Annotated in this window: 108 protein-coding genes and 3 pseudogenes (1 of these 111 running past the window's edge); 62 read left to right on the top strand and 49 right to left on the bottom strand. The window is 58.1% G+C overall.

Annotated elements, in window-relative coordinates:
* Together KGB06_RS00615 and KGB06_RS00610 are read left to right on the top strand one after the other, a co-directional pair.
* Positions 1–786, top strand: the 3' portion of a protein-coding gene (locus KGB06_RS00615) for a carbon-nitrogen hydrolase family protein (protein WP_223511202.1). It extends 156 nt beyond the left edge of the window; 786 of the gene's 942 nt are visible here — the last part of the coding sequence; the start codon falls outside the window, past its left edge; the stop codon is at positions 784–786.
* Between the two features lie 71 nt (positions 787–857).
* Positions 858–1,292, top strand: coding sequence for a GFA family protein (locus KGB06_RS00610; protein WP_223511201.1), 435 nt, complete (start codon positions 858–860; stop codon positions 1,290–1,292).
* 73 nt (positions 1,293–1,365) lie between these two features.
* On the opposite strand, the gene KGB06_RS00605 is transcribed toward KGB06_RS00610, so the two are convergent.
* The 3 genes from KGB06_RS00605 to KGB06_RS00595 form a co-directional block, all read right to left on the bottom strand.
* Positions 1,366–2,487, bottom strand: a complete 1,122-nt coding sequence (locus KGB06_RS00605) for a P1 family peptidase (protein ID WP_223511274.1) — start codon at positions 2,485–2,487, stop codon at positions 1,366–1,368.
* A gap of 81 nt (positions 2,488–2,568) precedes the next feature.
* Positions 2,569–3,678: a polyamine ABC transporter substrate-binding protein gene (locus KGB06_RS00600; protein WP_223511273.1), complete on the bottom strand. Its 1,110-nt coding sequence runs from the start codon at positions 3,676–3,678 to the stop codon at positions 2,569–2,571.
* 93 nt (positions 3,679–3,771) lie between these two features.
* Complete coding sequence (locus KGB06_RS00595) at positions 3,772–4,611, bottom strand: carbon-nitrogen hydrolase family protein (RefSeq protein WP_223511200.1); 840 nt, start codon at positions 4,609–4,611, stop codon at positions 3,772–3,774.
* A gap of 132 nt (positions 4,612–4,743) precedes the next feature.
* Between KGB06_RS00595 and KGB06_RS00585 the strand changes: the two genes are divergently transcribed.
* The 6 genes from KGB06_RS00585 to KGB06_RS00560 all read left to right on the top strand — a co-directional run bounded on the left by KGB06_RS00585 (position 4,744) and on the right by KGB06_RS00560 (position 9,829).
* The gene (locus tag KGB06_RS00585; RefSeq protein WP_223511198.1) at positions 4,744–5,529 is read left to right on the top strand and encodes a LuxR C-terminal-related transcriptional regulator; all 786 of its coding nucleotides are present in this window, start codon (positions 4,744–4,746) and stop codon (positions 5,527–5,529) included.
* A 118-nt stretch (positions 5,530–5,647) separates the two neighbouring features.
* A complete protein-coding gene (locus KGB06_RS00580; protein ID WP_223511197.1) occupies positions 5,648–5,830 on the top strand; it encodes a hypothetical protein in 183 nt (60 codons plus the stop codon).
* 541 nt (positions 5,831–6,371) lie between these two features.
* Complete coding sequence (locus KGB06_RS00575; protein WP_223511195.1) at positions 6,372–6,734, top strand: DUF6124 family protein; 363 nt, start codon at positions 6,372–6,374, stop codon at positions 6,732–6,734.
* Positions 6,735–7,059: 325 nt separating this feature from the next.
* On the top strand, positions 7,060–7,860 hold the full coding sequence (locus KGB06_RS00570; protein WP_223511272.1) for a glycosyltransferase family 2 protein: 801 nt from the start codon (positions 7,060–7,062) through the stop codon (positions 7,858–7,860).
* A 90-nt stretch (positions 7,861–7,950) separates the two neighbouring features.
* Positions 7,951–8,754 carry a 2OG-Fe(II) oxygenase gene (locus tag KGB06_RS00565; protein WP_223511193.1) on the top strand — a complete coding sequence of 268 codons (804 nt, stop codon included), beginning with the start codon at positions 7,951–7,953 and terminating at the stop codon, positions 8,752–8,754.
* 145 nt (positions 8,755–8,899) lie between these two features.
* Positions 8,900–9,829, top strand: a complete 930-nt coding sequence (locus KGB06_RS00560) for an alkaline phosphatase family protein (RefSeq protein WP_223511192.1) — start codon at positions 8,900–8,902, stop codon at positions 9,827–9,829.
* A 97-nt stretch (positions 9,830–9,926) separates the two neighbouring features.
* Here KGB06_RS00560 and KGB06_RS00555 read toward each other — a convergent pair whose 3' ends face one another.
* Both KGB06_RS00555 and KGB06_RS00550 read right to left on the bottom strand, forming a co-directional pair.
* On the bottom strand, positions 9,927–11,030 hold the full coding sequence (locus tag KGB06_RS00555) for a DNA alkylation repair protein (RefSeq protein WP_223511191.1): 1,104 nt from the start codon (positions 11,028–11,030) through the stop codon (positions 9,927–9,929).
* A 25-nt stretch (positions 11,031–11,055) separates the two neighbouring features.
* On the bottom strand, positions 11,056–11,667 hold the full coding sequence (locus KGB06_RS00550; RefSeq protein WP_223511190.1) for a glutathione S-transferase family protein: 612 nt from the start codon (positions 11,665–11,667) through the stop codon (positions 11,056–11,058).
* Positions 11,668–12,031: 364 nt separating this feature from the next.
* On the opposite strand from KGB06_RS00550, the gene KGB06_RS00545 reads away from it, so the two are divergent.
* The 3 genes from KGB06_RS00545 (at position 12,032) to KGB06_RS00535 (ending at position 14,564) form a co-directional block, all read left to right on the top strand.
* Complete coding sequence (locus KGB06_RS00545) at positions 12,032–12,436, top strand: TraR/DksA family transcriptional regulator (RefSeq protein ID WP_007907888.1); 405 nt, start codon at positions 12,032–12,034, stop codon at positions 12,434–12,436.
* 199 nt (positions 12,437–12,635) lie between these two features.
* Positions 12,636–14,240, top strand: a complete 1,605-nt coding sequence (locus KGB06_RS00540) for a methyl-accepting chemotaxis protein (protein WP_223511189.1) — start codon at positions 12,636–12,638, stop codon at positions 14,238–14,240.
* A 120-nt stretch (positions 14,241–14,360) separates the two neighbouring features.
* A complete protein-coding gene (locus KGB06_RS00535) occupies positions 14,361–14,564 on the top strand; it encodes a hypothetical protein (RefSeq protein WP_223511188.1) in 204 nt (67 codons plus the stop codon).
* A 9-nt stretch (positions 14,565–14,573) separates the two neighbouring features.
* Here KGB06_RS00535 and KGB06_RS00530 read toward each other — a convergent pair whose 3' ends face one another.
* The 3 genes from KGB06_RS00530 to KGB06_RS00520 all read right to left on the bottom strand — a co-directional run bounded on the left by KGB06_RS00530 (position 14,574) and on the right by KGB06_RS00520 (position 15,580).
* The gene (locus tag KGB06_RS00530) at positions 14,574–14,813 is read right to left on the bottom strand and encodes a DUF2789 domain-containing protein (protein WP_223511187.1); all 240 of its coding nucleotides are present in this window, start codon (positions 14,811–14,813) and stop codon (positions 14,574–14,576) included.
* Positions 14,814–14,943: 130 nt separating this feature from the next.
* Entirely contained in the window at positions 14,944–15,174 is a 231-nt protein-coding gene (locus tag KGB06_RS00525; protein ID WP_223511271.1) for a hypothetical protein, read from the bottom strand.
* A 157-nt stretch (positions 15,175–15,331) separates the two neighbouring features.
* Positions 15,332–15,580: a hypothetical protein gene (locus KGB06_RS00520; RefSeq protein WP_223511186.1), complete on the bottom strand. Its 249-nt coding sequence runs from the start codon at positions 15,578–15,580 to the stop codon at positions 15,332–15,334.
* 431 nt (positions 15,581–16,011) lie between these two features.
* Here KGB06_RS00520 and KGB06_RS00515 point away from each other — a divergent pair, with 431 nt between their 5' ends.
* The 4 genes from KGB06_RS00515 to KGB06_RS00500 all read left to right on the top strand — a co-directional run bounded on the left by KGB06_RS00515 (position 16,012) and on the right by KGB06_RS00500 (position 18,321).
* Positions 16,012–16,461, top strand: a complete 450-nt coding sequence (locus KGB06_RS00515; protein ID WP_223511269.1) for a hypothetical protein — start codon at positions 16,012–16,014, stop codon at positions 16,459–16,461.
* Complete coding sequence (locus KGB06_RS00510; protein ID WP_223511185.1) at positions 16,461–16,664, top strand: hypothetical protein; 204 nt, start codon at positions 16,461–16,463, stop codon at positions 16,662–16,664. The genes KGB06_RS00515 and KGB06_RS00510 overlap by 1 nt, the downstream gene beginning before the upstream one ends.
* A 117-nt stretch (positions 16,665–16,781) precedes the next feature.
* Positions 16,782–17,798 carry an ABC transporter substrate-binding protein gene (locus KGB06_RS00505; protein WP_223511184.1) on the top strand — a complete coding sequence of 339 codons (1,017 nt, stop codon included), beginning with the start codon at positions 16,782–16,784 and terminating at the stop codon, positions 17,796–17,798.
* An 85-nt stretch (positions 17,799–17,883) separates the two neighbouring features.
* Positions 17,884–18,321: a DUF3995 domain-containing protein gene (locus KGB06_RS00500; RefSeq protein ID WP_223511183.1), complete on the top strand. Its 438-nt coding sequence runs from the start codon at positions 17,884–17,886 to the stop codon at positions 18,319–18,321.
* A 125-nt stretch (positions 18,322–18,446) separates the two neighbouring features.
* On the opposite strand, the gene KGB06_RS00495 is transcribed toward KGB06_RS00500, so the two are convergent.
* The 7 genes from KGB06_RS00495 to KGB06_RS00465 form a co-directional block, all read right to left on the bottom strand.
* A complete protein-coding gene (locus tag KGB06_RS00495; RefSeq protein ID WP_223511182.1) occupies positions 18,447–18,809 on the bottom strand; it encodes a Na+/H+ antiporter subunit G in 363 nt (120 codons plus the stop codon).
* Positions 18,806–19,084, bottom strand: coding sequence for a K+/H+ antiporter subunit F (locus tag KGB06_RS00490; RefSeq protein WP_007944718.1), 279 nt, complete (start codon positions 19,082–19,084; stop codon positions 18,806–18,808). The genes KGB06_RS00495 and KGB06_RS00490 overlap by 4 nt, the downstream gene beginning before the upstream one ends.
* On the bottom strand, positions 19,081–19,569 hold the full coding sequence (locus tag KGB06_RS00485; RefSeq protein WP_223511181.1) for a Na+/H+ antiporter subunit E: 489 nt from the start codon (positions 19,567–19,569) through the stop codon (positions 19,081–19,083). Before KGB06_RS00485 ends, KGB06_RS00490 begins: the two co-directional genes overlap by 4 nt.
* On the bottom strand, positions 19,566–21,251 hold the full coding sequence (locus KGB06_RS00480) for a monovalent cation/H+ antiporter subunit D (protein WP_223511180.1): 1,686 nt from the start codon (positions 21,249–21,251) through the stop codon (positions 19,566–19,568). Before KGB06_RS00480 ends, KGB06_RS00485 begins: the two co-directional genes overlap by 4 nt.
* Positions 21,248–21,592, bottom strand: coding sequence for a Na+/H+ antiporter subunit C (locus KGB06_RS00475; protein WP_007944721.1), 345 nt, complete (start codon positions 21,590–21,592; stop codon positions 21,248–21,250). Before KGB06_RS00475 ends, KGB06_RS00480 begins: the two co-directional genes overlap by 4 nt.
* The gene (locus KGB06_RS00470) at positions 21,592–24,510 is read right to left on the bottom strand and encodes a monovalent cation/H+ antiporter subunit A (RefSeq protein WP_223511179.1); all 2,919 of its coding nucleotides are present in this window, start codon (positions 24,508–24,510) and stop codon (positions 21,592–21,594) included. Before KGB06_RS00470 ends, KGB06_RS00475 begins: the two co-directional genes overlap by 1 nt.
* A gap of 272 nt (positions 24,511–24,782) precedes the next feature.
* Positions 24,783–25,799 carry a DMT family transporter gene (locus tag KGB06_RS00465; RefSeq protein ID WP_223511178.1) on the bottom strand — a complete coding sequence of 339 codons (1,017 nt, stop codon included), beginning with the start codon at positions 25,797–25,799 and terminating at the stop codon, positions 24,783–24,785.
* On the opposite strand from KGB06_RS00465, the gene KGB06_RS00460 reads away from it, so the two are divergent.
* The 3 genes from KGB06_RS00460 to KGB06_RS00450 all read left to right on the top strand — a co-directional run bounded on the left by KGB06_RS00460 (position 25,794) and on the right by KGB06_RS00450 (position 29,606).
* Entirely contained in the window at positions 25,794–26,357 is a 564-nt protein-coding gene (locus KGB06_RS00460; protein WP_223511177.1) for a helix-turn-helix domain-containing protein, read from the top strand. The two genes, KGB06_RS00465 and KGB06_RS00460, sit on opposite strands and share 6 nt — an antisense overlap.
* Before the next feature lie 184 nt (positions 26,358–26,541).
* Positions 26,542–27,945, top strand: a complete 1,404-nt coding sequence (locus KGB06_RS00455) for an LLM class flavin-dependent oxidoreductase (protein WP_223511268.1) — start codon at positions 26,542–26,544, stop codon at positions 27,943–27,945.
* Between the two features lie 224 nt (positions 27,946–28,169).
* Positions 28,170–29,606 (top strand): FAD/NAD(P)-binding protein, encoded by a 1,437-nt coding sequence (locus tag KGB06_RS00450; protein WP_223511176.1) that lies wholly within the window; start codon positions 28,170–28,172, stop codon positions 29,604–29,606.
* 66 nt (positions 29,607–29,672) lie between these two features.
* On the opposite strand, the gene KGB06_RS00445 is transcribed toward KGB06_RS00450, so the two are convergent.
* The 5 genes from KGB06_RS00445 to KGB06_RS00425 all read right to left on the bottom strand — a co-directional run bounded on the left by KGB06_RS00445 (position 29,673) and on the right by KGB06_RS00425 (position 32,786).
* Entirely contained in the window at positions 29,673–29,897 is a 225-nt protein-coding gene (locus KGB06_RS00445) for a hypothetical protein (protein WP_223511175.1), read from the bottom strand.
* Between the two features lie 149 nt (positions 29,898–30,046).
* The gene (locus KGB06_RS00440; RefSeq protein ID WP_223511174.1) at positions 30,047–30,595 is read right to left on the bottom strand and encodes a lysis system i-spanin subunit Rz; all 549 of its coding nucleotides are present in this window, start codon (positions 30,593–30,595) and stop codon (positions 30,047–30,049) included.
* A gap of 88 nt (positions 30,596–30,683) precedes the next feature.
* On the bottom strand, positions 30,684–31,175 hold the full coding sequence (locus tag KGB06_RS00435) for a glycoside hydrolase family 104 protein (RefSeq protein WP_223511173.1): 492 nt from the start codon (positions 31,173–31,175) through the stop codon (positions 30,684–30,686).
* Positions 31,159–31,500 carry a hypothetical protein gene (locus KGB06_RS00430; protein ID WP_223511172.1) on the bottom strand — a complete coding sequence of 114 codons (342 nt, stop codon included), beginning with the start codon at positions 31,498–31,500 and terminating at the stop codon, positions 31,159–31,161. Before KGB06_RS00430 ends, KGB06_RS00435 begins: the two co-directional genes overlap by 17 nt.
* Positions 31,501–32,045: 545 nt before the next feature.
* Positions 32,046–32,786 (bottom strand): response regulator, encoded by a 741-nt coding sequence (locus KGB06_RS00425; RefSeq protein WP_223511171.1) that lies wholly within the window; start codon positions 32,784–32,786, stop codon positions 32,046–32,048.
* A gap of 224 nt (positions 32,787–33,010) precedes the next feature.
* Between KGB06_RS00425 and KGB06_RS00420 the strand changes: the two genes are divergently transcribed.
* Positions 33,011–34,072, top strand: coding sequence for an alpha/beta fold hydrolase (locus KGB06_RS00420; RefSeq protein WP_223511170.1), 1,062 nt, complete (start codon positions 33,011–33,013; stop codon positions 34,070–34,072).
* 134 nt (positions 34,073–34,206) lie between these two features.
* Here the strand turns inward: KGB06_RS00420 and ppnN are convergent, their stop codons facing one another.
* Complete coding sequence (gene ppnN, locus KGB06_RS00415; RefSeq protein WP_223511169.1) at positions 34,207–35,580, bottom strand: nucleotide 5'-monophosphate nucleosidase PpnN; 1,374 nt, start codon at positions 35,578–35,580, stop codon at positions 34,207–34,209.
* A gap of 216 nt (positions 35,581–35,796) precedes the next feature.
* Here ppnN and KGB06_RS00410 point away from each other — a divergent pair, with 216 nt between their 5' ends.
* Both KGB06_RS00410 and KGB06_RS00405 read left to right on the top strand, forming a co-directional pair.
* Entirely contained in the window at positions 35,797–36,324 is a 528-nt protein-coding gene (locus KGB06_RS00410; protein ID WP_223511168.1) for a DUF3087 domain-containing protein, read from the top strand.
* A gap of 125 nt (positions 36,325–36,449) precedes the next feature.
* On the top strand, positions 36,450–38,027 hold the full coding sequence (locus KGB06_RS00405) for a sensor domain-containing diguanylate cyclase (protein WP_223511167.1): 1,578 nt from the start codon (positions 36,450–36,452) through the stop codon (positions 38,025–38,027).
* A 2-nt stretch (positions 38,028–38,029) separates the two neighbouring features.
* Here the strand turns inward: KGB06_RS00405 and KGB06_RS00400 are convergent, their stop codons facing one another.
* The 3 genes from KGB06_RS00400 to KGB06_RS00390 form a co-directional block, all read right to left on the bottom strand.
* Positions 38,030–38,947, bottom strand: coding sequence for a LysR family transcriptional regulator (locus KGB06_RS00400; RefSeq protein ID WP_223511166.1), 918 nt, complete (start codon positions 38,945–38,947; stop codon positions 38,030–38,032).
* Positions 38,948–38,970: 23 nt separating this feature from the next.
* Entirely contained in the window at positions 38,971–39,345 is a 375-nt protein-coding gene (locus tag KGB06_RS00395) for a DUF2784 domain-containing protein (protein WP_223511266.1), read from the bottom strand.
* 76 nt (positions 39,346–39,421) lie between these two features.
* Complete coding sequence (locus KGB06_RS00390; protein WP_223511165.1) at positions 39,422–40,354, bottom strand: sensor domain-containing diguanylate cyclase; 933 nt, start codon at positions 40,352–40,354, stop codon at positions 39,422–39,424.
* 186 nt (positions 40,355–40,540) lie between these two features.
* Between KGB06_RS00390 and KGB06_RS00385 the strand changes: the two genes are divergently transcribed.
* Genes KGB06_RS00385 through KGB06_RS00375 form a run of 3 tightly spaced genes read left to right on the top strand, consistent with a single transcriptional unit; the run spans position 40,541 to position 41,768 of the window.
* Complete coding sequence (locus tag KGB06_RS00385; RefSeq protein WP_223511164.1) at positions 40,541–41,242, top strand: AzlC family ABC transporter permease; 702 nt, start codon at positions 40,541–40,543, stop codon at positions 41,240–41,242.
* Positions 41,242–41,553 carry an AzlD domain-containing protein gene (locus KGB06_RS00380; RefSeq protein ID WP_162830874.1) on the top strand — a complete coding sequence of 104 codons (312 nt, stop codon included), beginning with the start codon at positions 41,242–41,244 and terminating at the stop codon, positions 41,551–41,553. Before KGB06_RS00385 ends, KGB06_RS00380 begins: the two co-directional genes overlap by 1 nt.
* Before the next feature lie 59 nt (positions 41,554–41,612).
* Positions 41,613–41,768, top strand: coding sequence for a hypothetical protein (locus KGB06_RS00375; protein ID WP_223511163.1), 156 nt, complete (start codon positions 41,613–41,615; stop codon positions 41,766–41,768).
* 117 nt (positions 41,769–41,885) lie between these two features.
* Here KGB06_RS00375 and KGB06_RS00370 read toward each other — a convergent pair whose 3' ends face one another.
* The gene (locus tag KGB06_RS00370) at positions 41,886–42,566 is read right to left on the bottom strand and encodes an SOS response-associated peptidase family protein (protein ID WP_223511162.1); all 681 of its coding nucleotides are present in this window, start codon (positions 42,564–42,566) and stop codon (positions 41,886–41,888) included.
* Positions 42,567–42,811: 245 nt separating this feature from the next.
* Between KGB06_RS00370 and KGB06_RS00365 the strand changes: the two genes are divergently transcribed.
* The 6 genes from KGB06_RS00365 (at position 42,812) to KGB06_RS00340 (ending at position 48,948) form a co-directional block, all read left to right on the top strand.
* The gene (locus KGB06_RS00365) at positions 42,812–43,834 is read left to right on the top strand and encodes an amino acid ABC transporter substrate-binding protein (RefSeq protein ID WP_223511161.1); all 1,023 of its coding nucleotides are present in this window, start codon (positions 42,812–42,814) and stop codon (positions 43,832–43,834) included.
* Between the two features lie 62 nt (positions 43,835–43,896).
* On the top strand, positions 43,897–45,033 hold the full coding sequence (locus KGB06_RS00360) for an ABC transporter permease subunit (RefSeq protein WP_223511160.1): 1,137 nt from the start codon (positions 43,897–43,899) through the stop codon (positions 45,031–45,033).
* Positions 45,023–46,114, top strand: a complete 1,092-nt coding sequence (locus KGB06_RS00355) for an amino acid ABC transporter permease (RefSeq protein ID WP_223511159.1) — start codon at positions 45,023–45,025, stop codon at positions 46,112–46,114. Before KGB06_RS00360 ends, KGB06_RS00355 begins: the two co-directional genes overlap by 11 nt.
* An 11-nt stretch (positions 46,115–46,125) precedes the next feature.
* Positions 46,126–46,515 (top strand): RidA family protein, encoded by a 390-nt coding sequence (locus tag KGB06_RS00350; protein WP_223511158.1) that lies wholly within the window; start codon positions 46,126–46,128, stop codon positions 46,513–46,515.
* Positions 46,516–46,675: 160 nt separating this feature from the next.
* Positions 46,676–47,632, top strand: coding sequence for an ornithine cyclodeaminase family protein (locus tag KGB06_RS00345; protein ID WP_223511157.1), 957 nt, complete (start codon positions 46,676–46,678; stop codon positions 47,630–47,632).
* A gap of 203 nt (positions 47,633–47,835) precedes the next feature.
* Positions 47,836–48,948, top strand: coding sequence for a CapA family protein (locus tag KGB06_RS00340; RefSeq protein ID WP_223511156.1), 1,113 nt, complete (start codon positions 47,836–47,838; stop codon positions 48,946–48,948).
* 23 nt (positions 48,949–48,971) lie between these two features.
* Here KGB06_RS00340 and KGB06_RS00335 read toward each other — a convergent pair whose 3' ends face one another.
* A complete protein-coding gene (locus KGB06_RS00335; RefSeq protein WP_223511155.1) occupies positions 48,972–49,706 on the bottom strand; it encodes an amino acid ABC transporter ATP-binding protein in 735 nt (244 codons plus the stop codon).
* A gap of 323 nt (positions 49,707–50,029) precedes the next feature.
* Between KGB06_RS00335 and KGB06_RS00330 the strand changes: the two genes are divergently transcribed.
* From KGB06_RS00330 to KGB06_RS00320, 3 genes and pseudogenes are all read left to right on the top strand, one after another.
* Positions 50,030–50,716, top strand: coding sequence for a GntR family transcriptional regulator (locus tag KGB06_RS00330; RefSeq protein ID WP_223511154.1), 687 nt, complete (start codon positions 50,030–50,032; stop codon positions 50,714–50,716).
* A gap of 61 nt (positions 50,717–50,777) precedes the next feature.
* Positions 50,778–50,855 (top strand): annotated as a pseudogene (locus KGB06_RS00325) (hypothetical protein); the annotation flags it as partial.
* 203 nt (positions 50,856–51,058) lie between these two features.
* Positions 51,059–51,958, top strand: coding sequence for a polysaccharide deacetylase family protein (locus KGB06_RS00320; RefSeq protein WP_223511153.1), 900 nt, complete (start codon positions 51,059–51,061; stop codon positions 51,956–51,958).
* On the opposite strand, the gene KGB06_RS00315 is transcribed toward KGB06_RS00320, so the two are convergent.
* A complete protein-coding gene (locus tag KGB06_RS00315) occupies positions 51,955–52,845 on the bottom strand; it encodes a LysR family transcriptional regulator (protein ID WP_223511152.1) in 891 nt (296 codons plus the stop codon). The two genes, KGB06_RS00320 and KGB06_RS00315, sit on opposite strands and share 4 nt — an antisense overlap.
* Before the next feature lie 127 nt (positions 52,846–52,972).
* On the opposite strand from KGB06_RS00315, the gene KGB06_RS00310 reads away from it, so the two are divergent.
* From KGB06_RS00310 to KGB06_RS00275, 8 genes are all read left to right on the top strand, one after another.
* Entirely contained in the window at positions 52,973–54,121 is a 1,149-nt protein-coding gene (locus KGB06_RS00310) for a muconate cycloisomerase family protein (RefSeq protein WP_223511151.1), read from the top strand.
* 9 nt (positions 54,122–54,130) lie between these two features.
* The gene (gene catC / locus KGB06_RS00305; protein ID WP_057715472.1) at positions 54,131–54,421 is read left to right on the top strand and encodes a muconolactone Delta-isomerase; all 291 of its coding nucleotides are present in this window, start codon (positions 54,131–54,133) and stop codon (positions 54,419–54,421) included.
* Positions 54,422–54,476: 55 nt separating this feature from the next.
* On the top strand, positions 54,477–55,406 hold the full coding sequence (gene catA / locus KGB06_RS00300) for a catechol 1,2-dioxygenase (protein ID WP_223511150.1): 930 nt from the start codon (positions 54,477–54,479) through the stop codon (positions 55,404–55,406).
* Between the two features lie 196 nt (positions 55,407–55,602).
* Complete coding sequence (locus tag KGB06_RS00295; protein ID WP_317849296.1) at positions 55,603–56,556, top strand: AraC family transcriptional regulator; 954 nt, start codon at positions 55,603–55,605, stop codon at positions 56,554–56,556.
* Between the two features lie 271 nt (positions 56,557–56,827).
* The gene (gene benA, locus KGB06_RS00290; RefSeq protein ID WP_223511149.1) at positions 56,828–58,192 is read left to right on the top strand and encodes a benzoate 1,2-dioxygenase large subunit; all 1,365 of its coding nucleotides are present in this window, start codon (positions 56,828–56,830) and stop codon (positions 58,190–58,192) included.
* Entirely contained in the window at positions 58,189–58,677 is a 489-nt protein-coding gene (gene benB, locus KGB06_RS00285; protein WP_007944753.1) for a benzoate 1,2-dioxygenase small subunit, read from the top strand. Before benA ends, benB begins: the two co-directional genes overlap by 4 nt.
* 10 nt (positions 58,678–58,687) lie before the next feature.
* Positions 58,688–59,701 (top strand): benzoate 1,2-dioxygenase electron transfer component BenC, encoded by a 1,014-nt coding sequence (gene benC, locus KGB06_RS00280; RefSeq protein ID WP_223511148.1) that lies wholly within the window; start codon positions 58,688–58,690, stop codon positions 59,699–59,701.
* Between the two features lie 115 nt (positions 59,702–59,816).
* On the top strand, positions 59,817–60,590 hold the full coding sequence (locus KGB06_RS00275) for a 1,6-dihydroxycyclohexa-2,4-diene-1-carboxylate dehydrogenase (RefSeq protein WP_223511147.1): 774 nt from the start codon (positions 59,817–59,819) through the stop codon (positions 60,588–60,590).
* Positions 60,591–60,633: 43 nt separating this feature from the next.
* On the opposite strand, the gene KGB06_RS00270 is transcribed toward KGB06_RS00275, so the two are convergent.
* Entirely contained in the window at positions 60,634–60,996 is a 363-nt protein-coding gene (locus tag KGB06_RS00270; protein WP_223511146.1) for an NUDIX hydrolase, read from the bottom strand.
* A gap of 210 nt (positions 60,997–61,206) precedes the next feature.
* Between KGB06_RS00270 and KGB06_RS00265 the strand changes: the two genes are divergently transcribed.
* The gene (locus tag KGB06_RS00265) at positions 61,207–61,404 is read left to right on the top strand and encodes an SPOR domain-containing protein (protein WP_223511145.1); all 198 of its coding nucleotides are present in this window, start codon (positions 61,207–61,209) and stop codon (positions 61,402–61,404) included.
* 93 nt (positions 61,405–61,497) lie between these two features.
* Here the strand turns inward: KGB06_RS00265 and osmE are convergent, their stop codons facing one another.
* Positions 61,498–61,845 carry an osmotically-inducible lipoprotein OsmE gene (gene osmE, locus KGB06_RS00260; RefSeq protein ID WP_223511144.1) on the bottom strand — a complete coding sequence of 116 codons (348 nt, stop codon included), beginning with the start codon at positions 61,843–61,845 and terminating at the stop codon, positions 61,498–61,500.
* 13 nt (positions 61,846–61,858) lie between these two features.
* Positions 61,859–62,098, bottom strand: coding sequence for a hypothetical protein (locus KGB06_RS00255; RefSeq protein WP_223511143.1), 240 nt, complete (start codon positions 62,096–62,098; stop codon positions 61,859–61,861).
* Between the two features lie 179 nt (positions 62,099–62,277).
* Here KGB06_RS00255 and KGB06_RS00250 point away from each other — a divergent pair, with 179 nt between their 5' ends.
* Positions 62,278–62,496 carry a hypothetical protein gene (locus KGB06_RS00250; RefSeq protein ID WP_223511142.1) on the top strand — a complete coding sequence of 73 codons (219 nt, stop codon included), beginning with the start codon at positions 62,278–62,280 and terminating at the stop codon, positions 62,494–62,496.
* A gap of 72 nt (positions 62,497–62,568) precedes the next feature.
* The gene (locus tag KGB06_RS00245) at positions 62,569–62,904 is read left to right on the top strand and encodes a hypothetical protein (protein ID WP_223511141.1); all 336 of its coding nucleotides are present in this window, start codon (positions 62,569–62,571) and stop codon (positions 62,902–62,904) included.
* 202 nt (positions 62,905–63,106) lie between these two features.
* On the opposite strand, the gene KGB06_RS00240 is transcribed toward KGB06_RS00245, so the two are convergent.
* The 4 genes from KGB06_RS00240 to KGB06_RS00225 all read right to left on the bottom strand — a co-directional run bounded on the left by KGB06_RS00240 (position 63,107) and on the right by KGB06_RS00225 (position 67,921).
* Entirely contained in the window at positions 63,107–63,307 is a 201-nt protein-coding gene (locus KGB06_RS00240) for a hypothetical protein (protein ID WP_223511140.1), read from the bottom strand.
* Positions 63,308–63,503: 196 nt separating this feature from the next.
* Positions 63,504–64,832: a TolC family outer membrane protein gene (locus tag KGB06_RS00235; RefSeq protein WP_223511263.1), complete on the bottom strand. Its 1,329-nt coding sequence runs from the start codon at positions 64,830–64,832 to the stop codon at positions 63,504–63,506.
* Between the two features lie 5 nt (positions 64,833–64,837).
* Positions 64,838–66,178 (bottom strand): HlyD family type I secretion periplasmic adaptor subunit, encoded by a 1,341-nt coding sequence (locus tag KGB06_RS00230; RefSeq protein ID WP_223511136.1) that lies wholly within the window; start codon positions 66,176–66,178, stop codon positions 64,838–64,840.
* Between the two features lie 6 nt (positions 66,179–66,184).
* Complete coding sequence (locus KGB06_RS00225; RefSeq protein ID WP_223511139.1) at positions 66,185–67,921, bottom strand: type I secretion system permease/ATPase; 1,737 nt, start codon at positions 67,919–67,921, stop codon at positions 66,185–66,187.
* A 668-nt stretch (positions 67,922–68,589) separates the two neighbouring features.
* Here KGB06_RS00225 and KGB06_RS00220 point away from each other — a divergent pair.
* Complete coding sequence (locus KGB06_RS00220; RefSeq protein WP_223511138.1) at positions 68,590–79,071, top strand: peroxidase family protein; 10,482 nt, start codon at positions 68,590–68,592, stop codon at positions 79,069–79,071.
* Positions 79,072–79,270: 199 nt separating this feature from the next.
* Here KGB06_RS00220 and KGB06_RS00215 read toward each other — a convergent pair whose 3' ends face one another.
* Positions 79,271–79,708 (bottom strand): TetR/AcrR family transcriptional regulator, encoded by a 438-nt coding sequence (locus KGB06_RS00215; RefSeq protein ID WP_223511137.1) that lies wholly within the window; start codon positions 79,706–79,708, stop codon positions 79,271–79,273.
* 125 nt (positions 79,709–79,833) lie between these two features.
* Here KGB06_RS00215 and KGB06_RS00210 point away from each other — a divergent pair.
* A pseudogene (locus tag KGB06_RS00210) lies at positions 79,834–79,917 on the top strand (GFA family protein); the annotation flags it as partial.
* A 112-nt stretch (positions 79,918–80,029) separates the two neighbouring features.
* Here KGB06_RS00210 and KGB06_RS00205 read toward each other — a convergent pair.
* From KGB06_RS00205 to KGB06_RS00195, 3 genes are read right to left on the bottom strand one after another with little or no spacing between them, the layout of a single operon-like run.
* On the bottom strand, positions 80,030–81,358 hold the full coding sequence (locus tag KGB06_RS00205; protein ID WP_223511263.1) for a TolC family outer membrane protein: 1,329 nt from the start codon (positions 81,356–81,358) through the stop codon (positions 80,030–80,032).
* A gap of 5 nt (positions 81,359–81,363) precedes the next feature.
* Complete coding sequence (locus tag KGB06_RS00200) at positions 81,364–82,704, bottom strand: HlyD family type I secretion periplasmic adaptor subunit (protein WP_223511136.1); 1,341 nt, start codon at positions 82,702–82,704, stop codon at positions 81,364–81,366.
* Positions 82,705–82,710: 6 nt separating this feature from the next.
* Positions 82,711–84,447 carry a type I secretion system permease/ATPase gene (locus tag KGB06_RS00195; protein ID WP_223511135.1) on the bottom strand — a complete coding sequence of 579 codons (1,737 nt, stop codon included), beginning with the start codon at positions 84,445–84,447 and terminating at the stop codon, positions 82,711–82,713.
* A 673-nt stretch (positions 84,448–85,120) separates the two neighbouring features.
* Here KGB06_RS00195 and KGB06_RS00190 point away from each other — a divergent pair.
* Positions 85,121–95,980 (top strand): peroxidase family protein, encoded by a 10,860-nt coding sequence (locus tag KGB06_RS00190; protein WP_223511134.1) that lies wholly within the window; start codon positions 85,121–85,123, stop codon positions 95,978–95,980.
* Between the two features lie 252 nt (positions 95,981–96,232).
* On the opposite strand, the gene KGB06_RS00185 is transcribed toward KGB06_RS00190, so the two are convergent.
* The 5 genes from KGB06_RS00185 to KGB06_RS00165 form a co-directional block, all read right to left on the bottom strand.
* Positions 96,233–97,936, bottom strand: coding sequence for an arylsulfatase (locus KGB06_RS00185; RefSeq protein ID WP_223511133.1), 1,704 nt, complete (start codon positions 97,934–97,936; stop codon positions 96,233–96,235).
* Between the two features lie 456 nt (positions 97,937–98,392).
* Positions 98,393–99,442 carry a tyrosine-type recombinase/integrase gene (locus KGB06_RS00180; protein WP_223511132.1) on the bottom strand — a complete coding sequence of 350 codons (1,050 nt, stop codon included), beginning with the start codon at positions 99,440–99,442 and terminating at the stop codon, positions 98,393–98,395.
* A 1-nt stretch (position 99,443) separates the two neighbouring features.
* Positions 99,444–99,686, bottom strand: coding sequence for a DUF4224 domain-containing protein (locus KGB06_RS00175; protein ID WP_223511131.1), 243 nt, complete (start codon positions 99,684–99,686; stop codon positions 99,444–99,446).
* 43 nt (positions 99,687–99,729) lie between these two features.
* Entirely contained in the window at positions 99,730–100,002 is a 273-nt protein-coding gene (locus KGB06_RS00170) for a hypothetical protein (protein ID WP_223511130.1), read from the bottom strand.
* A gap of 352 nt (positions 100,003–100,354) precedes the next feature.
* Complete coding sequence (locus KGB06_RS00165) at positions 100,355–100,561, bottom strand: hypothetical protein (protein WP_223511129.1); 207 nt, start codon at positions 100,559–100,561, stop codon at positions 100,355–100,357.
* 243 nt (positions 100,562–100,804) lie between these two features.
* On the opposite strand from KGB06_RS00165, the gene KGB06_RS00160 reads away from it, so the two are divergent.
* Positions 100,805–101,044, top strand: a complete 240-nt coding sequence (locus tag KGB06_RS00160) for a hypothetical protein (protein ID WP_223511128.1) — start codon at positions 100,805–100,807, stop codon at positions 101,042–101,044.
* Between the two features lie 7 nt (positions 101,045–101,051).
* On the opposite strand, the gene KGB06_RS00155 is transcribed toward KGB06_RS00160, so the two are convergent.
* Positions 101,052–101,483: a hypothetical protein gene (locus KGB06_RS00155; protein ID WP_223511127.1), complete on the bottom strand. Its 432-nt coding sequence runs from the start codon at positions 101,481–101,483 to the stop codon at positions 101,052–101,054.
* Positions 101,484–101,534: 51 nt separating this feature from the next.
* Here KGB06_RS00155 and KGB06_RS00150 point away from each other — a divergent pair, with 51 nt between their 5' ends.
* The 3 genes from KGB06_RS00150 (at position 101,535) to KGB06_RS00140 (ending at position 103,404) form a co-directional block, all read left to right on the top strand.
* A complete protein-coding gene (locus KGB06_RS00150) occupies positions 101,535–102,362 on the top strand; it encodes a DUF2971 domain-containing protein (protein WP_223511126.1) in 828 nt (275 codons plus the stop codon).
* Between the two features lie 92 nt (positions 102,363–102,454).
* A complete protein-coding gene (locus tag KGB06_RS00145) occupies positions 102,455–102,640 on the top strand; it encodes a hypothetical protein (RefSeq protein WP_223511125.1) in 186 nt (61 codons plus the stop codon).
* Between the two features lie 482 nt (positions 102,641–103,122).
* Positions 103,123–103,404: a hypothetical protein gene (locus KGB06_RS00140; protein WP_223511124.1), complete on the top strand. Its 282-nt coding sequence runs from the start codon at positions 103,123–103,125 to the stop codon at positions 103,402–103,404.
* 277 nt (positions 103,405–103,681) lie between these two features.
* On the opposite strand, the gene KGB06_RS00135 is transcribed toward KGB06_RS00140, so the two are convergent.
* Positions 103,682–104,143 (bottom strand): hypothetical protein, encoded by a 462-nt coding sequence (locus tag KGB06_RS00135; protein WP_223511123.1) that lies wholly within the window; start codon positions 104,141–104,143, stop codon positions 103,682–103,684.
* The gene (locus KGB06_RS00130; RefSeq protein ID WP_223511122.1) at positions 104,140–104,412 is read right to left on the bottom strand and encodes a hypothetical protein; all 273 of its coding nucleotides are present in this window, start codon (positions 104,410–104,412) and stop codon (positions 104,140–104,142) included. The genes KGB06_RS00135 and KGB06_RS00130 overlap by 4 nt, the downstream gene beginning before the upstream one ends.
* A 456-nt stretch (positions 104,413–104,868) precedes the next feature.
* Between KGB06_RS00130 and KGB06_RS00125 the strand changes: the two genes are divergently transcribed.
* Positions 104,869–105,132, top strand: coding sequence for a DUF1654 domain-containing protein (locus KGB06_RS00125; protein WP_223511261.1), 264 nt, complete (start codon positions 104,869–104,871; stop codon positions 105,130–105,132).
* Positions 105,133–105,348: 216 nt separating this feature from the next.
* Complete coding sequence (locus tag KGB06_RS00120) at positions 105,349–105,606, top strand: hypothetical protein (RefSeq protein ID WP_223511121.1); 258 nt, start codon at positions 105,349–105,351, stop codon at positions 105,604–105,606.
* 224 nt (positions 105,607–105,830) lie between these two features.
* On the opposite strand, the gene KGB06_RS00115 is transcribed toward KGB06_RS00120, so the two are convergent.
* From KGB06_RS00115 to KGB06_RS00105, 3 genes are all read right to left on the bottom strand, one after another.
* On the bottom strand, positions 105,831–106,058 hold the full coding sequence (locus KGB06_RS00115) for a hypothetical protein (RefSeq protein ID WP_223511120.1): 228 nt from the start codon (positions 106,056–106,058) through the stop codon (positions 105,831–105,833).
* A gap of 114 nt (positions 106,059–106,172) precedes the next feature.
* Positions 106,173–106,388 carry a hypothetical protein gene (locus KGB06_RS00110; protein ID WP_223511119.1) on the bottom strand — a complete coding sequence of 72 codons (216 nt, stop codon included), beginning with the start codon at positions 106,386–106,388 and terminating at the stop codon, positions 106,173–106,175.
* 4 nt (positions 106,389–106,392) lie between these two features.
* Entirely contained in the window at positions 106,393–107,277 is an 885-nt protein-coding gene (locus KGB06_RS00105; RefSeq protein WP_223511118.1) for a helix-turn-helix transcriptional regulator, read from the bottom strand.
* Between the two features lie 104 nt (positions 107,278–107,381).
* On the opposite strand from KGB06_RS00105, the gene KGB06_RS00100 reads away from it, so the two are divergent.
* The 9 genes and pseudogenes from KGB06_RS00100 to KGB06_RS00060 all read left to right on the top strand — a co-directional run bounded on the left by KGB06_RS00100 (position 107,382) and on the right by KGB06_RS00060 (position 113,108).
* Positions 107,382–107,576: a Cro/CI family transcriptional regulator gene (locus KGB06_RS00100; protein ID WP_223511117.1), complete on the top strand. Its 195-nt coding sequence runs from the start codon at positions 107,382–107,384 to the stop codon at positions 107,574–107,576.
* Between the two features lie 95 nt (positions 107,577–107,671).
* The gene (locus KGB06_RS00095; RefSeq protein WP_223511116.1) at positions 107,672–108,274 is read left to right on the top strand and encodes a hypothetical protein; all 603 of its coding nucleotides are present in this window, start codon (positions 107,672–107,674) and stop codon (positions 108,272–108,274) included.
* 183 nt (positions 108,275–108,457) lie between these two features.
* A complete protein-coding gene (locus tag KGB06_RS00090) occupies positions 108,458–109,165 on the top strand; it encodes a helix-turn-helix domain-containing protein (RefSeq protein ID WP_223511115.1) in 708 nt (235 codons plus the stop codon).
* A complete protein-coding gene (dnaB, locus tag KGB06_RS00085; RefSeq protein WP_223511114.1) occupies positions 109,158–110,537 on the top strand; it encodes a replicative DNA helicase in 1,380 nt (459 codons plus the stop codon). Before KGB06_RS00090 ends, dnaB begins: the two co-directional genes overlap by 8 nt.
* On the top strand, positions 110,537–110,740 hold the full coding sequence (locus KGB06_RS00080; RefSeq protein WP_223511113.1) for a hypothetical protein: 204 nt from the start codon (positions 110,537–110,539) through the stop codon (positions 110,738–110,740). Before dnaB ends, KGB06_RS00080 begins: the two co-directional genes overlap by 1 nt.
* Positions 110,737–110,841: pseudogene (locus KGB06_RS00075) on the top strand (nuclease domain-containing protein); the annotation flags it as partial. The gene KGB06_RS00080 and the pseudogene KGB06_RS00075, both read left to right, overlap by 4 nt.
* A gap of 26 nt (positions 110,842–110,867) precedes the next feature.
* Entirely contained in the window at positions 110,868–112,187 is a 1,320-nt protein-coding gene (locus KGB06_RS00070) for a tyrosine-type recombinase/integrase (RefSeq protein WP_223511112.1), read from the top strand.
* Positions 112,159–112,479 (top strand): hypothetical protein, encoded by a 321-nt coding sequence (locus KGB06_RS00065; RefSeq protein WP_223511111.1) that lies wholly within the window; start codon positions 112,159–112,161, stop codon positions 112,477–112,479. Before KGB06_RS00070 ends, KGB06_RS00065 begins: the two co-directional genes overlap by 29 nt.
* Positions 112,480–112,526: 47 nt before the next feature.
* Positions 112,527–113,108: a hypothetical protein gene (locus KGB06_RS00060; protein WP_223511110.1), complete on the top strand. Its 582-nt coding sequence runs from the start codon at positions 112,527–112,529 to the stop codon at positions 113,106–113,108.
* The last annotated feature ends 216 nt before the right edge of the window (positions 113,109–113,324 follow it).

The following is a 113,324-nucleotide window of genomic DNA, read 5'->3' as shown; positions in this document are numbered from 1 at the left end:
TGGCGGCTGGCGGCGGGAAAAGACGGGGCTGTTATGGGCCAATTGCACGCGCAGCTGCTGGCCAACGCCGTTGATATCGCGAACGGTGACCTGAGCCAATTGTGCGAGGCCGCCAGTGCTCACGCCGTGACGATCGTATGCGGTATCAATGAATGCGAGCGGCGTAGTGGAGGCGGCACGCTCTACAACAGCGTAGTCGTTATCGGTACGAACGGTGAAGTGCTCAACCGACACCGCAAGCTGATGCCAACGAATCCCGAGCGCATGGTGCATGGCTTCGGTGATGCGTCCGGGTTGCGCACGGTCGATACACCCGTCGGCCGCGTGGGTACGCTCATCTGCTGGGAAAACTACATGCCATTGGCGCGCTATTCACTGTATGCCCAGGGGGTGGAAATCTACGTCGCCCCCACGTACGACACTGGCGAGGGCTGGATCAGCACGATGCGTCACATTGCACTCGAAGGCCGATGCTGGGTGCTCGGCAGTGGCACCTCGCTGCGCGGCAGCGACATTCCCGATGACTTCCCGTCTCGTGCGCAACTGTTTCCCGATCCTGACGAATGGATCAACGATGGCGACTCGGTGGTGGTCAATCCTCAAGGCCGGATCGTGGCCGGTCCATTACACCGAGAGGCAGGCATTCTGTATGCGGACATCGACGTCTCACTCGTGGCGCCAGCGAGGAGGGCGCTTGACGTCACCGGGCACTATGCGCGCCCGGACATTTTCGAACTGCAGGTTCGACGCACGCCGGCGACAGCGGTGCGCTACATTGACGGGTGAATCCACGCAGCGCTCAAGCGATCCATCCCAACGCCGGCGGTATGCGTAACAACTGGTCAAGGAGTCATTCCATGAGCATTGAAAGGTCTTACAAAGGCAGTTGTTTTTGCGGCGCAGTCGAGTTCACCGTCAGCGGTGAGCCGGCCGCAATGGGCTATTGCCATTGCGAGTCGTGTCGGCATTGGTCAGCAGGGCCGGTCAATGCCTTCACGCTGTGGAAACCCGATGCGGTGCAAATAACTCGGGGCGCTGAGAACATTGGCACCTACAACAAGACACCGCAGAGTTATCGCAAATGGTGCAAGCATTGTGGCGGGCACCTCTTCACCGAACATCCAGGGATGGGGCTCATCGACGTGTATGCCGCTGTCATCCCGGACCTCACGTTTTCGCCAGGCGTTCACGTCCACTATCAGGAGACCCTGCTGCGCATCAAAGATGGATTGCCCAAGCTGAAGGATGTCCCCAAGGAATTAGGGGGATCGGGCGTCAGCATGGACGAATAGCGCTAGCACGCTCTCACTGATCGAGGTGGCATGAACGCGAAACAAACACACCACCTCAACCCCGCTGGATCAGTTAGCCATTCGCCGCTCCCGGCCAGCCGGCCTGATGCAAGGCTTTGAGCAGCGTCTCGCAATCCAGGCCCGGCACGGCATGGCCGTTGCCTTCGGCGGTGTCGGCGGCCAGCAAGGCATTGATGATGGCTTCTTCCACCGCTTCGGTGGCGGCCAGGAACAACTCGCTGATGTGGTCGTTGTTGACCATGCTCAGGTTGTCGGTAGTCGGCGCGCGCTTACTCTCATAAGCGGCCGGCGGCACCTGATTACCGGTGGAGAAGGCGATGAAGATGTCACCGCTGTGGTCTTCATTACCACCACCGGTGCGGGCGAGGCCGAGGCTGGCACGTTGCGCCAAGCGCGTACATTGATGCGGCAACAACGGCGCATCGGTGGCCAGGCAAACGACGATCGAGCCCATACCCGGGTGCGGCAGCGAAGCCTTGAGGAACGGCGAGTCGGCCTGTTCCATGTAGCGTCCGACCGGGTAGCCGTCGACGCGCAGTTCGTTACGAATACCGTGGTTGGCCTGGACGATGGCGCCAACGGTCCAGCCGCCCTGAGCACTGCTCAGACGTCGTGATGCGGTGCCGATGCCGCCCTTGAATTCATGACAGATCATGCCACTACCGCCCCCGACGGAGCCTTCCGTTACCGGCCCGCTCTTGGCCGAACGCAGGGCCTCGGCCACATGCTCAATCTTCACATGGAAGCCGTTGATGTCGTTGAGCAAGCCGTCGAAGGTCTCCAGCACCACCGGCATGTTCCAGTAAAGTCGCCCGTCATCCGGCTGTTGTTCACGGTCCAGCACAACCAGCGCATCGCGCACCACACCCAGGCTGTGGGTGTTGGTGAAGGCGATGGGACTGGTCAACAGACCCGCCTCGCGAATCCACTCCAAACCTGTGGCGTCACCGTTGCCGTTCAGCACATGGACGCCGGCAAAGCACGGTTGCAGGCTGGTGGAACCCGCTCGCGGCTCGATAACAGTGACACCGGTCAGGATGTCGCGGCCGTTGCCGGTGCGTCCTCGCACATTGCTGTGGCCGACCCGTACGCCGGGCACATCGGTGATGGCATTGAGGGGGCCGGGTTGCAGTTGGCCGAACTGAATGTTCAGGTCACGGGCACGTGGTTTCATCGTCATTTTCATGATTTCTCTTTTGTTTGATTTGTTTCATGACGGGGCTTGGCCAGTCATCGGTAGGGCCGAGTCTGCCCATCAAGCGCCGGTCTTGACCGTGTTCCACGCGCGGGTGCGCACGCGCTCCATCTTCAGCGGGAGTGGTTCAAGCGGAAATAGCGTGTCCAAGACTTGTTTGGACGGATACACACCTGGGTTGTCGCGGATTTTCTGCTCGACGAGCGCGGTGGCATCCTTGTTGGCGTTCGGATAGCTCAGGTAGTTGGATGACTCAGCGATGACTTCGGGGCGCAGCATGTAGTTGATGAAGGCCAGCCCTTGCTCCGGGTTCGGCGCATCGTTGAGCTGCACCAGACTCTCCACCCACACCGGGGCACCTTCGCGGGGAATGCTGTAGACGAGGTTGCGATGATTGCCGGCCAGCTCAGAGGCCTTTTGCGCATCGGCGACACCACCCGCCCAGCCCAGCACGACGCAGATGTTGCCATTGGCTAGATCAGAGATGAACTTGGAAGAATCGAAGTAGACGATATGGGGGCGCAGTTTCAGCAGCAGTTCCTGGGCTTTTTTGTAATCCTCCGGGTTCTGGCTGTTGTAAGGCAGTCCCAGGTAGTGCAACGCGATGGGAATGACCTCGCTAGGGGCGTCGAGCATGGCCACACCGCATTGACTCAGCTTGGCCAGATTTTCTTCCTTGAAAATCAGGTCCCAGGAATTAACTGGCGCATCTGGGCCGAGTATCGATTTAACCTTGTCCGCGTCATAGCCGATGCCAGTGGTACCCCACAGATAAGGGGCCGCATAGCTGTTTCCGGGATCGTTGCTCTGCAACTTGGCGAGGATTTCCGGGTCGAGGTGCGACCAGTTGGGCAACTTTGAACGATCCAGTTTTTTCAGCACACCCGCCTTGATCAGGTTCGGTAGCAGGTCGCCACTGGCAACCACTACGTCATAGCCGCTGCGGCCGGCCATCAGTTTGCTTTGCATGACGTCGCTGTTGTCGAACACATCGTACACAGCGCTGATGCCCGCTTCTTTCTGGAAGTCTTTCATCGTGTTCGGGGCAATGTAGTCATACCAGTTGTAGACGTGCACGCTGGATCTGGCAGGCTCGTCGGCCTTGGCGCAGGCCAGGCCGAAACTGAAAAGCGTGGCCAGGACGAATGGCATGTAGCGAGTCGATTTCATCGGGATGCTCCAGAGCATTAGCGCCAGGTCCAAGGACACGAGCACTGCTCCTGCTAGTGTGTGAATTATTGTTGTGGCAGGCTCAAAATCGAATCAAGACGGAACAGTCGCTGTGGTGCAGGGGATCAGTAGTTCACGGCGACCATCACCGTGCTCAATCTGTTCGCCGTTCAGGAGCAGACGGCGGTCACTGAGGTAGTCGTAGTCGAGGCGGGCGGTGCGCAGCAGGTCGAGATCCAGCTCTACCACCTGACGGCACTCTTCGCGCCCCGCTTCGAATAGCGTGCGTCCGAAGGGATCGATCGCTGCACTCCCACCGGCAAAAACGAGGCCTTCATCGCCGTCGCCGACTCGATTCACCATCACCGCGAATGCCTGGTTTTCCTGAGCGCGAGCCATGATCGCGGTGCGGTGGACAGGGCCGTAGGGATCCATATTGCCGTTAGTAACCAGGATCAGCTCGGCGCCGAGTTGGCCGAGGGCCCGAGCACTTTCCGGCAACTCTATGTCGTAGCAAATCAGCATGCCGACACGGACGCCCTTCCAGAGCGCAGTGGCATAGCGGTCTCCCGGCTGGAACAGGCCGCGTTCCGACGGCCAAAGGTGAGTCTTGCGATAGTGCAAGGCGATCCCTTGTGGCGTTATCAGCAGGGAGGTGTTGTAGAAGATGCCGCAGTCGTTCTCAGCCATGCCAACCACCACCGCAACGTTCCGTTCGCGTGCGGCGCGCTGCACGGCCTGCACACTCGGCCCGTTCAGGGGCTCGGCGACTTCGGCGAGCTGTTGCGCGCTGGCGAATCCCATCAATTGAGTTTCTGGAAAAATCAGCAGATCGGTATCCACTGCGCAGGTAGCGATGGCCTGCAAGGTACGCTCCAGGTTATAAGCGGTATCGCCATCGCGACCGGTAAGTTGTACGAGTTCAATCTTCATCGGTGATCCTTTCACGTGTTGTGGGCTCGCAATCGCCAAACTGAACAGCACCCGCCAGGGCTGGATGAAGTATGGAGAGGCGTAAAACGGAAAGTAATCACATCGATGGGGTAACCCCGTATGGGTAGAGTCGTGAGCATTACCTTGCAGGACATGGCCTGGCACCAGGCGATTGGCAGGCTGATTGAGGGACTTGACCGGCCTGGTTTCTGGCTGGCCCTGGTGCGTCTGCTGGATAGATACATACCGGTGGACAGTTGGGTCGTGCTGATTTTCAGCAATGGCCGGCCGCAGGTGCTCGCAGAGTGCCCAGGCAAGGAGGGGGGGCCAGACCCGCTCTTTCAGGATTACCTCAAGGGCCTGTATCTGCTCGATCCCTTTTATCTGGCCAACCGGGAAGCACCGCAGAACGGTTTGTTTTGGCTAGCCGACGTGGCGCCGGAGTGCTTCGAGCAGACCGACTACTACCAACGCTACTTCCGCCTCAATATCGTTGCCGACGAAGTCCATATCAACGTCCAGCTCGACGCGGAACGCACCCTCAGCCTGTCGCTGGGAAGCGAGGCCCGTTTCAGTCCGGAGCAGATCGCCTTGCTGACGCTCATCCAGCCTTGGGTCGCCGCCCTGATGCGTCAGCGCATGGCATTCGAGCGGGAGGTGCTGGAGCAGAACGCGTTACCGACACCAAGCTGGCAGAGCTGGCTGGACTCTACTGACAAGCAGCTGGATACGCCGCTCTCCGCCCGCGAACTGGAAGTCGGCCGGCTAATGCTCAGCGGCTGCTCGAACAAGGAGATCGCGCGCAAGCTGGCGATTTCCGCCGAGACTGTGAAGGTCCACCGCAAGCACATGTACAGCAAACTGGGGATTAAATCTCAGTCCGAGCTGTTCTCACTGTTTCTGAACGCGCAGAGCTGAAGTCGTCGTTTCATGATGGCGTCAGCTCCCAAGACGAATCGGCTTCGTCGCAGCCTGACAGCGATGGTCATCAATCCACGGCTAATCTTCATCACCTACTAGAAACGTCGGAGGCATCATGAGCTTCATTCTCTGGGTCATTCTTGGCACCAACGGCTCACAGCCCGCTACAGCGATCGATCATGCCGAGTACAAGAATATGGAGGCATGTCAGCACGCAGCCAATCAGATCAAGGAATCACTCGGGGGGGTTCAGTTCCAGATTCACACCCTCTGCACACCCACGGAAAAGACAAAATAAAGCGTGATCATCAGGCGCACTTGTCATTTGCGATCCACTTGCAACATTGGTCTGGGATAGCGGGGCGGAGGTACTTGATTTGTCAATTAGTGCCCGCAGCGAGCCGGCTCGCTCGCTCCCACACGGATTTCGTTTGACTGACTCAGCGAGTGATTTGCCTCGTTTTGCTGACGCTTAAACAACAAAAATTTCACCTGTTTAAACGAAGCCTTCTGTTACCACCCAAAGGCTACAACGCCTTGCGTCATCGCCTACGGGTAAGACAGAATCCGCCGGCTTGTGCGTCTACGGGGTGGGCTATATCGTTTTCCGGTCACTGAAAAACAGTGATCGGGTTTGGTAGCCCGCTTTTAAGTAGTCGCATGACAACGCCATATGCAGTCTTTTTTGGACTCGGTTTTATATGGTGGTCATGCGTGGGGCTCCTTCGTGAGCGCCGGGTTTCCTACTTAGACCGGTCTACCAACCCGCGTATGGCCGCCACCCTTTGTTTGGTAGCAAGGGTGATGGCTCCTTAATTTTCTAAGTGGGAGTTTCATCTATGATCAAACCAACACCCAATCCACCGGACACCGATCCGGCATCCCCCTACGAATCCCTCGATTCCAAAAAATTCCATGAAGCGGCCGAACGCGCCCTCGACCACTACCTCAACCCGGCAGCCCAAATCATGGCCAGTACCAACGAACCCGAACCCATGTTCCTCGCCAATCCTAAGTACGACACCGAATCCCTGCTGGCCAACGCCAGCGAATCACTGGGCTCGGCCACCACCATGCTCAGCAATTTTGCAGCGTTATTGGATAACTCACATCGCAAGACCCTGCTGGGGATTACGCAAGTGGTCATGTTGGGGGAATTGGCGGTGAATCAGGCGTTGGATCACGTTGAGCTGAAGGAGTAAGCACGACCCTCTGTGGTGCAGGGCTAGCTCCTCGCCACAGAGGGCGATGTAGTACGTCGCCCCAAGAAGCTCGCCTGACCAGCCTTCCGATGTAACAAATTAACTCACGGATATTTACCTGCAGAGTGGATCCTTATAAGATGAAATTCACATTTGCTCCTCTCCATCAGGCTTTGAGTTAGCTATGGCTATTCAGTGTATGAAAAAGCGACTTAACAGATCAGGTTTTATAATCATGCGAAATCATACGCGAATATATAAGCGACAACTGGATGCAAGTTCAATTATCTCTACATCTAAATATAATACCTTGAGTACCTAAATGATGAGCAGTGCTAATTTTTCGGCTGATAGCTCTAATGCCTTTAGTATAGTTATAGTAAATTACAAGACGCCAGAAATCACCAAAATATGTTTAGACTTATTGCGCCAGCATCTGGGTGACAGTGTCCCAGTATGGGTAGTTGATAATTATTCTGCTGATGAAAGCACTGAGTATTTGAGGTCGCTTGACTGGATTAATTTAATCGAACGTTCTGTTTCTGAACCGGAGGCAGGCCATATCGCGCATGGCAAAGCACTTGACCTGGTTTTGGAGCGAGTTGAAACTGATTATTTGTTTCTCATGCATACTGACACATTTGTTTTCGATAAAAACGTTTTCCCGATGATGCTGAATAAATGCATTAAAAATCAAAAAACCGTAGCCGTCGGTTGTGTAGAGCAATTAAATCGTGGCGCCACGAGAACTTTTTGGCGCTTTAGTTCGCGACTGTTCAAACACCATTTCAGACGCCTGAAAATTTCTGTGGGATTACGCTCCAGGGAGCCAAAACCATACAGGGAAGTGTACTTGAAGAGTTTCTGTACCTTGTGGAACTGCAAACTTATCAAGCAACACGGCCTGCATTTTTCGATGGACGATCGTGTTCCTGGTTATACCCTCCAAGACCGCATGACCGAGCTTGGCTATGTCGTTGAAATGTTATCGCCGCGTAAAATTTTCAGCTATCTGGATCATATTCAGTCGGGTACTGTCGCAGCGGCTGGGGGCTACGAAACGACGCACAGACGAACAAAAATGTACAATAATATCCTTAAGCGCTTGAACAAGGACAACAGCTAAACATAAGTTAAGCAGGCGTGCACGAGCAGTGCGTTTGGCTCTGTTTTCAGTCATCCCACAGGTTTTTTGTATTAAGTTATTGGAGCGGTAATGGCACCCATCACTCAAACACTCCCTATCACCCTCTCCTCGGGGCTTGATTTCGACCAGGACGCCGCCAGCGCCTTTGGTCATTCATTGGCCAGCCACTATATTCAGGCTACGCCATTTCCGCACATCGTTATCGATAACTTCTTGCACGAAGACCTGATTGCAAGTATATGCTCGCACTTTCCAGTCGAGCCAACCAACAATGAAATGATCTACGAGCGCGGCTATAAAGGTCAACTAAAGCGTCAAATCAGTCCCAATGAATGCCCCCCTTTTCTCAAGACTGTTTTTAACGCTTTTAACTCGGCGCCCATGTTGCAGTTTCTTGAAAAGCTCACAGGCATCGAAGGTTTGATACCCGACCCCTACTTTAGCGGTGGCGGGCTGCATGAAACGAAGAGTGGTGGTTTCCTTGGGGTGCATTCGGACTTCAGACTCAACAAAAAGCTTAATGTTGAGCGTAGGCTGAATGTCATCATTTATCTGAATGAAAACTGGCAAGAGGAATACGGCGGTAATCTAGAGCTTTGGGATATCGGCATGAAGACCTGCCTTAAAAAAGTTCTGCCCATTTACAATCGCTGCGTCATCTTCAATACAGACAAAGACAGCAATCATGGGCACCCAGAGCCTTTAACGACTCCAGAGCACATCACGCGCAGGTCTATCGCGCTTTATTACTACACCGCAGGAACCATGGCGATCGATCCCGCACAAAGAAACAAGACCCACTACAAGCCAAGACCCAAAGATCGTTTAAGCCTCAAGTACTACATAAGTAAACTAATCAGGAAGAAAAACTAAGCTGCGAAATGCCCGCTGAACGATTTAGCCAATCTGCTGCATCGGCCGGTTGAATCCACCGTCGATTTCGGTCTGTCGTGGCGGCCGGAAACGATGGTCATCAATCCAGGGCTAGACTCCATCACCAACTAGAAGCGTCGCAGGCATGATGAATTTATTCTCTGGGGCATTCTTGGCACTAACGGCAAGTCTCACTCCGCGCTCGGGGCTCAAGTTGCTGGTAGCGCTGTGTGCGATGAGCCTGCTTGGCTGTTCACCTGGCGACGAGGTAGGGCAATGCAAAGCTGCGCCGCAAGTGCCCGACCGGCAGGTCGTCATCATCGGTATCGACGGCCTGCGTACGGACGCCGTTAGCCCGGCACTGACCCCCTTTCTGTTCCAGTTGGCTGAATCTCAGGGGTTGGCTTGGGGGAGAGTCGATGTCAGCAACGGCCGCACGCAACAGACTTATTCCGCACCTGGCTGGATCAGTGTGCTGACCTCTAGCTGGGCAAGCGCACATGGCATTGTTGATAACAGCAGCAAAGGGCCAATCAAAGTTCAAACCGTGTTTGAGCGCCTTCAGAGCCGCAAGGCCGATAGTCGCAGCGTTCTCATTACCTCCTGGCGGCCGCTGTACGACTTGGTCGAGGGGCGTTTGCGGGCTTTGCCCGAGATACGCCATGCGGCGTTTTTGCGTGACGACGATGCAGCGATCGAGCATGAAGTACTGACCACCTGGCGAGCTTGCCAGCCCGATCTGGCTTTCATTCATCTCGATGCTGTAGACCAAGCGGGCCATAACGGTTCTTTTGACCCGTCTGATCCGGGCTACGCTGCCGCCGTGCGAGCAACAGACTCCCGCATTCGGCGCCTGTGGGAGAATGCATTTGCGTCACCATCCGCCCAGGGTGCGCTGCCTCATCGCTTGGTCGTTTTTGTCAGCGATCACGGTGGCACCGGCAATGGTCACGGCCACTATTCAGAAGCCGAGCGCTGGGCGCCGCTACTGGTAATATCGCCGTCTGGACATCCCGCAGTGAACATCAGAAACCTGGTTGATATTGGTCAGGCTTCGCTGGACTTCATTCAGTGAGGGTTGACCAACGTCGGTTTCGACCGAGATCAACTCAGTCAATAGCCAAGCAGGCCCGCATCGTTAATTAGCGCGCTTCGTTTGTAGCCGCTGCCGGTTAGGCGAGGATTTCAAATGAGGTGCTGGCCAGGCGTTCGCCGTTCACCAGAATGTGCACGGCATGCAAACCCACATAGTGCTTGCGGGTGGTGAGTTCCTTGATCTGCTGACCACGACTGACCTGTTCAGTCGCCTTGCCAGGCAACGTCAATGCCTTGAGCTTGAACACCTTCGCCGACGTGCTGCCATTGGCTTTGACGTAATCAATCGCATAGTCGATCACCAGCCGCTGACTATCCGCCACCGTGGATTTCACAACAAACGACAGCGTGATTTTCTCCCCCAGACGAATCACCGCCGGTTCGACCTTCACCCCAACAATCTCGACCTCGGCCTTGCCGCTGGCTCCAATAATCGCCAACGCTCGCTGATTGCCCTGCTTGATCAAACTGCGCAACGCATGCTTGGCAATCCACGCGGTGTGCTTGTTATCCAGCGACCATCCTTCGATCAGGTCCAGCACCCAGTCGGGATGGTCCTTAGTGATGTCGTTGAGGTGATTGGCCACGGACTTGCGCACGTAAAGGCTTTCATCCGCCTTGAGGTTGTCGAGAATCGCCGCTGCCAGGGTCGGATCGGCTTGTACCTGCTCCAGTCGAAACGACCACGGCAAACGCGGCCGACAGCCTTCGCTGGCCAGACGCCGGACGTGTTCATTTTCATCCCGCGACCACTGCTGCATCAGCGCCAATGAGCGCTCCAAATCGCTACGCAGAAAATACCGGACCGCAAACTCCGCAGAACCAAACGCGGTGAAGTACTTGAGCGCATCCATCGACTGCTCGAAATCATGGGCGCCATACAGCGCCACGTAATGCGGCAGCGAGATGCTGACGAAGCCGCTGTCAAGTCGAGGGGCGAGGGCGCGCAACACCTCAAGGGTCTCTTCATAACCCAGTGGCAACACCGCGTGCAGGCATTCGCTAACCCGGGCCATGCGCTGCATGATCGACAATTCGGCGAGGCCGTCGTTGGCCCTCTTCAGAAAGGCTTTGGCGTTGAACTCGGGGTAGACCGCCGTCATTTCGGTCGCGATGTGCTTGAGGCGCTCGGCGTTGAAGATTTCCTTCAGCGCCGGGGTGGGCTGTTCGGCGGCGGTCATGGGTGAGTCCGATTGAGTGGGCGGCTCAGGTTATCGGGGTACTGATGAATGCCTCAAGTGTTTCCGCTTGGGCGGTGAATTCGGCGATTCGCGGGAAGCGCTCAACTTCGACCTGATCCGGCACTACCAAATTGGTGAAGCTCCAGGCCACCGCCAGCGTAATCCCGTCCTGCGCAATCGAGGCGCCGTTGGTTAATGGCTGCTTTTGCAGTTCGCGTTCAAGTGATGAATAGGCGGCCGCCAATTGCCCTTCGACGCGTTCTACCCACGGCTGGAATTGAATTTCGGCCGGGCGCAGGCTGCGTTCGTAATAAAGCTGCACTGACTTCTCGCACGCCGCCAGCGCCAGCCCGGTCACGCGCAAGGCGCGCAGCCGTTGCTTGAGGTCGCCGGGCATCAGGCTTTTGCCGGGACCGGCGAGGGCTTCCAGATAATCGATGATCAGCGTTGAATCGATCAGCACTTCGCCATCATCCAACACCAGCGTCGGCGCCTTGACCACCGGGTTGATCTGCTGGAACTGCTCGAAGTGCCTGAACACCGACACCGATTGGTGCTCCAGGTCGATGCCCAAGTATTTGGCGCAAATGGCCACACGCCGTACATAAGGCGAATCCAGCATGCCGATCAGCTTCATTAATACATTCCTTCAGAGGACCATTGCGGGACGGACAACCTTAGCTCAGGTTGCGCGACCTGCAACAAGCGGGGGGCTTGTGCGGCCGTTTGTCTTCTATATACCGCCGTTCGATTGAATTTCTTGCTATAAACGCACTCCGATAACGGCGGCAACGGTTGCCATAGCGCACTTTGCACACCTTTTCGGACAAATTCGCTGACTTTTCAGTTGCTGGGGCCTCAAGTCGGCCTTAGACTGCCGCCCCTCGTAAATTGAGTGCCGGGTGGCGCTTGGAATAAATGGCGCCTTTGCGACGGACGACCGAGGTCCGCCGGAACGCTCCCTAATTCGCCTTAATGCACGTTTTTTTATAGAGATATCAATGACAAAGGACAAGTTGCTGGCCATGCCGGCGGATGACTACATGAATGCTGAGCAGCATGCTTTTTTCTCCGAGCTGCTGCAGAACATGAAAGTCGAAACCCATGAGCGCATCGAACAGAACCGCATCGCCATCGAGAGCCTGGACACCCCGGCCGATCCGGCAGACGCGGCTTCTGTCGAAGAAGAGCGCACCTGGCTGGTGAACGCGATCGATCGCGACCAGCGCATGCTGCCTCAGTTGGAACAGGCTCTGGAACGCATCAAAGAAGACAGCTTCGGCTGGTGCGACGACAGCGGCGAGGCCATTGGCCTGAAACGCCTGCTGATCAGCCCGACCACCAAGTACTGCATCGAAGCTCAAGAGCGTCACGAACAGATCGACAAGCACCAGCGTCAGGCCTGATTTCGTAGCGCCCCGCATCGCGGGCGAGCCTCACTCCAAAAGGAGCAAGGCTGGCCCGCGATGCTTTTTTTCGTCTGTAAAAAACCTCGCGCACCTCTGTTGATTAGCTGCAATACCCACGACTAATGGACCATAGATAATGGCCTTGTAGTGGCGTTAAATGCGCAGACAATAATCAGAAAGGCGTGGGGTGACGAAAATGACGAGAGACGGATCTCTGGCGGCGGCAACGCCTGCGCCAGTGCAATTGCCGAAAAACCGTTGGCTGACACCGACCCTGCAAAGTGTCGCCCTGATGCTTTTGTTGTGCGGCATGGCACTGGGTGGCTGGTCGCTATACCTTGGCTTGCCCTTGGCCGTGTTGATTATCTGGCTGCCGCGTCTGCGCTCCCGCGCTACGCCGGAAGACACCTGCGCGGACAACTCCAGCACCATCACCGCGTTGACCCGCGACCTTTCCTACACCACCAGCCACAACGCGCTATCCGCAGCAGGCGTGGCCTTTTCGGTCAAGCAACTGGCAGACAAACTGCAATCGCAACTCAGCGCGGCAGCGCAAATTGTCCGCAATGCCGAAGTGATGATTGCGACCGAGCAAGCCACCTCCAAACTCAGTCGCGAAGCCCTCGGTGCCGCGAGTGAGGCTCATCAAAGCGGCGCAGCAGGGCGCCAGGAGCTGATGGAGTCGATCGCCCGAATGCATCAACTCAGTCAGCGCGCCAGCAACAGTCGCGAGCTGATTGAGGCCCTCAGCCTGCGCAGTGACGATATCCAGCGGGTGACGCTGGTGATCCAGTCCATCGCCAGCCAGACCAACTTGCTGGCGTTGAACGCCGCTATCGAAGCCGCGCGGGCCGGTGAACACGGTCGCGGCTTCGCGGTGGTGGCCGATGAAGTGCGGGGCCTGGCGGCGCGAACTGCGGCGGCGACCGGTGAGGTCGGCGAGATGGTTGCCGATATCCAGCAACGCACCGCTCAGGTCGTCGAGCAGATCCGTCAACTCTCCAGCGACCTCGACAGCGGTGTCGAGCAAGTCGAGAACACCGGTCAGCACCTGGAAAACATTACTCGATTGGCCGCTGGCGTCGAGGACCAGGTCGGACAAATCGCCCGCGGCGCGGACACCAATCGCGAACAACTCGACAGCCTGTTCCATGCCATCGAACAGATGCGCAGCGATCTTGCAGTCAGTGATCAACAGACCCAGCGTCTGGCCCAGGCCGCTGTGCAAATGGAAGGTCAGGCCGAATCCATCAGTGAGCGCCTGGCCGAAGTCGGACTGGATGACTATCACCAACGGATTTATGACCTGGCCCGCGAGGGCGCGAGCCAGATTGCCGCGCGTTTTGAAGCGGATATCGACCAGGGACGTGTCAGCCTCGATGACCTGTTTGACCGAAATTACCAGGCGATCCCCAATACCAGCCCGTCCAGGTTTCAGACCCGCTTCGACCGCTACACCGATCAGGTCCTGCCGGCGATTCAGGAGCCGTTGTTACCGCGTCATGAAGGCCTGGTGTTTGCCATCGCCTGCACGCAGCAGGGCTATGTGCCAACCCATAACAAGTCCTTTAGCCTGCCGCTAACCGGCGACACGCAGGTCGATACACTGCAAAACCGCACCAAACGTAAATTTGCTGACCGCACGGGTATCCGCTGTGGCAGCCATCAACAACCCGTGTTGTTGCAGACATACACCCGCGACACGGGTGAACTGATGCACGACCTCTCGGTGCCGATCATCCTCAAGGGACGGCATTGGGGTGGTTTGCGGTTGGGTTACAAGCCACAGAGTCCTCGCTAGAGGCGGGCCATTGTTACGATTCTGGCAACGAAGCTGTGCAGGCTCGTTGCTGTTTCCTCGCGGATTAACTTATTAACATGCCTATATGGTTAGGTTGCTAATGAAATTCGAGAGGCCAGCATGCAAAGCAAAGTTAATGTCGCGGTGATGATTGGCAGTGGCGTACCCGCCAGTTTGCGCGCGATGGGGCAGAGCGTCTGTTGGGTTGTACTGCTCAACGGCGAGCGCCGGGGGACGGCGTTTGCCAGTCGCAATGAGGCCGAAGCGTGCAGGACTGCCTGGTTGGCGCAATTGAACGCCGCTTCACCAGGCAGCCTGCATTGAGTGTGTGGGTTAGTGAACCTGGTGCAGGCGCAGGTTCAGGTCGTCGACCACTCGTGCCCAATCGGCGTCTTCACGTAACTGTTCTTTCAGGAAACCGGCCTGCTGCGGGCTCCAGAACTCGGCATCGATCAGTTTTTTGTTGTCGGCCAAGGGGGAATGGCTGGCAATAAAATCATCGATGGCTTTCTGGTTGGAGTCCAGGCCCAGTTGGTCGAACAAGCCTTTCAAGTCGTGTGTGGGTGAATCCATGTTCATCTCCTGGTGGTTCGCGTCGAGTGCGAGATCTGAAGGGCGACTTCATTGCATCTGAGGAGGTCGCGCTTCAGGAGTTCGATGGATGTTCCAAAGCAGGAGTGAGCATAGACGGCAATTTCGATGATCAGGCTTTCAGTGCACCTGCATCGACTGCGGCTTTCAGGGCTTTAGCCGATTCCTGAGCGGCAATGGCGGCAACATCCGCCGTTTTGAACCAGCGATCCTTCTCGACCTGGTGATACGTCTCTGTGGTCAATTTCGGTTTGGCGCGCATGACAATCACTGCCTGGAATTCGCCGTCGATCTCTCTGGCTTCGCCCCGGATAATAAATTCGCCAATATCAAATTCCGTCACGTAGCAGCCTTCCCTTGGAAATATTTTGTTGTTTTGAGCGCCGTCCGACGTGGGAACGGGTTTCATGGGGCGGGCAGTATGGCAGTAGTTGCCCGCCGACGGCTGAGATTAGTCGGCGGTGTGACGAAACGTCTGTTGGATTGAGTTCAGCGGCGCCTCATACGCGTGACTCAAGTGAGCGGGCAAGTGCACAGGCTTCGTTGTGGTCACCGCGCAAACCTCTGACGCGGCCTGTGGCGGCTTCCTTGATATGGAAGAACGCGTTACCGGCCAAAACCACCTGAAACCTTGGCCAGGCGGGGTCTTCGGGGTGCAGTCGAGGTTGGTCGAACACCCCCTGAGGCGGTGACGAGGCGTTGTGGGTATAAGGCGCCTGGGCGGTTGCAAAATGAGTCATAGTGCACATATGAAGTCCTTTTCATTGTTTTGCCGACGTATGTACGTCGTTTTGGCTAGTCGCTGTCAGCATCGCTGCTCTAGAATTGCCATCACCGGTTGGCGAATGGAGTACATCTAAAGCAATTTTTTGCGGACGATATGTCAGAAAAGTGCTTTTCTTGAAGCGTTTTTTCCTTAAAGTTAGTCATCCTGTTTCCTCTGGCAGCAAGAAGGGTATTTTCCTTCAACCTCTGACGACGTTGAGGGAAGACGGCGCGAGTGATATTCCAGTACGCTCACGGACCTCGCGATGCACGAGCCCTCTGCCCGGATCAGGATTTCAACCCGGATTTTTTGCAAGACCATTGGTATGGCTGCTTTTTTCTGCTGTGCGCTTTTCCTGCGTGCGGTATCAATTTCAGATGTGGGGATGTTTCCTTGGCAGTAAGTAATCTCGATATGCATGCTTTGTTCGTGCTGGGTGATTTGCGCGCAAAGTTGGTTAAACAGTTTCAATCTCGTTTCGTCTACATCACCGAACAGAACGCCGAAGGCATTTACATTGCCGAGATCGACACCGAAGAAGCGCTGGTGGTGGACGACAAGCCGGGGCTCAAACTCAAGGTCGGCGATCATTTCAGCGCCTCTGTTCTGCCGAGTCGCGAAGGTGGCAAGCTGGACATCAAGTTCCGCGAAATCAAACTGACCGTCTATGGGTTGGGCGATTACGCGTTTGTCACCACCGCCGATGGTCAGGCGATTGTTTTCAAGGAAGGCCATAGCGTGGTGACGGTGTTCGCCGCCCACCAACAGTTGCAGGAAGGCCTGACCAAAACCCTGAAAGCCGTTACCGCCAAGGCCGCCAAGTGGCGCAAGGGCGAACTGGTGACCTTCAAGGCCAGCGAGTAATGACCCTGACCCGCGCCGATTTCCACGAACAGAACCAGGCCAGTGCACACACTGAAGCCCGGCGGCTGTTCGAGCAGAAGGCTGTTCTGCAGGGAGCCTGGCTGAATTGGGTGGCGTCAAAGATCTATACGCTGCGCCCGGCGGCGTACGCCAGCATGGTCAGAAGAGAGCTGTCACGCTTGCAGGACGCTGGCGAAAATTAATTCCCGCCCCTCGAAATCAGGATCCTCTACTACAGTCAATTGACTGAATATTTTGAGGCTTGCGGTCCTTTATCAGGCCATCCTGCTATTGCTGTGAACAGCACGAGGTGCAAAAGCATGAAAGGAATTCGACGGTTGCTGGCGGCGTCACTGGCCTGTTTCGGGTTGTTGACCTCAGCCGTTCCGGTGTACGCGGCCCAGGCCCCGATCCACTTCGCCGACCTGAATTGGGAAAGCGGCAGTCTGATCACGGATATCCTGCGGATCATTGTCGAGAAGGGTTACGGGCTGCCAACCGATACTTTGCCGGGAACCACGATTACCCTGGAAACCGCATTGGCCAACAATGACATTCAGGTCATTGGTGAGGAATGGGCCGGACGCAGCCCGGTCTGGGTCAAGGCTGAGGCCGAAGGCAAGGTCGCGAGCCTGGGCGATACGGTCAAGGGCGCGACCGAAGGCTGGTGGGTCCCGGAATATGTGATCAAGGGCGACCCGGCCAAAGGCATCAAGCCACTGGCGCCGGGGCTGCGCAGTGTCAGCGACCTGCCCAAATACAAAGACGTGTTCGCCGACCCGGAAACCCCGGGCAAGGGGCGCTTCCTCAACAGCCCGATCGGCTGGACGTCGGAAGTGGTTAACAAGCAGAAGCTCACCGCCTATGGCCTGAACGACAGCTATGTGAATTTTCGCAGCGGTTCCGGGGCGGCGCTGGACGCAGAAATCACGTCGTCGATTCATCGGGGTAAGCCGGTTCTGTTCTATTACTGGTCACCGACGCCCTTGCTCGGGCGCTTCAAGCTGATTCAGCTGGAAGAGCCACCCTTCGACGCTGAAGCCTGGAAAACCCTGACCGACTCCGACAATCCTGATCCCAAGCCAACGCGTTCGCTGCCCTCGAAGCTGTCCATCGGTGTGTCCACGCCGTTCCAAAAACAGTACCCGCAAATTACCGAGTTTTTCAGCAAGGTCGATTTGCCGATCGGTCCACTGAACAAGGCCCTCGCCGAGATGAGCGAAAAGCACACCCCGCCACGCCAGGCGGCGGAAGCGTTCATGAAGGCGCATCCGGAAATCTGGAAGGCGTGGGTGCCAAAGGAGGTGGCTGATAAGGTTTCCGCCGAATTGAAGTAACCCGGTTGCTCACACGATTGTATTTTTCCGAGTATCGCTGTCACCGCCCGGAGCACATTCGCTCCCACTGGATGGATGCCCGAATATGAGTCTGATGGTCGCGCAATGCATGGCTTCAATCTTTTTGATTATTAGTCTGCTTCACGTGTATTGGGCATCGGGCGGCAAGTGGGGCAGCGAGGCGGCGGTGCCGCGAGTGCCCGGGGACGGCGGCGCGCAATCAAGGCCGGTGTTCAAGCCGTCGGGTTGGGTGACGTTGTTGGTGGCGGTGGGGTTGCTGATGATCGCCATGCTGGTGTGTTTTCGAGTCGGGCTGTGTCTGCCTGTGGTGCATGATCGGTGGTTGCAATGGGTGATCAGTACCATCGCGATTCTGATGTTCGCCCGGGCGATTGGCGATTCGAACCTGGTGGGGTTCTTCAAAGAGGTCAAGGATTCGACGTTTGCCAGGCTCGACACTTGGGTGTATTCGCCGTTGTGTGTGGTGTTGGGGGCGGGGTTGTTGGCAGTGGCCTGGACCTGAGTTGTTGCTGAAATTGCTATCGCGAGCAGGCTCACTCCTACAGGGGATCGGTGTCATGGCGCAGATCACTGTAGGAGTGAGCCTGCTCGCGATGAGGCCCTTCCAGTCAACCCAAATCCCCGGATTCAGCTCCCGCTCTCACTCCGTCGACTGCTCACCTCAGCCGGCACATCATCCCCGGCCATGCGCTTGCGGAACAGCGCCGCCCGAGCCAGCAGCAAGGTGGTCACCGGCACGGTAATCGCCAACAGAATCGGAATCAGCCAGGCATGCAGCACCAGCCCCGATTTGAGCGCCGAAAAGTAAATGATCGACGCCAGTGCCACGCACCACGCACCCAGCGTCGAGGCCAGCGCCGGCGGGTGCATGCGCTGGAAGTAATCCTTCATCCGCACCAGGCCAATGGCGCCGATCAGCGCAAACAAGCTGCTGAGCAGCAGCAGAATCGTTACTGGAATCTCAACCCACAGCGACAGTTCGCCACTCATTCGATCACCTCGCCACGCAGCAGGAATTTCGCCAGGGCAAACGAGCCGACGAAGCCGAACAGGGCGATCAACAGCGCCGCCTCGAAATAGGTGTCACTGGCATAACGAATGCCCAGCGTCAGCATCATCAGCATCGCGATGATGTACAGGTAATCCAGCGCCAGTACCCGATCCTGGGCCGATGGCCCTTTGAACAGACGGATCAGGGTCAGGATCATCGCCACGGAAAACAGAAACAGGCTCAGCAGGATTGCGTTCGACAGCAATGCGCTCATTCGAAGATCTCCATCAAGGGGCGTTCATAGGTCGCCTTGAAGTGCTGGATGAACAGCGCTTCGTCATCCAGATCGAACACATGCAGCAACAGGATGCTGCGGTCCAGCGCCAGCTCCGACCAGACGGTGCCAGGGACCACGGTGCAGATTGCCGACAGCGCGGCGAGGCCGTTGGCATCGCGCAGGTCCAGCGGCACTTTGATGAAACGTGAGCGCGGCGGCCGGCGACCGGCATTGAGCACGCCCCAAGCCACGGCGAGGTTGGACACCACCACTTCTCGGCCGACCACCAAGAGCAAACGCAGGATCACCCCTGGGCGACGAATACGAATCGGCAGCGGTCGCAACCTGCGCATCATCAACGGTGCGCAGAAACCCAACAGGGCGCCAAGCAACAGGTTGCCCGGGCTCATTGACTGGTTCAGCACCAGCCACAATAGAAAGAGCGCCAGCGACAACCAGGGAGAAGGAAACAGGCGTTTCATGGTTGCACCTCCGCCATCGCCGCTTTGGCTTCCGGGCTTGGCACCGCGCGAGTGCCAAGCACAGCCATCACGTATTGCTGCGGATTGTTCAACGCGTCTGCGGCGGCCTGGGTGTAGCGCAGCAGCGGTTCGGCCTTGAACGTCAGCGCAATGCTCAGCCCGAGCAGAACGATGATCGGCACGCACTCAAAACGGCGCAGCAACGGCGATGGACGTTCTTGCGGGGTCCAGAAACGCTGGATACCCAGGCGCGAGAACGCGATCAGCGAGGCGAGCCCCGACAGAATCAACAGGGCCAGCAATCCCCACGCCGCGTTCGACACCGGTTCGCCTACACCATTGCCCAAGCCTAGCGGGTTAAGGAGGGCGCTGAGCAGGCTGAGTTTGCCGATAAATCCGGAGAGCGGTGGCATGCCGATAATCAACAACGCGCAGGCAATGAAGCTCAGGCCGAGGAAGGCCATGGTCCAGGGAATCACTTGGCCGACCACGGCTTTCTGATCGTCATCGAGGTTGGTGCCTTTGGGCGGCTGCACGGAGGGTGTCGGACGCGCAATCAGGTCAGCGTCATCGAACAGTGGTATTTCAATGACCGAACGGGAACGCTCGATCAACTCGGCCAGCAGGAACAACGCGCTCAACGCCAGGGTCGAGCTGACCAGATAGAACAGCGCCGCCGCGATCAGGTTCGGTTGGGCGAAGCCGATGGCTGACAATAGAATCCCGGCCGACACCAGAATGCTCAGGCTGGCCATGCGCTCCAGGCGTTGGGCCGCCAGAATCGCCAGCGCCGCGCAGACGATCGTCGCCATGCCGCCGTAGATCAGCCAGTCGCCGCCAAAGTATGCGGACGCCCCGGCCTGGCCAGAGAACAGCAGCGTCCACAAACGCAGCAAGGTGTAGACGCCCACTTTGGTCATGATCGCGAACATGGCCGCCACCGGTGCGCTGGCCGAGGAGTAGGCCGGCACCAGCCAGAAGTTCAGTGGCCACATCCCGGCCTTGGCCAGAAACGCCACCGCGAGAATCCCCGCGCCGGCATGCAGCAAGCCGCGATCAGCTTCGGGCACCAGCGGGATTTTCAGCGCCAGGTCGGCCATGTTCAGGGTGCCGGTGACCCCGTAAATCAGTGCCGCGCCAATCAGGAACAGCGACGACGCCAACAGGTTGATCGAGATGTAATGCAGCCCCGCCGACACGCGCGGCCGGCCGGAACCGTGCAGCATCAAACCGTAGGACGCCGCCAGCAGCACTTCGAAAAACACGAACAGGTTGAACAGGTCTGCGGTCAGGAACGCACCGTACAGCCCCATCAATTGAATCTGGAACAGCGCGTGGAAACTGGAACCGGCACCGTCCCAGCGGGCCATGGCAAACAGCAAGGCGCTGACGCCAATGATCCCGGTCAACACCAGCATCAAGGCTGACAGGCGATCGACCACCAGCACCAGGCCGAACGGCACTTGCCAGTTGCCCGGCAGGTACACGCCGATGGAGCCAGGGACGCCGGTGGTTTGTGTCCATTGCAGCAACAACACGGAAATCCCCAGACCGAGCAGGCTGGAGAACAGGTTGATTTTGGCCTTCAGCGGACGGTGTTTCTCGCCGAGCATCAACATGATGGCGGCGGTCAGCAGCGGTAGCAGAATCGGTGCGGCGATCAGGTGCGTCATCGCATTCATTCTTTAGGCTCCCGGCCATCGACATGGTCGGTCCCGGTCAAGCCCCGGGAAGCGAGCAGCACCACCAGAAACAGTGCGGTCATGGCGAAGCTGATCACGATGGCTGTCAGCACCAGGGCCTGCGGCAGTGGATCGGTGTAATGCAACAAGTCCTGCGGCACACCGTCCTTGATGATCGGCTCCCGGCCGATGAACAGGCTGCCCATGCTGAAAATGAACAGGTTGACGCCATAGGACAGCAGGCACAGGCCCATCACCACCTGAAAGGTCCGTGGCCGCAGGATCAGCCAGACGCCTGACGCAGCAAGAACGCCGATGGCGATTGCGATGACTTCTTCCATCAGACGGCTCCTTGCGTGGCGACGGGTTTTGGCTGGGCTGCGGTTTTGTGGCCGCGAACCGATTGGTGGGCGAGGGCGGTGAGGATCAACAGCGTCGAACCGACCACCACGGCATACACGCCGATGTCGAAAAACAGTGCGCTGGCGATGTGAATGTCACCCAGCACCGGCAGTGTGAAATGCCAGGTGTGGGTGGTCAGGAACGGATAACCGACCGCCATGGCCCCGAGCCCGGTGACCGTGGCAAATAGCAATCCGGTGCCCATCCAGCGCAGCGGTCGCAGGCTCATTTGCGCCTCGACCCACTGCGTGCCGGCGACCATGTATTGCAGGATGAACGCCACCGACATCACCAGCCCCGCGACAAACCCGCCGCCCGGTTGATTGTGCCCGCGCATGAACAAGTACAACGACACCACCAGTGCAATCGGCAACAACAGGCGCACCAGCACCGCCGGGACCATCATGAACCCCAGCGCGGTATCGCTGGCGTGGCGCGGGTTGACCAGATCGGTGACCACGTCCGGTGCCAGCAGGCGTTGCTGGGCCGGCAGTTGCAGGCTTTCTTTGGGAGGGCGGAAGCGTCGCAGCAGGGCGAATACGGTCAGGGCCACGGCCACCAACACGGTAATTTCACCGAGGGTATCGAAGCCGCGGAAGTCCACCAGCATCACGTTGACCACGTTGCTGCCGCCGCCTTCGGGCAGGGCACGACTGAGGTAGAACGAGGAAATGTCGTTGGGCGTCTGGCGTGTCAGCATCGCGTAGGCCAGCAAGGCCATGCCGCCACCGACCACGGTCGACAGCAGCAAGTCGCGGATACGCCGGATGCGTGCCTTGCGCAGGCTGCTTGGCAGTGGCGATACCTCTTCGATCCGCCGGGGCAGCCAGCGCAGGCCCAGCAGGATCAGCACCGTGGTCACCACTTCGACCGCCAGTTGCGTCAACGCCAGATCGGGCGCGGAAAACCAGACGAAGGTTACGCACGTCATCAGACCGCAGACGCTGACCATGGTCAGGGCCGCGAGCCGGTGATACTTGGCCTGCCACGCCGCGCCAAGGGCGCAGACAATCGCCAGCAACCACAGGGTCACGAACACGATCGAGCCCGGGATTTTAGGCCGGTCTCCCCAGCTCAGGCTGCTGTGGAGCATCGGGATCAACCCGGCCAACACGGCGGCGAGGACCACCAGGAACAATTGGGTTTGCAGGCGATGAGTGCTGATCCGTCCCACCAGACGACGGGCCAGGCGCATCGTGATTACCAAGCTGCGCTCGAACAGGCGCTTGCCGCTGAGCCGGCCAATAACCGGTGGATACTTGAAGCGCCCGCGCTTGAGCTGATTGCGCAACAGCAGATAGAGCACGATGCCGCCGGACATGGCGATCAGGCTCATGATCATCGGCGCGTTCAAGCCGTGCCAGATCGCCAGGCTGTATTCCGGAAGGGTGCCGCCCACCACCGGCAGGGCCGCGGCAGCCAATATGGAGCCGACCACTTGCGCCGGGAATATCCCGACGACCAGGCAGGTGAACACCAGCAACTCCACCGGCGCACGCATCCAGCGGGGTGGTTCGTGCGGGGTGTGTGGCAGGTCGGTGGCGGTCGGGCCGAAGAACACGTCGACGGTGAAGCGCAACGAATAGGCGACGCTGAACGTCCCGGCGATGGTTGCGACAATCGGCAGGCTCCACTCGACCCAGGCCGTGGCATTGATGAATACGGTTTCGGCAAAGAACATTTCTTTCGATAGAAAACCGTTGAGCAGCGGCACGCCGGCCATCGAGGCGCTGGCGACCATGGCCAGGGTAGCGGTGAACGGAATCAGTTTGATCAGGCCGCTGAGCTTTCGAATGTCGCGGGTGCCGCTTTCGTGGTCGATGATCCCGGCGGCCATGAACAGCGAAGCCTTGAAGGTCGCGTGGTTGAGAATGTGGAACACCGCTGCCACAGCCGCCAGCGGGCTGTTCAAGCCCAGCAGCAGGGTGATCAGGCCCAGATGGCTGATGGTCGAGTAGGCCAGCAAACCTTTGAGGTCGTTCTGGAACATCGCGCAATAAGCACCCAACAGCAGGGTGCAGGCGCCGGCTCCGCTGACGATGTAGAACCACTCTTCGCTGCCGGACAGCGAAGGCCAAAGCCGTGCCAGCAGAAACACCCCGGCCTTGACCATGGTCGCCGAGTGCAGATAGGCCGAGACGGGTGTCGGCGCCGCCATCGCGTGGGGCAACCAGAAGTGGAAAGGGAATTGCGCGCTTTTGCTCAAGGCGCCGATCAGGATCAGGGGTAACAGCAGCGGGTAGAGGGCGTGTGCGCGAATCAGATCGCCAGCGGCCAGGACCTTGTCCAGGTCGTAGCTGCCGACCACATGGCCGAGAAGCATGACCCCCGCCAACAGGCACAAGCCGCCCGCGCCGGTGACCATCAGCGCCATGTAGGCACCGCGTCGTGCGTCGCTGCGGTGGTGCCAGTAACCGATCAGCAGGAAGGAGAAGAGGCTGGTCAGCTCCCAGAAAAACACGACCTGGATCAGGTTGCCGGAAATCACCAGCCCGAGCATCGCGCCCATGAACGCCAGGAAAAACGCAAAAAAACGCGGCACCGGATCGTCCGGCGACATGTAGTAGCGTGCGTACAGCGAGACCAGTGTGCCGATGCCCAGCACCAGCATCGAGAACAGCCAGGCGAACCCGTCCAGGCGCAAGACGAAGTTCAGACCGAGGCTTGGCAGCCAGAAGAATTCTTCGCGGATCACGCCGCCATGGGCGATTTGCGGATACATAAGCGCGACCTGGACCGTGCCGATCAGTGCGATCAGGCCAGTCAGCAGGGGGGCAGTATTACGCGCGTTGTGCGGCAGAACGGCTGCCAGACAGCTGCCGATAAAAGGCAGAAGCAGTAGAACTATCAGGGACATAGGCTTCTAATCTGCGGAAGTTTGTGAAGCATCATACGTGCCACTCCCCAGAACGCCAAACGCCACGCTGTCGCAGAATCCTTCACGGTAGACGGTAAAAGGCTGATTCACATTGTTTCAAAGTGCCGGTTTAAACCCTTCCGGCCCCATCGCGAGCAGGCTCGCTCCCACATTTGGTCTTTGGTATACACATAATCTGAGTACATCGCGATCAACTGTGGGAGCGAGCCTGCTCGCGAAGGCGATCTACCATGCACCGCAGATATTACGGCCTAACCCTGTGTTTCCCGTTCCAACTCTTCCTGCGCCGCAGCACGCTTACCCTTGGTCTTCAACTCACTCACAATCACCGCCGCCACGATCAACCCCGCGCCAACCAGTGCAATCGCCGGCAGCCGCTCCCCGGCGATCCGCCCGACAATCCCGGCCCACACTGGCTCGCCGGCATAAATCAACGTCGCCCGCGTCGGTGAAACACTCTTCTGCGCCCAGTTCATCGCCACCTGAATCGCCGCACTCGCCGCGCCCAGGCCCAAGGCGCTGCACAACAGCAGCCAAGAGAAGTCCGGAATGCGTTCCTGAGTCGGCACCACCATCAAAAACGCCAACACCGACGTGGTAGCCAATTGCACCACCGTCACCCGACGCACATCGACCTGACCGGCATAGGTGCTGATCAGAATGATCTCCGCGGCAATCGCGATGGCGCTGATCAGCGTGGCGATTTCACCCGGACTGAAATTGAACGAAGCGCCGGAAGGCCCCGACAGCAACATCAACCCGGTAAACGCCAGCATGATCCCGATGCTCGGCATCAACCCCGGGCGTCGTCCCAGCACCAGCCATTGCAGTAACGGCACGAAAGGTACGTACAGCGCGGTGATAAACGCTGACTGGCTGCTGGGAATGCTCTGCAAGCCGACCGTCTGCAAACCATAACCGAGCATGATCGCCACACCGATAAAGGCCCCGGCCTTGAGTTCGAACAGGGTCAGTTCCCGCAGGTGGCGCCAGGAGAACAGCGCGACGAGGCTCGCGGCAGCGGCGAAGCGCAGGCCGACGAAAAACATCGGGCCGCTGACGGTCATCGCATGCTGCACCAACAAAAAGGTGCCGCCCCAGACCATGGTGATCAGCACTAGCACGCACTCGGCTTTGCTGAACCGTGAGAAACGGGGGGAAGAGTTCGCCGACGTCATGACCTTGCACGCTACCTGAGGGGGACGCACAATGCGCCGAATGTTGCGCAGTATACTGCCCAACCCTACCAAGTGAGCAATATAGTGCACAAAGATTCCACGCAACGGGCTTCGGTCCTCCAGCACGTTAGCCAAAACGTTCGGCGTTTGCGCCACGCCGCCGACATGAGCCAGACCGCGCTGGCCGAAAAGTCCGGAGTCAGCCGCCGGATGCTGGTGGCCATCGAGGCCGGCGAGAAGAACGTCAGCCTGACCACTCTCGACCGCGTGGCCGAAGCGCTGGAGGTGGCCTTCAGCGATCTGATCCAGGCCCCGGACGCCCGCGACCCGAGCCGCATCAACGAAGTGGCCTGGGCCGGAGTAATCCCCGGCAGCAAAGCCGTTTTACTGTCCAAGGCCACCGCGACTCGCGAGGTGGAACAATGGGAATGGTGCCTGCAACCGGGGGAAATTTACCCGTCGCAACCGGACGCCGAAGGCTGGAGCGAGCAGATCTACGTGTTTGAAGGCTGCCTGACCTTGATGCTGGGCGACACGCCGCAGCATATCGCTGCCGGTGAGTTCTTCATGTTCGCCAGCAACCAGCCCCATGCCTATCGCAACGATGGTCCCGTGGCGGCGCGGTTTGTGCGCAACGTGGTGATCTGACTGTTTACCGATCAACAGTGGATAGACACTTTGCCCTTCTAAAGCTTCAAGTCTTTCTTGGAAGATTCACCAACTTATTGAAATAACAGGAAATTATATTCAGGCACGACTCCTGCAAATGCCTCCGGAGCATTTACCAGAATCCCGGAGTCGGCCCATGACAACCCCAGCCCAACCCCCACGTATCTCCCGCGAAATTCGCCTCAACGCCTTCGACATGAACTGCGTCGGCCATCAGTCGCCGGGCTTGTGGGCGCACCCGCGCGATCGTTCGTGGCAGTACAAAGACCTCGAATACTGGACCGATCTGGCGAAAATCCTTGAACGCGGTAAGTTCGACGGCTTGTTCCTTGCTGATGTGCTGGGCATCTACGACGTCTACAACGGCAACGGTGAGGCGGCGATCCGTCAGGCCGCGCAAGTACCGGTCAACGATCCGCTGCAACTGATCCCGCCGATGGCACTGGTGACCGAGCATTTGGGGTTTGGCCTGACCGCCTCGCTATCGTTTGAACATCCGTATCCGTTCGCCCGACGCATGTCGACGCTGGATCACCTGACCAAGGGCCGCGCCGGCTGGAATATCGTCACTTCGTACCTGGAGAGTGGCGCAAAAAACATCGGCCAGAAAAACCAGACCGAACACGACGCCCGTTATGACTTCGCCGAGGAATACCTGGAGGTTTGTTACAAGCTCTGGGAAGGCAGTTGGGAAGAGGGCGCGATTCTGCGTGATCGCGAGCGGCGGATCTTCAGCGACCCGAGCAAAATTCACGAGATCCGCCACGTTGGCAAACACTTCCAGGTGCCGGGCATTCACCTGTGCGAACCTTCGCCGCAACGCACGCCGGTGCTTTATCAGGCCGGCGCATCGAGTCGGGGCAAGCAGTTTGCGGCCGAACATGCCGAATGCGTATTCGTCGCCGCGCCGTCGAAAGTGTTGCTGAAGAAAACCGTGGCCGACATTCGCCGACGTGCCGCCGAGGCCGGGCGCGATCCGAAGAAAATCCTGATCTTCAACCTGCAAACGGTAATCCTCGGTGAAACAGACGCGAAGGCCAAATCCAAGTTCGAGGAATACAAGACCTGGGTCAGTTACGAAGGGGCCATGGCGTTGATTTCCGGCTGGACCGGCATCGACTTCAGTCAGTTCAAACCCGATGAACCGCTCAAGCACGTGCACACCAATGCCATTCAATCGGCGGTAGAAGCGTTTTCCACGGCGGACCCGAACAAGGTCTGGACGCCCAACGAACTGGCGGACTGGGTGGGAATCGGCGGATTTGGGCCGTTGTTTGTCGGCGGTCCCGAGACAGTCGCCGATCTTCTGCAAGAGTGGGTGGAGGAGACCGACGTGGACGGTTTCAACCTGGCCTATGCGTTGACCCACGAAACCTTCATCGATGCCGTGGAATTGCTGGTGCCGGAGTTGCAGAAGCGCGGTGTGTACAAGACCGACTATGCGCCGGGAACCTTGCGCGAGAAGTTGTTTGGGGAAGGAGCGCGGTTGCCGGATATTCATCCGGGAGCGGGTTATCGGGATCTGGCGGCATTGCACCAGCAGGAGAAGAAAGTGGTGTCTGCCTAGACGCCTTCGCTACATTTGATCGCCTATCTCACAGAAAACGAGGTCACCTGTAGGAGCTGGCTTGCCAGCGAAGGCGGTGGATCAGTCGATATAAATGTTGACTGACATGCCGCTTTCGCTGGCAAGCCAGCTCCTACAGGGGGAGGTTTGTGTGCTGGTGAGCAACACATTAAGGTGGCATGCACAGCGTTCCATTCCGGTAAACATTGACCAATGAGCAGGGCATGAGCGAAATCCAAAGCGCGCAGACGATCGACGCCACCCGCCACGCAGACATTCTGATCATCGGCGGCGGCCTCAGTGGCGCGATGCTGGCGGCGCAATTGTTGCGTTTGCCTGGCCGTCGTTCGGTACTGGTGATTGAACCCCGTGCGGAGCTCGGTCGAGGCGAAGCCTATAGCGCAGTCGAGTTGGGCCATACGCTGAACGGCAACGCGGCGCGGATGAGCGTCGATCCAGACAACGCCGATGACCTGACGCAATGGTTGACTGGACACATCGCCACCGGTGGCTGGCCGGAATCGGCCGAACAACCTGTGCCGATCAGCGAATTGTTCCCGCCACGGGGCCTGTTTGGCGTGTACGTGCAGCAACGCCTGGCCGAAGCGCAAGCCGTCGGGGCACTGAATGGCTCCACGGTCGAGCATGTGCAGGCGGAAGTGATCGATCTGCAAACGGACGACGATTCAGTTCGGCTGACATTGAGTGACGGGCAACGCTTGCAGGGCGCTTTTGCCGTGCTGGCGACCGGGATGTTTCCCGCGGCGCGCACGCCACTGAAAGAGTCCAGCGGTTTGAACGCCGCAGCGCTGGATCCGTGGGATGTCGCCGCCATGCGCCAGCTTGATCCACAGTCGACGGTGCTGATCATCGGTTCCGGCCTGACCATGGTCGATGCCGTGGTGTCGCTGGAACAGGCCGGGCATCGCGGGCCGATCGAAGTGTTTTCCCGTCACGGATTGCTACCGCATGTGCGTCGGCAACCACCGGCCTGGGTAGATTTTCTGGCTGACGATCACAGCATTCGCGCGCCACGCCAGTTGGTGCGCGAGCTGCGACAACATTGTCGGGAGGCCATCGCCCAAGGCATCGACTGGCAAGCACCGCTCGATACCGTGCGTGCGCACATTGGCCGGTTGTGGAATCAGGCGACGGACCGGCAGCGTCGGCAGTTTGTGCGACATCTCCGGCCGTGGTGGGAAAGTCATCACCACCGCTCGCCACCCTTGAGTGCCGCCCTGGTGGAGCGGTTACACCGGGAAGGGCGCTTGCGGATTCAAGCGGCGTCGTTCAAAGGCCTTGAACCCGGGTCGCAGGACGGAGTCAGCATCCGCATTCGTCGTCGTGGCGAGGCCTGCACGTGTGTGGTGCGTGGCGCGGCGTTGATCAACTCCAGCGGCATCGAGTATGACTGGCGCCGGGTCGCCCGACCGCTGCCACAGCAACTGTTGGCGCGCGGATTGATCCGGCCGGGACCGTTGGCGCTGGGGATTGCAGCGGCTGTCGACGGTGCCGTACTGGACGCCGAAGGGCTGGTCGCCCGGCGCCTGTTCGCCATGGGGCCACCGTTGCGCGGCATGTGGTGGGAAAGCACGGCAGTCACCGACGTAGCCCTACAGGCTAAAGCCCTGGCGGCGCGACTTGTCGGGGATTGCGTTTAACAAAGAAAACCCCGGGTAGATCGGATCTACCCAGGGTTTTTTGTTCAAGCGGCGCAAAGCCGTTAATCAATACCGCTGATACTTCGAGCCGAATTCAGGGCGGTTTTCAGCGACGTACAGTGCGCTCGGCTGACTGTCTTTGTGATCGCTACCGACAGTGTTCACATTGAGTGTGGCCGGTTGGCTGACTTTAACGGCGGCGACAATCCGGGAGGTGGCCTGCGGCGCAGCGATAGCGGATGTAGCGCCAAGAACCGACAGGGCGAAACCAAGACCGATGAGGCTTTTCATGAGGTTGCTCCAGAGCGTGGGAAGAAGATGTCGCCACTCTAGTGCTGGAGCGTGGTGATGGAAAAACACCCTTGGGCATAGTCGTTATCGAGATCGTTGATCCGATGTCAGCGAGGTGTGCGGTCGACAAGGAGGCGCTGGCGGTTTTCCTATTCAGGCCTTGCCGCGCCTTTACCGGCTAACCCACAATCAGGTGCATCAGGATTGATTGCACAAACGTAACCTTGAAGTCCGCTCAGCTTTACGGCGCAACGATCGGCGTCACCGGTGATGGTTGCAAGAGCCGCTGCATCCTCTGGGTATAGTTCGGCTCGCTGGGCTCCATCATCCAGGCTGGGGGGGCTGGCGGTTGCAGGCAAGTGGCTGGACGAGCAACGCTGAACGCGGACTGACAACCGCTGATGAGAAGTGGCAAGATCAGCACTAAGACGAGCGGAATTTTGCTGTGCATCTTGTAACTCCTGATAGTGCCTTTTATCGAGCAATATAATCTCGTTGGCCTGTTCCTTATGCCGGTCCATCTGCGCCTGTAATTGTCGTGCAGCGACTCGGCTAATTTCGGCCATGGTGTCAGCGTGAACCCGCTGTAAGGATTCAATCTCGACGCCATATCGCCACCCCTGAATCATCCACGCGGTACTTGCCGCGATCACGGCTGCGATAACCAGAGGAATAGACTTCAGAATAAAAGCAATCACATGTGTACCTCTTGGGTGTTTTTACAATCTCACAGCTAGTGGTCGATAAAATGTACCGGTCAATAAATTCACTATATTGGGTCGGTTATCAAGCATCTAAGAGGCCACCCGCGGAAACATAGCGAGCGATTAGTTTTTCAACGGTTTGCTCATGCTGTCCATATCCTGCGCCCGGCAGGCTTGCCCAAATATTTGAACACTTGGCAATGGCTTCCGTTACTCTTCCTGCTTTGATGTCATTAAGTGCCCCTTGCTCACGAATTTGCTGGATAGCGACTCGGTCCTGATTTTCGGGTGTAAAACCACCGACAAGTTTAAGCGAGTCTTTGTAGGCATCCCAGTACCGCGACAGTAATTGATAGCGACCTGCTGCCGTGGATTTAATACCCAGCCTGGGTAAAGCGACTAGTCTTCGAGGATGGTCGACGTAACTAGTAAATAGCGCGCCGCCGACGATCACGTCGTAACCATGATTGCTGGAGCACTGTTTTCCATTGTCCGTCCCTTCTGACCATGCAAGCATGTCCAAAAAAGCAAGAATATTTAGTCCGCCAGCTTCTTTCTCATTGACGTGAGCCATTTTTTTTCTCCCTGTTATTTTCTATGTTGATTTTAATGTGCTGGGCTTCTATGTCTGAAATTAACTGGTCTAAGGTGTGTGCCGCTTTTAGTAAGTCAGGGGAGGGTATTCCAGTGGTGTGCTTTAGTACGGACTTAAGCTCCACGAGAGTGTCCAGGCCAGTCTGCATTCTCTGAAGTCTTTCCTCGCGTACTTCTTCATAGCGAGTTTTAGTGATTTTTGCTTCGGCATGAAAGATTAACGCGATACTCGATGCGATGATTGCGCAAGCCACTACTAAATAACCAAAAATAAACACTCCTCTATCACTTTGTCTCTTGATCATGATTAACTCTCGCCTTGCGAATGTAGAGCTTCTTTAGATTGGAATGTGCAATAGCAATGTCGACGCGCCTGCAATAATACTGCGCGAACGACAGTTGTCGTTTAAGCAAGGAATACTCTGTAGGGAGATCGCTTGACTTGAAAATCTACTTGTTCATGGTTTAACGTCGGGCTGGTATTGACATTAGCGCCGATGTTGGCGAGTGACAATATCAAGTCCAAATTCGGACTGTGCACGCAGTTTGAGGAATGGTGTCGTGGGGGCGGTCAGCGCTACTATTTTGCTCTTTTCGTGCTGCATCGCCATGCCCAAGGCTAGATGACTAGCTGTTGGCATGATTTTTTTGTGGGTGAAAATTTTAAGGGTTGTTAGTCCAGTATTTGCTATTTGCTATTTGCTATTTGCTATTAAATACTCATTAATTAGCGTGTCGGTGGCATATTTTAAATCTTGTCATGGCGCTATCCCCAAAGTACCGATAAGGCTCACCAGGAAAAACAGCGATAACCGGGACAGCAGCGTGTTCGGCGAATACAGGGAACACTTCATTGGGGTGCGCCGAGCAATTCCACAGGGTAAGAGAACACGTAGCCTTCACTGCGCACGGTCTTGATGTAGGTCGGCTCGCGTGAATCATCCAGCAGGCGCTGGCGCAATCGGCTTACCAGCAAATCGATGGAACGGTCGAACAGGTCGGAATCGCGGCCCTGGGTCAGGTTGAGCAATTGGTCACGGCTGAGCACGCGTTGCGGGTGATCGAGGAACACGCGCAGCAAGCGGTATTCCGCGCCACTGAGGGCGACCATGGTGCCGTCTTCATCCAGCAAGTGGCGAGCGGTGGTATCGAGGCGCCAGCGTCCGAAGCCGAGCAGCCGACCCGTTTCGGTGATCAGCAGGTTTGGCGGCAGCATCCGTGTGCGGCGCAATACCGCATTGATCCGCGCCAGCAGTTCGCGGGCGGCGAAGGGTTTGGTCAGGTAATCGTCGGCACCCATTTCCAGGCCGAGGATACGATCGGTTTCGTCATTGCGGGCGGTGAGCATCAGGATCGGTGTGGCTTTGTGTTTGCCTGCGCGTAATTCACGGCACAGCACCAGGCCGTCATCACCGGGCATCATCAGGTCCAGCACGATCAGGTCCACCTGATTGGTTTCCAGAAAATGGCGCATCTGCCGGCCGTCGGCAACCACAGTTGTGCGCAAGCCGTTTTTCTTCAGGTAATTGCCCACCAGCTCGCGAATCTCGCGATCGTCATCGACGATCAGGATGTGGTTCACATGCTCCATTGCTCAACCCTCTTGTTTTTCGCACGGTACGTATCACGGGGCGGTGCAGGGATTTGTATCGCACTGTATCAGGCGTTCTGTTTGACACCTTACGCCTTAATAACTCTGTTTTGACGACACATGGCAGATACTAGCGGGCGATTAAATGGCTTCCATCGAGGCAATGCGACTTGCCTCACATCCACCGCTAAAACCTCCGACAAATGACTTGTAGGGACATCACCATGAAGATGAATGTGTTGAGCCGTAAAACCGCATCACGCCGGCGCTTTATGGCGCCGACGATGCTCGCTTTCGCGCTGATGCAGTTTGGTGCCCTCGGCGCTGTCAATGCGCAAGCCGCCACCACGTCCGCAGAGCCGGCTGTGGCCAGTGCGGATTCGTATACCCCGTTCGGTCCGCTGAAGCACGTCAAGGCCGGTTTGCTGAATGTGGCTTACGCGCAGGTGGGGCCCGCCGATGGCCCCGTGGTGATTCTTCTGCATGGTTGGCCCTACGACATTCACAGTTACAGTGAAGTGGCGCCGCTGCTGGCGGCCAAGGGTTACCGGGTGTTGATTCCGTATGCACGGGGTTACGGCGACACGCATTTCCTGTCTGACAAGACCCTGCGCAACGGCCAACCCGCCGCGTTGGCCAGTGACGTCATCGACTTCATGGATGCGTTGAAGATCAAACAGGCTGTGCTCGGCGGCTACGACTGGGGCGCGCGTTCGGCGGACATCGTCTCGGCGCTGTGGCCGGAGCGGGTCAAGGCACTGGTGTCGGTGAGCGGCTACTTGATCGGCAATCAGGCCGCGGGGAAGAACCCGTTACCGCCCAAGGCCGAGTTGCAGTGGTGGTATCAGTTCTATTTTGCGACCGATCGCGGCCAGGCCGGTTACGAAAAAAACCGTCACGACTTCGCCAAGTTGATCTGGCAGCTGGCGTCCCCGAAATGGGCCTTTGACGACGCGACCTATGATCGCAGTGCGGCCGCCCTGGACAACCCGGACCATGTCGCTATCACGATCTTCAACTATCGCTGGCGGTTGGGCATGGTTCAGGGCGAGCCGCAATACGAAGCGTTGGAACAGCGGCTGGCCAAGGCACCTTCGATCACGGTGCCGACCATTACGATGGAAGGCGACGCCAACGGCGCACCGCACCCGGCGGCCGAGGATTACGCCAAGCGTTTTACTGGCAAGTATGAGTACCGACTGATCAATGGCGGCATCGGCCATAACCTGCCGCAGGAAGATCCACAGGCGTTTGCCAAAGCCGTGATCGACGCGGATCACCTTTAACCACACTGACAACTAATGTGGGAGCGAGCCTGCTCGCGATGAGGCCATGCCAGTCAACATTAATGTTGAATGACACACCGCTATCGCGAGCCGGCTCGCTCCCACAGGGATATACAGTGTTGGTCAGGTCGAGGTTACGCCACAACCTGATAACACGGCACATATGCCGCGCCACCGGGCAGTTTCATCCGGTGTTGGGCGACGAAGGCTTTGAGCAGTTGATCCAGCGGATGCATGATCGCCGCATCACCACGGATCTGGTAAGGCCCGTGCTGTTCGATCAGGCGGATGCCCTTGTCCTTGACGTTGCCGGCGACAATGCCGGAGAACGCGCGCCGCAGGTTGGCCGCCAGTTCATGGGCGGGGAGGGCCTGGCTCAGTTTCAGGTTGGCCATGTTTTCGTGGGTCGGGTCGAACGGGCGCTGGAAGCCTTCGTCGATCTTCAGCAGCCAGTTGAAGTGGAACGCGTCATTGCGCTCGCGGCGGAACTGTTTGACCGCTTTAAGCCCCTGAGTCATCTGCCGTGCGACTTCAGCCGGATCGTCGATGATGATCTCGTAATGTTTCTTCGCGGCATCGCCCAGCGTGGCGCCGACGAACGCGTCCAGTTGTTGCAGATACGGGGCGGCATGTTTTGGCCCGGTGAGGACGACCGGGAAGGGCAGGCCTTGGTTGTCCGGGTGCATCAGGATGCCGAGCAGGTACAGGAACTCTTCGGCCGTGCCCGCGCCGCCCGGGAAAATGATGATGCCGTGGCCGACGCGCACGAACGCTTCCAGACGTTTTTCGATGTCCGGCAAGATCACCAGCTCATTGACGATCGGGTTTGGCGCTTCGGCGGCGATGATGCCCGGTTCGGTCAAACCGAGGTAACGCCCGCCGTGGATACGCTGTTTGGCGTGGGCGATGGTCGCGCCTTTCATCGGGCCTTTCATCACGCCGGGGCCGCAACCGGTGCAGATGTCGAGGCTGCGCAGACCCAGTTCGTGGCCGACTTTCTTGGTGTATTTGTATTCTTCGGTGTTGATCGAGTGGCCGCCCCAGCAGACCACGATCTTCGGCTCGACACCGGGGCGCAGGGTGCGGGCGTTGCGCAGCAAGTGGAACACGTAGTCGCTGATGCCTTGGGAGGTACTCAGGTCGATGCGCTGGCTGTCGAGTTCGTTTTCGGTGTAGACGATGTCACGCAAGGCGCTGAACAGCATCTCACGCGTGCTGGCGATCATTTCGCCGTCGACGAAGGCGTCGGCCGGTGCGTTCAGCAGTTCCAGGCGTACGCCGCGATCTTGCTGGTGGATGCGGATTTCAAAATCTTTGTAGGCTTCAAGGATGGTTTTGGCGTTGTCGACATGGGCGCCAGTGTTGAGGATCGCCAGGGCGCATTGGCGGAAGATGTCGTAGGTGCTGCCGGAACCGGCTTCGCTCAGTTGTTGGACTTCGCGTTGAGAAAGGGTTTCCAGGCTGCCTTTAGGGCTGACCGAGGCGTTGATTACTTGTCGTTGGGTCATTCAATGATCCTTAAAACGATGTCACTCACCGAGCCGCGCGAATGGCATCCGAATAGAGTGTATCCATGGATGAAGATGGCACGAACTGCGCTGTACCGCCATGTCCCCCGTTTGACGATGAAAAGATGAAAAGGAGCGTCAGCATAGCTAAATCCCTCGCAGAGGCGATAATGCCTGGCCTTCTTTTTTGCTCATGCCCCAAGGAACCCTGCCGCGATGTTCGAAATCCAGCCGAAGAATGCCCAAGCCTATCGACAACAGACGCGCCGCAGTACGGTGATTATTGCCCTGATTTTCCTGGCGCTGGCGATGGTGCTGTCCACGGCGGCGGTGGCGTTATTCGGTGAGCCCGACGGCGACAACCTGCGGTTCAACGTCGGCGGTGTGTTTATCGCGGTGTTGCTGATGGTGGCGCTGATGCGCGGCAAGTTCTGGAACCAGCCATGGATGGCGCCCGCGGTGTACGGCTGGCGGCTCAAGCGCAGCTTGATGAGCATCACAAACATCATGCATCAGGTCACCGCAGCGGTTGAGACGGGTGATCCGGTGGCCATGAAGCTGCTGCGTTTTTACCACCTGGGCTTGAACCAGATGCACGAACTGGACGGCAACTCCAGCGACCACAGTCAATTGATCCGCGAGATGGATCAGCACAAGGCGCGGATGGATGCGCTGGGCATCGACACCGATCAGACCCGTCTGGATCCGGCCTGGCTTGAGGCGGTGAAACAGTCGTCGAAGTAAGACTTTAGGGCGGATTCCCCACACAATCCCGTCATGAAGCTAGCAAATCGCCTATCTTGTTGCTGGAACGGCATTCAAAGGGCGAACAGGAAAAGTTGCCCTGTCATAACGAATCAGGGAACGTTATGGGGCATTCGTCCATTAAAGATCCAACTGAAAGCGCCCGTACCACCGCGTCGTGGAAGACCGGCCAGCGTGCGTCGAGGCTCAAGGTCCGCTACGCGGTAGTTCTGCTCGTGGCTGTGTGCCTGTCGATGACGGCAATCGTGATTTGGCAAGCCTGGAATTCGCGCCAGTACCATCTGCATGACAAAGAAGTGGCGATGTCCAACCTGGCGCAGACCCTGGCGTCGCAAACGCAAGCGTCGATAAAACAGGCCGATACGCTGCTGTTTGCCCTCGTGGACCGCGTTGAAAACGATGGTGTCGGTGCGCAACAACTGCCCAGATTGCAACGGTTGCTCAGCGCTGAACGCAGCGAGCTGAAGCAACTGCATGGCTTGTTCGTCTTTGACGAAGCGGGGCGCTGGATCGCCAACTCCAATGGCGCCGAGGTACCTGGCGCGAACAATTCCGACCGTGAATATTTCATTTTTCATCGTGACCATCCCGACCGCGGCCCGCATATCGGTCAATCGATAAAAAGTCGTTCGAGTGGTGAATGGATCATGACCGTGTCACGCCGGATCAATCATCCGGATGGTCGATTTGCCGGTGTGGCGCTGGCAACGATCTATCTCAGTCATTTTCTTGAGCTTTACAACAGTATCGATATGGGCCGCAACGGGGTGATCAGCCTGTTTGCCGATGATGCCAGCATTGTTGTGCGGCGGCCGTTCAATGAGGCTGACATTGGCATCAGCGTGGCCAAGGCGCCGCTGTTTACTCAACTGTTGCCCAAAGGCGATTCCGGCACGGCCACCGTCAAGTCATATGTGGACGGTGTGGAACGGGTGGTGGGGTTTCGGCGGGTCAGCGGGTATCCGCTGATCATCTTTGCCGCGCTGGACAAGGAGGAAGTCCTGGTCGGCTGGCGCAAAGAGACGGCATTGAGCGCAGGTATCGTGGTTTCGCTACTGCTGTTTCTGGGCGGGCTTGGTTACCGCCTCATTCACGTCATGAAGCAGCAACAACACGTCCAGCGTGTGTTGCTCGATGGCCAGGAAAAACTCATCGAGGTCAATCGTAGCCTTGAATTGCTGGCCCTTGAGGATGCGTTGACCGGTCTGTCCAACCGGCGTCAGTTCGACGTGTTTATCCTCGCGGAAATGGGCCGCGCACGGCGCACGCTGACTGACCTTGCCATGCTGATGATCGATGTTGATCACTTCAAGAGCTTCAATGATCGTTATGGTCATGTGGCCGGCGATGAGTGTTTGCGCCGGATCAGCGCGATCATCAAGGACAACATCAAGCGCCCCGGCGACCTTGCCGCGCGTTATGGCGGCGAAGAGTTCTCGGTGGTGCTGCCTGGCACCGACTATGCGGGCGCTTTTCTGGTGGCCGAAAACATCCGCCACGCGGTACTGCGGGCGGACATTGCGCACTGCGAAAGTCCGGAGGGCAGGGTAACGGTCAGTATCGGTGTTTGCGCCTACAACCCGGCCTCGCAGGACCAACCCGATGATTTGGTCAGTGCGGCGGACAAGGCGCTGTATGTGGCCAAGACCAGCGGGCGCAACATGAGTGTCACTGCCAACTGAGTTCAGACAAACCGGTCGCTACCCTGAACCAGTTGGGTGCAGAGGTACGATTGCTTGAGTTTTTCCAGCCACCAGCCCAATGCACGACCGTCATGATCGCCGCGCCAGCCGGCATACAGAATGTTCGGTTCGCGCGGGTCGGCCATCTGTTTTTCGACCAGGGTGCCGTTTTTCAATAACGAGCCCACCCGGTGCCGGGGCAGCCAGCCGACGCCCAGCCCATCGCATTGAGCCAGGACTTTTGCGCGCATGGTCGGTACCGCGAGCACTGGTTGGCCGCCAGAGACGCCGTAGGTGCTGCCCTCCGTGACCCTTGAAGAATCGGCCACGACAATCGCTCGGTGCTGCGCCACCATCGCCCGTGAAATAGGCTCTTTGGCCTTGGCCAGTGGGTGTTTGGGAGACACTGCGAACACCCACTCCATTTCCCCCAATTGCATCCAGCGCAGGGTCGGGATCGCCGGCGGCTCGTTGGTGGCGCCGATGATCAAGTCCGCACGGCCTTCTCGCAGGGCTTCCCAAACGCCTTTGAGCACCTCCTGCGTGATGCGCAGCGGTACGCCGGATTCCAGCGCGTCGAATTCGTGGATCACTGGTATCAAGGCTTCGAATTCAAGCAATTCGTCGGTGACAATCCATAACCGGCTTTCCCAGCCGTTGGCCACTTGCTGGACTCGCTGGGTCAGCCGGGACACGTCCTGCATCAACCGCGCCGCTTCGTTCACCAGCAACTCGCCAGCCGGGGTGAGCTGCAAGCGGTAACGACGGCGATCGAAGAGCAACGCGTCGAAGCGCTCCTCCAGTTGCCGCGCAGCGTAGGACACGGTCGACGGCGCCTTGCCCAAGTGAGCGGCGGCCCGCGACAGGCTGCCGGTCTCGCGGATGGCCTGGAGCAGACTCAGGTCTTCAATCGACAACATGGACTCAATCCTCGGCGCTTGTTTCAGGCGGCCCGGCGCAATTTCCACAGCCTGATCAGCCGAAGATAGACCAGCACGTTGATAGCCAGCACTACGCTGCCCAGCGTCAACTGAATCGCGGGCGTCAGGCCAGCCGGGTAAATGACCGGCCACACGTAGTGTTCGATAAAGCCGCCCCCGTAGCCGTTTTGCCCGGCCGCCTGGCGCATGAGATTTTCCCACTGGGTCAGCGGGCAGGTCAGGTGCAAGACTTCAACCGTCACGCCCCACGCGGCGGCGGGCAGGTGCGCCCAGATCAGCGACCGCCATTTGAGCACCAGCAGCCCGCCGAACAGCACGAACAGAATGAACAACAGATGAAACAGCACCAGCCCGTCGGCGGCGATCCGGTAAAGCATGTCGCCTCCCTGACCTGTCATGCGAATCACTTCATGGTACTCGGGCGTCGGCGGCGGCTCTATGGGTTCCAGGAGTTCAACGAAAATCAGCAAACTCGGCGCGCATCCGGCCGTTGTGTTTGGCCCGATAGAGCAACTTGTCGACTTGCTCGATGAACTCCAGTGCGGTCGCTTGCAGCGGGGCGACGGTGGTGCCGACGCCCAGGCTCACGCTCAATAGCGGCGAAGCCGGCGAAAACTCATGAAGAATGTGTTGCTGGCGAATCAGGTGCAGGCATTTGCGAGCCACCAGCCGTGCGGACTCGGCATCGGTTTCCGGGAGCAGCCAGACGAATTCTTCGCCGCCGATCCGGGCAATGAAATCACGCGGTCGATTGGCTGCCAGCGACAACGTCTGGGCCACCTGACGCAGGCATTCGTCACCTTTGATGTGTCCATAGTGATCGTTGAATTGCTTGAAATAGTCGATGTCCATGATCAGCAACGAAAGCGGCAGGCCCGTGCGCTGGGCATTGCCCCATTCGCGCTCCATCACGGTGTCGAACATGCGCCGGTTGGCAATACCGGTGAGGCCGTCCTGGAAGGAATACTCTTCGAGTTGCTTCTGCAGCCGGCTCAAATGCTCTTCGGTTTTCTTGCGCTCGCTGATGTCGAACATGAAGCCCACCAGCGCTTCCACTTCACCGTCCTTGCGCACCACGTGCACCACGTCGCGAATCCACACGTAGTCGCCTTGTTGAGTCAGCGCCCGATAATCCGCCTCATGATCGACCCCTGCGCGCGATTGCGAGACGCAGAACTCCACCACGTAATCCCGATCGTCCGGGTGCATGCGCTCGACCCAGTCGTTGACCGTCGCCCAACTGTCTTGCTTCCAGCCCAACAGCGCTTCGATCTGCGGGCCTATGTAGCTGAACGTCATGGTGTTCCAGTCGATCCGCCAAGGAATTGCATTGGTTGACTCAAGCAGGGTTTTATAGACATCACTATCGGGTTCGACTGAGCTCATGCAGGGCCTGGCCTCAAGGAAAAATGCAGCGCCATCATGTTGCTACTATCGAGGCGAATCAAGCGCCCAGCCGATGAATGGAACAGCTTTGCTGTCTACGCTCTCAGCACTGGTGCGCAAGATTGTTCAAGCCTTCCGGCGCGACTGCTGGCAAAGTCTCGGGTCTTTCACTGGTTGTAGGGCGTTATGTCTAATTTACTCATGCCGCGCAGTGCCTTTCTGCGTGGCGCCGCGGCGATCATGCCGCTGTCCCTGGCCACCGCGCCATGGGGCTTGCTGGCCGGGTCCATGGCCATTGAGGCCAACCTCACGCCGCTGCAAGGGCAGGGGCTGTCGAGCATCGTGTTTGCCGGCGCCGCGCAGTTGGTCGCCATCGGCATGCTCAAGGGCGGTGCCGGGATCTTTTCGATTTTGCTGACTACCGTATTGCTGACGTCACAGCATTTGCTTTATGGCATGAGCATGCGGTCGGTGATTTCGCCGTTGCCGGGGCGTTGGCGGGTGGGGCTGGGCTTTTTGCTCACCGACGAACTGTTTGCCCTCACCAGTCAGCACGATAAACAGCAATTCAATCGCTGGTACGCGCTGGGGGTCGGGCTGACGTTTTATATCGCCTGGAACCTGTTCACCCTGGCAGGCATCGTGCTGGGCAGCAGCATTCCGGGATTGGAGCATTTGGGGCTGGACTTCTCCATCGCCGCCACCTTCATCGCGTTGATCACGCCGGTGGTGCGCAGCGTGCCCACCGTGGTGTGTGTCGCGGTGTCGCTGTTCTGCTCGGTGTTGTTCAGCTACTGGCAATGGGGTTCGGCGCTGGTGCTGTCCGGATTGGCGGGCATGACCGCGGGCTTTATCTGCAACAAACTCTACAGGGGGCGCGCAGCATGATGGTGTGGGCGGTGATTATCGGAATGGGCGTACTGGTATTTCTCAACCGCTACGTGTTTCTCGAACCCCGGTTGCCGGTGCGCCTGAGCAGCAATGCCCGGCAATTCCTCGGTTTCGCCGTACCGGGAATGTTGACCGCGATCTGCGGGCCGATTGTGTTCATGCCCGACAAACAGCTGAACTTGCAGTGGGACAACCCCTACCTGATCAGTTCGCTGGTGGCGGTGGGGCTGGTGCTTTACACCCGCAACACCTTGCTCAGCATGCTGTTGAGCATGGGTTTTTTCTTCTTGCTGCGCTGGTGGCTCTGAATCGAGCGCTCGAATTTGTTCTAAGCTTAATAAGTCCCTTCACAGGAAGAGAGGTGCGCATGGCCAATGATCCCAAACGTCCGGACCCGGATGAAGAGATGGATGAACCCACGGAAGAAGACATCGAACGTGAGAACCCTCCGCCCCAGACCTGGAAGCATGACGACAGTCGAGAGTTGTCGGAGCGTGATATAGAAATGCCATTAAAGCCCTGAGAGGGTAACGCATACAGAGAGCCCCGCTATCAAGCGGGGCTTTTCTTTGGGCGATTGTTAAGCTGCTACAGAATTTGCGTTATCGCAGAAATTGCTTAGCGGTCCACAATTTCTGCGTCAAATAAGCTTTTTTATCAATGCGCTACTCTGGTTTCTGACATTGCCGACGGCTTTGTCGACCCTGTACCACTCGAATATTTCGCTGGTTTCACCCTGTAAAAGCACTATCTGTTCGGCGCGTTCTTTTGGGGTGGCCGGGTCGAGCCATTCACGCGCCAGTTCCGCTGACAACACCACCGGCCTGCGGTCATGAATGTCTAGCATGCCGCCTGCGCTGTCCGCCGTGATGATGACAAAACCGTCGTCGCCGCGCGGCTCGTTGCCAGAACCGGGAAACTGGCCAATGGACGCGCAGTAACTCGGTGCGCCGTCCCGTCGGCGAATCAGCCATGGCACACGCGTCGAATCGCCTGCATCGACCCATTCAAACCAGTTGTCGATCGGCACAATCGCGCGGTGTGGCCAGATCGCCCGGAAGAACGGGCCATGAGCGACTTTCTCCACCCGCGCATTGATCGGCGCCGCGCGATCTTTCGCCCAGTCCGGGCGCCACCCCCAGCGCACCGGATCGGCGTGCAACCCGTCAGGCTCAAGGTGCAACAGGGCGAGTTGGGTGGTGGGTGCCGCGTTGTAGCGGGCCAGGGGTTCATCCCCGACGTGATTGATCATCGCATCGGGAATGCTCAGCACGGCGACAAAATCGTGAATGCCACGGTACTGCGACAGTCGTCCACACATCGGCTGACCCTGCGGTGGAAAGCTGTGACGGGAATGTTCAGCTTAGCTGCCAGCCAGCGGAAAACTGTTGGGCTTCATCCATGGCAGCGAGGCGAGCGGTTGCGATCTTCGCCCCATTCGTACCGTCCAGCACGGTGTAAAACCTAGATCAAAATCATCTTAGACAAGCAGGGGCTGTCGCTTGACAGGACCGTTTAAAGTCATATAACTTCAAATCGTATACTTTCTACCGAGTGGAGAAGCTGATGACACGTCTAAGAGTTCTTTTCGCATCTACCGCAGCAGCCCTAGGGCTTTCTTTGGCAATTTCTGCACCGGTACAGGCCGATACCTTGTCGAAAATTCGTGAGCGCGGAGTGCTTGTCTGTGGTGTGCATCCTGGCCTGGTCGGGTTTGGTGCGCCCAGCAGTACGGGTGATTGGCAGGGGTTTGATGCGGATTTCTGCAAAGCATTTGCGGCAGCGATTTTCGAGAAGCCCAAGGTCAAGTTTGTCCCGCTGTCCGATCAGGCACGTTTTACGGCGCTGCAGAATGGAGAAGTCGATGTCCTCTCCCGAAACAGCACCTGGACCCTGACGCGCGATACCACAATGGGCTTGCAATTTCCGGTAGTGGACTTCTTCGACGGGCAAGGCTTTTTGATCAACAAGAAGCTGGGCGTCACTAAAGCGTCAGAGCTCGATGGCGCTACGGTCTGTATCCAGCAGGGCACAACAAGCGAGTATGTGGTTCGCAACTTCTTCGACAAGCTGAAGATCAGTTTCAAGCCTGTGGTGATCGAAAGCGGGACTGAATTCTTCTCGGCATTCTTCGCAAGTCGCTGTGATGTGATCACCAGCGATGTGTCGCAGCTGGCGGTTATTCGGCTCAACTCGGGCAAACCTGAAAACTACGTCATCCTTCCTGATGTGATCTCGAAATCGCCAATGGGTCCCGTCGTCCGAGGCGATGACAAGCACTTTGCAGACATCGTCAAGTGGACCGTTTTTGCAACCTTTACTGCAGAAGAACTCGGTATCACCAAAGAAAACGTTAAACAAATGCTCACCAGTAACAACGAAGACATCCGGCGCCTTTTGGGTGTAACGCCAGGCGTGGGGGCGGGGCTGGGCCTCAAGGATGACTGGGTTATCAATGTCATCTCCGCTGTAGGCAACTACAAGGAAATCTTCGAGCGCAACGTAGGTGCAAATACTCCCTTGCAGATGAAGCGTGGACAGAACTCCCTGTGGTCGGACGGTGGTCTGCTATACGCCCCACTTTTCTGATCCGTGATGAGAATGGCTCAAACGCCACATAGATGGCGAATCAGAAACGAGAGGTGAAGGTCATGTCGGCAAGAGATGGCGCAGTTAAACACCAACACCGGGCAGTCACGATGTTGGTCCAGCTTGTAGTACTCACGGTAGTCGTGATTGCGGTTTGGTATTTCGGACACGTGATCAACGAGCGCCTTACACAGAAAGGGATCAATACCGGATTCGGCTTTTTGTGGACTCGCGCCGGCTTCGACCTCAGCGAAAGCATGATCGCTTTCAGCGGTGACAAGTCATATGCGTACGCCTTGCTCGCGGGGTTTTCGAACACGCTGAAAGTGGCGCTCTGCTCCATTGTGTTCTCCGTGCTGCTCGGGGTATTGGCGGCATTGGCTCAGTTGTCCAAATTCGGCCTGGCCAGGCGAATTGCCAAAGTGTATGTCTCGACGATCCGTAATACGCCGCTGCTGTTGCAGTTGTTCTTCTGGTTCGCTGTTTTTACTTACGGTTTACCGGTAGTTCGGGAGGCTCTGGAGCCGGTACCGGGTGTGTTCATCAGTAATCGCGGGATCAATTTCCCGTGGCCGAACCCCTTCGCATTGACGGCGATCGTCGCGATCTTTTGCACCGTCGTGGCGTTCATCTTGAGAAGCGTGAGGACCGGTGGCAGCACACTAAAGAATCCAGGAGCCTTGCTGATATTCCTCAGCCTGATTGCTGTTGTGAGCAGCGCCTACGCCCTGTGGTCCGGGCAAGTGACATTTGAATGGCCCACAGCAAGCAAGTTCTCAATCGGCGGCGGCGGGCACTTTTCGCCCGAGTTCATGAGTATGTTCATTGGGCTTTCTGTGTACACGGGCACTTATATAGCCGAAGCGATCCGTGGTGCCGTGCAGTCCATTGCTCAGGGACAGATTGCAGCAGGTTATGCACTGGGCCTGACGCACTTTGGTGTGCTGCGTTACATCGTGATGCCACAAGCCTTCCGGATCGCGATGCCGGCGGTGGTCAGTGAACTACTGAACCTGATGAAAAACAGTTCGCTCGGTGTTGCCGTGGGATATCCGGAATTGGTCTCGGCGGGAAATACCGCCATGAATCAAACCGGGCAGGCCATCGAGTTGATCAGCATTTTCATGCTGGTTTACGTGACGGTAAACATTATTACGACGCGGGTAATCGGTCTGTGGGAGAAACATTATGTCTGGTGATCTGAATAATGGTGCCCAAGTATCGATTGTCGCACCCTTGACGCTAATCAAGCGCCTGAAAGGCCTGGGCTCAGGTTTGCCAAGCCGGTTTGTGTTCGGCGCATTGTTTCTCTGGGGCGTCGTTTTGGTTGGCCCTGGTATCTTCAAATGGTTGTTGCTTGATGCAACCTTTAGCGGCGATGCCGCGTTATGCCACCAGAACGGCGGCGCCTGTTGGGCGTTCATCGGCACCAAGCTAAATCTCATTCTGTTCGGGGCCTATCCTCCCGAGTCGCTTTGGCGTCCGATCACCTTCATTGCCTTGATCGTCGGGGTTGCGCTCTGGTGTTTGTTTCGGGTCCGTCATCACACATTGGCCATCGTGCTGTGGGTGCTGGCCGCGTTGATTGGTTATCTATTGATGAGCGGTGGACTGTTCGGTCTTGAGTCAGTAGATCGTGCGCGTTGGGGTGGACTCCCCATCACCCTGCTGATCAGCATTGCCGGTCTGGTGTGCGCGTTCCCTTTGGGCGTGCTGCTGGCGCTGGGTTGTCGGTCGGAAATGCCGCTTATCTCTGTTCCGTGTCGGCTTTATGTCGATCTCATTCGCAGTGTTCCGGCGATCACTATTGTCTTCATGACCTTTGCGATCATTCCGTTGATACTTCCGGACGAGCTTATTTTCGACAAGCTTTTTCGGGCAGGTATTGGTCTCTCGTTATTTACCGCCGCTTACTTTTCCGAAGCCTTGCGCGGTGCCCTGCAAGCACTTTCAGTCGGTCAACGCCAAGCGTCGGCAAGTCTGGGGTTCGGGTACTGGGGCAGCCATGCCTACGTCATTTTGCCGCAAGTCATCGCCCAGTCGCTGCAACCGATTGCCAACATAGCCATCGCGTTCGTCAAGAACAGCTCACTGTTGATGATCATCGGACTTTTCGATTTGCTGGGGTCGGCAAGATCAAGCCTTTATGACGAAAACTGGCAAGGCTTCTATAAAGAGCTTTATCTGTTTGTCGGCGTTATCTACTTCGTTATCTGCATGTATATCCAACACTACGTCGCGTCGATTGAACGTGAACGTAGGGCCCGCCTGTATCAATAATGGATACCTCCATGAAAGAAATAATAGAAGTACCGTTTTTATCTGATGCGCTCAGACGTTTGAATACACCGACCTCGTTGCTGATTCGCTCGGGATCGATGCTCTATACCTGTGGTCTGCCGCCGCTCGATCCACTGACCGGCAATATTGTCCGGGGCACGATTGTTGAACAGACTCACGCGGTATTGCGGGTGATGAAAGTTGTTCTTGAGTCGGCGGGATCGTGCCTCGATAACGTTGTGAAAACCACGATCTTTGTCACGGACCCCTCGATGATGGATGAGGTGAATACCGTGTATCGCAAGTATTTCCCTGAAAATCCACCCGTCCGGTCTTTTGTTGCAGTCAAACCCTGGCCGTTTCCGTTTGATATTGAAATTGATGTAGTTGCCTGTCTTTAGAAATCGGTTGTGCTGGGTCGTATTTTGTAAGAAATAACAGCTCTCCTTGTAGCTATAAGTTACGCGCTTCGTTGTTTTAATGTTTATACCCATGAACTCGTATTGAGTCGTCTCGACGTTTTAGATTTTCTGTCTGGTGCTCTATAAAGGAATGTATTCGATGAAAAATGACATTGCCATATTGGATGCAATTCAAGTGGCCAAACTGATCGGTCGGATTGATGTGGTGTCCGTAATGCGTCGTATGTTCCTGGCGTTGGGACAGGAAAAGGCTGTGCAACCTCCACAACTGCGCAATCCGTTTCCCAACGGGCAAGGCAACTTTATCAGCTACCTTGGAACGCTTGCCGAGGAGCGGGTCTTTGGTGCAAAGCTCTCGCCCTATATCCCGCGTCCGGAAGGAGCCTTGGTGACAGCCTGGACGTTGATGATGTCGATGGATGACGGTCAACCTCGCTTGCTCTGTGATTCGGGGCAACTGACGGCTGAGCGAACAGCGGGCACGACAGCGCTCGCCATAGATTTACTTGCGCCCGTACATAGCAGCAAACTGGCCGTAGTAGGAGTGGGGCGGCTGGGGCAAGCGCATGTCCGGCATGTCTCGGCACTGCGCGAGTGGGGGGATATCAGGTTGTACTCACCCAACATTGACTCTCTACCAGTGTCCGAGCAGCAGGCACTACGAGACCTCGATCCGCGCGTCAGCATTCATACCGAACTCGCCAGTGCTGTCGATGATGCGGATGTCATCCTGCTGTGCACCTCGGCCGGTCAAACGGTGCTTGACCCTGCTGTGCTCAAAAAGCCAGCGCTGATCACGTCCATTTGCACCAATGCACCACTGGCGCACGAAGTACCACCTGAATCGCTGCTGAACATGAGTGTTTATTGCGATTACCGGGTGACGACGCCTGATAGTGCAGGGGAAATGCGCTTGGCAAAAGACCAGCATGGCTGGTTGCCCGAGAGTATCTACGGGGATTTGCCCGAACTTCTGACGGGCGTTGCCCGACTGCCCGATCCCGATCGTCATACATTCTTTCGCTCGATCGGATTGGGTTTGGAGGATATCGCCATTGCCAATGAGCTTTATCAGTTGCATATGAAGAACAACTGAGTAGAGGTTCAGAAGTCGTTCTACACATGTCAGCGTAATAATAAGCCGGGGGATGGAAACATCCTCCGGCTTTTTATTTGGCCAAGATTTGAGAACACCACCTGGCTATAGTTGAGGCATGATGATTGTTGTGATGGGGCCGCAGGTGAACTAATCGGGGACTGTCCCCGGTTTACGTTACTCGGGAAATCCGGGAGGGTACCATGGCAGCTGTTACCGATACGCTGAAGCTGTTTCTCTCCGGCGACGTCATGACTGCCCGCGGCATCGACGCAGTACTGCCGCATCCTGGCGATCCGCGGCTTTACGAAGCTTACGTCAAGAATGCCGGCGATTACGTCCGGCTGGCAGAACGAGTCAATGGCTCGATTCCCCGCCCAGTCGATTTCACCTATGTCTGGGGCGCTGCGCTGGATGAGTTCGAACTTCGCCAGCCACACGCACGCATCATCAATCTGGAAACTGCGGTGTCCCGCCGCGGACGACCGGAGCCAAAGGGCATCAATTACCGCATGAGTCCGGAGAACTTCCCGGCCATCAGCGCAGCCGGCATTGACTGCTGCGTGCTGGCCAACAACCATGTGCTGGACTGGGGGGCAGCCGGCTTGGCCGATACGCTAGATACCCTGGCGAGCAATGGTATGTGCAGCGCCGGCGCCGGGCACAACCGGCAATCTGCCGAAGCGCCCGCCGTGTTGCTGCAGCCTGGCGGGCGGCGCTTGCTGGTGTTTGGCCTCGGCGCACCCGACAGCGGCATTGCGTCGGACTGGGCCGCCACGGATAAGGGCGCGGGCGTCGCGCGGCTGGAGGACCTGTCGACGCAAAGCCTGCGCCATGTGGCCAAACGGATTCTAGAGGGCAAAAAACCGCGGGATCTGGTGGTCGCCTCCATTCACTGGGGCGGCAACTGGGGATTCGATATCCCGCGCGAGCAGCTCTGGTTCGCCCATGCCTTAATCGACGAGGCCGGAGTTGACGTGGTGCACGGGCATTCCTCGCACCACGTCAAAGGCATCGAGGTGTACCGCGAACGCCTGATTCTCTATGGCTGCGGTGACCTTCTGAACGATTACGAAGGCATCGAGGGCTACACAGCCTTTCGCGGCGACCTGGGGCTTCTATACTTTGCCTCGCTGGACCCGGGCGGGCACCTGCAGTCGCTGGACTTGGTACCCACCCGCCTGTGTCGCTTTCGCATCTGTCGCGCCGAAGGAGATGACCGTCAATGGCTGCACGACACCCTTTCTCGCGAGTGCGCACGCTTGGGCAGTAGTATCCAGCCGGGCGCGAATAATGCCTTTGAGTTGCATTGGTGAGCCCCCTTGGCGTCTCCGCGTGATCAATGTTGCAGGATTTTTGAGAGGAAGTCCTTGGCACGCGGAGAGCGTTCTTCGGGAGAGCCAAAGAATTCTTCTTTTTTACAGTCTTCAATGATTTTTCCCGCGTCCATGAAAATCACACGGTCACTGACCTTCCTGGCAAAGCCCATTTCGTGGGTGACGCACATCATGGTCATCCCCTCGTTTGCCAGCTTTATCATGACGTCTAGAACCTCTCCGACCATTTCCGGGTCCAGGGCCGAGGTAGGTTCGTCAAACAGCATCACGATCGGGTCCATCGATAATGCACGAGCAATTGCCACACGCTGTTGCTGGCCACCCGAGAGTTGTCCTGGAAACTTGTCTTTGTGGGCGCTCAGGCCAACACGATCGAGCATCTTCAAGCCACGTTTGAGCGCCTCGTCCTGGCCACGGCCCAGTACCTTCATTTGGGCAAGCGTCAGGTTTTGCGTCACGGACAAGTGTGGAAACAGCTCGAAGTGTTGAAACACCATACCGACCCGGCTGCGTAGCTTGGGTAGATTGGTTTTCGGGTCCGAAAGGCTGATACCGTCGACGACAATTTCGCCTTTCTGGAAGGGCTCCAGTGCGTTTACCGTTTTGATGAGCGTTGATTTTCCAGAGCCAGAAGGGCCGCACACGACGACGACTTCACTCTTTTGTATTGCGGTAGTGCACTCGCTCAGTACCTGAAAGTTACCGTACCACTTGGAAACATTTTTTATGTTGATCACGGTGGTTGTCCTGATGTGGTTACAGATGGCGCAAAAGGGCGAGGACCTGATCGCAAACGGCTTACCGGGTGTATCAGCCCCTTCCTACTGTAGAAAGTATACGATTTAAAATTCGCCAACAACAAAAAAACGATGAATGAGGCTCGCCTTCAGATGAATGGGGTAGGAGGCTGAGGTACTTCAGCACGGGTGGGCGATGCTGAGGAGTGTCGTCCTTGTTCGATTTCGTTTAATCGTATACGGTTGCAGATATGCTGTTTTTGTTGCTCGTATCTGCCAAACCCAGACACGCCTTTAAATCGCTCCTAGCCACTTAGTGTCATATGTCTAACCAATCACCACTGAAATACATTGCAGGTCTGATCCCGTTGGCCCGTGTGTCCGCGCCTCAGTTTGTTGCGGCCGTCATCAGGGAAGCCATCGTCACCGGCGCGCTTTCCGGTAGCGAGCCTCTGCGTCAGGACCTGATCGCTACCGAACTCAACACCAGCAAGGTGCCGGTTCGCGAAGCGTTACGCGAGCTTGAAGGGCAGGGGCTTGTCCAGTTCCTGCCAAATCGGGGCTTTATGGTGACGCAGCCCTCCTTGCATGAAATGAATGAGTGCTTTGAGTTACGGGCGGTTTTAGAGCCGCTGGCTGTTCGCCATTCGGTACCGCTCTCGACACCCGAGCAGCTTGATGCTGTCGAACGCATCATCGATGAGTTCGAGAAAGTTCACGATCCTATTTTGAGCAGTCAATGGAACCTCTCGCTTCATACGGCGCTTTATGCGCCTGCACGAATGAAGCATCTGGAAAATATGATCATCCGCGCGCACACCGTCGCGCAGCGATATACGCATATCTACATGCAGCTGCGCTCAGCAGGAATTGATAGCCAGGACGAGCATCGAGCGATCCTCGCGGCGTACCGGGCTAAAGATGTAGAGGCGGCGGTTGCTTTGATGACAAAGCATGTCAAGCAGGCGTCGGATGAGGCGGCTGAGTACTTGCGGGACCACTTTGAGTAAAGCTGATCGGGACTTTGACGACGGTTGAGTCAGTTTAAATAAGAAGGTGCCTGCGCACCTTCTTTTCCATGCCGCGATACAGGCACCGGTGAAGCTGATTGGTGTGTCGCGGCAGAATCCGGACACCATCGCCTTGCTCGGAGCTGGCGACTGCACCGATCATCGACCACTCGTTCCAGCAGGCCTTGGCGCAGTAAGCGAGGAGGGTGGGCGGCGGAACCAAACACTGTGTACCCTGATCCAACCTCGGCCCGCGAAACTGGCGGGCCGGCGAAGGATGAACGGGCGAAGGATTTTTGCCATTTGATGAGTTGACCGTCACGGTCTGATCCAAGGCAAAACATGAAACAGTTGTACAAAGTGTTCTGCGCACTCGCCATCGCCGTCGGGCTGGCAGGCTGCATCGCCGCACCCATCGAACTGACCCCGCAGACGGAACAACGTCTACAGGCGCAGGCACCGATTCGTTTTCTGCTGACCTACGACGACGGTCCCAGCGCTTCGAGTTTCTGGAACCCCACCGCGACCGTGCTCGACAGCCTGAAGGACAATCCTCTGCAGCCGAACATCAAAGCGGTGTTTTTCGTGCAGACCGGCGCGCCAAGGGCCGGCGACAGTGATATCGGGCGCGAGCTCATGCATCGCGAACATGCAGAAGGACAGGTGCTGGGATTTCACACGGCTACCCACTGGCACACCAATCATCGCTCGCTGAGCCCGCAAGAACTGGAACAGGCGCTGAGCAAAGGCAGTGCAGACATCGCGGCCATCACCGGTGCGCCGCCGACCCTGGTTCGTCCGCCATTCTGGAACTACGACAAACGCGTCTTCGCCGCTTATCAGCAGCACGGCATGCATGTATTGCTGACCGATTTAAGCGCCAATGACGGCAAAATCTGGGGCTTCAACGCCAGCCCCCGGCGTCGGTCTCATATGCTGCGCTCGATGTCTGAAGTGCGTGAGCGCATCGCGCTGGGTGAGTTGCCGACCGTGGATGGAGTGATTCCGGTGGTGGTGACCTTCCACGACCTCAATCGCTACACCGCCCGACACACCCGGGAATACCTGCAAATCCTGATCGACAGCGCCAAGGCCACCGGCGTGCCACTGGCGCAAAAACCGTTTTATGACGATCACGACGCCGTGCTGCGCGCGGCGATGGCGCGCACCGTCAAGGACAGTTCGCAGCCAGTAGAACTGCCGGGTTTCTGGAACTGGTTCTGGGACAAAAATTCCCATTAAAACCTCGCCTGCGGTTGCAGCTCTTCGATCACCTTCAAACAATGATTCAACCCCGGTGAGACATCGCCCACGCGCCGACTGAGAATGATCGGCGACGTGGCGTTGTCTTCCAGCAACGGGGTGAAGCCAATGTCGTCGCGGTGCAGCAGCTGCACCGAGGCCGGCACCAGCGTGACGCCGATCCCGGCCCCTACCAGACCGATTGCCGTTTGCAGTTCATTGGTCCATTGCGCCACGTGAATGCTCACGCCATAGGACTCGAACAGCGCAATCACATGGTCGGCATAGCTGGGGCGCGGATTGCCCGGGTACAGCACAAAGGGTTCTTTGGACAGTTGGCGAAGGCTGACCGGCCCGGCCAGCAGGGGATGGCCGGCGGGCAGGGCGGCGACCAGCCGGTCTTCGGTGAGCACCGTTTGAATGATGGCCGGGTCGTCGATGCGAATTCGCCCGAAACCGATATCGATACGTCCGGCCTTGAGTGCTTGCACTTGTTGCAGCGTGGTCATCTCCGACAGCCCCAACTCAAGCTCCAGAGGCTCGCCGCTGCGCAGACGGCGGATCAGTTCCGGCAGCACCCCGTAAAGGGTCGAAGGCGCAAAGCCGATGCCCAGCCAGGTCTTTTCCCCCAGGCCGATCCGCCGCGTGTTGTCGCAAACTTTGTTCAGTTGTTCGAGCAGGGCGGTGGAGTGCTCATGGAAAAACCGCCCAGCCTCCGTCAGCTTCAGCGGCCGGCCACGCTCCAGCAACAACACCCCGAGTTCGTCTTCCAGTTGCTGAATCTGCCGGCTAAGCGGCGGTTGAGCGATGTGCAGCAGTTCGGCGGCGCGGGTGAAATTCAGGGTTTGGGCCAACACCTGAAAATACCGCAGGTGACGCAGTTCCATGGGGCCTCCGGGTGTTTGTCGGTTGCATACCTTAAAGGTATCAAGTCAGACTAATTCTATATTGGCTTCCCGAAAAAAGCCGTACGAGAATCGGTTCCAGAACTTTAAGAACCTGACGGGTATCGACATGTGTGCAACAGCCATTGAATCGATCGAGACGATCATCGTCGATCTGCCGACCATCCGCCCGCACAAGCTGGCGATGCACACCATGCAGAATCAGACCCTGGTGATCATCCGTGTGCGCTGCGCCGATGGCATTGAAGGGATCGGTGAATCCACCACCATCGGTGGCCTGGCCTATGGCAACGAAAGCCCGGACAGCATCAAGACCAACATCGACAAGCACTTTGCGCCGCTGCTGATCGGCCAGGACAGCGGCAATGTGAATGCCGCCATGTTGCGTCTGGAACGCAGCATTCGCGGCAATACCTTTGCCAAATCCGGGATCGAAACCGCGTTGCTCGACGCCCAGGGCAAGCGCCTCGGCCTGCCGGTCAGCGAGTTGCTGGGCGGGCGTGTCCGTGATGCGTTGCCGGTGGCCTGGACCCTCGCTAGCGGCGACACTGAAAAGGACATCGCCGAAGCGGAAAAAATGCTCGACCTGCGCCGCCATCGAATCTTCAAGCTGAAAATCGGTGCCGGTGAAGTCAACCGCGACCTGGGCCACGTCATTGCGATCAAAAAAGCCCTGGGCGATCGCGCCAGCGTGCGGGTCGATGTCAATCAGGCCTGGGACGAAGCGGTCGCGTTGCGCGCTTGCCGGATCCTCGGCACCAACGGCATCGACCTGATCGAACAGCCGATCTCGCGCAACAACCGCGCCGGCATGGCGCGTCTGAATGCGATGAGCCCGGCGCCGATCATGGCCGACGAGTCCATCGAATGCGTGGAAGACGCCTTTAACCTGGCGCGCGAAGGGGCTGCGTCGGTGTTTGCCTTGAAGATCGCCAAGAACGGCGGCCCCCGCGCCGTGTTGCGCACTGCCGCGATTGCCGAAGCAGCCGGCATCGCCCTGTACGGCGGCACCATGCTGGAAGGCGGCCTCGGCACGATGGCCTCGGCGCATGCCTTTATCACCCTGAACAAACTGGCCTGGGACACCGAACTGTTCGGTCCCTTGCTGCTGACCGAAGACATTCTCAGCGAGCCGCTGGTTTATCGCGATTTCGAGTTGCATGTCCCGCAAACACCGGGCCTGGGCCTGAGTCTGGATGAAGAACGCCTGGCGTTTTTCCGTCGCGACAAAACATCCACTTCCGTTCATCAAGCCTGAGGAGAGATCATGCTATTCCACGTAAAAATGACCGTGAATCTACCGGTCGACATGAACCCCGAAGTCGCCGCCAAGCTGAAGGCTGACGAGAAAGCCCTGGCCCAGCGCCTGCAAGAGCAGGGCAAGTGGCGCCACCTGTGGCGCATCGCCGGGCACTATGCCAACTACAGCGTATTCGATGTCGACAGCGTTCAAGAACTGCATGACCTGCTGATGCAACTGCCGCTGTTTCCGTACATGGCGATCGAGATCGACGCGATGTGCCGGCATCCTTCTTCGATTCGCGACGATGACCGCTGAGCCCAGCCTGCTCAGTTCGCTACGCTAATAATTACAAGATGAGGAACCCAACAAAATGAACGTCAAGATCTCCCACACTGCCGAAGTCCAGAAGTTTCTCGAAGAGGCCAGCGGCCTGCACAACGATGCCGGCAATCCGCGGGCCAAGGCCCTGATCTACCGCATCCTGCGTGATTCGGTAAACATCATCGAAGACCTCGCCGTGACCCCGGAAGAGTTCTGGAGAGCCGTTAACTACCTTAACGTACTGGGCGCGCGTCAGGAGGCCGGGCTGATCGTCGCCGGGCTCGGTCTGGAGCATTACCTCGACCTGCTGATGGACGCCGAAGACGAACAAGCCGGTAAATCCGGCGGCACGCCACGCACCATCGAAGGCCCGCTGTACGTGGCCGGTGCGCCGTTGTCCGAAGGCGAAGCGCGTCTCGATGATGGTCTCGATCCGGGTGTGACGCTGTTCATGCAAGGGCGCGTGTTCAACACCGCCGGCGAACCCCTGGCCGGTGCCGTGGTAGATGTCTGGCACGCCAACACCGGTGGCACTTACTCGTACTTCGATACCACGCAATCGGAATTCAACCTGCGCCGCCGGATCGTCACCGATGCCGAAGGTCGCTATCGTTTCCGCAGCATCGTGCCGTCGGGTTATGGCTGCCCGCCGGACGGTCCGACCCAGCAACTGCTCGATCAACTGGGCCGTCACGGCCAACGCCCGGCTCACGTGCACTTCTTTATCTCGGCGCCGGATCATCGCCACCTGACGACCCAGATCAACCTCGATGGCGATCAATACCTGCACGACGATTTCGCCTACGCCACCCGTGATGAGTTGATCGCCAAAATCACTTTCAGCGACGATCAACAACGCGCAGCGGCGTATGGTGTCAGCGGCCGGTTTGCCGAAATCGAATTCGATTTCACCTTGCAGTCCACGGCGCAACCTGAAGAACAGCAGCGCCACGAACGGGTTCGTGCGCTGGAAGACTGATCGCACAATCCTGTGGGAGCGAGCCTGCTCGCGATAGCGGTTTAACATTCAACATCTATGTTGATTGGCACTCCGCTTTCGCGAGCAGGCTCGCTCCCACATGGGCTTCGGTCAACTGTCCGGAAATGTCTCAGGCGCCTGACGTGCTGTTCTAGAATGGACCGACGCAACTCATAACAACAATGAGAGTGACCCGATGATGCACGCGCAACTGTTGAGTCAGCGCAGCAGAGTATTCGACCATGCCGACCCTTATGCGGTATCGGGTTACGTCAATCAGCATGTCGGCAACCATTGCATCCTGATGCCCAAGGTCGGTCGCCCCTTGGCCAGCCTCGATCACCGCAAGTTCGCCAGCCTGGACCTGTGCCGCATCAGTTACGGCGCCAGCGTGCGGGTGACGTCGGGCGCACTCGACAGCATTTATCATCTGCAAGTGCTGCTGCGGGGCAACTGTCTGTCGCGTGGACGAGGTCAGGAGCATTACTTCGCGCCGGGTGAGTTGCTGCTGATCAACCCCGACGAACCGGTCGATCTGACCTATTCCGACGATTGCGAAAAATTCATCCTCAAAGTCCCCACCCGGCTGTTTGAATCCGTATGTGATGAACAGCGCTGGCGTTATCCGGGGCAGGGCGTGCGGTTCCTGGAGAACCGTTACCAGCTCGATGAACTGGAAGGTTTTGTCAGCTTGCTGGCGATGATTTGCCAGGAAGCCGAAGCCACCGAGCAGATCCCCCGCGTGCAGGAACACTACGCGCAGATTATCGTCAGCAAGATGCTCAGCCTGATGAAAACCAACGTTATCCGCAGTAGCCTGGGTTCGCCCACGTTCGAGGTGATTGCCGATTACATCGCACGCCACCTCAAGCAAGACATCGACGGTGAAGAACTGGCGCGCCAGGCGCGGATGAGTCTGCGTTCGTTGTATGGGTTGTTCGAGCGCAACGCGGGAATGTCACCGCAAAACTACATCCGGCAGAAGAAGCTCGAGCGCATCAACCTGTGCCTGAGCGACCCGACGTGCAACGTGCGCAACGTCACCGAAGTGGCCATGGATTATGGCTTCCTGCACCTTGGCCGGTTCTCCGACAGCTACCGCAAACAGTTCGGCGAACTGCCCTCCGACACCCTCAAACGCCGGCACTGACCCGCCACACATCCCTGTAGCAGCTGTCGAGCCTGCGAGGCTGCGTTCGAGTGCGTAGCGCTCGCCTGGGAACTACGCGGTCTGCCTGAAACTCCGTGCGAACCCATTTGCGAGCGCTACGCACTCGAACGCAGCCTCGCAGGCTCGACAGCTGCTACAGGTCCCACCCAGTCTGCAGTAAACGGATACAGGTCTGCACCCAACGGATAGTCCGCCTCATCCCCCCGTCCTAGCATGGCCCTGCCTGATAAAAACAATGGAGGCGGCGGCCATGTCCCTGCGACCCGAATACCTTCACTCCCTGCTTGAAGATGACAAAGACACCGGCGTCTACCGCTGCAAGCGCGAGATGTTCACCGACCCACGGTTGTTCGATCTGGAGATGAAACACATCTTCGAAGGCAACTGGCTGTACCTGGCCCACGAGAGCCAGATCCCCAACGTCAACGATTTCTACACCACCACCATGGGGCGCCAGTCGATCTTCATCGCGCGCAACAAGGAGGGTGTGCTCAACGCCTTCATCAACGCTTGCAGTCATCGCGGTGCGACGCTGTGCCGGCACAAGACCGGTAACAAAAGCTCCTACACTTGCCCGTTCCACGGCTGGACCTTCAACAACTCCGGCAAGTTGCTCAAGGTCAAGGATCCGGCAGCGGCCGGCTACCCGGCGAGCTTCAACTGCGAAGGCTCTCACGACCTGACCAAAGTCGCGCGGTTCGAGTCCTATCGCGGTTTCCTGTTTGGCAGCCTGAACGCCGACGTGGTGCCGCTGGTTGAGCATCTCGGCGAGTCCGCCAAGATCATCGACATGATCGTCGACCAGTCCGCCGATGGCCTGGAAGTGCTGCGCGGGTCTTCGAGCTACATCTACGAAGGCAACTGGAAACTCACCGCCGAAAACGGCGCCGATGGTTACCACGTAAGCTCCGTGCACTGGAATTACGCGGCTACGCAAAACCAGCGCAAACAACGTGATGCCGGCGACAGCAATCCGACCATGAGCGCCGGCACCTGGGCCAAGCAGGGCGGCGGTTTCTATTCCTTCGACAAGGGCCACATGCTGCTCTGGACGCGCTGGTCCAACCCCGAAGATCGCCCGCTGTATGAACGTCGCGACGAATTGGCCCGAGACTTTGGGCAGGCCCGCGCCGACTGGATGATCGAGAACTCACGCAACCTGTGCCTGTACCCGAACGTGTACCTGATGGACCAGTTCAGCTCGCAGATCCGCATCGCGCGGCCGATCTCAGTCAACCGCACGGAAATCACCATTTACTGCATCGCCCCCAAAGGCGAAAGCGACCACGCCCGTTCCAGCCGGATTCGCCAGTACGAGGATTTTTTCAACGTCAGCGGCATGGCCACCCCGGACGATCTGGAAGAGTTTCGCTCGTGCCAGACCAGCTATCAGGGCAGCGTCACCACCTGGAATGACATGTCCCGCGGGGCCGAGCACTGGGTCGAGGGCGCCGATGAGGCGGCTAAAGAAATCGACCTGCATCCGCTGCTCAGCGGTGTGCGCACCGAGGACGAAGGCCTGTTTGTGCTGCAACACAAGTATTGGCAGCAAGCCATGCTCAAGGCGTTGGCCGCTGAACAGCCCGAATTGATTGCCGTGGAGGCCGTGCAATGACCATCACCTATGAAGCCGTGCGCGACTTTCTTTACCGCGAAGCACGCTACCTCGACGACAAGCAATGGGACGAGTGGCTGGAACTGTACGCCGTCGATGCCTCGTTCTGGATGCCGTCCTGGGACGACAACGACGAGTTGACCGAAGACCCGCAGCGGGAAATCTCGCTGATCTGGTACGGCAACCGCACGGGCCTGGAAGACCGCATCTTCCGCATCAAGACCGAGCGCTCCAGCGCAAGCATTCCGGACACCCGGACCTCGCACAACCTCAGCAACATCGAGTTGCTCGAACAAGCGGATGGTCTGTGCAAGGTGCGCTTCAACTGGCACACCCTGAGCTTTCGCTACAAAACCGTCGACAGCTATTTCGGCAGCAGCTTCTACACCCTCGATGTGCGTGGTGAAAACCCGCTGATCAAGGCCAAGAAAGTGATCCTGAAGAACGATTACGTTCGCCAGGTCATTGATGTCTACCACTTGTGAGGCGGCCGTCATGACGCATTCCATTGCATTCAATTTTGAAGACGGTGTCACCCGGTTCATCGACGCCAATGTCGGCGAAACCGTGGCCGATGCTGCGTATCGCCAGGGCATCAACATCCCGCTGGATTGCCGCGACGGCGCGTGCGGCACCTGTAAATGCTTTGCCGAGGCCGGTCGTTATGATTTGGGCGAGGAGTACATCGAAGACGCGCTCAGCGCCGAAGAAGCCGAGCAGGGGTATGTCCTGACTTGTCAGATGCGCGCCCAGAGCGATTGCGTGGTGCGAGTGCCGGCGTCCTCCGACGTTTGCCGCACACGCCAGGCCAGTTACGACGCGACAATCAGTGCTGTGCGGCAGCTGTCCGACAGCACCATCGCGCTGTCGATCAAGGGCGAAGCGCTGAACACACTGGCGTTCCTGCCGGGGCAATACGTCAACCTCGGGGTTCCCGGTAGCGAGCAGACCCGCGCCTATTCGTTCAGCTCGTTGCAGCGCGACGGTGAGGTCAGTTTCCTGATCCGCAACGTGCCTGGCGGTCTGATGAGCAGTTTCCTGACCGGCATGGCCAAGGCGGGCGACCGCATGAACCTGGCCGGGCCGTTGGGCAGCTTCTATCTGCGCGACATTCGCCGTCCGTTGTTGCTGCTGGCCGGCGGCACGGGGTTGGCGCCGTTCACGGCAATGCTGGAAAAAATCGCCGAGCAGGGCAGCGAACATCCGCTGCATTTGATCTACGGCGTGACCAACGATTTTGATCTGGTGGAACTTGATCGGCTTGAAGCCTTCGCCGCACGCATCCCGAATTTCAGCTTCAGTGCCTGCGTGGCCAGCCCCGACAGTCAGCATCCGCTCAAGGGTTACGTGACTCAGCACATCGAACCCCGGCATTTGAACGAGGGCGACGTCGACGTCTACCTGTGCGGCCCGCCGCCGATGGTCGAGGCTGTCAGTCAGTTCATTCGCGAGCAAGGCGTGGCGCCTGCGAACTTTTACTACGAGAAATTTGCCGCCAGCGCGGCCTGAGTCGGGAGCGAGCCTGCTCGCGAAGAGAGCGGAACATTCAACGGTGATGTCGCCTGTCAGACCGCTTTCGCGAGCAGGCTCACTCCCACAGGTCAGTGTTTTTTACGAGGTGCACATGAACAGATTTCACGAAAAAGTCGCGCTGATTACCGGGGCGGCGCAAGGCATCGGGCGGCGGGTGGCCGAGCGCATGGCTGCTGAAGGTGCGCAGTTGATTCTGGTCGACCGCTCCGAGCATGTGTTCGAGCTGCAGCAACAATTGGGGCAGAGCAACCAGGTACTGGCCCTGACCGCCGATCTTGAGCAGTACAGCGAATGCAGCCGGGTAATGCGCGCCGCCGTCGAGCGTTTCGGGCGTCTCGACGTGTTGGTCAACAATGTCGGCGGCACGATCTGGGCCAAGCCATTTGAGCATTATGAAGCGCAACAGATCGAAGCCGAGGTCCGCCGTTCGCTGTTCCCGACGTTGTGGTGCTGTCATGCGGCGCTGCCGATCATGCTGGCGCAGGGGAGTGGCGCCATCGTTAACGTCTCGTCCATCGCCACGCGCAGTATCAATCGCGTGCCCTATGGCGCGGCGAAGGGTGGGGTGAATGCCCTGACGGCCTGCCTGGCCTTCGAAACCGCCGGCCGTGGCGTACGGGTCAATGCGACCGCACCCGGCGGCACCGAAGCGCCGCCTCGGGTCATTGCACGCAACGATGCCGAGCAAAGCGCGGAAGAAAAGGTCTGGTATCAGCAGATCGTCGAGCAGACGCTCGACAGCAGTTTGATGAGGCGCTATGGCACGCTGGATGAGCAGGCGGGCGCTATTCTGTTTCTGGCCAGCGACGAAGCGTCGTACATCACTGGCATGATCATGCCGGTCGGCGGTGGTGATCAGGGCTGACGCTCACTGAAAACAACCCATTAGTGGTTTGAGCCGAGACAGTTTAAAGGCGACGCAGAAACGCTTTGACTATCTGGCGCGTGGCGTCGCTCGTGCTCAGGTTGTCGACTGTTTCCAGTGGATGCCAGATGCAGTCGACGATTTCATTCAATGGTCGGGCCAGATAAAGGTTCGGCGCCCACGCTTCGTAGACGTGGTGGCGGGTGCCGCCCGATTCCAGTTCCATGAGGTACAGCAGGCTGTCGGCGCCAAGGCCCGTTTCTTCCTGAAGTTCACGTAGCGCTGCGCTCGCCGTGGTTTCGCCTGGCTCGACTTTGCCGCCGGGCAAGCTCCAGCGACACCTGGGTTTACGCACCAGGAGAACATGTCGGTCCAGTTCGCAAATGACCGTTGCACGTACTTTCATTTGTTACCTGACTAACGAATGCCATGAAAAAAACATCAATTAGCAATATTTGGGCCGTGGCCTCTGTTTCACGGGTTAGAGCAATGCGCTCAGCGAAAAGTGCAATTGAATGCTGGAATACTGGCGCGACGTCTGGTCGGCACTTGAGCAAAGCTGGGGTGTAAGGTAATCGGGTCAATCGTCGACTTCACTGCCAAAAAGGAGGTGACTATGAGCGTTCCGATGTTGAACAAAATGCACATGAACGGTTATGACGTACTCAGCGTAAACAATGGCCCCTGGCGGGTGTGCACCCAAGGTGATCGGTTGGGGGATTTCAGCAGCAGAGAGGAAGCACTGGCCTATGCCGCATCGCTTCCCGCCTATCGAACGAGGACGGCCCGCCCGTCAGGCCAGAAATCAACATGACAGCACATTTGAAGCCCCGGGATGCCGGGGCTTCTTCTTTGGATACCTGCAATAAGCGTGTGTACGGCTAGTGGGTCCAGCACGTCAGAATGGTCAGTAGCCTCCACCGGAGTGGGAAGGTTCCCTGGCCTCCTGTTGCGCTTGACTCCACTGTGCGCAGGTCATGAAGCTTTTGTGATCGACTTTACCGTTGCCATCGAAGCTGATGTTGTACGGCTGATGCTGCTGGCCTGCCTGCGTCAACGTGTAGTCAAAACAAGTGCCAGGTTCCACCGTGCGGTCCGTTATTGAGACAGGCTTCCCGCCAATCTGCTGCACCTGGTCCTTGCTCATCCCTGTCTCGACCCTGGCGACCAGCGGCTGGGCACCGTAAATGTGTTCCTCGGTGCTGCAGCCACCCGCCGCCAGCACGACCACCAGCGTGAACAGAGATTTGTTCATCGCAGTGCTCCCGTTAGTGAACTTTCGTTCGACTGATCACCTTGGCTTTCACTTCTTCGGCATAGCCCGCCAGTCGTCCTTCATCGCCCTGAAACAACTCGCACAACCTGAGAGCGGCTTGTGCATCCACATCATTGCCCGCCTGGCGTAACTGCTCTGCAAGGCGCAGCAACTCTACTGCCGACCATCTCAAATCCGACGCAACGCTTTGCAGGTCACGGCGAAGTTCGTTTTCATCTTCGTTAAGCCACATGACGACCTCCTGCAATTTCTTGCAAGGAAATAGTAGTTCTATTTGGTATGACACAACGTTTGTTCGTCTGATCCCTGAGCGATAGAAGGTGCTTCCATTGGTCGGAAAGATCAGTGTGAGTGACACCGCCCGATATCGTACGAAGGTCAATGAATGTCGTCAGGGCGAGGCCACCCCAAATGAGCAATACCGATGATTTCAAATTGCATGCCCATGAGTTGATCGCTGATCTGGATGCCGCGACTTCAGAGATGATGAAGCTGATTTCAGCTCATCAACTGAGTGGCTCAGAGTGGGAACGGGTCACGCAATGGCAGCATGAAGCGTATGAACGGTGGATGGCCTATCTGAACAAAAGAACCTATCCAGACCCTCCTGAAAACAATGCTCCATACTGAGTTGTGTTCAATAGATGGATGTCCGGACGGCGACGCGGTACATTTCGCGTTTTTACGGGATAAGGGTGCGTCATGCGGATGTTAATTGGGGGCGTAATGCTGGCCATGTTGGCAGGTTGTTCGTTGCCGGCGTCTGTGGTGCCGGGTGAGCCTAACGTCAGCAAATACAGCAACAAACCGCCGAAAGAACTGGCCGCATGCATTTTGCCAGAGTGGCAGAAAGAAGTTCCGAAGACGACTCAGGCCGGCATTTCCAATGGCTATCGAATCAACGCACCGAGCATCTTTACGGCGGACGAAATTCTGGACATCGTCAAATACAAGGACGGCAGCCGGGTTTCGCTGTATCAGGGGCCACCGTGGGCCAAGTCCGACGCGATGCGCAAGGCAGTCAAGGCGTGTTTGTAAGTTCATAGGGCGCGTAGCCGTCTTGTCAACTCGGTAATTTTTCCCGGCTGACGTCGATCAAGCCGCCTGTTTGCGCATGGCTTCGAACTGCATTGTGGTTTTGTTGATCGTGATCGTGATCGTGATCGTGATCGTGCCCGGATGTCGAACTTCTGCATGCATGAGCAAAAGGTAGATTTTTAATCAGTCATGCGCACGCGAGTTACTTATGTGTGTCGTGATCAGCGTTGCGCCGATCAGCGCCCGAAGGGTTGCCAAGGTTTATCAGCCGTCTTTCTACCAAAACGTTGTCGAGTGCCTGGCGCGCATCGGGGTCCAGTTGGTGTTCTCTCTCCTTGAGCTCCAACAGGATCGGGTTCGACCAGGCGCGATAGGTTTTTTCTGCGTCGCGAACGGACATCATTAATCTCTCCTTGATCAGTCGCCCACGCATAAGAGGGGGACATTTGATTGCGTAGAGACCCTAGTTGAGAAATCAGATTTTCGCCAACACATTGCACTGCAATGGTGCGTTCAGTTCGGAAGTGAGTGGGATGTCGGGCAACTATGAACTCAAGTTGCCCTGGGGGGGGCGCAGCTCGACCGGCGGCAGGTTAAAGTCAGTTGGTGACCAGCAGTTCCGGGCCGAGGTAGTTGTTGATTTGCTCGATATCGTCGTCGCCCAGACTGCCCACCGAGGACGCCAGACGCAGGTGCGACATCAAATAGCGCAACTTGGCCTCGAACAGATCGTGGCGCGCAACGAAGAGCAACTCTTCGGCATTGAGGACGTCCACGTTGGTGCTGGTGCCGCCCTCTTTGAAGCCTTTGCGTGTCGAAATCAGTGAGCGTTCGTTGGACTCTACGGCTCTCTCCAGCGCGTGAATACGTTTGGCGCCACTCTGTATGCCGCGAAACTCACGGGTGGTTCCGGAGATGACTTCCAGTCGTGTGGCGTCGAGTTCGTCCATGGCCTTATCGCTATTGGCACTGGCCTGGCGTGTCAGTGCGCTGACGCCGCCACCGCTGAACAGCGGGAAATTGACTTCCAGCCCGATTGAGCCGTAGTGGTTGCGTTGATTCAGTTCGGAGAGAGATTGGCTCTGGCCCGCGGTATAGCCGGCAATGAAATCCAGTGTTGGCCAGTGGCCGGCCTTGGCGCGCTTCACTTCTTCTTCGGCGAGGTCGCTGCTATAACGGCGCGCGTGGATCAGCGGGCTATCGGTCTGGGCTTTGACCAACCAGTCCTGCAGGTTGCTCGGCAGCAGCGGCGGTGTATCGAAGCTCGGACGTAAGGTCGTCAGCGATTCGGGGGTTTCACCGATATATTCCTCAAGTTTGCTGCGCGCGTTGACCAGGTTGTCCTGCGCTTCGATCAGTTCGGCATCGGCGAGGTCGCGGCGAGCGACCGACTCGTCGATGTCGGTGATGGTGCCGGCCCCCAGCTCCATGCGTCGTTTCGCCGAGGCGAGTTGCTCGTCGAAGGCGCGCAGCTTGGATTTGGCCAGGACGATGGTTTCGCTGGCCAGGAGCACATCAAAATAGCTTTCGGCCAGACGCACCGCGGCGTCCTGCGTCTTGGCATCGAACACCGCGACGCTGTAGTCGGCACGCTGCTGACCCTGGCGGTACTCGGCCATCTTCTGTTTGTTGAACAGCGGCTGGCGCAGGCGCACGTTAGCGCCCTTGGAGGTGTAGTCCAGATCATTGTCAACGCCGTTCTGGCGTTGGGAGCCATTGACCTTGTTGTCGTAGGCCGAGGCATTGATCTGCGGTAGCAGGCCGGCCGTGCCGATGGCGCGGTTTTCCGAACCGGCCTCTTTTTCATGCACGGCGGCGCGGTAGATAGGGCCCTGGAACTGCAACAGGTCCCAGGCTTGCTTGAGGTCCATGGCGCTGGCCGGTAAAGCCAGCCCTAGCAGGCAGAGGAACAGGCAATGACGTCCCATTGATTTCATTGTTCCTTGAATGAGCTGTCCACACGGTCGAGCATTGGTTTAAGAAGATAGCTCATCATGTTGCGTTCGCCAGTCTTGATGGTGACGGTAGCGGGCATCCCGGGGCGAATGTGATTGGTTCCCAGCAGGCCCATGCCATCGGGCGTGACTTCCACCTGGGCCAGATAGAACGGCTCCTTGCTTGCCTCGTCGAGCAGGCGGTCAGCGGAGATGGTCTTCACGCGGCCGGGGATGTTGGGCGTCCGGGCATGGTTGAAGGCCGGGAAGGCAATGTCCACGGCCAGGCCGGGGACCATCTTGTCGATGGCCTGCACGGGGATCATCGCGTCGACCTGCAGCGGCTCGTTGAGCGGAACGATGTCCATGATCTTGAATCCGGGTTGAATGATCCCGCCGACGGTGGCAATGCTCAGGGCCTGGACCATGCCATCGATCGGCGATCGAATCACGGTATGGGTCACTTCATAGTCCAGCGCGCGCAAGCGGTCGGCCAGGGTGGTGTTTTCCTTGGCGGTGTCGGTCAGTTGCGATTCGACTTCCTTCAGGTAATCGTGCTGGCGCTGCAGGATGCGCAGTTTGATTTCGGTGGTCTGGCTGCGCACGCGAGCGATGTTGTTGAGGTTCTCGGCCTGACCGGCGGCGAGGTCGGCATTGCTGCGTTCCAGCTCAAGCAGGCGGTTGCGCGGCACATAGCCTTCGGCCGCCAGCACGCGGGTGCCTTGTAGTTCCTGGTTGAGGAAGTTGATCTGCGAGCCGCGGGCGCTATAGACCTGCTGCAGGCCCTTGAGCTGCACCGCCGACGCCGCCAGGTTTTCCTCCAGGATGCTGATTTCGCCAGCGAGACCGGCGCGCCGGGTGTCCAGCAGGCGCTGTTGCAGATCCATGGCGGCCATCAGGCGCTGGTCACCCCTGAAGCGCTTGAGCAACTCGGGATCGAAGTTCACCACGGCGCGGTTGTCACGTTCCGCTTCCAGGCGGTTTTCCACCGTCTTGCTGACGATGTACTGGGCGCTGACCGCACCTTGTTCGGCAAGGGCACGCAAGGAGTCGAGGCGCACCACTTCCTGACCTTTTGCCACGACATCGCCTTCTTGAACGAGAATCGCCTCCACGGTCCCCCCGCTGAGATGCTGCACGGCTTTGCTTTTGCTGGTGACTTTGACCGTGGCTGTGGCTACCACGCCGGCATCCAGCGGCGCCAGCCAGGACCACAGGAGGAAACCGCCGAAGCCGGCGATCACCAGCCAAATGCCCCAGCGCGCGGGTCTATGGATGTTCAGATCCACCACGTTCTTGGGATCGATATGAATCATCTCGGTGTGTTGGCTCATTTGCATGATCGATCACTCCCGTGATTTGACGGAGGCCAGCGGAGTTGACACGCCTGCAGGCATTACAGCGGCCTTGCGCAGCGCTGCGAATACTTCGTCGCGCGTGCCGAGCATCTGCACGGCGCCGTCACGCAGCATCAGCACCTGATCGACGGCGCAGAGCACGTTGGGACGATGGGAAATCAGAATGACGGTGGCGCCACGCTCCTTGAGTTTGGCCAGCGCATCGACCAGGGCCTTTTCGCCGACGTCGTCGAGGTTGGCGTTCGGCTCATCCAGCACGATCAGATTGGGTTCGCCATACAGCGCGCGGGCCAAGGCGATGCGTTGCTTCTGACCACCGGAAAGCGGGCTGCCATCGGTGCTCAGGCGAGTGTCATAACCCTGAGGAAAACGCAGGATCATCTCGTGCACTCCAGTGGTCTTGGCGGCGCGGATGACCGCTTCGCTGTCCACTTCGCCAAAGCGCGCAATGTTGTCGGCGATGCTGCCCTCGAACAGCTCCACGTCCTGGGGCAGGTAGCCGAGCCAGGGGCCAAGTTCGCCCTTGTTCCAATTGAATATGTCCGCGCCGTCCAGGCGCACCTTGCCGGCCTGTGCCGGCCAGACGCCAACCAGCAGGCGGGCGAGGGTGGATTTGCCCGAGGCGGATGGACCGATAACGCCAAGGCTTTCGCCGGGTACAAGGCTGAAGCTCACTCCGCGCAGAATGGTGTTGTTGGTTCCGGGGGAACCGGCATACACATTCTCCACCGCCAGCATGCCCAACGGCCGCTGCAGCGACATGCTCGGTGGCCGGCGCGGATAATCGCTCAGCATTTCGTTGAGCCGGCCCCAGGCCGACCGGCAGCCGAGCAGTTGTTTCCACGACGCGATGACTTGTTCCACCGGGCCCAGCGCGCGGCCGGTGAGGATTGAGCAGGCAATCATCATCCCTGGGGTGATCTTGCCTTCGATCGCCAGCAGCGCGCCGGCGCCGAGGATCAGCGACTGCAAAGTGATACGCACGAAGCGTCCGGTGCTGCTGATCATGGCGGCGCGGTCGGAGGCCAGGGTCTGCATTTCCAGAATGCGCAAATGGCTTTGGTACCAGCGCTTGCCGATCGACGGCAGCATGCCCATGGCCTCGATGACCTCGGCGTTGCGCAGGTTGTTGTTGGCGTAGCTGGAGGAGGAGAGTGCGGCCTGATTGGCTTCGGCCAACGGCTTCTGCGTTGCCTTCTCGGTCAGATAAGCCAGGCCCACCAGAATCAGCGAGCCGATCAGCGTGAGCAGTCCGAGCAGCGGGTGGATCAGATAGGCGACTAACAGGTAGATCGGTGTCCACGGCGCATCGAAGAAAGCGAACAGGCTATTGCCGGTGAGGAACTGACGAACCTGCGCGAGATCTTGCAGGGCCTGGGCCGGATTACCTCCGGCGCGGCTCAGGTTGCGCTCGAATGCAGCGGTGAAGATGCGCCGGTTGAGGTCCATGTCGAGGTTGTTGCCGACCCGGATCAGCATGCGAGTGCGGACCATTTCCAGCGTGGACATCAACATAAACAGGCCTATTACCAAAACGGTCAACATCGTCAGCGTCGTGACGTTGCGACTGACCAAGGCCCGATCATAGACCTGCAGCATGTACACGGCTGGCGTCAACATCATGACGTTGATGACGCCACTGAACCCTGCCAGCGCGTAAAAGCTGTGGCGCAGGCGAAAGAGCGAGTCGGCCAGTTCGGAGCGGGTGCTCGACTGCTTGTGCATATGGATCTCCCCTTCGAAATGCCGGTTCCAACCAGCTCAACAGCTAACGGTAGATGTGGTTTTGTAGGCCGCTGGCCGACTCGCAGGCGGGTCGCTCTATTGGCGATTCTTGCGAAATCGCTGCGTTGCTCCCTTATGCAGAAGCGTAGGTGGCGGTGAAACAGTTAGAAATAACATTTCGCTCTATACCTGCACTCAACTGCCTATATATCTTTTAAAAAACAGCTAGTTGCGAGGCATGACACCAGTCGTCTGTTTTATCGACGTAATATTGACAAAAATTTGCTATGGAACTTTAGTCTTATGTTATCGGGGGACCCGCCCGCCTGAAACTTGCCATCGCTTTGGCAACGCAAGGCGCGATGATTCTCCTGAGAGGAGCAGAATCATGTCGTTCATTTCGTGCTTTTTCAGAGGGAAAGGGCTGTCCAGGACGTTCGCCTTCACTTCCAGATTCCATGGCCCACCCAAGGCTCGAATCCGCTCTGCCTGATCGCCCGGCGAGCAATTCATTTCGCGAATTCCAGGCGCGTATCCCGGGTCTCGGGTAACGCCAGAGCTCTCGCAAAAAAACATAACCAACAAACTGCGCAAGCCAGCACTTGACTGGGCGCGGGAGGGTTTTCTCGTCCCGTGCCTTTACCCAGACAGATCGAGGGCAATCCAAAATGGCCAATTTCAACAAGTCGGACCTGGAGTTCATTCTCCAGCAGATTTTCATCGCGGAAGCAGACTCGGCCGGTCAGTCGCTTGTCGACCTCATACCGAGCCCGGAATTTGCTTTCGGTCTGCGTACGGTCGACGGGACGTTTAACAACCTGAGACTGGGTCAGAGCGAGTTCGGCGCAGCCGACAACATTTTCCCGCGCATGACCACTCCAGTCTTCCGCCCGGCTGAGGCGGGCACCTCTTACACCCAGACCAGCGGCCTGGTGATCGACTCGCAGCCACGCACCATCAGCAACCTGATCGTCAACGATACCGCCACCAACCCGGCGGCGGTCGCGGCCACGTTCGATCCCGGTCTGGATGGCATCCTCGGCACGGTTGACGATGTCTTGAAGGCCGGTGCGCAGGTCGTTACTGGAACCCGTACCGACGGCACGACTTTCCAGACCTTTTTCATTCCTAACGTGGCGCCGGACGCGGGCCTGTCCGCGCCGTTCAACTCGTGGATGACCTTCTTCGGTCAGTTCTTCGACCACGGCCTCGACTTGGTGACCAAGGGCGGTAGCGGCACGGTGTTCATCCCGCTGCAGCCGGACGATCCGTTGTTTGTTCCGGGTAGCCCGACCAACTTCATGGTGTTGACGCGGGCCACCAACCTGCCCGGGCCCGATGGCATCCTTGGCACCGCCGACGACATCCACGAGGCTTCAAACACCACCACGCCGTTCGTCGACCAGAACCAGACCTACAGCTCGCATCCCTCGCACCAGGTGTTCCTGCGCGCCTATGAATTGAATGCCGCCGGCAAGCCGGTGGCGACCGGCGAACTGATCACCAATCGTGACCTGGGCGCCGATGGCCTGTTCGGCACTGCCGACGACGTCGCAATCGGCGGGATGGCCACCTGGAAAGTGGTGAAGGCGCAGGCGCGCGACATGCTTGGCATCGAGCTCGACGATCTCGACGCCCTCGACCTGCCGCTGTTGGCGACCGACGCGTACGGTAACTTCATTCGGGGGGCGAACGGCTTTGCGCAGATCGTGACCGCGACCGGCTTGGTCGAGGGCAATCCGCTGGCGCCGATCGACGCATCGCTGGCGATCCGCACCGGTCACCAGTTCCTCATCGACATCGCGCACAATGCCAGCCCGGTGGACAGCCAGACCGGTGCGCCACTGACGGCCGATGCCGACCTCGTTGCCGGCGGCCCGGTGGCCGCCGGCTCCTACGACAACGAGCTGCTCGACGCGCACTACATCGCCGGCGACGGCCGGGTCAACGAGAACATCGGCCTGACCACCGTCCACTCCATCTTCCACTCCGAGCACAACCGGCTGGTCCAGCAGACCAAGGACACGGTCCTCGCCTCAGCGGCCGCCGGCGACCTGACGTTCCTGAACCAGTGGCTGCTGACGCCCGTCACGTCTGTTCCTGCTGATCTGTCGACCTTGAACTGGAACGGTGAGCGCCTGTTCCAAGCGGCGAAATTCGGCACCGAGATGCAGTATCAGCACCTGGTGTTCGAAGAGTTCGCGCGCACCATTCAACCGCAGGTCGATGCCTTCCTTGACTTCGATGACACAGTCAATCCGTCGATCGTCGCCGAGTTCGCGCACACAGTCTTTCGCTTCGGCCACTCGATGCTGACCGAGACCATTGACCGGCTGGACCCCAACTTCGTCTCCAGCGAGATCGGCCTGATTCAGGCCTTCCTCAACCCGCTGGCGTTTGCGACCAGCGGCCCGACCCCGGAGCAGGCCGCCGGCGCCATCGTCCGCGGCTTGACGCGCCAGGTCGGCAACGAGATCGATGAGTTCGTCACCGAAGCGGTGCGCAACAACTTGCTGGGCCTGCCGCTTGACCTGCCCGCCCTCAACATCGCGCGCGGCCGCGATACCGGCATCCCGTCCTTGAACGCGGCGCGCCGTGAATTCTACGCCGGCACCGGCGACAGCCAGCTGAAGCCCTACACCAGCTGGGTCGATTTGGTGCAACACCTGAAGCACCCGGAATCGCTGATCAACTTCATCGCCGCCTACGGCACGCACGCCTCCATTACCAGCGCCACCACGCTCGACGCGAAACGCGCAGCGGCCACGCTCCTGGTGTTGGGCGGCGTCGGTGAGCCGGTGGATCGCCTGGACTTTCTCAACAGCACCGGCGTCTATGCCAACCTGGCAAATGGGGCAACCATTACCGGCGTTGATGACATCGACTTTTGGATCGGCGGTTTGGCTGAGGAAAAAATGCCGTTCGGCGGCATGCTCGGCTCGACCTTCAACTTCGTCTTCGAGGACCAGCTCGAGAAGCTGCAAAACGGCGACCGGCTCTACTACCTGCACCGCACCCAGGGACTCAACTTCCTGAGCGAGCTCGAGAACAACTCGTTCGCCAAGATGGTGATGCTCAACACCGACGCGACCCATCTCCCGGGCCTCATCTTCTCGACCCCGACCTTTACTCTCGAGGTCGACCCGACCAAGCAGTTCAACCGGAGCGTGATTGCCGGTCCGGACGGCATACTGGGCACCGTCGACGACCTGCCCGGCAATGCCGATCCCACTGGCGGCACCTTGATCAACGGCGTCGAGATCACGCCGCTGGTCATCCGCGACAACCCCAACACGGTCGGGCCCGATACCAACTACCTGCAGTACACCGGCGAAGACCATGTCGTGCTCGGCGGCACCGCCGGCAATGACATTCTCGTCTCTGGCGACGGCGACGACACGCTCTGGGGCGACGCCGGCAATGATCGCCTCGAAGGCGGCTACGGCAATGACGAGATCGAGGGTGGCGATGGCGATGACATCATCACCGACATGGGTGGCGACGACGTCATCCACGGAGAGGCCGGCAACGACGTCATCCACGGCGGCAACGGCATCAATATCATCCTCGGCGGCGCCGGCAACGATTTCATCGTCACCGGCGAGGACTTTACGGAGGTCTTCGCCGGCGCCGGCAATGACTTCATGCTCGGCAGCCGGCTGAACGCACAAATGATGGGCGGCGATGGCGACGACTGGATCCAGGTCGGGACCCAGGACGGCGCCCCCGGCGACAATTTCACCGGTAACCTGCCACCGGTTTTGCTGGCAAAGTTGACCGACGGCAACGACGTCTTCAGCGGTGACGGCGGCTTCGATGAAATGATCGGTGAAGGCGGCGATGACATCTTCATCGGCAGTGAGGGCCCGGACAAGATGTTGGGCATGTCCGGTTTCGACTGGGCCACCTACAAGGATGATCATTACGGCGTGACTGTGGACATGAGCCGCATCGCCTTCGAGCAATCGGCCCTGTCGCCTTCAGTTGCAGGCGTGCATACCAAGTTCCCCGAGGTGGAAGGACTGTCGGGGTCGGCGTTCAGCGACATGCTGACCGGCGATGATGCCGACGCGATCGCGATCGCCGCTGCCGGTGTCCAAGGCAGCGTGCTCACCAATATTGACCTCGTCAACGGTCTGCGGGCGTTTCTTGGCGCGGCTGCAGCCGGCCCGGACGGTATCCTGGGCACGGCAGACGATCAGTTCGGCGCGGGCAACATCCTCCTCGGCGGTGGTGCCAGCGACATCATCGAAGGCCGCGGCGGTGACGACCTGATCGACGGCGACATGTGGCTGAATGTGCGCATCAGCGTGCGCCAGAACCTTGATGGAACTGGGCCGGAGATTGCCACCTTCGACAGCATGGAGCCCATGATCCCGTTCATGCTCGATGGTACCTTCAACCCCGGTCAGCTCGTCATCGTCCGCGAGATCCTGACGGATGCCCCCGCCTTTGACACGGCCTTGTTCACTGGCAACCGGCTCGACTATACCGTCACCACTGTGGGCGGCGTGACCACCGTGGCCGACAGCGTCGTCGGTCGCGACGGCACCGACCGCCTGACCAATGTCGAGCGGCTGCAGTTCAACGATCAGTCGCTCACCCTGCCAGGCGGGGTCGGGCTCAACAACGACCCGCTGGGCTTGCTGACCATACTCGATGCTGCCAGCAACACCCCGGACGCTACGCCGACCACGGGTCAACTGCTGAGGGTATCGGCTGCCGACGTGACCGATGCCGACAACGCCGGCGGTGCCATCACCGGACCGATCGCCTTCTACTGGCAGTTCGAAGCAGTCCCGGGTACGGGCGTCTTTCAGGACATCACCCGTATTGCGGACGGGGGCGCAGCATTGGCGCACATAACCGGGCCGACCTTCAGGGTGACCCCGGATCTCGCCGGGCTGGAATTGCGCGTCAGGGCCGTCTATAAGGATCAAAATGGCGTGCTCGAGACGGCGTTCTCTGCTCCAACCGCAGCGGTCGTAGCCGGCGTTGCTCCGCCACCGGCAGCCCCGCTGCCGGTCGAGACTCCGGTCGCCAGCACCGGTGTGCACTATATCCGGGCCGATCTGCAGTTCATTCTCGATCAGATTCTGATCTCGGAAAGGAATGCGGCCGGTGAGGATCTCCTCAGCATGCTGCCGAATGCACGGGTGCCTTTGGGCCTGCGCACGGTCGACGGGTCGTTCAACAACCTGGTGGCGGGTCAGAACGAGTTCGGTGCAGCCGACACGGTCTTCCCGCGACTGGTTCCGGCGCAGTTCGATACGGCGGAGGCGGGCACCTCTTACGCCCAGACCAGCGGCTTGGTGACCGACTCGCAGCCTCGCACCATCAGTAATCTGATCGCCGACAACACCGCCAACAACCCGGCAGCGATCGCGGCCACGTTCGATCCAGGTCCGGATGGCATCCTCGGCACGGTTGACGATGTCTTGAAGGACGGTGCGCAGGTGGTTACTGGAACCCGTACCGACGGCACGACGTTCCAGACCTTTTTCATGCCTAACGAGGCGCCGGACGCAGGTCTGTCCGCACCGTTCAATACCTGGATGACCTTCTTCGGTCAGTTCTTCGACCACGGCCTCGACCTGGTGACCAAGGGCGGCAGCGGCACGGTGTTCATCCCGCTGCAGCCGGACGATCCGCTGTTCGTTCCGGGCAGCCCGACCAACTTCATGGTGTTGACGCGGGCCACCAACCTGCCCGGGCCCGATGGCATCCTCGGCACCGCCGACGACATCCACGAGGCTGCAAACACCACCACGCCGTTCGTCGACCAGAACCAGACCTATACCTCGCATCCCTCGCACCAGGTGTTCCTGCGCGCCTACGAGTTCAATGCCGCCGGCGATCCGGTGGCGACCGGCAAGCTGATCACCAATCGTGACCTGGGCGCCGATGGCCGGTTCGGCACTGCCGACGACGTCGAAATCGGTGGGATGGCCACCTGGAAAGTGGTAAAGGCGCAGGCGCGCGACATGCTTGGCATTAATCTTACCGATGCCGACTTCGACAACGTGCCGCTGCTCGCCACTGATGCCTACGGCAATTTCATCAAGGGCCCGAACGGCTTCCCGATGGTCATGATGAGGGGCGCGGATGGTATTGCTGATACCGCCGATGATGTTCTCGTCGAGGGTAATCCTGCTGCGCCGATCAGCCTGGTCAATGCCGTGCGCACCGGCCACCAGTTCCTCATCGATGTCGCCCATAACGCCGTTCCGGTGGACAGCCAGACCGGCGCGCCACTGACGGCCGATGCCGACCTCGTTGCCGGCGGACCGGTGGCCGCAGGCACCTACGACAACGAACTGCTTGACGCGCACTACATCGCCGGCGACGGCCGGGTCAACGAGAACATCGGCCTGACCACCGTCCACGCGATTTTCCACTCGGAGCACAACCGTCTGGTCCAGCACACCAAGGATGTGGCCATCGCCTCCAACGATGTCAACTTCCTGAACCAGTGGCTGATGCCCGATGCCCAATTGTTGGTGTTGCCAACAACCGCGGCTGAGATCGCTGCCCTGCACTGGAACGGAGAGCGCCTGTTCCAGGCGGCGAAATTTGGTACCGAGATGCAGTACCAGCACCTGGTGTTCGAAGAGTTCGCGCGTACCATTCAGCCGAACATCGATCCCTTCCTTGGCGAACACCAAAATTATCAAACCGAGATCAACCCGGCGATCGTCGCCGAGTTCGCGCACGCGGTCTACCGCCTCGGCCACTCGATGCTGACCGAGACCATCGACCGGCTGGACCCCAACTTCGTCTCGAGCGATGTCGGCCTGATTCAGGCCTTCCTCAATCCGCTGGCGTTTGCGGCCAGCGGCCCGACGCCGGAGCAGGCGGCCGGTGCCATCGTCCGCGGCGTGACGCGCCAGGTCGGCAACGAGATCGATGAGTTCGTCACCGAAGCGGTGCGCAACAACTTGCTGGGCCTGCCGCTCGACCTGCCCGCCCTCAACATCGCGCGCGGTCGTGATACCGGGCTTCCGACCCTGAACGAGGCGCGTCGTGAGTTCTACGCCGGCACCGGCGACAGCAACCTGAAGCCCTACATCAGCTGGTCCGATTTGGTGCAACACCTGAAGCACCCGGAATCGCTGATCAACTTCATCGCCGCCTATGGCACGCACGCCTCCATTACCAGCGCCACCACGCTCGACGGGAAGCGCGCGGCGGCCTCTCTCCTGGTGTTGGGCGGCGCCGGCGAGCCGGCTGACCGGCTGGACTTCCTCAATAGCACCGGCGCCTGGGCGAGTGGCCCGACCGGCGTCACCATTACCGGTCTGGACAACATCGACCTCTGGATCGGCGGCCTCGCCGAGGAAAAAATGCCGTTTGGCGGCATGCTCGGCTCGACCTTCAACTTCGTGTTCGAGAACCAGATGGAGAAGCTGCAGAACGCCGACCGCTTCTACTACCTGGAACGCAACGCGGGGCTTAACTTCGTCACCGAGTTGGAGAACAACTCGTTCGCGAGACTGGTGATGGCCAACACCGATGCGACCCACCTCCCAGCCGTCATGTTCTTGACTCCGGCCTTTACCCTCGAGGTCGACCCGACCAGGCAGTTCAACGAGAGCGTGATTGCCGGGCCGGATGGCATACTGGTCGACGATCCATTGACGCTAGTCAATGAGGCCGCCGACAACCTGCCGGGCAATGCCGACCCTGTCGGCGGCATCCTCCTCACGCCGCTGGTGATTCGGGACAACCCCGCGACGGTCGGCGCCGATACCAACTACCTGCACTACACCGGCGAAGACCATGTGGTGCTCGGTGGCTCGGCCGCCAATGACATTCTCGTCTCTGGCGACGGCGACGACACGCTCTATGGCGACGGTGGCAATGACCGCCTCGAGGGTGGCAACGGCAACGACTTCATGGTCGGGGGCGACGGCGACGACATCATCACGGACCTGGGTGGCGACGACACCATTCATGGCGGCGACGGTAACGACGTCATCCACAGTGGCAACGGCGTGAATCTGAACCTCGGCGGCTTCGGCAAGGACTTCATCGTCACCGGTGAGGACTCCTCGGAGGTCTTCGGCGGCGCGGGCGACGACTTCATCATGGGCAGTGTCGCCGACGAACAACTGATGGGTAACGAAGGTGATGACTGGATCGAGAAGGGAACCGCCGATGGTGCTCCCGGCGACAATTTCGACCCGAACGGGCTCGACCTGATACGCGGTAACGACATCTTCATCGGCACCGGCGGGCCCGACAGATTCATGGCCGAAGGTGGCGACGACATCATGTTCGGCAACGGCGGCGCGGGGGACCGCTACCTGGGTGGCTCCGGTTACGACTGGGCCGGCTTCAAGGACGACCCGTTCGGCGTGTCCGTCGACCTGAGCCTCGCCGAGATCGCTATCGCGCCGCCACTGCCGGAGTTGGCCGCAACCGTGGCTCGGTTCCAACTGGTGGAAGGTCTGACGGGATCGCACTTCAGCGACATCCTGCGTGGCGATGATGCCGATGCCACCGTGATCGCGGCTGCCGGTGCTCAGGGCAGCGTGCTCACCAACTTCGACCTGGTCAGCGGCCTGCGCCCGTTCGTCGGCACCGCAGCAGCCGGCCCGGACGGCATTATAGTCACGGCAGACGATCAGTTCGGCGCCGGCAACATCATCCTCGGCGGCGGCGGCAGCGACATCATCCAAGGCCGTGGTGGCGATGACCTGATCGACGGTGACAAGTGGCTCAATGCACGTATCAGCGTGCGGCAGAACATTGATGGCACAGGTCCGGAGATCGCAACATTCGACAGCATGGTCCCGTTGGTGCCGCTCATGCTCAACGGCACTTACAACCCCGGCCAACTCGTCGCCGTCCGTGAGATCCTGACGGATGCGCCTGACCCCCTTAACCCTGGCCATTCCTTCGACACGGCTCTGTACACCGGCCTTCTGGCCGACTACACCGTCATCGAGAACGTCGACGGCACGATCTCCGTGGCCGACAGCGTCGTGGGTCGGGACGGTACTGACAGGCTCAGCAATATCGAGCGGCTGCAGTTCGCCGATCAGTCGCGGGTCCTGGTGGCGGGCTTGAACGCCGAGCCGGTGGGCTTGCTGAGGATCAGCGATGGCACGCCGGCCGTTGGACAAGTGTTAACGGTGTTGGCCGACACCGTCAGCGATGCGGACAATGTCGCTAGCGGAGGTGCGATCACCAGTCCCATCGCCTTCGTATGGCAGGTCGAAACAAACCCGGGCACAGGTATCTTCGACGACATCGGTATTGCGCTCGGAGGCGGACTAGGAACCGCGACCGGTCCGACCTTCACGGTGACCGCGGCTGAGGAGGGACTGCTGCTGCGCGTCAGGGCCGTCTATCAGGACGCCCACGGCGTGCTGGAAAGCGTGTTCTCGGCGCCGACCGCGCCAACTGCGCCGCTCGGCGGCAGCCCCGTCAACGTCCTGCCGGTTGGCACGGTGCTGATCAGCGATACGACCCCGACGGAAGGCTCGGCCTTGACCGCCACGGATGCGTTCACCGACGCCGACGGGACCACGACCTCGGTGATTACCCGTCAGTGGCAGGCGGGGAGCGGTGTGATCTTTGCCGACATCGCCGGTGCGACGGGCACGACCTTCACGCCCGGCCAGGCGCAGGTCGGTCAACAACTGCGTGTCATCGCGAGTTACACCGATGACCTCGGTACACTTGAGCGAGTCATCTCTGCAGCAACGACAGTGGTCGGTGATCTGTTTGTCGGTACCGCCGGTGTCGACATATTCACCGGCACGGCAGGCGACGACGTGGCCAGCGGAGGTGATGGCAACGACATCCTGAACGCCTTGGGCGGCAACGACATCCTCAATGGTGACGCGGGCAATGACATTCTCATCGGGGGTGCGGGTGCCGACACGATGGCCGGCGGTGTTGGCGACGATATCTACGAAGTCACCGACCTTGGGGACGTGGTGACCGAGCTCGCGGGTGCCGGCAACGACGCGGTCTGGACCTCGCTCGGGAGCTACACCCTGAGTGCCAACGTCGAGAATCTGTTTTTCGGCGGCAGCGGCAACTTTGTGGGCATCGGCAACGAGCTCGACAACACGCTCGTGGGCGGTGCGGGTAACGACGTCCTCCTCGGTGGCGCAGGTGCCGACACGATGGCCGGCGGTGTCGGCAACGATGTCTATGAAGTCACCGACCTTGGGGACGTGGTGAACGAACTCGCCGGTGCCGACACTGACACGGTCTGGACCTCGCTCGCGAGCTACACCCTGGGTGCCAACGTCGAAAATCTGTTTTTCGGCGGCAGCGGCAACTTTGCGGGCATCGGCAACGAGCTCGACAATACGATCGTGGGCGGTGCGGGTAACGACTTCCTGGTCGGCGGCGCAGGTAACGACGTCATCCTCGGTGGCGCAGGTGTCGACACGATGGTCGGTGGCGTCGGCAACGATGTCTATGAAGTCAGCGAACTCGAGGACGTGGTGACCGAACTCGCCGGTGCAGACACGGATACGGTCTGGACCTCGGTCGCGAGCTACACCTTGGGTGCCAACGTCGAAAATCTGTTTTTCGGCGGCAGCGGCAACTTTGCGGGCACCGGCAACGAGCTCGACAACGCGATCGTGGGCGGTGCGGGTAACGACGTCCTCATCGGCGGCGCAGGTAACGACCTCATCATCGGTCGCGCAGGTGCCGACACGATGGTCGGTGGCGTCGGCAACGATACCTATGAAGTCACCGACCTTGGGGACGTGGTGAACGAGCTCGCCGGCGCAGACACGGATACGGTCTGGACCTCGCTCGCGAGCTACACCCTGGACGCAAACGTCGAGAATGTGTTCTTTGGCGGTACCGGCAACTTCACGGTGGTCGGTAATGCGTCAGACAACGTATTCGCGGGTGGCATTGGCAATGACACCTTCGTGTTCAGCGCAGGTTTCGGAAACGATTTGATTATCGGTTTCGAAACCAATCCCATCGGCGGCGGTCAGGATCGGCTCAATATTGCCGCATTCAACATCACGGCGGCGGACTTTGCCGGTAGCGTTAACGTCGCCGATGCCGGTGCGGATACCGTGGTCACCATCGGAAATGACACCATCCGCCTGGTAGGTGTGGCCGATGCAACAACCGTTACTGCCACGGACTTCATTCTGGCCACTTGAGGTCCTGGTCAGTACTGTCGCAGGGAGCGTGGACAGCGGAGGGGAGGGCAATGGATGCCCTCCCTTTCTCCTTCCACTCAATTGCCTCATGAATGCATTCTGTGTGGGAATTCAGGGAGGGCTGAATCGACCAGGATTTTGCAGCGATAGCGATGATCATGGCGTTGCGAGCTGCTCTCGCATAATCGGAGACGTTCTTCTATTTTTCCGGCGTGAAATAGCTCTTTTCAATAGCTTTGCGGGTCGAGGCAATGATTTCCTTGCGAGTTCGTTCTTTCTCGACTGCTCGGGACAGGACTAGCGCTCCCACACATTGAGCGATGACGGCCCATGCCGCATTAGGGCTACCGAGACGATCGGCCCAGGCTTTCTGTATTTGCTTCAGGCCTTTTTCGACGGCCACCCGTACCTCCGGTTCGGCGCGCGCAATCTCTCCACCCAAGGCTGGAAGGACACAACCTTCTTCTGGATGAAGGACATGAAAGGTACTTAGGTAGTTGCGTAAACATTGCTCCAGCTGGTCGCCTGATGCGTTTTGTCCACCAGCCAGCATTTCGCTGCTGTTTCTAATCTCATCCTCAATCACTGCCTGAAACAGCGCCTGCTTTGAGGGATTGTCACGCAAAACCCTGAGCAAACTCTGGAGTCTTGGCTCGTCGCTTATCGCGATGAAGGTAAGCGCGGCCTGGGTCGAATCGAGAAGAATGACTATTTGTTTGATCCGGGCTTCTGCAACTTGGCCTCGGGCTGGGAGAAAGGCATCGTCGCGAGTCCTGGTTGCCGCCGTTTCCCCTCACACGACGATACGAGCGTGATCGAGACTCCACGGGGCGTTTTGAGGCGTAGGGGGCGCGAGCAATGTCGAATGTCTCGATCTGATCGACGGAAATTTGACTGTTTTTTATAGGGTGGTACGCCCGCCAGCCATTGTTTTGCATAACCGGCCGGCAGGTGGAAGTCAGTTGGTGACCAGCAGTTCCGGGCCGAGGTAGTTGTTGATTTGCTCGATATCGTCGTCGCCCAGACTGCCCACCGAGGACGCCAGACGCAGGTGCGACATCAAATAGCGCAACTTGGCCTCGAACAGATCGTGGCGCGCAACGAAGAGCAACTCTTCGGCATTGAGGACGTCCACGTTGGTGCTGGTGCCGCCCTCTTTGAAGCCTTTGCGTGTCGAAATCAGTGAGCGTTCGTTGGACTCTACGGCTCTCTCCAGCGCGTGAATACGTTTGGCGCCACTCTGTATGCCGCGAAACTCACGGGTGGTTCCGGAGATGACTTCCAGTCGTGTGGCGTCGAGTTCGTCCATGGCCTTATCGCTATTGGCACTGGCCTGGCGTGTCAGTGCGCTGACGCCGCCACCGCTGAACAGCGGGAAATTGACTTCCAGCCCGATTGAGCCGTAGTGGTTGCGTTGATTCAGTTCGGAGAGAGATTGGCTCTGGCCCGCGGTATAGCCGGCAATGAAATCCAGTGTTGGCCAGTGGCCGGCCTTGGCGCGCTTCACTTCTTCTTCGGCGAGGTCGCTGCTATAACGGCGCGCGTGGATCAGCGGGCTATCGGTCTGGGCTTTGACCAACCAGTCCTGCAGGTTGCTCGGCAGCAGCGGCGGTGTATCGAAGCTCGGACGTAAGGTCGTCAGCGATTCGGGGGTTTCACCGATATATTCCTCAAGTTTGCTGCGCGCGTTGACCAGGTTGTCCTGCGCTTCGATCAGTTCGGCATCGGCGAGGTCGCGGCGAGCGACCGACTCGTCGATGTCGGTGATGGTGCCGGCCCCCAGCTCCATGCGTCGTTTCGCCGAGGCGAGTTGCTCGTCGAAGGCGCGCAGCTTGGATTTGGCCAGGACGATGGTTTCGCTGGCCAGGAGCACATCAAAATAGCTTTCGGCCAGACGCACCGCGGCGTCCTGCGTCTTGGCATCGAACACCGCGACGCTGTAGTCGGCACGCTGCTGACCCTGGCGGTACTCGGCCATCTTCTGTTTGTTGAACAGCGGCTGGCGCAGGCGCACGTTAGCGCCCTTGGAGGTGTAGTCCAGATCATTGTCAACGCCGTTCTGGCGTTGGGAGCCATTGACCTTGTTGTCGTAGGCCGAGGCATTGATCTGCGGTAGCAGGCCGGCCGTGCCGATGGCGCGGTTTTCCGAACCGGCCTCTTTTTCATGCACGGCGGCGCGGTAGATAGGGCCCTGGAACTGCAACAGGTCCCAGGCTTGCTTGAGGTCCATGGCGCTGGCCGGTAAAGCCAGCCCTAGCAGGCAGAGGAACAGGCAATGACGTCCCATTGATTTCATTGTTCCTTGAATGAGCTGTCCACACGGTCGAGCATTGGTTTAAGAAGATAGCTCATCATGTTGCGTTCGCCAGTCTTGATGGTGACGGTAGCGGGCATCCCGGGGCGAATGTGATTGGTTCCCAGCAGGCCCATGCCATCGGGCGTGACTTCCACCTGGGCCAGATAGAACGGCTCCTTGCTTGCCTCGTCGAGCAGGCGGTCAGCGGAGATGGTCTTCACGCGGCCGGGGATGTTGGGCGTCCGGGCATGGTTGAAGGCCGGGAAGGCAATGTCCACGGCCAGGCCGGGGACCATCTTGTCGATGGCCTGCACGGGGATCATCGCGTCGACCTGCAGCGGCTCGTTGAGCGGAACGATGTCCATGATCTTGAATCCGGGTTGAATGATCCCGCCGACGGTGGCAATGCTCAGGGCCTGGACCATGCCATCGATCGGCGATCGAATCACGGTATGGGTCACTTCATAGTCCAGCGCGCGCAAGCGGTCGGCCAGGGTGGTGTTTTCCTTGGCGGTGTCGGTCAGTTGCGATTCGACTTCCTTCAGGTAATCGTGCTGGCGCTGCAGGATGCGCAGTTTGATTTCGGTGGTCTGGCTGCGCACGCGAGCGATGTTGTTGAGGTTCTCGGCCTGACCGGCGGCGAGGTCGGCATTGCTGCGTTCCAGCTCAAGCAGGCGGTTGCGCGGCACATAGCCTTCGGCCGCCAGCACGCGGGTGCCTTGTAGTTCCTGGTTGAGGAAGTTGATCTGCGAGCCGCGGGCGCTATAGACCTGCTGCAGGCCCTTGAGCTGCACCGCCGACGCCGCCAGGTTTTCCTCCAGGATGCTGATTTCGCCAGCGAGACCGGCGCGCCGGGTGTCCAGCAGGCGCTGTTGCAGATCCATGGCGGCCATCAGGCGCTGGTCACCCCTGAAGCGCTTGAGCAACTCGGGATCGAAGTTCACCACGGCGCGGTTGTCACGTTCCGCTTCCAGGCGGTTTTCCACCGTCTTGCTGACGATGTACTGGGCGCTGACCGCACCTTGTTCGGCAAGGGCACGCAAGGAGTCGAGGCGCACCACTTCCTGACCTTTTGCCACGACATCGCCTTCTTGAACGAGAATCGCCTCCACGGTCCCCCCGCTGAGATGCTGCACGGCTTTGCTTTTGCTGGTGACTTTGACCGTGGCTGTGGCTACCACGCCGGCATCCAGCGGCGCCAGCCAGGACCACAGGAGGAAACCGCCGAAGCCGGCGATCACCAGCCAAATGCCCCAGCGCGCGGGTCTATGGATGTTCAGATCCACCACGTTCTTGGGATCGATATGAATCATCTCGGTGTGTTGGCTCATTTGCATGATCGATCACTCCCGTGATTTGACGGAGGCCAGCGGAGTTGACACGCCTGCAGGCATTACAGCGGCCTTGCGCAGCGCTGCGAATACTTCGTCGCGCGTGCCGAGCATCTGCACGGCGCCGTCACGCAGCATCAGCACCTGATCGACGGCGCAGAGCACGTTGGGACGATGGGAAATCAGAATGACGGTGGCGCCACGCTCCTTGAGTTTGGCCAGCGCATCGACCAGGGCCTTTTCGCCGACGTCGTCGAGGTTGGCGTTCGGCTCATCCAGCACGATCAGATTGGGTTCGCCATACAGCGCGCGGGCCAAGGCGATGCGTTGCTTCTGACCACCGGAAAGCGGGCTGCCATCGGTGCTCAGGCGAGTGTCATAACCCTGAGGAAAACGCAGGATCATCTCGTGCACTCCAGTGGTCTTGGCGGCGCGGATGACCGCTTCGCTGTCCACTTCGCCAAAGCGCGCAATGTTGTCGGCGATGCTGCCCTCGAACAGCTCCACGTCCTGGGGCAGGTAGCCGAGCCAGGGGCCAAGTTCGCCCTTGTTCCAATTGAATATGTCCGCGCCGTCCAGGCGCACCTTGCCGGCCTGTGCCGGCCAGACGCCAACCAGCAGGCGGGCGAGGGTGGATTTGCCCGAGGCGGATGGACCGATAACGCCAAGGCTTTCGCCGGGTACAAGGCTGAAGCTCACTCCGCGCAGAATGGTGTTGTTGGTTCCGGGGGAACCGGCATACACATTCTCCACCGCCAGCATGCCCAACGGCCGCTGCAGCGACATGCTCGGTGGCCGGCGCGGATAATCGCTCAGCATTTCGTTGAGCCGGCCCCAGGCCGACCGGCAGCCGAGCAGTTGTTTCCACGACGCGATGACTTGTTCCACCGGGCCCAGCGCGCGGCCGGTGAGGATTGAGCAGGCAATCATCATCCCTGGGGTGATCTTGCCTTCGATCGCCAGCAGCGCGCCGGCGCCGAGGATCAGCGACTGCAAAGTGATACGCACGAAGCGTCCGGTGCTGCTGATCATGGCGGCGCGGTCGGAGGCCAGGGTCTGCATTTCCAGAATGCGCAAATGGCTTTGGTACCAGCGCTTGCCGATCGACGGCAGCATGCCCATGGCCTCGATGACCTCGGCGTTGCGCAGGTTGTTGTTGGCGTAGCTGGAGGAGGAGAGTGCGGCCTGATTGGCTTCGGCCAACGGCTTCTGCGTTGCCTTCTCGGTCAGATAAGCCAGGCCCACCAGAATCAGCGAGCCGATCAGCGTGAGCAGTCCGAGCAGCGGGTGGATCAGATAGGCGACTAACAGGTAGATCGGTGTCCACGGCGCATCGAAGAAAGCGAACAGGCTATTGCCGGTGAGGAACTGACGAACCTGCGCGAGATCTTGCAGGGCCTGGGCCGGATTACCTCCGGCGCGGCTCAGGTTGCGCTCGAATGCGGCGGTGAAGATGCGTCGGTTGAGGTCCATGTCGAGGTTGTTGCCGACCCGGATCAGCATGCGAGTGCGGACCATTTCCAGCGTGGACATCAACATAAACAGGCCTATCACCAAAACGGTCAACATCGTCAATGTTGTGACGTTTCGACTGACCAAGGCCCGATCATAGACCTGCAGCATGTACACGGCTGGCGTCAACATCATGACGTTGATGACGCCACTGAACCCTGCCAGCGCGTAAAAACTGTGGCGCAGGCGAAAGAGCGCGTCGGCCAGTTCGGAACGAGTGCTCGACTGCTTGTGCATATGGATCTCCCCTTCGAAATGCCGGTTCCAACCAGCTCAACAGCTAACGGTAGATGTGGTTTTGTAGGCCGCTGGCCGATTCGCAGGCGGGTCGCTCTATTGGCGATTCTTGCGAAATCTCTGCGGTGCTCCCGCAAGCAAAAGCGTAGGTCGTAGCACAACACTCTGAAATAACATTTTGCTCTATAGCTGCTGTGAAAAACCCATAAGTCACTTAAAAACAGTCAGTTATATGTCATATGGCCGGCTGTCTGTTTTTGCGGCGTAAAATTGACATTCTTTTGCGATGGAACTTTAGTCTTAGTTATACGGGGGGGGCGCCTGCCTGGAGCTTGCCATTACTTTGGCAACGCAAGGCGCGGTGATTTCCCTGAAGGAGCAAAACATGTCGATCATTTCGTTCTATTGCAGAGTGACGGGGCCGTTCAGGAAGTTCGCCATAACTTCCAGTTTCCATGGCCCACCCACGGCTCGGATTTGCTCTGCCTGATCTTCCGGCGAGCACTACATTCCGCGAATTTCAGGTGCATATCCCGGGGAACGGCTTTGCCTTTTCCGCGCCTGCTCTCGCCCAAAAACAAAACCATAAAACTGCGCAAGCCAGCACCTGACTGGGCGTGGGTGGATGTTTATCGTCCCGTGCCTTTCTCCATAAAGATCGAGGGCAATAAAAATGGCTGATTTCAACAAAGCGGACCTGGAGTTCATCCTGAAGCAAATCTTCATTGCAGAGGCGCATGCCGACGGCGCCAGCCTGAGTGATTTGCTACCCAATAGTCAGGTGCCGTTCGGCCTGCGTACCGTGGATGGCAGCTTCAACAACCTGGTCGCCGGGCAAAGCGAGTTTGGCGCCGCGGACAATTCCTTCTTGCGACTGCTTGATCCCCAGTATCAAAACGCGGCTTACGCTGGGACTGGCCCGGTGACCGACCCGCAGCCACGGATTATCAGTAACCTGATCGTCGACCAGACCGCCAATAACCCGGCAGCGGTAGCGGCGAGCGGCGGTGCGGCCCCGGTGATCAGCCCCGGTCTGGATGGCGTGTTCGGCACGGCCGACGACAAGGAAGTGTTCTTCATCCCCAACGTGTCGGCAGACGTCGGTTTGACCGCCGGTTTCAACTCGTGGATGACCTTCTTTGGTCAGTTCTTCGACCACGGTCTCGACCTGGTCACCAAGAGCAGTAGCGACTTCGTGTTTATTCCGCTGCAGCCGGACGATCCATTGTTCGTACCGGGCGGCTCGACCAACTTCATGGTGCTGCCACGTGCAGTGCGTACTGCCGGCGCGGACGGAGTGCTCGGAACTGCCGATGATGGCCAGGCCAACACCACCTCGCCGTTCGTAGATCAGAGCCAAACCTACAGCTCGCACCCCTCGCATCAGGTGTTCCTGCGTGAGTACGTTATCAACGCGGCAGGTGACCCTATTGCAACGGGGCGCTTGATTACCAACCGCGATCTGGGCGGCGATGGCAAGTTCGGCACTGCCGATGATGGCGACGGCACAGATGGCGGCATGGCGACCTGGGCAGTGGTCAAGGCCCAGGCCCGCGACATTCTCGGTATCAACCTGACCGACGCCGATGTGCACAGCGTGCCGCTGCTGGCAACCGATGCCTATGGCAACTTCATCCGGGGACCGGGCGGCATGCCGCAGGTGGTGATGAAAGGGCTTGACGGTATTGGCGGCACGACGGATGACTTCCTGCTCGAAGGCAACCGGGATGCTCCGATCAGTCTGGCCAACGCCGTGAGCGCCGGGCATGGCTTCCTCGACGACATCGCCCACAATGCCGCGCCAGTCGTCGTCGGCGGGGTTTTGCAGGCGGATGCTGACGCCGACATCGGCAATGCGCAGCCTGTTGGTGCGGGTGGCAACAACCTGACTTATGACAACGAATTGCTCGATGCTCACTACATCGCCGGCGATGGCCGGGCGAATGAGAACATCGGCCTGACCACCGTGCACCATGTGTTCCACTCCGAGCACAACCGCCTGGTCGAGCAATCCAAGCAAACCATCCTGACCTCCGGCGATCTGGCCTTCCTCAATGAGTGGCTGATAGACGACGTGACCGCAATACCCACTACACCTGCCGGAATCGCGGCGTTGGTGTGGGACGGCGAACGCCTGTTCCAGGCCGCCAAGTTCGGCACCGAGATGCAGTACCAGCACCTGGTGTTCGAGGAGTTTGCGCGGACCGTTCAGCCACAGATCGACGAATTCCTTGCGCCCAACGGGTATGACACCTCGATCAACCCGGCCATCCTCGCCGAGTTCGCCCACGTGGTGTACCGCTTCGGTCACTCGATGTTGACCGAGACCGTCGATCGCTTTGACCCCTTGTTCAATCCGCTCCTGACTGACCCGAACAACCCGGACTCGCAACTCGGCCTGATCGCAGCCTTCCTCAACCCGCTGGCGTTTGCCGGTAGCGGGGCGACTGCGGACGAAGCGGCAGGGGCGATCATTCGCGGCGTGACCCGTCAGCTCGGCAACGAGATCGACGAGTTTGTCACCGAAGCGTTGCGCAACAATCTGCTCGGTCTGCCGCTCGATTTGCCGGCCCTGAACCTGGCGCGTGGTCGCGACACTGGCATCCCCACGTTGAATGAGGCGCGGCGTGAGTTCTACGCTTCAACCGGCGACAGCCAACTCAAGCCGTACATCAGTTGGGCTGACTTGGTGGACAACCTCAAGCACCCCGAATCGTTGGTCAACTTCATCGCTGCCTTTGGTACGCATGACACGATTACGGGGGTGAGCACGCTGGCAGCCAAACGCGCTGCAGCCGCGGCGCTGGTATTCGGTGGCGCCGGTTCGCCGGCTGACCGCCTGGACTTCCTCAATAGCACCGGCTTCTATGCCAACCTGGCAAATGGGGCAACCATTACCGGCGTTGATGACATCGACTTCTGGGTCGGTGGCCTCGCCGAGGAGAAAATGCCGTTCGGCGGCATGCTCGGCTCGACGTTCAACTTCGTGTTTGAAACCCAGCTGGAGGCGTTGCAGAACGGCGACCGCTTCTACTACCTGTCGCGTACCGCGGGCCTGAACTTCGGCACCGAGTTGGAAAACAACTCCTTTGCCAAGTTGATGATGCTCAACACCGATGTCACCCACCTGTCGAACACCGTGTTCCTGACGCCGACGTTCACCCTCGAAGTGAATCAGGCCAATCAGTTCACCGGCCTTGGCGCGGACCTCAAAGCCGATCCAACGGGCGGCATCATGATCAACGGTGTGGAAGTCGTGTCGCTGGTGATCCGCGACAACCCCGACACCCCAGGTCTGGACAGTAATTATCTGCAATACACCGGTGAAGACCATGTCGTGCTGGGCGGCACCGCTGGCGACGACATCATTATCTCCGGTGACGGCGATGACACCGTTTACGGCGACGAAGGCAATGACCGCCTCGAAGGCGGTGCGGGGAACGATGCGGTTCTTGGCGGTGCGGGCGATGACATCATCACCGACTCGTTCGGCGACAACCGTATGGAAGGTAATGCCGGTAACGACGTGATCGTGGTCGGTAGCATGCTTGCTGCAGGCAACCTGATCCTGGGTGGAGATGGCCAGGACTTCATTGTCACCACGGAAGACATCACCACGACCTTCGGTGGTCGGGGTGACGATTTCATCCTCGGTGCCAAGACCAACCTGCCACCTACCGGCAACGAAGGGGATGACTGGATCGAGAAAGGCACCCAGGACGGCGCGCCTGGCGATAACTTCTCGCCGTTGCTCAATGACGATGTGATCGGCAACGACATCTTTGTCGGTGGCGGTGGCTTCGACGAAATGATCGGCGAGGGTGGCGATGACATCTTTGTCGGCAGCGATGCGCAGGACAAGATGGACGGCATGTCCGGTTTCGACTGGATAACCTACAAAAATGACAAGTACGGCGTGACCGCTGACCTGTCACTGGCCGCGCTGGCGCAGCCACACGGGAACGCGCCAAATCAGAACGCCGGGATATTCAATCCGGTCGGCGCCTCGCCGGCCTCGATACTCGACCGTTTTGCCGAGGTCGAAGGCTTGTCCGGTTCGAACTTCGCCGATGTGCTCAAAGGCGATAATGTTGATGCTGATACGATCATCAACCACGGTGGTGCCACGGGCAGTGCGCTGACCAATGTGGCGTTGATCCGCGGACTGGAGCAGTTTCTGTCCGATGCCGGTTTGCCAACCACTGGTTTTGCCACTGGCAATATCATCCTCGGTGGCAATGGCAGTGACCTTATCGAAGGTCGCGGCGGCGATGATCTGATCGATGGCGACAAATGGATCAACGTCAGAATTGCGGTGTATGCCGCTGGCGACGTCGACCATACCGGGCCTGAGATCGCCTCCTTCGACAGCATGGTCGATATGATTCCGTTCATGCTGGACCGCACCTATAACCCGGGTCAGCTCAAGGCCGTGCGCGAAATTCTGCCCGGCACCTCAACGGGCGGTGCGGCCTTCGACACCGCCATTTACTCCGGGGTACAGGACGAGTATGTGGTGACTCGTGACACCCGTGGCACGGCCACTTTGGCGGACGATGTCTGGACGGTGGCAGATACCGTAGCGGGTCGCGACGGCACCGATACCCTGCTGCATATCGAACGCTTGCAGTTCGCCGACACCCAGCAAGTGCTGGTGACGGGGCTCAATGCCCAACCGGTTAACAGTCCGACCATCACGGATGGAAACGGCGGGGCAATCACGGTGGGCGACACGCTGAGAGTCAGTGTGGCCGCGGTGCGCGATAACGACAACATCGCGGCGGGTAACCCGACGGGTACGCTCAACAACTCCTCGGTGTCCTACTACTGGCAGTTCGAGGCCAATCCTGGCAGCGGCGTATTCGAGGACATCATTCTGTTACCGGCCGGCGACCTGGCGTTCCAGAGTGCCGACGGCACCGCGTTCAAGGTCTCTCCGGACCTTGCCGGGCTGTCACTGCGGGTCAAGGCGATCTACCAGGATGGTCATGGCACGACTGAAATAGTGTTCTCGCAACCGACTGCCGTGGTAGCTCCCGGCGCGCCGGTTGTGCCGACGGCGCCGACACCTGTGGTCGATGCCACGGCGGGTGGCGAAGGCCTGCACATGGTCCGCTCCGACCTCAACTTCATTCTCGATCAGATCAAGATTGCCGAGGCTGAAGCGGACGGTCAGGACATTCTCTCGCTGATCCCGAATATCCGCGCGCCGCTGGGTCTGCGTGCGGTCGATGGGTCGAACAACAACCTGCTGAACCTCAATGGCAACAACAACACCCAGTTTGGTGCTGCCGATAACGTCTTTCCGCGCTTGACCGATCCGGTCTTCAATCCAGCGGAAGGTGCTCCTGCCGGCTTCTTCGGCCCCGGCTCGCCAGCCATCCCGGGTTCGTCGTATGCGCAGAACAGCGGCTTTGTGTTTGACTCGCAGCCGCGCACCATCAGTAATCTGATCGTCGACCAGACGGCGAATAACCCGGCGGCCTATGCAACGGCTTACGACCCAGGTATAGACGGTGTGCTCAACTTCGGCGCGGCGGGTAACGACGACGTGCTCAAGGATGGCGTACGGATAGTCGCCAGCCCCGGCCTGGATGGTCAGTTCGGTACTACCGACGATCACGATGTGTACCTGTTCGAGAACACCGCGGCGGATGCAGGCTTGTCCGCGCCGTTTAACGCCTGGATGACCTTCTTCGGGCAGTTCTTCGATCACGGTCTGGACCTGGTCACCAAAGGCGGTTCGGGCACCATCTTCATCCCGCTGCAACCGGATGATCCGCTGTATGTGGAAGGCGGTAGCGCCAACTTCATGGTGCTGACCCGCGCGACCAACCTGCCAGGGGCGGATGGCGTTCTCGGCACGGCCGACGACATCCATGAGCAAACCAACACCACCACGCCGTTCGTGGACCAAAACCAGACCTACAGTTCGCACCCATCGCACCAGGTGTTCCTGCGCGGTTATGTAATGACCGACGACGGCCCCATAGCGACCGGTAGGCTGATCACTAACGTTGACCTGGGGGTGGATGGTAAGTATGGCGGCGGAGATGACATCGAAATCGGTGGCATGGCGACCTGGAAAGTGGTCAAGGCGCAAGCCAACGACATCCTGGGTATCCACCTGACCGATGCCGACGTCGATAACGCCCCGCTGTTGGCGACCGACGCCTATGGCAATTTCATCAAGGGGCCGAACGGCTTCCCGATGGTCGTGATGAAAGGGGTTGACGGTATTGGCGGCACGGCGGATGACGTCCTGGTCGAAGGCAATCCGAATGCCCCGATCAGCCTGACCAATGCTGTGCGCACCGGTCACCAGTTCCTCGTCGACATTAACAACAATGCAGCGCCGGTAATCGTCGGCGGGGTTCTGCAGGCGGATACTGACTCTGATGTCGGCAATGCGCAGCCACCTGGCCCAGGCGGCACCAACCTGACCTATGACAACGAACTGCTCGACGCTCACTACATCGCTGGCGACGGCCGGGTCAACGAGAACATCGGCCTGACCGCAGTGCATGCGATCTTCCACTCCGAGCACAATCGGCTGGTCGCCCAGACCAAGGACACCGTGCTCGATTCGGGTGACGTGGCCTTCCTCAACGAGTGGCTGCTCTCTCCGGTGAGCGCGTTGCCAGCCAACCAGGCTGAGATCGATGCGCTGGTGTGGAATGGCGAGCGCTTGTTCCAGGCTGCCAAGTTCGGCACCGAGATGCAGTATCAGCACCTGGTGTTCGAGGAGTTTGCGCGGACCATCCAGCCAAGGGTCGACCTGTTCTTCGCACCGACCCAGGTCTATGACGTCGACCTCGATGCCTCGATCGTCGCCGAGTTCGCCCACACCGTGTACCGGTTTGGCCACTCGATGCTGACCGAGACAGTCGATCGCTTCAACGTCGATTTCAGCGTGGTGGGCGATCCGAACAGCGCTGATCCTAATCAACAACTGGGCTTGATCGCGGCGTTCCTCAACCCGTTGGCGTACGCCGCCAGTGGGTTGACACCAGAGGATGCGACCAGTGCGATCATCCGTGGGCTGACTCGCCAGGCCGGTAACGAAATCGACGAGTTCGTCACCGAGGCGCTGCGCAATAACCTGCTCGGCCTGCCGCTCGACCTGCCGGCGCTCAACATCGCCCGTGGCCGCGACGTCGGGATTCCTTCGCTCAATGCGATTCGCCGCGACATCTACAACCAAACCGGTGATACCCAACTCAAGCCTTACAACAGCTGGGTTGACCTGGTGCAGCACCTGAAACATCCGGAGTCGTTGATCAACTTCATCGCGGCCTATGGCACGCATGACACGATCACGGCGGCGACCACACTGGAAGGCAAACGCGCCGCGGCGATGTTGCTGGTATTCGGCGATGGTGGTGTTAATGAGCCAGCCGATCGGCTGGACTTCCTCAACAGCTCCGGTACCTGGGCCAACGTAACGCTGGCCGGCAAGGATGGGGTGGCGGGTACTGCCGACGATCTGAAGGGTGTGACGATCACGGGCGTCGATGCCATCGACCTCTGGATCGGCGGCCTGGCCGAAGAGAAAACCCCGTTCGGCGGCATGCTCGGCACGACCTTCAACTTCGTGTTCGAGAACCAGCTGGAAAAACTGCAGGACGGCGACCGCTTCTACTACCTGGAGCGTACCTCTGGCCTGTCGATGAATGCGGAACTGGAAAGCAACTCGTTCGCCAAGCTGATCATGGCCAACACCTCGGCCACCCACTTGCCGGGCCTGGTGTTCTCGGACCCAGGGTTCTATCTGGAAGTGGACCAGAGCAAGCAGTTCAACGAAGGCCTGGGGAATGTCGATCCGCTTAGCAATCTCGGCGCGCAGGTGGTGTTCCGCGATAATCCGCTGACGGCGGGGCCGGATACCAACTACATCAAATACACCGGTGCAGAGCACATCGTGCTGGGCGGCACCAACGGAGCAGACATCCTCATCTCCAGTGAAGGCGATGACACGGTCTGGGGTGATGCCGGCAATGATTTCATCGAAGGCGGTAACGGCAACGACCAACTTCGCGGTGGCGCCGGCGACGACATCATCACCGACCTTGGTGGCGACGATAACATCCAGGGTGGCGACGGCAACGACGTGCTCCACGGAGGCAATGGCGTCAACCTGATCATTGGCGGGTTCGGCAACGACTTCATCGTCACCGGTGAGGACGCTTCCGAGGCTATTGGTGGCCAGGGCAACGACTTCATCCTGGGCAGCAAAGCCAACGAGCAGGACATGGGTAACGAAGGCGACGACTGGATCGAGAAGGGCACTTCGGACGGTGCACCTGGCGACAACTTCGACCCGCTCGGTAACGATCCGGTGATCGGCCACGATGTGTTCGTCGGCGGTAACGAGAACGATAAGTTCAACGGCGAAGGCGGCGACGACATCATGGTCGGCAGTCTCGGCTTCGGTGACCGCTATATCGGCGGCTCCGGCTATGACTGGGCGACCTTCAAGGGACTGGCCCAGGGCGTGACCATCGATTACAGCGACCGCTTTTTCGATGTGCCACCGGTGCCGGGTTCAGGTGCCTCGGCGCTGGTGCGTTTCGACATCATGGAAGGTCTGTCGGGTTCAGCGCACGGTGACTTCCTGCGCGGCGATAACGAAGATTCCACCTCGCTACCCACCGCGGGTGCAACCGGCAGTGTGCTGACCAACATCGGCCTGATCAATGGCCTGGCGGGTCTGCTGCCAGCCGGAGCGACGTTCTTCGACGGCGGCAACATCATCCTCGGTGGTAGCGGCAGCGACCTCATCGAAGGTCGCGGTGGTGACGACATCATCGATGGTGACAAGTGGCTGAACGTACGCATCAGCGTACGGGCGAACGCTGATGGCACTGGCGGGGAAATCGCCACGTTCGACAGCATGGAGCCGTTGGTGCCGTTTATGTTGAACGGTACTTACAACCCGGGCCAGTTGGTCATCGTGCGGGAGATTCTGACCGGCACAGACAACTTCGACACTGCGGTGTACTCCGGTATTGCGTCGGAGTACAGCGTCTCTGTCGAGGGCAGCACCGTCATCGTGACCGATCTGGTGGCAGGGCGTGATGGCGTCGATCGGTTGACGGGTGTCGAGCGTCTGCAGTTCTCTGACGTTTCGCAGACGTCCGGAGTTGGCACCGCCTCAAACATCGACCCATCGGGTCGTCTGGCGATCCTTGATGCGGACACCGGTGCGCGTGAGAATGCGCCGGTCGCCGGCCAGTTGCTGCGCGTCAGCGATCAGTCGGTACGCGACGCGGACAACGTAAGCCTGCTCAATCCGACCGGCGCGGTTACCGGTGGTGTGGCTTACTACTGGCAGGTCGAAACCATTGCTGGCTCGGGCATCTATGAAGACATCACCTTTGTCGCCGCTGGCGAGGTATCGCGGGCGATTGGCACCACCTATCAGGTGGCGGACGATGTAGCGGGTCTGAGTCTCCGCGTCCGGGCGGTGTATCAGGATGCCAAGGGTACGCTGGAAATCGTCGACTCGTCGGCGAACAACACACCGACCGCAGGGCCGACCGTCACCGGGCTTCTGGTTCAGAACCAGGTGTTGACCGCTGACACGTCGACCATCATCGACATTGATGGCCTGAGCAATCCGCAGTTCACCTTCCAATGGCAGGCGACCAACGGGGTCAGCTTTGTCGACATCGTCGGAGCCACCGGTAGCACGTTCACGCTTGGTCAGGATCAGGTTGGCGATCAGGTGCGCGTGGTGGTCAATTACGTGGATGACTTCGGTGTGGCCGAAAGCGTTACGTCCGACCCTTCGGACCCGGTTGCCAACGCCAACGATGCACCGACAGGCGCGTTGCTGATCAGCGATACGACACCGAATCAAGGTCAGGTGCTGACCGCGCTGACTGCCGGGATTGCCGATGTGGATGGGCTGGGCGCATTCAGCTTCCAATGGCAGCAAGGTAGCGGTGCTACCTTCACCGACATCAACGGCGCGACCGCTGCGACCTTCACTCCTGGTGCACCGCAGCTCAATCTGCAACTGCGGGTGATCGTGCGGTACACCGATGGCTTCGGCACGCCGGAGTCGGTGACCTCTGCGGCGACGGCGGCGGTATTGATAGTGGGTGCGGTGCAGACGGGAGACGCCTTGGCGAACATCCTTATCGGTACCGCGGGTAGCGATGTGCTTCTTGGCCTGGGCGGGAACGATACGCTCAGTGGCCTGGGCGGTGTCGACCAGTTGATTGGCGGCACTGGCGACGATTCTCTCAACGGCGGGGACGGCAACGACTTCCTGGATGGTGAGGACGGCAATGACATCCTCATCGGTGGGCTCGGCGCGGATGTCATGAACGGCGGTTCCGGGAATGACGTCTTCGAGGTGACGGATGCCGGCGATGTGGTGATCGAAGTTGCCGGGGGAGGGGCTGACACCGTCTGGACTTCCCTAAGCAGTTACACCTTGGGCGCAAACGTCGAGAACTTGTTCTTTGGCGGTACCGGCAACTCCATTGCGATCGGCAATCAGCTGGATAACGTGATCGGGGGGGGAGCCGGAAATGACGTCATCATGGGTGGTGCGGGTGCTGACGTGCTAATCGGCGGCGCCGGGAATGACGTCTTCGAGGTGACAGATGCCGGCGATACAGTGATCGAGGGCATCGGAGGGGGTGTTGACAGTGTCTGGACTTCCCTGAGCAGTTACACCTTGGGCGCAAACGTCGAGAACTTGTTCTTTGGCGGTACCGGCAACTTCACGGGGGTCGGCAATCAGCTGGATAACGTGATTGCAGGGGGCGCCGGGAATGACATCATCATTGGTGGTGCGGGTGCTGACGTGCTAATCGGCGGCGCCGGGAATGACATCTTCGAGGTGACAGATGCCGGCGATACAGTGATCGAGGGTGCCGGGGGAGGGGTTGACACCGTCTGGACTTCCCTAAGCAATTACACCTTGGGCGCAAACGTCGAGAACTTGTTCTTTGGCGGTACCGGCAACTCCATTGCGGTCGGCAATCAGCTGGATAACGTGATCGGAGGAGGGGCCGGGAATGACATCATCCTTGGTGGTGCGGGTGCTGACACGCTAATCGGCGGCGCCGGGAATGACGTCTTCGAGGTGACAGATGCCGGCGACACAGTGATCGAGGGTGCCGGGGGAGGGGTTGATACCGTCTGGACATCCCTGAACAGTTACACCTTGGGTGCAAACGTCGAGAATGCGTTCTTTGGCGGTACCGGCAACTTCACGGTGGTCGGCAATGCGTCAGACAACGTATTCGCGGGTGGCATTGGCAATGACACCTTCGTGTTCAGCGCAGGTTTCGGAAACGATCAGATTATCGGTTTCGAAACCAATCCCATCGGCGGCGGTCAGGATCGGCTCAATATTGCCGCATTCAACATCACGGCGGCGGACTTTGCCGGTAGCGTCAACGTCGCCGATGTCGGTGCGGATACCTTGGTCACCATCGGAAATGACACCATCCGCCTGGTAGGTGTGGCCGACGCAACAACCGTTACTGCCACGGACTTCATTCTGGCTACTTGAGGTCCTGGTCAGTACTGTCGCAGGGAGCGCGGACAACGGAGGGGAGGGCATTGGATGCCCTCCTTTTTTTTTGGTTCTTCACGGAATCCCGGGAAACACAGAAACAAGAACGCCGATTTGATTGATGATGTTCGTGCGAGCAAACACATCTAACAAACCGGCGTTTCGCGTGACTGAACGGTTAACCACCGACTTCTTGAGCGATATGGCAGCGCAGGAAATCGGTGGTTATTTCACACTCGCTCCCGCGTCCTATTCGCCGGCATGACTCGACGCTCTGGAGGCTGCCATTTCCGCCATGATACCGTCCAGGTTGTAGGTTTCAGGTGCTTGCAAGGGTGGGAACTCTTTATACGTTGCCAGTTCTTTCATCCACAGCAACTGACCAAGGGGCAACATATTCCAGTCGTAGATATAAGCCGTGGCGGGTGCAGCAAGTGCGCCGGCGTAACCCGCGATGGATTTAGGATCGTCCAACCCACCAGCAATCTCGAAAGGATCGCGCTTGATATTGTCAACCATGGTCCAGGAGTAGCTTACAGCTCCTTTCATAGCTCCCGTAGGATCGGTTGGCACCATCGTGTAGTACATCTTCCAGTTTTTGTAACGCACTGCCGAAGGCTTCGCGCCGGTGTAGTAGAAGAAGATCTCGCGCGCGGACTTCTCACTCTTACCTGTCAAATAGTCGACTTGATTGACGCCATCGAGTGTGGTTTTGACGATGCCAGGGTACTTGCCACCTTCTATCTGTGTCTTCAGGTCATTCCCCTTTGGGCCACCGGCTATATCGACCAGGGTTGGCACCCAGTCCAGCGATGCAAACAACTGATTCCTGACGGTGCCTGGCTTGATATGTCCTGGCCAACGTACAACCATCGGTGCACGCATACCGCCTTCCCAGGTGGTCAGCTTGCCACCTTTGAAGGGTGTAACGCCGCCGTCAGGATAGGTAATGACTTCAGCACCGTTGTCGGTGGTAAACACAATAATGGTGTTTTCCAGTTGCCCCATGTCTTCAAGCTTCTTGATGACATACCCGATGTTGTCATCCATTTGCTTCATCCCGGCCTCATTGACCCCCCAATCCTTACCACCTGGGGTGCCGACCATGTTCAGGTACTTCTCAGACAACACGGTAGTAATGTGCATGCGTGCGGGGTTGTACCAAACGAAGAACGGCTTGTTCGTCTTTTTAGGGTCGTTGCGGTCGAGGAAATCTATGACGTGCGCAGAGATTTCCTCATCGACGGTTTTTGACCGCTCAAGGGTTAACGGGCCTTCATCCTTACACTTCTGATTCTGTTGTGTGCCGTCGGAGGACGCGCAAGCAAGCACCGGTCGTGGCGGTGTCAGGCAGTTTGCTGTCCTGGGGTCGACAGACCCTGGAACCTCGGGAACTCCGGGCAGCGGTTCGTTTTTGCAGGGTGGCGCAATGGCTTGTTCAGTAGGCGACTTGTTGATATCGGGAAAACTCACCCCTTGCATCGCATCCAAGTGATAGAGGTAGCCCCAAAACTCTTGAAAACCATGAGCCGTTGGCAGTGCTGCCGGGTGGTCTCCCAAGTGGTTCTTGCCGAACTCACCCGTTGAATAGCCTAAATCGTAGAGGAATTTGGCCAGCGCTGGCGTGCCGGGCCGCAGATAGGAGGGACTGCCTGGTAGTTGTGGCGGGATCATGCCGGTGCGCAGTGGATGCATGCCGGTGAAAAATGCGTTGCGTCCAGCGGTGCAACTTTGCTCGGCGAGATAGTCCATATAGATCGATCCTTCATTAGCAATGCGATCTATATTCGGTGTTTCGCCGACCATCAAGCCTCGGTGGTAGGCGCTTGGCTGCATCCATCCAATATCGTCTCCCATGATGAAGACTATATTCGGTTTGGATGTATCGGCGACGGCTGCACCGCCGAGCAGAGGTGCGATAGCAAGTGTTAAGGATAATAAGGTTGTTTTCATGTTTACTCTCCAAGTTGTACAGCAACCCCCCATGGCGGATGAGTCTAGTCCAAGACTTTAAAACCGTGGCGCAGGACGGGAGAGTTGCAACTCAGTGAGCGAAACCTGTGGAACATAGGGTGTTTACTGAACGATTAAGAGGCCAGCTCACGCCCCCCGACGGGCAATCCAGCAGGTCAGGTAAGATGGAGAGTGGGGGCGCAGTAGGTGGAAGAACACAGAAGGCTGAAAGCAAAAAGGCCCCAATAATTGGGGCCTTTTAGATGCGAATATGGCGGAGGCGATGGGATTCGAACTCATGGACCTGTTACAGTCGACGGTTTTCAAGACCGGTATAAAGATGAAAACAGGCCGTGGCTTGTAGCTTTTTTCCGTTCCATTACTTTAATTTTTCAGCACCTCTGCAGGCCGCATTCTACAAGGGGGCTACTTTGAGTTATGGAACGCTTTTTACGGCTATTTTGATGGTCTAGCAATGGCACCGACACGGCGATAAACCCGCTCGGTGATGTCGCCTTTGGTGTGACCCAACAGTAGGCTCGCCTCGCCAACATCGGAGATTTCCGACGCAGCCTTCGGCCTGATATCCCGGAACTGGAATCCGCCAATCTTGGCAGCCAGTAGCTCGTCGCCGATCTCGACCGCGGCCAGCTTTGCCTTTTCGCGAGCAATATCCCAACGCTTTCTCAGCATCGTCGCGGTCATCCGCTTGCCGTGTTGGCTGACGATCAGGTAGTTCGAAACATGCCGAGCATTGCGCTCGGTTATCTCCGCGATCAGTCGGCCCAGACTATTTGCCTCGCCGCCAGTGGTCATCTGAATGCGCAGCTTTTTGTGCGTCTTGTTTTGCTGAACACCCAAATATCCCCCTTCTGCATCATCCTTCCGCATCACCAGGACATCTGCCGGCCGTTGCCCGGTAAGGTAAGCCAGGTCCATCGCGTCTTTCAGCTCTTGAGCTGCCTTCTTGTAAACCGCGCCCCAAACCACATCATTTGCGTAGTAGTCCCTCGGTGTCTCTTTATTTTTACGCACCCCTTGGCACGGGTTTTCCTTTGTTGTCAGGCCCCACTCCCGGGCAATATTGAAAATATGGGAGAGAGTCGCAATCTCCCGATTTGCACGGACCTTAGCCGTCCGCGCATCCCTATAACCGGCGATGGTTGCTGGGGTAATCGAGTCGATTGGGGCGCTATCAAACATAGGGCGTAGCTGTTTGATCTCCGCTAGGTTGTCCTTCTGTGTCCGCGCCGCTTTTTTGGGGATGACATCACGGATGTAGCGGTCGAATATTCCTTTCATGGTGCGCAGATCGAGCGGCTTTTCCTTCGATTCGAGTTCGGCCCATTTGAGTCTGGCCTTGTCGAGGTCCTTGCCCAGGGGAATGTCATTGCCCAGCAGGTCGCGGTAGTAATAAGCGGTCCACATGGCGCCATTTTTGCGCTTCCGGGATCGCTGATACATCCGTGGGGGGAGGTGGTGATATTCGGTCTTGCGGGGGCGCATATCAGTTCACTCGCGAGAAATCGGGCGTCCATGCCGGCGCCGCCGGTGGAGGGGTGGGGTCAGCAATCGTGGGCGTGATCATGCCCAGTTTCATGCGTGCGTACATTCGGCCAACAAGCGGGCGCTTACCACGGCTTTCGACGAACACCCACTGGCGGTCTACCAGCCAGCGCCGTTGGTATGCACGGGCCTTGTAGCCGGTGAACTCCGCCAGCTCTTCGTCCGAGAGAATTTCGGTTTCCATAAGGATGCTCCGTGCCGCGCGTAGCGGCAGAAGGTGGGGGGGGCTATTCCCAGCCGTGCAGGTAGGCCGGTTCGGTCAGTTGTTCCAGCTCTTGGCGCAGCGTTTTATCCAGGGTGACGGTTTTGCCTTCGTCCTGGTCGTAGGCTTCGGTGTTGTCGAGCATGGTGTCGCTGACCAGATCGACGTCCTCCAGATCGAACTCGCTGTGCGGGTATCCGTTGAAGTCGCAGAGCACTTTGATTGCACCGGCTGGGTCGTAGGCTGCAACGATGTCGTTGTCGCCAACCTGATAGGCCTTGAGGGTTTCTTGGGGCATAGCGATTCCTTGCCGCTATAGCGGCTGACTTTGAACTGGGGAGGGAGGTACTTCTGTTCACCGGTAGGTGTTGTGCTTTACTGAGTGGTGGTCTTAAAGAGAGGGGGGAGTGCAATGCATAAAGCGTCTCGAGATCCGATGTTCATCTGCGGCATTCCACTTACAAGTTTCGGCTACTATTTTGGTTTGCCAGATTTGACCAGCGAAGGGGGAGTAGTGATGGGCGTAGCTCCTGCTCTTCTAATTACTGGGTTCGCTTTCATGTTGATCGGGTTGCTGCTGCGTAGAAGGTGAGCCTTTTGGATTTACCGTGGTTCCGTGTAGATGAGCCAAGCCATGTAGGCGAGGGCGATCATGGGGGCGCCTGCTTGCGGTAGCCGGCGTCGTACAGATAGGCACAAGTCCGCATGACCTCCTCCTTGTCGCTAAAGGACAGGTGACTGGTCATTTCAAGTATCACGATATGACGCTTACGCTCTTCCTGGGCAGATTTCTTTACGGTGCGAAATGAATCGGCCCACTGCTGCTCCTCCTGATCGGCAAAGCTGACTACGGCCATATCGTTTCGGTGAGCCAGAACCACGCATTTCCTGAAAGTTTTGGTGCGGCAGCTCTACGCCAATCCACGGAATTGCAGTTTCTTCAGGCATAGGAATCCTTTGCCGCTATAGCGGCTGACTTTGAAAGGTGGGGGTAACCGCTTATCGGGTAGCGAGGGTGAATCGATTCACGTTTGATACGGCAGTGAAACACCTCGCGGCGATTTACTACATTTGAGCGATCAGACAAAAAGGGGTAGTTCATGACTTGCTTGATTTGTGGTGAGCCTGCAGTGGCAATTGATGCTGATGATGATTACTTGGAAAGAAGCTGCCCGAAGTGCGGGCACTATCGAATCACTGGTGCGGCGCTTGTATTGATGAAGGCTCACGGATGGCACTTTGACGTGGCGCTGGTTCGGAAGTGGATCGAGGAGCACCAGGACTCCGGCATGATTCCAAACATTGATTCGCATCAGGCAGCTCGTCTGATCAACGTTTAGATGCGCTTCATGCTGTCTCCGCGGCGGGCTGACGGAAGACGGGCAGGGCGCCGGCCTGCTCACGCACCGAGCGCATGCCTTCCTCGTCGTAACCCCAGATGTTGCTGTCGTTGAACCGCTCAGGCCCGAGGTAGCCAGGATGAATAGGCTCACCTGTACGGATGTAATCGCGAAAGGCTTCGACCACGGCGCGTAACGTGCCGCCATGACTGAAACCGCGCCACCGACCACCCCACACCGTTTTGTGAGTAAAGATGCGCTTGCCGGTGTAGTCGTCGATGAACCAGACCTTGCCGCGCTGATCGACTTCCATACTGGCGTAGTGATTCACAGCCTGGCTGTAGAAGAACCTGCGCCCATGGTCGGCGATGATCCGGATCACCTGGTTAACTTGCTCGGCGCGCTGGCGCTTCAAGGTGAGTTTGTTTTCTGTGGGCATGGGGCGTCCTCACCGGTATATTGGTTGGATTCAGACTAGGGGTTCAATTATTTGAGACTTTTTCACTACACTGATGTAAGCGCAGTTAAGTCGATTCTCGAAAATGAAAAGATGTGGTTAACAGATGTGCGCTATCTGAATGATTCAGAAGAGATGCACAATGGAATATCCATGCTTGTGGAATATATAATGCACCGGGTAGCGAATTTTCCACATCCACACGAGTTTTTTGAAGATGCCGCCAACTATATTGAGAGCGGGCTAGTGGGGAAGGCTGGTTACGGAATAGACAATCGGCCCGTTTTCATAGGGTCATTTAGCCGAGCTGGTGATCTTTTGAGCCAGTGGAGGGCTTATGGCTCTTATGCGATTGAGTTCGATACTGATTATATACCGCAAGAGCTTTCTGCATGTGTCTATGAACACGACGAAAAATTGAACCAGGCATCTAATGCTGCTTTGTTAAGTCTGATTGCAATCTCAAAAGACATGGCAGTTAACAATGGCTTTCTGGATCAGGAGGGATATGGGGCGTTTTCTGACATCGTTGGATTAGTGGCGACCTTAAAGCATGAAAGCTTTTCAGAAGAACAAGAGATAAGGATTGTTCTCGGTCATGATATAGATCCCGAGATTGAAGATGGCTTGGAAGTAAAATTTCGAAGTCGAGGGAATATTCTCGTTCCTTACGTTGAGGCTGATTTGCCCTTTGAAAGTATTCGGGCGATACACGTCGGACCAATGCGAGACCAAGAATTAGCTTACATTTCTATGAAGGCCTTGGTTGAGAAGATGCACCTTGAACGCCCAATAACTGTGCAAAACCATAATCATAAAATTGAAGTTGTAAAATCCACAATTCCATACCGAGCTCCTTGATAATGGATAGGAAACTGCTGCCTCGTCGGTTGGCGTGATTCGTTGAAGTGGAGTATATATTTATGTCGAACTTAGCCTTGCGGGAGGCCGACATGAGACTGCAAAGCGATATCGATGCACTCGCGGCAATCGAGGAAGACGCGCAAATGATGCTCAAGCGATTGGGGATCCCCGATGACAAACAGAAGCTTGAAGTAGTCATTTGTTTGCGACAGATCATTGATCTAGCGACTTATAGAAAAGAGATTGACCGATTAACCGAGTCTTCAGAGCGGTAGGTAAGGCCGGTTGCCCGGCCTGATGCGCTTACTTCGGATCGAAAGCACCCAACGACAGAGTCGCAGCATCTCCGATATTTCGCTGCAGAACTGTCTTGAATTCCTGCGCGAAATCCTCTCACTGAACTTCCTCCCCAACCCAGCGCAGTTTAGAGGTTACGCTGATCTTAACGATGGAAACTCTGTATTAACCTAGTTGGCTTGTCGGACTTGTTATTGAGTTTTCAGTGGTTAAATAGCCAGCTTTTGTGTTTGATGAAATCTGATGCCGTAAAAAAGCTAGCAGATATTGCATATTGACAGGTAGGAAAGCCCAAATTACCATCCGGCGCCAGTGATCTTTAAGGCACCAAATCACTGGTGTATTGCGTTTGCTTCGGCACTAGGATGGAAGTGTATATTTATGTGCCTATTGTGTATGCAGTATTGTTGAGTGCCGGCCATGTCAGGTTAAAACTAATGTACGTTAAAGGCGAGCCAAAGTGAAAAAATTATTAATTTTGCTGGCCCTGCTTACACCAATTATGGCAATTGCTGGCGAACCTGACCACCTTGCCATTTGCAACAAGCTAAAGTCAGATATTGCCCGTAGTCACGACGTATACAACTTGGCGCTGGTGGATAACGGTAGTTCATATGTGTCGGGTGAGGGGATTGTGCTCTGTGTATATGACGGCATTATCCAGAAATTTTTCGGTGAAAACTCTGTAAGAGTTATGGCAACATTGAATGTCGCCAACAATAAATACAATGTCCGGTTCTAATAGTGGGGCGCTACTCGGGAGGTTAGAGGTTCTGTTACACCTTCTGCGAGTTGTTGAAATCATGTTCTTTCATCAGGCGCTACAGGTCAGCCTTGTGAAGCCCCCGCCATATCCACCTGAGCGCGCTCGACAGCTTTGGCCGTTTGTGGATTTTCTTCAGTGCTTCCGCCGTTGGCAGTTGTGCTTCCTCGGCCATGGCCTGTCTCTTCAATTCCGTGGGCCGGTAGATCCAGCCATGTCTGTCGTCGGCGCTGGCGCACCTGGTTGTTGATGCGCCTCATGCTGCCCTCAGCTGGTTCCAGACCCCTACGGCATCGAATATCCGGGCGGCCTGCTCTTCAGTCAGCGATACCTCGGCGGGAATGGCTATCCAGCCCGAAGCGACCCGATGATTCGGATTGCTCTCGGCGACGAGGGTTTTGTAGGTGTCCTCGATCACGTCCTCGAGGTGGGCGGCCAGATAATTGCCTTGGGGCGCGACCTCGACCGATTTGGTGTAGCGGTGGCCGCGTTGATCGCGACACTGGACGCTGACATAGATCGTCCAGCGGTGAGCAATGTCACAGACTGCTTCGGCCATGCGCTGTCCTGGCGGGATGCTCCTACATGTCTTCCAGTTGATCATCCCTTGGCGGCCGCTGGGGTCGATGTGGATCACCGCGACGTGATTGACCTTAAGCTCTGCCCGGCTCACACGCTCCATTCGAGCGCGCATGTTGTTAGGTTTTCGCTTTTTCATCGTGTCGCCGCAATCTGGCGATTGGCCTTTGCTTCAAACTGTATGGCAAGTTCGAGAGCGGCTTTGTAGTCGTCACGGAAGGCGCGGGTCTTGTTGGTGGTGCGGTCTTTAATCTGGTACATGCCGACGCTTCGCCCGGCGATTTGGTAGCGCACCGGTTTGGCTGGCGCTGGTTGATCAATACGGCCGTAAAACCCTGCTCGAGCGGCCTTTGTTCGTTGCAGCAGCTCACCGAGTTCATCAATGCGCTCTTGAAATGCTGGATGCATGGCTAATCCTTAAGTCTGAGTTGTCATCCCGATGCACCCTGTCGCCAAGGTGCAGCAGTGATGCTGTCTTGTTGCTCAGCAAACCTTGCGTGCCGAATGACTGGACACGGAAGCGGGCTGTGTTGCGTTGTTGTTCCCTGATCGCAATCAGGGTCTGTCTTCAAACTGTTAAAGAGCGGTCAGGCCCTTTGAGGCCCTTCGCAATGGCTGTGTGTCGCTGCGATGGGTGTAGTTAACCATCGGTATATTTAATCGTCAATACCGATGGTTAATTTATTTTGATGTGAGCTTGTTTTGGCGCCATTTACTACTTCGCTACCTAGCGCTTTTGGGATATTCCATAAAGCGCGGCCTCGCTATAGTTCCTAATGCTGGACGTATATACAGTATCTAGGAGGTTGTGTGGGTAAGGCAAAGAGGCAGCAAAAACCAGCAGTGCGACAGGTAATCAGCGGGATGGAGCGGCTTGGTCTGCGCGTTTCGTCGATGATCAATCACCCGACAGCTCAGCATCAGCGATGGGTGACCATCCATCGCCTCGACACGGACGGGGATCAAGAGTGGGAGGAAGTGATGGGGCTTCTTTCCGAGACGGACGATCTGGAGATGACATTCAACGATGACGAGTCGGTGACGTTGAGGTGGGAAGCGCGATCAGACGAGGATCGCGTGCTTGAGGTGGTCGACCTCGATGACGTGGTGGAGCCAGCGCCTTTCTGACGGACGAAAAAAAGCCCGCTCACCGGCGGGCAATCTATTGGCTATTCCCTCAGATCTAGCGTGTTTCAGCGTTAGCAGAGTCAGTGTAGAAGGCGTCTACGAGGGCGCAAGGCCAGAACCAAAAAAGTCCGGCGCGGCTTCCATGCCGTACGTCACAAAACAGTGAATTTCTTGAAGTGTTCCGACCTCTACCGGAAAACACTTAGGAGAAAGGATATGTACGATGACGCGAAAGCACAGGCGTTTTTTGTTTGGCATGAGCTACTGATGAACCCCAAAGATCGGATGAGTGCGCAGGAGCAGTACGATGAATTAATCCGGCTCGCTGACAATTTTCGGGAGAAGGAAATTATTGATCTGGAAGAGCGCAAGACGTTGATAGCGGTTGCAACGCTCGTCTATACGCGCGCAGTGGAAGGAGCTGGGTCATCGAATCGCTGGCAAAGAAAAGCCCGCGTGGGGAGCGCGGACTAAAAGGATCACAAGGAGCTGCCTTCACCCTATGCTTGGGAGCATGAAAAATGTGTGAAGGTGTGGAATGAAAAAGCCCGGCACTAGGCCGGGCTCTGATTGCTACGAGGTAGCTTCCCCGTCTCGCTCTCAATGGCGCGAACGGATTCTAATATGTGGTATTGAAGCGAGTGCGCCATGCCGTCAACCCTCGATCCAGATCTAGTACAAACCCACGCTGCGCCAGATCACTCGACCTTGGCTCTGGTTATTACGCCCACCTTCACCTCATCCGCAAGCGCCGCAACCCGATCTGCACGCTCATACATCTTTGCAATCAGCTTGAGCACGGCAGCCACCTGAATATCGCGGCAGTCCTTTGTAATGCTGAGCACTTCGTCTGCGGCCTGCTCGATCTCAAGCCCTAGCGCCTTGAGCTCGCGATGCAGTTCTTGGTTGGGCTTGGTGAGTGACATACCGATCTCCTATAAATCCCCGCCGCGCCATCTACTCAGGCTTGGCTCGAGATATTTCCCTCGCGTTTGGTGAGGGGCATAGCAACCTCAGGCAAATTCTTGTGCTCGCCCGATCTAGCCTGCACTGACATCTTCAATCAAGCTATTTAGCCGTTTCTCATCTTGCTGGAAGACTGAAATCATTCGTCGAAGCGCCTCCGCGTCTGGTCCATTGCCTGCATGACTTAGCCGTTCGGCGATCCGAACTAGCTCCACAGCCGACCACTTCAGATCAGAGGCGACGCCCTGGAGGTCGCGCTTCAGGTCTTGGTTGGGTTTGGTGAGGGGCATGGTGTCAGACCTTCTGGGCATTCCAGACAAGAAGAACCTTCGCGTGGATGGTCACATCCTCGATTCGCGCGGTCTGGTTTTCGTAATGTTTGTTGTCCGAGATCATTCGCAAATGTTCTTCGTCGACCTGCTGTAATCGCTTGATGTAGAGAAGGCTGTGCCAGGTGAGCACGTAAACACCGTCGCCAATGAATTCGTTAACTCCGCGATCAACGATCACTGGGTCTTTATCATTGATCGTGCCTTCCATGCTCTGACCCCATCCGGTGATCATGGCCAGCGCAGCAGTAGAGGTGTAGGTCACACCCTTCTCGCGCAGCACATCCTCCCGAACGATCAGGTTACGGATTGCCTCGTTGTAATCGGCTGGAACTTGCCCGTGCCCCATCGCGGCGCGCACGTCGTACTGCGGAATTAAAATCTCATCTGGTCGTGCTCGCAGTCCGGAGAAATCAGCCTCGATTACGTTGTTTGTTTTCACCTCATTCGCAGTTTCCGCAACGGCTCCAGCGATCCTCTGCCGCGCTTCCTCCGGCAAATTCTTTCCGTACTTAGCTAGCATCTGATTAACGATATCTGCGGATGACTTTGACGGCTCATTTGCAGTTTTCGCAATCGGAACCCTAGTCATCGCCGCTATCTCTTCTGCCAATCGAGAGCTGAACGCCTCAACCGGCTCATTGAGCATCCGCGCAAGTATCGAAGCGAACTGCGCATTCAAAGGGTTTATACCTTTGAAATAAAGGTTCACCGCAGCAGGCGTCATGCCTGCCGCGTCCGCGATTTTCTTCTGACTCAGCTTCAGCTCGTTCTTCTTCGCAAGGAAGAGGGTGTGCGCGGCTTCGCACTCAGCCAAGCGGTCTGGCGGCAGTATTCGTTTTTTAGTCATCGGGCGAATTTATACCAATGGTTAAAAATTAGAAGAAACCATCGGTATTGATTAAAAATTAACAGATGGTTAATATCGGCCTCATCAACAGCAGAGGCACGACCATGAATGAGACTTCCCTCGACAAGTTCGTGGCTGACAAAGGGCAGTCCGAAGCCGCACGGCTTCTTCGGGTTACTGCGCCAGCCATTCACAAAGCCTTAACCGCGAAACGGGACATCCGAGTGCTTGAGCTTCCAGATGGAAGTTTCCAGGCGAAAGAGCAGCGTCCGTTCCCATCCCAAAAATCAGCCGCTTAACCAACTTCAACAGCCTGGAGCACCCGCATATACATGGACCCCCAATTCCCTTGTCACCTGATCCGTTGAATCAAGAATACGAACGAGAGAGCCTCATGGAAACGTCGAATTTGCGACACGAAACACGCGATGCGGTCTTGGTCGCTATGGCGCGAGACATGATCGCTCGTACGAGCATGAGCCAGGACGGCTTTGCAGAGCAGCTCAACCATCAACTCTTTGATCGTGCTCCAGAGCGTTGCAAAGAGAAGGGCTTTCCTGATCTGCAAGGGATGACCAAAACCGCAGACATGCAGGCTTATGGCCGCGCTTACAAAGCGTGGAGCAAACGTGTTGAGCGCTGGCTCGACGACAGCGGAGACCGTATCGAAATCCCTTCGTGGATTGAAGAGTCGTGGGTTGCGGCACTCGACCAACCTTGGCGCGACCGTGCACTGATCGAGCTATCGAGTCGTTACGGCCTTCTTGCTGTTAAGCAGATCGGCTCGGGCATCGATGACGCCCTCCAGGTTTTTGCTGGCATCTCGATGAGCTTCGGTCATGTCGCCGGGCTGGGCGGGAAGGTTTTCGCGGACGGCGTGTTTGACCATAAAGACAAGGGCTACGCCGAGTCCTTCGAATCCTTCTGCCGCTCGCTTGCAGCTAATGCGGTTGCCATGGCTGATCAAGCAGCGGTTGTTGCTTCGAAGACTCACTAAATCCCAGGCACAAAAAAGCCGGGGTGCAACCCGGCTTCTTCAACAACGTGTAAAACAATGTGGCGTCATTATGAACACGATCGCTAACCCCGGCAATACCCACCATGTCGCGACACTTTTCGAGCAATCGAAAAACGTGTCACGACTCTGCATCACGGTTGACTCTGAGATTGGAGATCGGCTGTGAGCACCATAATCATGAGTTTGTGCTGGCCGCTTCAGGGCATGAGCGGACCACAAAAGGCTGTATTGATCTCGTTGGCGGACAATGCAAACGATGAGGGTGTTTGCTGGCCCTCAGTGGCACGCATTTCGGAACGGACCTGCCTTGCTGAAAGAACGGTTCAGACGGCAATCAAGTGGCTGGGGCAAGTCGGATTACTGTCTGTTCGTGAGCGCATGGGCCGCTCGACAATGTACACCTTAACCCCGGCAGCATATGCACCCCCGCAACAGGTGCGCCCCGCAACAGCCGCACCATCACCCCCGCAGCTCACGACACAAACCCCCGCAGCAGCCGCACCCAGAACCGTAATAGAACCATCAAGTGAACCGTCACCTCTTGTCGACGATGAGCAACCACCGAAGATTTCGAAGCCGAAGTGCCCAACCCAGGCAATCGTCGATTTGTTCAACGCGACGATCCCGGAGTTTCCTCGAGTCGTGATGCTGACCAAGGATCGGATCGCCAAGATCGGTGCCCGCTGGAGCGAAAGTGACGTGCATCAGGATCTCAGCTTTTGGGCCGAATACTTCGCTTTGGTACGTTCGAGCAAGTTCTTGATGGGAGAGGTGTCCGCTTCCGGTGGTAGCTCTTTCCGTTGCAACTTCGACTGGCTGATCGCCCCGAGCAACTTCGTCAAGGTTGTGGAGGGCAATTACAATGCGTGACCCCTACAACATCGAGGCCGAACACGGCCTTCTGGGCGCGATGATGCAGCGCCCTGAACTGATCGACTCCCTGAGCGACGACCTGTCCGCCGAATCCTTCTACTTTCCGGAAAACGCCGAGGTATACCGGGGGATCATGGCGGTTCGGTCGGCCGGAAAATCTGTCGATTTCCTCACCGTTGGTGACCACGTTGGCACCTTGCCGGATGGCTCCCCGGCGTTTGCCTACTGCGCCGAAATCGTAAACGGCACTCCCAGCGTTGCCAACGCCAAAACCTACGCGGCAATCGTGCGAGAAAGGGCAATCGAGCGGTCGCTGTTTGACCTTGGCAGCCAGGCTATGGATATCGCGCACAGCGATCAGGATGTGCAGGCGAAAATCGCCGCGGTCCAGGCCGCTGCCATGGCCATCGATTGCGGTTCTGGTGATGACGACATCGTCAAAGTGGGTGATGTGCTGGTCGACCAGTTGGAGGTGTGGCAGGAGCGCCATGATCGTCATGCTCGTGGCGAAACACTGATCGGTCTGTCGACCGGCCTGCGAGACCTGGACGAGAAGATAGGGGGACTGCAACCAGACCATCTGTACATCGTTGCTGGGCGTCCCGCCATGGGCAAGACCACACTGGCGATGGGCTTTGTTATCGACGCGGCCGTACGCCAAAGCAAGTCATCACTCGTCATCAGTCTGGAAATGAACAAGGGGCAGCTGCTGGATCGAGCTGTGGCTTCGGAGGGCCGCATTCCGCTCACTTTGGTGAAGAACGGAACGGCGTGCCAGAGTCACGGCACGGAACTCGCCGCTGCGGCCGGTGTGCTGCGTCGCGCACCGCTGTACATCGCCGATCGCGCGGGCTCGTCGATTGGCCGCATCCGCTCACTGGCCCGCCGCCACAAGATGCGTTATGGCCTGGACCTGCTGATGATCGACTACCTGCAATTGCTGGAAGGCGAGGGCGGCAACCGAACTGAAGAGGTCAGCAGTATCAGTCGCGGCTGCAAGCTGCTCGCCAAGGAACTGGGCATTCCCGTCGTGCTGCTGAGCCAGCTCTCCCGCAAATGCGAAGAACGCCCCAACAAGCGGCCAATCCCCTCAGATTTGAGGGAATCCGGTGCCATCGAACAGGACGCCGATGTGATCCTCTTCGTATACCGCGACGAGGTCTATCACGAAAACACCGATGCCAAAGGTATTGCCGAAATCATCATTGGCAAAGGCCGCGACATCGAAATGGGCACTGTCCGCACCGCCTTCCTTGGCCAATACAACCGCTTTGAAAACCTGGCTGCCGGGTGGATGCCGGCACCTGTCGCGCAGCCGGAAAAGGTAACCCCGCTGTCTCGCCGCTATGCCAGCAAGGATAAATTTTGATGAGCGACCCGATGCTGCTTGCGCCCGATGTATCCGAGTACCGGTTTGCCCTGTACTGCCGCGGTCATCTGTTGGATTTGACCTCCAAGGCATATCCGCCTGTTGCGCTGTATCCCGATGCCGAGTCTGCCCGTTTGCATGGGGTGCGCATGTGGCCCTCGACATTCACTGTTATTGATCTGGCTGGAGATGAACGCCCATGAGGCAATCGAAGTTGACCCGGGCCTTACGCGATCGCAAGTGCCAGGTACGCGTTCCGGGCGTGTGCCATGGCAATTCCGAGACCACCGTGCTCGCGCACTGGCTCGATGGTTCCGAGGTGGAAGCCTGATGACACTGGCCGTGGTTTTCTCTGATGCCGAGATTCGCAGGCGGGCTTCTGATCCATCTGCCGTGCTGATGCGCGACCCACGCTACCCAGGCTTGTACTTCCGTTTCACCGAGGCTCGTCCGCGCGGAACCTGGAGTCTTGTGGTTCGTAAAAAATGGAACCGAATCGGCGCCTATCCGGACTTGTCGGCGAAGGCCGTGTTGGCCGCGTTGCCTGATCTGCGCATGAGACTGGGAGCTGATCCGGAAGCGGGGGCGGCCGTATCGCCCTGGGCGACATTGGGCGAATTGTTGAGGTGGTACGCCGACCGCATGAGTCGTGACCGCAACCTGTCCGACGAGCGCAAGGCTACTAGTAAGTCTGCAATCGCCAGGCATCTGATCCCGCGCGTCGGCGACATGCCGCTGGCCGACATCCGTCACGGCGCACTCGACACCCAGCTGATGTGGCCGCTGCAAGAGACTTACTCACTCGAGTACGTGCGGCTGATCTTTGGTCTGCTGGTGATCGCGTGCCGTCAGGCGCGCACCTTGGGCCTGATACCGAAAAACCCGATGGTGGGCATCAAGTTCGGTGACTTCTCGAAGAAGAAGATCAATGCCAAACCCGCTCGCTTGCGCGGTGTGCAGGTGGAGGGATTGCTCAGCCAGCTGTATGACCTGTTCGAATCCAATCCACAGCCGGCCATGCTCGCACTGATGATGCTCTGCCATGGAACACGCATCGGCGAAACCCGAAAAGCGCAGTGGTCGCACATCAGCCTGTCCGAACGCACCTGGTATCTGCCAGTGGGTAACACCAAGACCCGCGTTGAACACTCGCTCCCACTGACCGAACAGGTCTGCACCCTTCTAATTCGGTACCGCGCGGCGCAAAAGGCGAGCAATTACGACGGAGATTGCCTGTTCCGCTCCCACAGAGGAAAGGGCATGAGCAAAGGGCAGGCCAGTGCCGTGTTCGCCGGACTGGGGGAGGGCGTGTGGAGCAGCCATGACCTGCGCAAGTTGGCCCGTACCGGCTGGGCAGACCTCGGAATCGACTTCCTGATTGGCGAGATGCTGATCAACCACGCGATGGGTCACAACGTGCAGGCCTACATCCATACCACCGTTGAAGAGCGTAAACGTGCAGCCCTTGAACTATGGCACGCCCATTTAGACGGTAAGGGCTTTTCCCTGATTCACGGGTTGAAGGACGGTAGAAACGAAAATTCGGGTAATCCTCTGGAGGCCGCGCCGGGTAAGGGCTACGACCCTATTCATAAATCAACCATAGGTGAGGATTCAAAACATGCAGAAAGGGCAGGTGCTTGGCTTTAAGAGGCCTAGGATCGAGCTAGAGCCTTGCCCGACCTGTAAGGGCAAAGCGGTAGTGAAAGGGCTGTTTTATGAGTTGATTTGTACTGCTTGCAACGGCTCAGGTTGGGTTATTCGGGGCAGCAGGTTGGTGCTTTCTTCGGACGAGTTGGTGACTCAATTGAGCTTTAAATTGCAGCAGGCTCAGCGCGAAATTGAAGTGCTCCAGCAGGGTTCGTCGATGTCTGGCCAATCCGAGTACTACCAACAGAACAACCGTCGCGGTGCCGGCGGAACGAATTTCACAGGGGATTGAGCGATGGTTGACCGGACGCTGTTCAACGAACTGAAAAGGGCGGATGCATGAAGATCAATTCCGCACGCCAGGCGTGGCATGACTGTAACTACAACCCAGCCCCAGGTCAGTCCTCTGATACTGCCGTGCTGGGTGTTGTGGTGCAAAAAACTGAGCGCGGACCTACAGCTGATCATGCTATCCATGCGACGTTAGCTGGCCAGGTTCAGTCGGCTATTGCCCGTCTTCACAACACGTTGCGCGCATTCGGCAACGCCATGTACGCATCTGAGCCTACCGATGATGATCGGGACGCGGCAGAAGAGGCCGTGTTTAATCTGGCATGCTCTCGGGCGCCACGCATGACAGCCGACAAGAGGGAGCGCGCCGAGTACGTGGCCAAAGGGGTATTCCGTCGTTATCGCTACATGCATCAGGGCGGCCAATCGGCCAATGATGACCCGTTGATCAAGCCTGAACTATTCAGGTCCTGGATGAATGCCGAGTACGGGATCAAGCTTCCATCCACGGCCTGGGGCCGAGATTGGGAGCCGTTTGTGCAGCTCTGCTTTGATGCCTGCTACGACATCGACGCGAAGGCTTTGAACCCGATCGGGGGAGTTATTTACAAAATGAAACAGGCGGCTTGACTTCCCGCACGGCTGGCGGCACTATTTCGCCACTGTTAGAGTTTTGCCTACGGCAACTTACTCATAAATTAAAGAAAACCCCGCCTTCGCAGACTGTGTGAAAACCTAGCAATCTGCCTGGCGATCAAAGAAAATGCTCCGCATCGAAAGATACGGAGCATTTTTCGTTATGGCCTACATCCAGGGACAGTCCCGTACCCAGACCAGTTTGTTCCC

Origin of the sequence: Pseudomonas sp. GL-B-19 (genome assembly GCF_019956415.1) — a bacterium.
Classification (GTDB): Bacteria; Pseudomonadota; Gammaproteobacteria; order Pseudomonadales; family Pseudomonadaceae; genus Aquipseudomonas.
Note: the sequence above shows the minus strand (reverse complement) of the source record. Positions and strands in the feature narration are given on the sequence as shown.

Coding starts and splice junctions, on each gene's coding strand:
- KGB06_RS00070 (WP_223511112.1), top strand. CDS start 110,868: ATGACACTGGCCGTGGTTTTCTCTGATGCCGAGATTCGCAGGCGGGCT.
- KGB06_RS00605 (WP_223511274.1), bottom strand. CDS start 2,487: ATGAAACCACGTGCCCGTGACCTGAACATTCAGTTCGGCCAACTGCAA.
- KGB06_RS00380 (WP_162830874.1), top strand. CDS start 41,242: ATGGTGTGGGCGGTGATTATCGGAATGGGCGTACTGGTATTTCTCAAC.
- benA (WP_223511149.1), top strand. CDS start 56,828: ATGTCCCTGCGACCCGAATACCTTCACTCCCTGCTTGAAGATGACAAA.
- KGB06_RS00425 (WP_223511171.1), bottom strand. CDS start 32,786: ATGGAGCATGTGAACCACATCCTGATCGTCGATGACGATCGCGAGATT.
- KGB06_RS00180 (WP_223511132.1), bottom strand. CDS start 99,442: ATGCGCCCCCGCAAGACCGAATATCACCACCTCCCCCCACGGATGTAT.
- KGB06_RS00060 (WP_223511110.1), top strand. CDS start 112,527: ATGAAGATCAATTCCGCACGCCAGGCGTGGCATGACTGTAACTACAAC.
- KGB06_RS00065 (WP_223511111.1), top strand. CDS start 112,159: ATGCAGAAAGGGCAGGTGCTTGGCTTTAAGAGGCCTAGGATCGAGCTA.
- KGB06_RS00490 (WP_007944718.1), bottom strand. CDS start 19,084: ATGAGCGCATTGCTGTCGAACGCAATCCTGCTGAGCCTGTTTCTGTTT.
- KGB06_RS00480 (WP_223511180.1), bottom strand. CDS start 21,251: ATGAATGCGATGACGCACCTGATCGCCGCACCGATTCTGCTACCGCTG.
- KGB06_RS00270 (WP_223511146.1), bottom strand. CDS start 60,996: ATGAAAGTACGTGCAACGGTCATTTGCGAACTGGACCGACATGTTCTC.
- KGB06_RS00520 (WP_223511186.1), bottom strand. CDS start 15,580: ATGTGCACTATGACTCATTTTGCAACCGCCCAGGCGCCTTATACCCAC.
- ppnN (WP_223511169.1), bottom strand. CDS start 35,580: ATGACCCAACGACAAGTAATCAACGCCTCGGTCAGCCCTAAAGGCAGC.
- KGB06_RS00195 (WP_223511135.1), bottom strand. CDS start 84,447: ATGCACAAGCAGTCGAGCACTCGTTCCGAACTGGCCGACGCGCTCTTT.
- KGB06_RS00110 (WP_223511119.1), bottom strand. CDS start 106,388: ATGCCCCTCACCAAACCCAACCAAGACCTGAAGCGCGACCTCCAGGGC.
- KGB06_RS00555 (WP_223511191.1), bottom strand. CDS start 11,030: ATGACCGCCGCCGAACAGCCCACCCCGGCGCTGAAGGAAATCTTCAAC.
- benC (WP_223511148.1), top strand. CDS start 58,688: ATGACGCATTCCATTGCATTCAATTTTGAAGACGGTGTCACCCGGTTC.
- KGB06_RS00190 (WP_223511134.1), top strand. CDS start 85,121: ATGGCTGATTTCAACAAAGCGGACCTGGAGTTCATCCTGAAGCAAATC.
- KGB06_RS00355 (WP_223511159.1), top strand. CDS start 45,023: ATGTCTGGTGATCTGAATAATGGTGCCCAAGTATCGATTGTCGCACCC.
- KGB06_RS00530 (WP_223511187.1), bottom strand. CDS start 14,813: ATGGATTCACCCACACACGACTTGAAAGGCTTGTTCGACCAACTGGGC.
- KGB06_RS00205 (WP_223511263.1), bottom strand. CDS start 81,358: ATGGGACGTCATTGCCTGTTCCTCTGCCTGCTAGGGCTGGCTTTACCG.
- catA (WP_223511150.1), top strand. CDS start 54,477: ATGAACGTCAAGATCTCCCACACTGCCGAAGTCCAGAAGTTTCTCGAA.
- KGB06_RS00420 (WP_223511170.1), top strand. CDS start 33,011: ATGAAGATGAATGTGTTGAGCCGTAAAACCGCATCACGCCGGCGCTTT.
- KGB06_RS00170 (WP_223511130.1), bottom strand. CDS start 100,002: ATGCCCCAAGAAACCCTCAAGGCCTATCAGGTTGGCGACAACGACATC.
- KGB06_RS00135 (WP_223511123.1), bottom strand. CDS start 104,143: ATGAAAAAGCGAAAACCTAACAACATGCGCGCTCGAATGGAGCGTGTG.
- KGB06_RS00580 (WP_223511197.1), top strand. CDS start 5,648: ATGAGCTTCATTCTCTGGGTCATTCTTGGCACCAACGGCTCACAGCCC.
- KGB06_RS00235 (WP_223511263.1), bottom strand. CDS start 64,832: ATGGGACGTCATTGCCTGTTCCTCTGCCTGCTAGGGCTGGCTTTACCG.
- KGB06_RS00495 (WP_223511182.1), bottom strand. CDS start 18,809: ATGAGTGGCGAACTGTCGCTGTGGGTTGAGATTCCAGTAACGATTCTG.
- KGB06_RS00120 (WP_223511121.1), top strand. CDS start 105,349: ATGTACGATGACGCGAAAGCACAGGCGTTTTTTGTTTGGCATGAGCTA.
- KGB06_RS00535 (WP_223511188.1), top strand. CDS start 14,361: ATGCAAAGCAAAGTTAATGTCGCGGTGATGATTGGCAGTGGCGTACCC.
- KGB06_RS00570 (WP_223511272.1), top strand. CDS start 7,060: ATGAGCAGTGCTAATTTTTCGGCTGATAGCTCTAATGCCTTTAGTATA.
- KGB06_RS00155 (WP_223511127.1), bottom strand. CDS start 101,483: ATGCCCACAGAAAACAAACTCACCTTGAAGCGCCAGCGCGCCGAGCAA.
- KGB06_RS00345 (WP_223511157.1), top strand. CDS start 46,676: ATGAAAAATGACATTGCCATATTGGATGCAATTCAAGTGGCCAAACTG.
- KGB06_RS00230 (WP_223511136.1), bottom strand. CDS start 66,178: ATGCAAATGAGCCAACACACCGAGATGATTCATATCGATCCCAAGAAC.
- KGB06_RS00430 (WP_223511172.1), bottom strand. CDS start 31,500: ATGATCAAGAGACAAAGTGATAGAGGAGTGTTTATTTTTGGTTATTTA.
- KGB06_RS00390 (WP_223511165.1), bottom strand. CDS start 40,354: ATGAGCTCAGTCGAACCCGATAGTGATGTCTATAAAACCCTGCTTGAG.
- KGB06_RS00115 (WP_223511120.1), bottom strand. CDS start 106,058: ATGTCACTCACCAAGCCCAACCAAGAACTGCATCGCGAGCTCAAGGCG.
- KGB06_RS00485 (WP_223511181.1), bottom strand. CDS start 19,569: ATGAAACGCCTGTTTCCTTCTCCCTGGTTGTCGCTGGCGCTCTTTCTA.
- KGB06_RS00370 (WP_223511162.1), bottom strand. CDS start 42,566: ATGTGTGGACGACTGTCGCAGTACCGTGGCATTCACGATTTTGTCGCC.
- KGB06_RS00310 (WP_223511151.1), top strand. CDS start 52,973: ATGTGTGCAACAGCCATTGAATCGATCGAGACGATCATCGTCGATCTG.
- KGB06_RS00445 (WP_223511175.1), bottom strand. CDS start 29,897: ATGAAAAGCCTCATCGGTCTTGGTTTCGCCCTGTCGGTTCTTGGCGCT.
- KGB06_RS00265 (WP_223511145.1), top strand. CDS start 61,207: ATGAGCGTTCCGATGTTGAACAAAATGCACATGAACGGTTATGACGTA.
- KGB06_RS00545 (WP_007907888.1), top strand. CDS start 12,032: ATGACAAAGGACAAGTTGCTGGCCATGCCGGCGGATGACTACATGAAT.
- dnaB (WP_223511114.1), top strand. CDS start 109,158: ATGCGTGACCCCTACAACATCGAGGCCGAACACGGCCTTCTGGGCGCG.
- KGB06_RS00080 (WP_223511113.1), top strand. CDS start 110,537: ATGAGCGACCCGATGCTGCTTGCGCCCGATGTATCCGAGTACCGGTTT.
- catC (WP_057715472.1), top strand. CDS start 54,131: ATGCTATTCCACGTAAAAATGACCGTGAATCTACCGGTCGACATGAAC.
- KGB06_RS00510 (WP_223511185.1), top strand. CDS start 16,461: ATGACCCTGACCCGCGCCGATTTCCACGAACAGAACCAGGCCAGTGCA.
- osmE (WP_223511144.1), bottom strand. CDS start 61,845: ATGAACAAATCTCTGTTCACGCTGGTGGTCGTGCTGGCGGCGGGTGGC.
- KGB06_RS00105 (WP_223511118.1), bottom strand. CDS start 107,277: ATGACTAAAAAACGAATACTGCCGCCAGACCGCTTGGCTGAGTGCGAA.
- KGB06_RS00250 (WP_223511142.1), top strand. CDS start 62,278: ATGAGCAATACCGATGATTTCAAATTGCATGCCCATGAGTTGATCGCT.
- KGB06_RS00295 (WP_317849296.1), top strand. CDS start 55,603: ATGATGCACGCGCAACTGTTGAGTCAGCGCAGCAGAGTATTCGACCAT.
- KGB06_RS00470 (WP_223511179.1), bottom strand. CDS start 24,510: ATGTCCCTGATAGTTCTACTGCTTCTGCCTTTTATCGGCAGCTGTCTG.
- KGB06_RS00095 (WP_223511116.1), top strand. CDS start 107,672: ATGGAAACGTCGAATTTGCGACACGAAACACGCGATGCGGTCTTGGTC.
- KGB06_RS00505 (WP_223511184.1), top strand. CDS start 16,782: ATGAAAGGAATTCGACGGTTGCTGGCGGCGTCACTGGCCTGTTTCGGG.
- KGB06_RS00350 (WP_223511158.1), top strand. CDS start 46,126: ATGAAAGAAATAATAGAAGTACCGTTTTTATCTGATGCGCTCAGACGT.
- KGB06_RS00365 (WP_223511161.1), top strand. CDS start 42,812: ATGACACGTCTAAGAGTTCTTTTCGCATCTACCGCAGCAGCCCTAGGG.
- KGB06_RS00385 (WP_223511164.1), top strand. CDS start 40,541: ATGTCTAATTTACTCATGCCGCGCAGTGCCTTTCTGCGTGGCGCCGCG.
- KGB06_RS00600 (WP_223511273.1), bottom strand. CDS start 3,678: ATGAAATCGACTCGCTACATGCCATTCGTCCTGGCCACGCTTTTCAGT.
- KGB06_RS00200 (WP_223511136.1), bottom strand. CDS start 82,704: ATGCAAATGAGCCAACACACCGAGATGATTCATATCGATCCCAAGAAC.
- KGB06_RS00410 (WP_223511168.1), top strand. CDS start 35,797: ATGTTCGAAATCCAGCCGAAGAATGCCCAAGCCTATCGACAACAGACG.
- KGB06_RS00595 (WP_223511200.1), bottom strand. CDS start 4,611: ATGAAGATTGAACTCGTACAACTTACCGGTCGCGATGGCGATACCGCT.
- KGB06_RS00330 (WP_223511154.1), top strand. CDS start 50,030: ATGTCTAACCAATCACCACTGAAATACATTGCAGGTCTGATCCCGTTG.
- KGB06_RS00315 (WP_223511152.1), bottom strand. CDS start 52,845: ATGGAACTGCGTCACCTGCGGTATTTTCAGGTGTTGGCCCAAACCCTG.
- KGB06_RS00435 (WP_223511173.1), bottom strand. CDS start 31,175: ATGGCTCACGTCAATGAGAAAGAAGCTGGCGGACTAAATATTCTTGCT.
- KGB06_RS00405 (WP_223511167.1), top strand. CDS start 36,450: ATGGGGCATTCGTCCATTAAAGATCCAACTGAAAGCGCCCGTACCACC.
- KGB06_RS00240 (WP_223511140.1), bottom strand. CDS start 63,307: ATGATGTCCGTTCGCGACGCAGAAAAAACCTATCGCGCCTGGTCGAAC.
- KGB06_RS00610 (WP_223511201.1), top strand. CDS start 858: ATGAGCATTGAAAGGTCTTACAAAGGCAGTTGTTTTTGCGGCGCAGTC.
- KGB06_RS00175 (WP_223511131.1), bottom strand. CDS start 99,686: ATGGAAACCGAAATTCTCTCGGACGAAGAGCTGGCGGAGTTCACCGGC.
- KGB06_RS00320 (WP_223511153.1), top strand. CDS start 51,059: ATGAAACAGTTGTACAAAGTGTTCTGCGCACTCGCCATCGCCGTCGGG.
- KGB06_RS00160 (WP_223511128.1), top strand. CDS start 100,805: ATGACTTGCTTGATTTGTGGTGAGCCTGCAGTGGCAATTGATGCTGAT.
- KGB06_RS00245 (WP_223511141.1), top strand. CDS start 62,569: ATGCGGATGTTAATTGGGGGCGTAATGCTGGCCATGTTGGCAGGTTGT.
- KGB06_RS00225 (WP_223511139.1), bottom strand. CDS start 67,921: ATGCACAAGCAGTCGAGCACCCGCTCCGAACTGGCCGACTCGCTCTTT.
- KGB06_RS00500 (WP_223511183.1), top strand. CDS start 17,884: ATGAGTCTGATGGTCGCGCAATGCATGGCTTCAATCTTTTTGATTATT.
- KGB06_RS00575 (WP_223511195.1), top strand. CDS start 6,372: ATGATCAAACCAACACCCAATCCACCGGACACCGATCCGGCATCCCCC.
- KGB06_RS00145 (WP_223511125.1), top strand. CDS start 102,455: ATGAGACTGCAAAGCGATATCGATGCACTCGCGGCAATCGAGGAAGAC.
- KGB06_RS00560 (WP_223511192.1), top strand. CDS start 8,900: ATGATGAATTTATTCTCTGGGGCATTCTTGGCACTAACGGCAAGTCTC.
- benB (WP_007944753.1), top strand. CDS start 58,189: ATGACCATCACCTATGAAGCCGTGCGCGACTTTCTTTACCGCGAAGCA.
- KGB06_RS00130 (WP_223511122.1), bottom strand. CDS start 104,412: ATGCATCCAGCATTTCAAGAGCGCATTGATGAACTCGGTGAGCTGCTG.
- KGB06_RS00340 (WP_223511156.1), top strand. CDS start 47,836: ATGGCAGCTGTTACCGATACGCTGAAGCTGTTTCTCTCCGGCGACGTC.
- KGB06_RS00255 (WP_223511143.1), bottom strand. CDS start 62,098: ATGTGGCTTAACGAAGATGAAAACGAACTTCGCCGTGACCTGCAAAGC.
- KGB06_RS00550 (WP_223511190.1), bottom strand. CDS start 11,667: ATGAAGCTGATCGGCATGCTGGATTCGCCTTATGTACGGCGTGTGGCC.
- KGB06_RS00375 (WP_223511163.1), top strand. CDS start 41,613: ATGGCCAATGATCCCAAACGTCCGGACCCGGATGAAGAGATGGATGAA.
- KGB06_RS00165 (WP_223511129.1), bottom strand. CDS start 100,561: ATGGCCGTAGTCAGCTTTGCCGATCAGGAGGAGCAGCAGTGGGCCGAT.
- KGB06_RS00450 (WP_223511176.1), top strand. CDS start 28,170: ATGAGCGAAATCCAAAGCGCGCAGACGATCGACGCCACCCGCCACGCA.
- KGB06_RS00220 (WP_223511138.1), top strand. CDS start 68,590: ATGGCCAATTTCAACAAGTCGGACCTGGAGTTCATTCTCCAGCAGATT.
- KGB06_RS00275 (WP_223511147.1), top strand. CDS start 59,817: ATGAACAGATTTCACGAAAAAGTCGCGCTGATTACCGGGGCGGCGCAA.
- KGB06_RS00400 (WP_223511166.1), bottom strand. CDS start 38,947: ATGTTGTCGATTGAAGACCTGAGTCTGCTCCAGGCCATCCGCGAGACC.
- KGB06_RS00515 (WP_223511269.1), top strand. CDS start 16,012: ATGCATGCTTTGTTCGTGCTGGGTGATTTGCGCGCAAAGTTGGTTAAA.
- KGB06_RS00475 (WP_007944721.1), bottom strand. CDS start 21,592: ATGGAAGAAGTCATCGCAATCGCCATCGGCGTTCTTGCTGCGTCAGGC.
- KGB06_RS00100 (WP_223511117.1), top strand. CDS start 107,382: ATGAATGAGACTTCCCTCGACAAGTTCGTGGCTGACAAAGGGCAGTCC.
- KGB06_RS00360 (WP_223511160.1), top strand. CDS start 43,897: ATGTCGGCAAGAGATGGCGCAGTTAAACACCAACACCGGGCAGTCACG.
- KGB06_RS00185 (WP_223511133.1), bottom strand. CDS start 97,936: ATGAAAACAACCTTATTATCCTTAACACTTGCTATCGCACCTCTGCTC.
- KGB06_RS00565 (WP_223511193.1), top strand. CDS start 7,951: ATGGCACCCATCACTCAAACACTCCCTATCACCCTCTCCTCGGGGCTT.
- KGB06_RS00125 (WP_223511261.1), top strand. CDS start 104,869: ATGGAGCGGCTTGGTCTGCGCGTTTCGTCGATGATCAATCACCCGACA.
- KGB06_RS00395 (WP_223511266.1), bottom strand. CDS start 39,345: ATGCTTTACCGGATCGCCGCCGACGGGCTGGTGCTGTTTCATCTGTTG.
- KGB06_RS00540 (WP_223511189.1), top strand. CDS start 12,636: ATGACGAGAGACGGATCTCTGGCGGCGGCAACGCCTGCGCCAGTGCAA.